Origin of the sequence: Saccharopolyspora sp. NPDC050389 (genome assembly GCF_040655595.1) — a bacterium.
GTDB lineage: Bacteria > Actinomycetota > Actinomycetes > Mycobacteriales > Pseudonocardiaceae > Saccharopolyspora.
In genome coordinates, this window is record NZ_JBFAKG010000008.1 from 1 (window position 1) to 114,378 (window position 114,378).

Annotated in this window: 106 protein-coding genes and 3 tRNA genes (1 of these 109 only partly in view); 29 read left to right on the forward strand and 80 right to left on the reverse strand. The window is 70.0% G+C overall.

The genetic code is table 11. The features are described 5' to 3' along the window. Window positions 1–111 precede the first annotated feature (111 nt). The 5 genes from AB0I53_RS07125 to AB0I53_RS07145 form a co-directional block, all read right to left on the reverse strand. Window positions 112–450 (reverse strand): P-II family nitrogen regulator, encoded by a 339-nt coding sequence (locus AB0I53_RS07125; RefSeq protein WP_358597803.1) that lies wholly within the window; start codon window positions 448–450, stop codon window positions 112–114. After that, window positions 447–1,787, reverse strand: a complete 1,341-nt coding sequence (locus AB0I53_RS07130; RefSeq protein ID WP_358597806.1) for an ammonium transporter — start codon at window positions 1,785–1,787, stop codon at window positions 447–449. Before AB0I53_RS07130 ends, AB0I53_RS07125 begins: the two co-directional genes overlap by 4 nt. 122 nt (window positions 1,788–1,909) lie before the next feature. Further along, complete coding sequence (locus AB0I53_RS07135) at window positions 1,910–3,130, reverse strand: MFS transporter (protein ID WP_358597809.1); 1,221 nt, start codon at window positions 3,128–3,130, stop codon at window positions 1,910–1,912. Beyond that, window positions 3,127–3,816, reverse strand: coding sequence for an FCD domain-containing protein (locus AB0I53_RS07140; RefSeq protein ID WP_358597812.1), 690 nt, complete (start codon window positions 3,814–3,816; stop codon window positions 3,127–3,129). Before AB0I53_RS07140 ends, AB0I53_RS07135 begins: the two co-directional genes overlap by 4 nt. Before the next feature lie 96 nt (window positions 3,817–3,912). Further along, the gene (locus tag AB0I53_RS07145) at window positions 3,913–4,488 is read right to left on the reverse strand and encodes a helix-turn-helix domain-containing protein (RefSeq protein ID WP_358597815.1); all 576 of its coding nucleotides are present in this window, start codon (window positions 4,486–4,488) and stop codon (window positions 3,913–3,915) included. A gap of 199 nt (window positions 4,489–4,687) precedes the next feature. Here AB0I53_RS07145 and AB0I53_RS07150 point away from each other — a divergent pair, with 199 nt between their 5' ends. Continuing rightward, window positions 4,688–5,584: an NmrA/HSCARG family protein gene (locus tag AB0I53_RS07150; RefSeq protein WP_358597818.1), complete on the forward strand. Its 897-nt coding sequence runs from the start codon at window positions 4,688–4,690 to the stop codon at window positions 5,582–5,584. A gap of 8 nt (window positions 5,585–5,592) precedes the next feature. On the opposite strand, the gene AB0I53_RS07155 is transcribed toward AB0I53_RS07150, so the two are convergent. From AB0I53_RS07155 to ftsY, 4 genes are all read right to left on the reverse strand, one after another. Then, a complete protein-coding gene (locus AB0I53_RS07155) occupies window positions 5,593–6,333 on the reverse strand; it encodes a DUF899 family protein (protein WP_358597820.1) in 741 nt (246 codons plus the stop codon). 52 nt (window positions 6,334–6,385) lie between these two features. After that, a complete protein-coding gene (locus AB0I53_RS07160; protein WP_358597823.1) occupies window positions 6,386–6,715 on the reverse strand; it encodes a metalloregulator ArsR/SmtB family transcription factor in 330 nt (109 codons plus the stop codon). A gap of 3 nt (window positions 6,716–6,718) precedes the next feature. Then, window positions 6,719–7,150, reverse strand: a complete 432-nt coding sequence (locus AB0I53_RS07165; RefSeq protein WP_358597826.1) for an SRPBCC domain-containing protein — start codon at window positions 7,148–7,150, stop codon at window positions 6,719–6,721. A gap of 137 nt (window positions 7,151–7,287) precedes the next feature. Continuing rightward, window positions 7,288–8,739 carry a signal recognition particle-docking protein FtsY gene (gene ftsY / locus AB0I53_RS07170; RefSeq protein ID WP_358597829.1) on the reverse strand — a complete coding sequence of 484 codons (1,452 nt, stop codon included), beginning with the start codon at window positions 8,737–8,739 and terminating at the stop codon, window positions 7,288–7,290. 114 nt (window positions 8,740–8,853) lie between these two features. Between ftsY and AB0I53_RS07175 the strand changes: the two genes are divergently transcribed. After that, window positions 8,854–10,047 carry an anhydro-N-acetylmuramic acid kinase gene (locus tag AB0I53_RS07175; RefSeq protein WP_358597832.1) on the forward strand — a complete coding sequence of 398 codons (1,194 nt, stop codon included), beginning with the start codon at window positions 8,854–8,856 and terminating at the stop codon, window positions 10,045–10,047. Next, on the forward strand, window positions 10,029–11,537 hold the full coding sequence (locus AB0I53_RS07180; RefSeq protein WP_358597833.1) for a sodium:solute symporter: 1,509 nt from the start codon (window positions 10,029–10,031) through the stop codon (window positions 11,535–11,537). Before AB0I53_RS07175 ends, AB0I53_RS07180 begins: the two co-directional genes overlap by 19 nt. 68 nt (window positions 11,538–11,605) lie before the next feature. Here AB0I53_RS07180 and AB0I53_RS07185 read toward each other — a convergent pair whose 3' ends face one another. Further along, complete coding sequence (locus tag AB0I53_RS07185; protein WP_358597835.1) at window positions 11,606–12,238, reverse strand: hypothetical protein; 633 nt, start codon at window positions 12,236–12,238, stop codon at window positions 11,606–11,608. Between the two features lie 247 nt (window positions 12,239–12,485). On the opposite strand from AB0I53_RS07185, the gene AB0I53_RS07190 reads away from it, so the two are divergent. After that, entirely contained in the window at window positions 12,486–12,779 is a 294-nt protein-coding gene (locus AB0I53_RS07190) for a zf-HC2 domain-containing protein (protein WP_358597838.1), read from the forward strand. Here the strand turns inward: AB0I53_RS07190 and smc are convergent. Then, window positions 12,755–16,513: a chromosome segregation protein SMC gene (gene smc, locus AB0I53_RS07195; protein ID WP_358597841.1), complete on the reverse strand. Its 3,759-nt coding sequence runs from the start codon at window positions 16,511–16,513 to the stop codon at window positions 12,755–12,757. The genes AB0I53_RS07190 and smc overlap by 25 nt on opposite strands. 226 nt (window positions 16,514–16,739) lie before the next feature. Then, the gene (locus tag AB0I53_RS07200; protein WP_358597844.1) at window positions 16,740–17,033 is read right to left on the reverse strand and encodes an acylphosphatase; all 294 of its coding nucleotides are present in this window, start codon (window positions 17,031–17,033) and stop codon (window positions 16,740–16,742) included. Window positions 17,034–17,186: 153 nt separating this feature from the next. Here AB0I53_RS07200 and AB0I53_RS07205 point away from each other — a divergent pair, with 153 nt between their 5' ends. The 3 genes from AB0I53_RS07205 (at window position 17,187) to AB0I53_RS07215 (ending at window position 18,759) form a co-directional block, all read left to right on the forward strand. After that, complete coding sequence (locus AB0I53_RS07205) at window positions 17,187–17,660, forward strand: hypothetical protein (protein ID WP_358597846.1); 474 nt, start codon at window positions 17,187–17,189, stop codon at window positions 17,658–17,660. Then, window positions 17,657–17,845 (forward strand): hypothetical protein, encoded by a 189-nt coding sequence (locus AB0I53_RS07210; RefSeq protein WP_358597849.1) that lies wholly within the window; start codon window positions 17,657–17,659, stop codon window positions 17,843–17,845. Before AB0I53_RS07205 ends, AB0I53_RS07210 begins: the two co-directional genes overlap by 4 nt. 95 nt (window positions 17,846–17,940) lie before the next feature. Further along, a complete protein-coding gene (locus AB0I53_RS07215) occupies window positions 17,941–18,759 on the forward strand; it encodes an NBR1-Ig-like domain-containing protein (RefSeq protein ID WP_358597852.1) in 819 nt (272 codons plus the stop codon). A gap of 30 nt (window positions 18,760–18,789) precedes the next feature. Here the strand turns inward: AB0I53_RS07215 and AB0I53_RS07220 are convergent, their stop codons facing one another. From AB0I53_RS07220 to AB0I53_RS07270, 11 genes are all read right to left on the reverse strand, one after another. Then, window positions 18,790–19,212 carry a hypothetical protein gene (locus tag AB0I53_RS07220; RefSeq protein WP_358597854.1) on the reverse strand — a complete coding sequence of 141 codons (423 nt, stop codon included), beginning with the start codon at window positions 19,210–19,212 and terminating at the stop codon, window positions 18,790–18,792. Between the two features lie 328 nt (window positions 19,213–19,540). Further along, on the reverse strand, window positions 19,541–20,164 hold the full coding sequence (locus tag AB0I53_RS07225) for a nucleoside/nucleotide kinase family protein (RefSeq protein ID WP_358597857.1): 624 nt from the start codon (window positions 20,162–20,164) through the stop codon (window positions 19,541–19,543). A 130-nt stretch (window positions 20,165–20,294) separates the two neighbouring features. Then, window positions 20,295–20,813 carry a hypothetical protein gene (locus AB0I53_RS07230; RefSeq protein WP_358597860.1) on the reverse strand — a complete coding sequence of 173 codons (519 nt, stop codon included), beginning with the start codon at window positions 20,811–20,813 and terminating at the stop codon, window positions 20,295–20,297. Next, complete coding sequence (locus AB0I53_RS07235) at window positions 20,810–21,574, reverse strand: hypothetical protein (protein ID WP_358597863.1); 765 nt, start codon at window positions 21,572–21,574, stop codon at window positions 20,810–20,812. The genes AB0I53_RS07230 and AB0I53_RS07235 overlap by 4 nt, the downstream gene beginning before the upstream one ends. 14 nt (window positions 21,575–21,588) lie before the next feature. Next, window positions 21,589–21,903, reverse strand: coding sequence for a type VII secretion target (locus AB0I53_RS07240; protein WP_358597866.1), 315 nt, complete (start codon window positions 21,901–21,903; stop codon window positions 21,589–21,591). Window positions 21,904–21,940: 37 nt separating this feature from the next. Beyond that, window positions 21,941–22,636, reverse strand: a complete 696-nt coding sequence (locus AB0I53_RS07245; protein ID WP_358597869.1) for a hypothetical protein — start codon at window positions 22,634–22,636, stop codon at window positions 21,941–21,943. An 84-nt stretch (window positions 22,637–22,720) separates the two neighbouring features. Further along, complete coding sequence (locus AB0I53_RS07250) at window positions 22,721–23,494, reverse strand: ESX secretion-associated protein EspG (protein ID WP_358597872.1); 774 nt, start codon at window positions 23,492–23,494, stop codon at window positions 22,721–22,723. A gap of 32 nt (window positions 23,495–23,526) precedes the next feature. Then, complete coding sequence (locus AB0I53_RS07255) at window positions 23,527–24,777, reverse strand: hypothetical protein (protein ID WP_358597875.1); 1,251 nt, start codon at window positions 24,775–24,777, stop codon at window positions 23,527–23,529. A gap of 9 nt (window positions 24,778–24,786) precedes the next feature. After that, window positions 24,787–25,371, reverse strand: a complete 585-nt coding sequence (locus AB0I53_RS07260) for a DUF3558 domain-containing protein (RefSeq protein WP_358597878.1) — start codon at window positions 25,369–25,371, stop codon at window positions 24,787–24,789. 32 nt (window positions 25,372–25,403) lie between these two features. Further along, window positions 25,404–25,775 carry a hypothetical protein gene (locus AB0I53_RS07265; protein WP_358597881.1) on the reverse strand — a complete coding sequence of 124 codons (372 nt, stop codon included), beginning with the start codon at window positions 25,773–25,775 and terminating at the stop codon, window positions 25,404–25,406. Window positions 25,776–25,887: 112 nt separating this feature from the next. Beyond that, window positions 25,888–26,040, reverse strand: coding sequence for a DUF397 domain-containing protein (locus AB0I53_RS07270; protein WP_358598178.1), 153 nt, complete (start codon window positions 26,038–26,040; stop codon window positions 25,888–25,890). A gap of 25 nt (window positions 26,041–26,065) precedes the next feature. Between AB0I53_RS07270 and AB0I53_RS07275 the strand changes: the two genes are divergently transcribed. Then, on the forward strand, window positions 26,066–26,311 hold the full coding sequence (locus AB0I53_RS07275) for a hypothetical protein (RefSeq protein ID WP_358597884.1): 246 nt from the start codon (window positions 26,066–26,068) through the stop codon (window positions 26,309–26,311). A gap of 137 nt (window positions 26,312–26,448) precedes the next feature. Here the strand turns inward: AB0I53_RS07275 and AB0I53_RS07280 are convergent, their stop codons facing one another. The 6 genes from AB0I53_RS07280 to kdpF form a co-directional block, all read right to left on the reverse strand. Further along, window positions 26,449–27,129, reverse strand: coding sequence for a response regulator (locus AB0I53_RS07280; protein ID WP_358597887.1), 681 nt, complete (start codon window positions 27,127–27,129; stop codon window positions 26,449–26,451). Continuing rightward, on the reverse strand, window positions 27,126–29,675 hold the full coding sequence (locus AB0I53_RS07285) for a sensor histidine kinase KdpD (RefSeq protein WP_358597890.1): 2,550 nt from the start codon (window positions 29,673–29,675) through the stop codon (window positions 27,126–27,128). Before AB0I53_RS07285 ends, AB0I53_RS07280 begins: the two co-directional genes overlap by 4 nt. A 136-nt stretch (window positions 29,676–29,811) precedes the next feature. Further along, on the reverse strand, window positions 29,812–30,414 hold the full coding sequence (locus tag AB0I53_RS07290; RefSeq protein WP_358597893.1) for a potassium-transporting ATPase subunit C: 603 nt from the start codon (window positions 30,412–30,414) through the stop codon (window positions 29,812–29,814). A gap of 86 nt (window positions 30,415–30,500) precedes the next feature. Further along, window positions 30,501–32,570, reverse strand: coding sequence for a potassium-transporting ATPase subunit KdpB (gene kdpB / locus AB0I53_RS07295; RefSeq protein ID WP_358597895.1), 2,070 nt, complete (start codon window positions 32,568–32,570; stop codon window positions 30,501–30,503). After that, on the reverse strand, window positions 32,567–34,228 hold the full coding sequence (kdpA, locus tag AB0I53_RS07300; protein ID WP_358597897.1) for a potassium-transporting ATPase subunit KdpA: 1,662 nt from the start codon (window positions 34,226–34,228) through the stop codon (window positions 32,567–32,569). Before kdpA ends, kdpB begins: the two co-directional genes overlap by 4 nt. Further along, on the reverse strand, window positions 34,228–34,323 hold the full coding sequence (gene kdpF / locus AB0I53_RS07305; RefSeq protein ID WP_093262700.1) for a K(+)-transporting ATPase subunit F: 96 nt from the start codon (window positions 34,321–34,323) through the stop codon (window positions 34,228–34,230). The genes kdpA and kdpF overlap by 1 nt, the downstream gene beginning before the upstream one ends. A gap of 431 nt (window positions 34,324–34,754) precedes the next feature. Between kdpF and asnB the strand changes: the two genes are divergently transcribed. Next, complete coding sequence (gene asnB / locus AB0I53_RS07310; RefSeq protein ID WP_358597899.1) at window positions 34,755–36,590, forward strand: asparagine synthase (glutamine-hydrolyzing); 1,836 nt, start codon at window positions 34,755–34,757, stop codon at window positions 36,588–36,590. A gap of 202 nt (window positions 36,591–36,792) precedes the next feature. Here the strand turns inward: asnB and AB0I53_RS07315 are convergent, their stop codons facing one another. The 5 genes from AB0I53_RS07315 to AB0I53_RS07335 all read right to left on the reverse strand — a co-directional run bounded on the left by AB0I53_RS07315 (window position 36,793) and on the right by AB0I53_RS07335 (window position 43,411). Next, on the reverse strand, window positions 36,793–38,241 hold the full coding sequence (locus tag AB0I53_RS07315; RefSeq protein ID WP_358597901.1) for a HAMP domain-containing sensor histidine kinase: 1,449 nt from the start codon (window positions 38,239–38,241) through the stop codon (window positions 36,793–36,795). Further along, window positions 38,238–38,954, reverse strand: coding sequence for a response regulator transcription factor (locus AB0I53_RS07320; protein WP_358597903.1), 717 nt, complete (start codon window positions 38,952–38,954; stop codon window positions 38,238–38,240). Before AB0I53_RS07320 ends, AB0I53_RS07315 begins: the two co-directional genes overlap by 4 nt. A gap of 193 nt (window positions 38,955–39,147) precedes the next feature. Next, window positions 39,148–41,262: a glycosyltransferase family 39 protein gene (locus AB0I53_RS07325; RefSeq protein ID WP_358597906.1), complete on the reverse strand. Its 2,115-nt coding sequence runs from the start codon at window positions 41,260–41,262 to the stop codon at window positions 39,148–39,150. Continuing rightward, a complete protein-coding gene (locus AB0I53_RS07330) occupies window positions 41,249–42,511 on the reverse strand; it encodes a bifunctional glycosyltransferase family 2/GtrA family protein (RefSeq protein ID WP_358597909.1) in 1,263 nt (420 codons plus the stop codon). The genes AB0I53_RS07325 and AB0I53_RS07330 overlap by 14 nt, the downstream gene beginning before the upstream one ends. 300 nt (window positions 42,512–42,811) lie before the next feature. Beyond that, a complete protein-coding gene (locus AB0I53_RS07335; RefSeq protein ID WP_358597912.1) occupies window positions 42,812–43,411 on the reverse strand; it encodes a CGNR zinc finger domain-containing protein in 600 nt (199 codons plus the stop codon). 62 nt (window positions 43,412–43,473) lie between these two features. Between AB0I53_RS07335 and AB0I53_RS07340 the strand changes: the two genes are divergently transcribed. Continuing rightward, window positions 43,474–43,875, forward strand: coding sequence for an SRPBCC domain-containing protein (locus AB0I53_RS07340; protein WP_358597915.1), 402 nt, complete (start codon window positions 43,474–43,476; stop codon window positions 43,873–43,875). A gap of 550 nt (window positions 43,876–44,425) precedes the next feature. Here the strand turns inward: AB0I53_RS07340 and mutM are convergent. The 8 genes from mutM to rsmD form a co-directional block, all read right to left on the reverse strand. Then, window positions 44,426–45,316 carry a bifunctional DNA-formamidopyrimidine glycosylase/DNA-(apurinic or apyrimidinic site) lyase gene (gene mutM / locus AB0I53_RS07345; protein WP_358597918.1) on the reverse strand — a complete coding sequence of 297 codons (891 nt, stop codon included), beginning with the start codon at window positions 45,314–45,316 and terminating at the stop codon, window positions 44,426–44,428. Window positions 45,317–45,369: 53 nt separating this feature from the next. Continuing rightward, entirely contained in the window at window positions 45,370–46,119 is a 750-nt protein-coding gene (gene rnc / locus AB0I53_RS07350; protein WP_358597921.1) for a ribonuclease III, read from the reverse strand. Window positions 46,120–46,133: 14 nt separating this feature from the next. Continuing rightward, window positions 46,134–46,316, reverse strand: coding sequence for a 50S ribosomal protein L32 (gene rpmF, locus AB0I53_RS07355; RefSeq protein WP_010305807.1), 183 nt, complete (start codon window positions 46,314–46,316; stop codon window positions 46,134–46,136). Between the two features lie 2 nt (window positions 46,317–46,318). Then, window positions 46,319–46,891: a DUF177 domain-containing protein gene (locus AB0I53_RS07360; protein ID WP_358597925.1), complete on the reverse strand. Its 573-nt coding sequence runs from the start codon at window positions 46,889–46,891 to the stop codon at window positions 46,319–46,321. A 186-nt stretch (window positions 46,892–47,077) separates the two neighbouring features. Then, on the reverse strand, window positions 47,078–47,812 hold the full coding sequence (locus tag AB0I53_RS07365; RefSeq protein WP_358597928.1) for a DivIVA domain-containing protein: 735 nt from the start codon (window positions 47,810–47,812) through the stop codon (window positions 47,078–47,080). Between the two features lie 423 nt (window positions 47,813–48,235). Further along, window positions 48,236–48,661 carry a ribonuclease gene (locus AB0I53_RS07370; RefSeq protein ID WP_358597931.1) on the reverse strand — a complete coding sequence of 142 codons (426 nt, stop codon included), beginning with the start codon at window positions 48,659–48,661 and terminating at the stop codon, window positions 48,236–48,238. 111 nt (window positions 48,662–48,772) lie between these two features. Then, a complete protein-coding gene (gene coaD / locus AB0I53_RS07375; protein ID WP_358597934.1) occupies window positions 48,773–49,255 on the reverse strand; it encodes a pantetheine-phosphate adenylyltransferase in 483 nt (160 codons plus the stop codon). 77 nt (window positions 49,256–49,332) lie between these two features. Continuing rightward, window positions 49,333–49,893: a 16S rRNA (guanine(966)-N(2))-methyltransferase RsmD gene (gene rsmD / locus AB0I53_RS07380; RefSeq protein ID WP_358597937.1), complete on the reverse strand. Its 561-nt coding sequence runs from the start codon at window positions 49,891–49,893 to the stop codon at window positions 49,333–49,335. 226 nt (window positions 49,894–50,119) lie between these two features. Here rsmD and AB0I53_RS07385 point away from each other — a divergent pair, with 226 nt between their 5' ends. From AB0I53_RS07385 to AB0I53_RS07400, 4 genes are all read left to right on the forward strand, one after another. Beyond that, window positions 50,120–52,174: an ATP-binding domain-containing protein gene (locus tag AB0I53_RS07385; protein ID WP_358597940.1), complete on the forward strand. Its 2,055-nt coding sequence runs from the start codon at window positions 50,120–50,122 to the stop codon at window positions 52,172–52,174. A gap of 61 nt (window positions 52,175–52,235) precedes the next feature. Continuing rightward, window positions 52,236–53,651, forward strand: coding sequence for an alpha/beta fold hydrolase (locus AB0I53_RS07390; RefSeq protein WP_358597943.1), 1,416 nt, complete (start codon window positions 52,236–52,238; stop codon window positions 53,649–53,651). 1 nt (window position 53,652) lies between these two features. Beyond that, a complete protein-coding gene (locus AB0I53_RS07395) occupies window positions 53,653–54,735 on the forward strand; it encodes a sensor histidine kinase (protein WP_358597946.1) in 1,083 nt (360 codons plus the stop codon). Next, window positions 54,732–55,385, forward strand: coding sequence for a response regulator transcription factor (locus tag AB0I53_RS07400; protein WP_358597949.1), 654 nt, complete (start codon window positions 54,732–54,734; stop codon window positions 55,383–55,385). Before AB0I53_RS07395 ends, AB0I53_RS07400 begins: the two co-directional genes overlap by 4 nt. Before the next feature lie 672 nt (window positions 55,386–56,057). Here AB0I53_RS07400 and AB0I53_RS07405 read toward each other — a convergent pair. Beyond that, the gene (locus AB0I53_RS07405) at window positions 56,058–59,435 is read right to left on the reverse strand and encodes a pyruvate carboxylase (RefSeq protein WP_358597952.1); all 3,378 of its coding nucleotides are present in this window, start codon (window positions 59,433–59,435) and stop codon (window positions 56,058–56,060) included. 316 nt (window positions 59,436–59,751) lie between these two features. Between AB0I53_RS07405 and AB0I53_RS07410 the strand changes: the two genes are divergently transcribed. Then, window positions 59,752–60,972, forward strand: coding sequence for a cytochrome P450 (locus AB0I53_RS07410; RefSeq protein ID WP_358597955.1), 1,221 nt, complete (start codon window positions 59,752–59,754; stop codon window positions 60,970–60,972). A 64-nt stretch (window positions 60,973–61,036) separates the two neighbouring features. Here AB0I53_RS07410 and AB0I53_RS07415 read toward each other — a convergent pair whose 3' ends face one another. The 8 genes from AB0I53_RS07415 to AB0I53_RS07450 all read right to left on the reverse strand — a co-directional run bounded on the left by AB0I53_RS07415 (window position 61,037) and on the right by AB0I53_RS07450 (window position 68,600). After that, window positions 61,037–61,435 carry a type II toxin-antitoxin system VapC family toxin gene (locus AB0I53_RS07415; RefSeq protein ID WP_358597958.1) on the reverse strand — a complete coding sequence of 133 codons (399 nt, stop codon included), beginning with the start codon at window positions 61,433–61,435 and terminating at the stop codon, window positions 61,037–61,039. Then, window positions 61,432–61,686 (reverse strand): hypothetical protein, encoded by a 255-nt coding sequence (locus tag AB0I53_RS07420; protein ID WP_358597961.1) that lies wholly within the window; start codon window positions 61,684–61,686, stop codon window positions 61,432–61,434. The genes AB0I53_RS07415 and AB0I53_RS07420 overlap by 4 nt, the downstream gene beginning before the upstream one ends. A 53-nt stretch (window positions 61,687–61,739) precedes the next feature. Next, window positions 61,740–63,977 carry an ATP-dependent DNA helicase RecG gene (gene recG / locus AB0I53_RS07425; protein ID WP_358597964.1) on the reverse strand — a complete coding sequence of 746 codons (2,238 nt, stop codon included), beginning with the start codon at window positions 63,975–63,977 and terminating at the stop codon, window positions 61,740–61,742. An 84-nt stretch (window positions 63,978–64,061) separates the two neighbouring features. Further along, on the reverse strand, window positions 64,062–64,523 hold the full coding sequence (locus tag AB0I53_RS07430; protein ID WP_358597966.1) for a hypothetical protein: 462 nt from the start codon (window positions 64,521–64,523) through the stop codon (window positions 64,062–64,064). A 100-nt stretch (window positions 64,524–64,623) separates the two neighbouring features. Beyond that, window positions 64,624–65,508: a CPBP family intramembrane glutamic endopeptidase gene (locus AB0I53_RS07435; RefSeq protein ID WP_358597969.1), complete on the reverse strand. Its 885-nt coding sequence runs from the start codon at window positions 65,506–65,508 to the stop codon at window positions 64,624–64,626. 11 nt (window positions 65,509–65,519) lie between these two features. Then, window positions 65,520–66,470, reverse strand: coding sequence for a DUF1648 domain-containing protein (locus tag AB0I53_RS07440; RefSeq protein WP_358597972.1), 951 nt, complete (start codon window positions 66,468–66,470; stop codon window positions 65,520–65,522). Between the two features lie 50 nt (window positions 66,471–66,520). Continuing rightward, window positions 66,521–66,859: a GntR family transcriptional regulator gene (locus tag AB0I53_RS07445; RefSeq protein ID WP_358597975.1), complete on the reverse strand. Its 339-nt coding sequence runs from the start codon at window positions 66,857–66,859 to the stop codon at window positions 66,521–66,523. Window positions 66,860–67,049: 190 nt separating this feature from the next. Further along, window positions 67,050–68,600 (reverse strand): DAK2 domain-containing protein, encoded by a 1,551-nt coding sequence (locus tag AB0I53_RS07450; RefSeq protein ID WP_358597978.1) that lies wholly within the window; start codon window positions 68,598–68,600, stop codon window positions 67,050–67,052. Window positions 68,601–68,888: 288 nt separating this feature from the next. Between AB0I53_RS07450 and rpmB the strand changes: the two genes are divergently transcribed. Further along, window positions 68,889–69,080 (forward strand): 50S ribosomal protein L28, encoded by a 192-nt coding sequence (rpmB, locus tag AB0I53_RS07455; RefSeq protein ID WP_093262649.1) that lies wholly within the window; start codon window positions 68,889–68,891, stop codon window positions 69,078–69,080. A gap of 66 nt (window positions 69,081–69,146) precedes the next feature. On the opposite strand, the gene AB0I53_RS07460 is transcribed toward rpmB, so the two are convergent. Continuing rightward, the gene (locus tag AB0I53_RS07460; protein ID WP_358597981.1) at window positions 69,147–69,734 is read right to left on the reverse strand and encodes a hypothetical protein; all 588 of its coding nucleotides are present in this window, start codon (window positions 69,732–69,734) and stop codon (window positions 69,147–69,149) included. Window positions 69,735–69,842: 108 nt separating this feature from the next. Then, window positions 69,843–70,517 carry a uracil-DNA glycosylase gene (locus AB0I53_RS07465; RefSeq protein ID WP_358597983.1) on the reverse strand — a complete coding sequence of 225 codons (675 nt, stop codon included), beginning with the start codon at window positions 70,515–70,517 and terminating at the stop codon, window positions 69,843–69,845. A gap of 369 nt (window positions 70,518–70,886) precedes the next feature. Here AB0I53_RS07465 and AB0I53_RS07470 point away from each other — a divergent pair, with 369 nt between their 5' ends. Then, window positions 70,887–72,224, forward strand: coding sequence for an MFS transporter (locus AB0I53_RS07470; RefSeq protein WP_358597986.1), 1,338 nt, complete (start codon window positions 70,887–70,889; stop codon window positions 72,222–72,224). Between the two features lie 92 nt (window positions 72,225–72,316). Here the strand turns inward: AB0I53_RS07470 and AB0I53_RS07475 are convergent, their stop codons facing one another. After that, entirely contained in the window at window positions 72,317–73,306 is a 990-nt protein-coding gene (locus tag AB0I53_RS07475; protein ID WP_358597989.1) for a thiamine-phosphate kinase, read from the reverse strand. A 73-nt stretch (window positions 73,307–73,379) separates the two neighbouring features. Between AB0I53_RS07475 and AB0I53_RS07480 the strand changes: the two genes are divergently transcribed. Continuing rightward, window positions 73,380–73,613 carry an Lrp/AsnC ligand binding domain-containing protein gene (locus AB0I53_RS07480; RefSeq protein ID WP_358597992.1) on the forward strand — a complete coding sequence of 78 codons (234 nt, stop codon included), beginning with the start codon at window positions 73,380–73,382 and terminating at the stop codon, window positions 73,611–73,613. Window positions 73,614–73,736: 123 nt separating this feature from the next. After that, the gene (locus AB0I53_RS07485; RefSeq protein WP_358597995.1) at window positions 73,737–74,354 is read left to right on the forward strand and encodes a DUF3515 domain-containing protein; all 618 of its coding nucleotides are present in this window, start codon (window positions 73,737–73,739) and stop codon (window positions 74,352–74,354) included. A gap of 337 nt (window positions 74,355–74,691) precedes the next feature. Here the strand turns inward: AB0I53_RS07485 and AB0I53_RS07490 are convergent, their stop codons facing one another. After that, window positions 74,692–75,783, reverse strand: coding sequence for a D-alanine--D-alanine ligase family protein (locus tag AB0I53_RS07490; RefSeq protein WP_358597998.1), 1,092 nt, complete (start codon window positions 75,781–75,783; stop codon window positions 74,692–74,694). Between the two features lie 96 nt (window positions 75,784–75,879). Further along, entirely contained in the window at window positions 75,880–77,292 is a 1,413-nt protein-coding gene (locus AB0I53_RS07495) for a PLP-dependent aminotransferase family protein (protein WP_358598001.1), read from the reverse strand. A 60-nt stretch (window positions 77,293–77,352) separates the two neighbouring features. Between AB0I53_RS07495 and AB0I53_RS07500 the strand changes: the two genes are divergently transcribed. Together AB0I53_RS07500 and AB0I53_RS07505 are read left to right on the forward strand one after the other, a co-directional pair. Then, complete coding sequence (locus AB0I53_RS07500; protein ID WP_358598004.1) at window positions 77,353–78,015, forward strand: pyridoxamine 5'-phosphate oxidase family protein; 663 nt, start codon at window positions 77,353–77,355, stop codon at window positions 78,013–78,015. Next, window positions 78,012–78,437, forward strand: a complete 426-nt coding sequence (locus AB0I53_RS07505) for a GNAT family N-acetyltransferase (protein ID WP_358598006.1) — start codon at window positions 78,012–78,014, stop codon at window positions 78,435–78,437. Before AB0I53_RS07500 ends, AB0I53_RS07505 begins: the two co-directional genes overlap by 4 nt. A gap of 308 nt (window positions 78,438–78,745) precedes the next feature. Here AB0I53_RS07505 and AB0I53_RS07510 read toward each other — a convergent pair whose 3' ends face one another. The 4 genes from AB0I53_RS07510 to AB0I53_RS07525 form a co-directional block, all read right to left on the reverse strand. Then, window positions 78,746–79,216, reverse strand: coding sequence for a cysteine dioxygenase family protein (locus AB0I53_RS07510; protein ID WP_358598008.1), 471 nt, complete (start codon window positions 79,214–79,216; stop codon window positions 78,746–78,748). A gap of 466 nt (window positions 79,217–79,682) precedes the next feature. Continuing rightward, window positions 79,683–80,789 (reverse strand): cystathionine gamma-lyase, encoded by a 1,107-nt coding sequence (locus tag AB0I53_RS07515; RefSeq protein WP_358598011.1) that lies wholly within the window; start codon window positions 80,787–80,789, stop codon window positions 79,683–79,685. A 129-nt stretch (window positions 80,790–80,918) separates the two neighbouring features. After that, window positions 80,919–81,926 (reverse strand): NAD(P)H-dependent glycerol-3-phosphate dehydrogenase, encoded by a 1,008-nt coding sequence (locus tag AB0I53_RS07520; RefSeq protein WP_358598013.1) that lies wholly within the window; start codon window positions 81,924–81,926, stop codon window positions 80,919–80,921. Continuing rightward, complete coding sequence (locus AB0I53_RS07525; RefSeq protein WP_358598015.1) at window positions 81,913–82,689, reverse strand: lysophospholipid acyltransferase family protein; 777 nt, start codon at window positions 82,687–82,689, stop codon at window positions 81,913–81,915. Before AB0I53_RS07525 ends, AB0I53_RS07520 begins: the two co-directional genes overlap by 14 nt. A 136-nt stretch (window positions 82,690–82,825) precedes the next feature. Between AB0I53_RS07525 and cofC the strand changes: the two genes are divergently transcribed. From cofC to AB0I53_RS07540, 3 genes are all read left to right on the forward strand, one after another. Continuing rightward, window positions 82,826–83,446, forward strand: a complete 621-nt coding sequence (gene cofC, locus AB0I53_RS07530; RefSeq protein WP_358598018.1) for a 2-phospho-L-lactate guanylyltransferase — start codon at window positions 82,826–82,828, stop codon at window positions 83,444–83,446. A 112-nt stretch (window positions 83,447–83,558) separates the two neighbouring features. Then, window positions 83,559–85,844 (forward strand): RNA degradosome polyphosphate kinase, encoded by a 2,286-nt coding sequence (locus AB0I53_RS07535; RefSeq protein WP_358598020.1) that lies wholly within the window; start codon window positions 83,559–83,561, stop codon window positions 85,842–85,844. Between the two features lie 5 nt (window positions 85,845–85,849). Then, on the forward strand, window positions 85,850–86,827 hold the full coding sequence (locus AB0I53_RS07540) for an NUDIX domain-containing protein (protein WP_358598023.1): 978 nt from the start codon (window positions 85,850–85,852) through the stop codon (window positions 86,825–86,827). Window positions 86,828–87,219: 392 nt separating this feature from the next. On the opposite strand, the gene AB0I53_RS07545 is transcribed toward AB0I53_RS07540, so the two are convergent. The 3 genes from AB0I53_RS07545 to leuC form a co-directional block, all read right to left on the reverse strand. Continuing rightward, a complete protein-coding gene (locus AB0I53_RS07545) occupies window positions 87,220–87,867 on the reverse strand; it encodes an HU family DNA-binding protein (protein ID WP_358598026.1) in 648 nt (215 codons plus the stop codon). Window positions 87,868–88,099: 232 nt separating this feature from the next. Further along, window positions 88,100–88,702, reverse strand: coding sequence for a 3-isopropylmalate dehydratase small subunit (gene leuD / locus AB0I53_RS07550; RefSeq protein WP_358598029.1), 603 nt, complete (start codon window positions 88,700–88,702; stop codon window positions 88,100–88,102). Window positions 88,703–88,728: 26 nt separating this feature from the next. Next, complete coding sequence (gene leuC, locus AB0I53_RS07555; protein WP_358598032.1) at window positions 88,729–90,132, reverse strand: 3-isopropylmalate dehydratase large subunit; 1,404 nt, start codon at window positions 90,130–90,132, stop codon at window positions 88,729–88,731. A gap of 88 nt (window positions 90,133–90,220) precedes the next feature. Between leuC and AB0I53_RS07560 the strand changes: the two genes are divergently transcribed. Continuing rightward, window positions 90,221–90,922 carry an IclR family transcriptional regulator gene (locus AB0I53_RS07560; protein ID WP_165968088.1) on the forward strand — a complete coding sequence of 234 codons (702 nt, stop codon included), beginning with the start codon at window positions 90,221–90,223 and terminating at the stop codon, window positions 90,920–90,922. An 835-nt stretch (window positions 90,923–91,757) separates the two neighbouring features. Here AB0I53_RS07560 and AB0I53_RS07565 read toward each other — a convergent pair. The 5 genes from AB0I53_RS07565 to gltX all read right to left on the reverse strand — a co-directional run bounded on the left by AB0I53_RS07565 (window position 91,758) and on the right by gltX (window position 95,790). Further along, a tRNA-Glu gene (locus tag AB0I53_RS07565) sits at window positions 91,758–91,833 on the reverse strand. Window positions 91,834–92,794: 961 nt separating this feature from the next. Further along, window positions 92,795–92,867 (reverse strand) — tRNA-Glu (locus AB0I53_RS07570). Window positions 92,868–92,900: 33 nt separating this feature from the next. Then, window positions 92,901–92,972, reverse strand: a tRNA-Gln gene (locus tag AB0I53_RS07575). Between the two features lie 175 nt (window positions 92,973–93,147). Further along, entirely contained in the window at window positions 93,148–93,930 is a 783-nt protein-coding gene (locus AB0I53_RS07580) for an HAD family hydrolase (RefSeq protein WP_358598035.1), read from the reverse strand. A 363-nt stretch (window positions 93,931–94,293) separates the two neighbouring features. Then, window positions 94,294–95,790, reverse strand: coding sequence for a glutamate--tRNA ligase (gene gltX / locus AB0I53_RS07585; RefSeq protein ID WP_358598038.1), 1,497 nt, complete (start codon window positions 95,788–95,790; stop codon window positions 94,294–94,296). Between the two features lie 103 nt (window positions 95,791–95,893). Between gltX and AB0I53_RS07590 the strand changes: the two genes are divergently transcribed. Then, window positions 95,894–97,123 carry an FAD-dependent oxidoreductase gene (locus AB0I53_RS07590; RefSeq protein WP_358598041.1) on the forward strand — a complete coding sequence of 410 codons (1,230 nt, stop codon included), beginning with the start codon at window positions 95,894–95,896 and terminating at the stop codon, window positions 97,121–97,123. A gap of 57 nt (window positions 97,124–97,180) precedes the next feature. Here AB0I53_RS07590 and AB0I53_RS07595 read toward each other — a convergent pair whose 3' ends face one another. The 10 genes from AB0I53_RS07595 to AB0I53_RS07640 all read right to left on the reverse strand — a co-directional run bounded on the left by AB0I53_RS07595 (window position 97,181) and on the right by AB0I53_RS07640 (window position 108,491). Then, window positions 97,181–97,963, reverse strand: coding sequence for a fumarylacetoacetate hydrolase family protein (locus AB0I53_RS07595; RefSeq protein ID WP_358598044.1), 783 nt, complete (start codon window positions 97,961–97,963; stop codon window positions 97,181–97,183). Window positions 97,964–98,043: 80 nt separating this feature from the next. Beyond that, complete coding sequence (gene cimA / locus AB0I53_RS07600) at window positions 98,044–99,678, reverse strand: citramalate synthase (protein WP_358598047.1); 1,635 nt, start codon at window positions 99,676–99,678, stop codon at window positions 98,044–98,046. Between the two features lie 280 nt (window positions 99,679–99,958). After that, entirely contained in the window at window positions 99,959–100,285 is a 327-nt protein-coding gene (locus AB0I53_RS07605) for a metalloregulator ArsR/SmtB family transcription factor (protein WP_358598050.1), read from the reverse strand. Further along, window positions 100,282–100,725 (reverse strand): SRPBCC domain-containing protein, encoded by a 444-nt coding sequence (locus tag AB0I53_RS07610; RefSeq protein WP_358598053.1) that lies wholly within the window; start codon window positions 100,723–100,725, stop codon window positions 100,282–100,284. Before AB0I53_RS07610 ends, AB0I53_RS07605 begins: the two co-directional genes overlap by 4 nt. Window positions 100,726–100,854: 129 nt before the next feature. Then, window positions 100,855–101,898, reverse strand: coding sequence for a 3-isopropylmalate dehydrogenase (locus AB0I53_RS07615; protein WP_358598056.1), 1,044 nt, complete (start codon window positions 101,896–101,898; stop codon window positions 100,855–100,857). 215 nt (window positions 101,899–102,113) lie between these two features. Continuing rightward, entirely contained in the window at window positions 102,114–103,709 is a 1,596-nt protein-coding gene (serA, locus tag AB0I53_RS07620; protein WP_358598059.1) for a phosphoglycerate dehydrogenase, read from the reverse strand. A gap of 527 nt (window positions 103,710–104,236) precedes the next feature. Next, a complete protein-coding gene (locus AB0I53_RS07625; protein WP_093262585.1) occupies window positions 104,237–104,482 on the reverse strand; it encodes a DUF397 domain-containing protein in 246 nt (81 codons plus the stop codon). 519 nt (window positions 104,483–105,001) lie between these two features. Further along, window positions 105,002–105,997 carry a ketol-acid reductoisomerase gene (ilvC, locus tag AB0I53_RS07630; RefSeq protein WP_358598062.1) on the reverse strand — a complete coding sequence of 332 codons (996 nt, stop codon included), beginning with the start codon at window positions 105,995–105,997 and terminating at the stop codon, window positions 105,002–105,004. Window positions 105,998–106,143: 146 nt separating this feature from the next. Then, window positions 106,144–106,650, reverse strand: a complete 507-nt coding sequence (gene ilvN, locus AB0I53_RS07635) for an acetolactate synthase small subunit (RefSeq protein WP_093262582.1) — start codon at window positions 106,648–106,650, stop codon at window positions 106,144–106,146. 8 nt (window positions 106,651–106,658) lie between these two features. Next, window positions 106,659–108,491: an acetolactate synthase large subunit gene (locus AB0I53_RS07640; protein WP_358598181.1), complete on the reverse strand. Its 1,833-nt coding sequence runs from the start codon at window positions 108,489–108,491 to the stop codon at window positions 106,659–106,661. A 414-nt stretch (window positions 108,492–108,905) separates the two neighbouring features. Here AB0I53_RS07640 and AB0I53_RS07645 point away from each other — a divergent pair, with 414 nt between their 5' ends. Together AB0I53_RS07645 and ilvD are read left to right on the forward strand one after the other, a co-directional pair. Next, on the forward strand, window positions 108,906–109,436 hold the full coding sequence (locus AB0I53_RS07645) for a PH domain-containing protein (protein ID WP_358598064.1): 531 nt from the start codon (window positions 108,906–108,908) through the stop codon (window positions 109,434–109,436). A gap of 320 nt (window positions 109,437–109,756) precedes the next feature. Continuing rightward, window positions 109,757–111,601, forward strand: a complete 1,845-nt coding sequence (gene ilvD / locus AB0I53_RS07650) for a dihydroxy-acid dehydratase (RefSeq protein WP_358598066.1) — start codon at window positions 109,757–109,759, stop codon at window positions 111,599–111,601. A 486-nt stretch (window positions 111,602–112,087) separates the two neighbouring features. On the opposite strand, the gene AB0I53_RS07655 is transcribed toward ilvD, so the two are convergent. Beyond that, window positions 112,088–112,867, reverse strand: coding sequence for a DoxX family protein (locus AB0I53_RS07655; protein WP_358598068.1), 780 nt, complete (start codon window positions 112,865–112,867; stop codon window positions 112,088–112,090). A gap of 112 nt (window positions 112,868–112,979) precedes the next feature. On the opposite strand from AB0I53_RS07655, the gene AB0I53_RS07660 reads away from it, so the two are divergent. After that, window positions 112,980–113,945 (forward strand): alpha/beta hydrolase, encoded by a 966-nt coding sequence (locus AB0I53_RS07660; RefSeq protein WP_358598070.1) that lies wholly within the window; start codon window positions 112,980–112,982, stop codon window positions 113,943–113,945. Between the two features lie 111 nt (window positions 113,946–114,056). Here the strand turns inward: AB0I53_RS07660 and AB0I53_RS07665 are convergent, their stop codons facing one another. Further along, window positions 114,057–114,378: the 3' portion of a DUF4245 domain-containing protein gene (locus AB0I53_RS07665; protein ID WP_358598072.1), read on the reverse strand. 272 nt of this gene lie beyond the right edge of the window; the window shows 322 of its 594 coding nt (coding positions 273–594); its start codon lies off the right edge, out of view; it ends in the stop codon at window positions 114,057–114,059.

Below are 114,378 nucleotides of genomic sequence, written 5' to 3' on the forward strand. Positions count from 1 at the left end.
TTCGGCGTCGCCTCGGTGCTGGGCATCTGGATCGTGGGCGCGCTGATCGACCGCCGCCTGTGCCGCCGATCCGATCGATCGGCGGTGCCCTCCGGCTCGGTCAGGAACGGGTCAGATGGCCTCGACTCCGGTCTCCCCGGTGCGCACCCGGACCACGGTGTCCACCGAGGTGACCCAGACCTTGCCGTCGCCGACCCGGCCGGTGCGCGCGGCGGTCACGATCCCGTCCACCGCCTTGTCCACATCGGAGTCGTCGACGAGGACCTCGACGCGCAGCTTCTCGATGAAGTCCACGGCGTACTCGGCGCCCCGGTAGACCTCCGTGTGGCCCTTCTGGCGCCCGTAGCCCTGCGCCTGGCTGACGGTCATGCCCAGCACACCGAGCCGACCGAGCGCCTCCTTCAGATCATCCAACTTGGACGGTTGGACGATCGCGGTCACCAACTTCATGCGCGGCTGCCCTCCAGCTTGCGTTCGACCTCGTCGGCAGGCGCCGCGGACCGGCGACGCGCGGAGCGGTCGTCGCCGAAGTGGTACGCGGTCTCGGCGTGCTCGGTCTCGTCGATGCCCACGGCCTCGTCCTCGGCGCTCACCCGGAACCCTACGACCGCCTTGACCAGCAGCGCCAGCACCAGGCTGAGCACGAAGGAGTAGGCGAGCACCGCCACCGCGCCGACCGCCTGCCGCCACAGCTGGTCGAGCCCGCCGCCGTAGAACAGGCCGTCCACCCCGGCCGGGGCGGCCGACGAGGCGAACAGGCCGATCAGCAGCGTGCCCAGCAGGCCGCCGACCAGGTGCACGCCCACGACGTCCAGCGAGTCGTCGTAGCCGAACTTGTACTTCAGGCTCACCGCCAGCGCGCACACCGCGCCGGTGATCGCGCCGACCGCGATCGCGCCCAGCGGCGTCACCGAGGAGCAGGCCGGGGTGATCGCCACGAGGCCCGCGACGATGCCGGAGGCGGCGCCGAGCGTGGTCGCGTGGCCGTCGCGGATGCGCTCGACGAGCAGCCAGCCGAGCATCGCGGCGCTGGTCGCCACCAGGGTGTTCACCAGCGTGACCGCGGCGGTGGTGTTGGCCGCCAGCGCCGAACCGGCGTTGAACCCGAACCAGCCGAACCACAGCAGGCCGGCGCCGAGCACCACGAACGGCAGGTTGTGCGGCTTGCCCGGGTCCTTCGGCCAGCCCTTGCGCTTGCCGAGCACCAGTACCAGCGCCAGCGCGGCGGCACCCGCGTTGATGTGCACCGCGGTGCCGCCGGCGAAGTCGATCGCGGCCAGCCGGTTGGCGATCCAGCCGCCGACGGCCGTCACGTTGCCCGCGTCGTCCTTGGTGTCGAAGGCGAACACCCAGTGCGCGACCGGGAAGTACACCACCACGGCCCACAGCCCGGCGAACAGCAGCCACGGGCCGAAACGGGCGCGGTCGGCGATCGCGCCGGAGATCAGCGCCACGGTGATGATCGCGAACATCGCCTGGAAACCGACGAACGCCAGCGTCGGGATGGTGCCGGAGACCTGGTCCGCACCGAGCAGCGTGCTCAGCCCGAAGAACTCCGCGGGGTTGCCGAGCAGGCCGACCCCGCCGATGTCGGAGCCGAACGCGGTGGAGTAGCCGATGAGCACCCACAGCACGCCCACCACGCCGATGCTGCCGAGGCTCATCATCAACATGTTGAGCACGCCGCGGGAGCGCACCATGCCGCCGTAGAAGAACGCCAGACCCGGGGTCATGAGCAGGACCAACGCCGCGCTCACGAGCACCCATGCGGTGTCGCCTGAATTCACATTGCCTCCCGATGCGGACCGAGTTGGCCCGCATCTTGGGGAAGGCCTGTTTCCGGTGGCCCGTTCCGCTGTTACGCGGCCGTGAAATCGGGCTCACCGCGGGTTACGGCGGTGTTGTGAGGTCACCGCCGCGTTACGCCACCGATCACCGACGGCACCTGGACGGGCCGTCCGGCCAGCAGTCCCATGGCCAGCCAGGCGGTGGAGACGGCCAGCAGCAGCACCAGCGGCGCGGTCCAGCCGCTGGTCGCGTCGTGCAGCAGGCCGATCAGCAGCGGGCCGGCCGCGGCGATGAGATATCCGCCACCCTGAGCCATCCCGGACAACGCCGTCGTGGTGTCGCTGTCCGGCGAGCGCAGCCCGAACACCGTCAGCGCCAGTCCGAACGCCGCGCCCTGCGCCAACCCGAGCACGACCGTCGCCGGCCACAGCCCGGCAGCCGGGCCGACCAGGATGCCGGTGAAGCCGAGCATGATCAGCAACGCCAGCATCACGGCGATCGGCCGCTGGTCGCGGAGCCGGTGGCACAGCACGGGAACGGACATCGATCCGACCGCCTGCACGGCCGCCTGGATGCCCAGCGCCAGGCCGGACAGCTCGGGGCTCATGCCCCGGCTCTGCAGCATGGTCGGCAGCCAGCCGAACGTCACGTAGGCCATCGCCGACTGCAGCCCCATGAACGCGGTGACCTGCCAGGCCAGCGGGTTCCGCCACAACGCACCTGCGCTGGAAGCCAGCGGCGGCGCGCCGGAGCTACGCCGCAGCGCGAACAAGCTGATCACCAGGGCCACCAGGACGGGAACCGCGAGCAAGCCGAGCGGCGCGCGCCAGGCGGAGGCCAGGGCGGCGCCGATCGGCACGACCACGCTGGCCGCGACCGCGCCGCCCAGCGTCAGGCACATCGTGTAGACGGCGGTGATCACCGGGACGTTGTGCGGGAAGTCCCGCTTGATCAGGCCCGGCAGCGCCACGTTCGCCACCGCGATCCCGGCGCCGACCACGACGGTCCCGGCCAGCAGCGTCCAGATCGAACCCAGCGCGCGCAGCGAGTTGCCGACCAGCAGCACGATCAGGCAGCCGACCAGCACCTTCTCGTCGCCGAAGCGCTGCCGGAGCTTCGGTGCGACGAACGCGAACACCCCCAGGCACACCACGGGCAGCGTGGTCAGCACGCCGCCGAAGGCGTTCGACACTCCCAGGTCGTGCTGGATCTGCTCCAACAGCGGCGCGACCGCGGTGAACGGCGGCCGCAGCGCCAGCGCCACCAGCACGACCAGCACCAGGGTGGCGGCCGCGGCGGTGCCCACCGGAGCCGCCGGTGTCTGCTGGGCTCGGGTGCTCACTTCACGTTTCCCTTCTTGTCGAGAACGCCTCCGAGGGACGTCAGGCTCGGCTTGATCACGGCATGCGCGGCTGCCGCGGCGGCCTCCGGGTCACCGTCGACGATGGCGTCCAGCAGCGCCCGGTGGGTGCCCGGCCCGCCTTCGGACAGCGCGCCGTCCGAGCGAAGCGTTTCCAGGCTCTCCTGGAGGCGTTCGCTGAGGTAGCGGTACATCTCCGAGAGCACCGGGTTGCGGGCCGCCGCCACGACCGCGGCGTGGAAGTCGACATCGGCGGCGGCGAAGGTCTCGGGCGAGTCCGCGCGGTCGCGGAGGTCGAGCAGCTCGCGCAGCCGCTGGATGTCGGTGTCGTCGCGACGCGCCGCGGCCAACCGGGCGGCCTGCACGTCGTAGGCGAGCTGCACCTCGAAGACGTCCCGGACCTCGGCGAGCCGCAGCTGCCGCAGCATCGGCGCCGGATCGGCGGTGGACACGACGAAGGTCCCGGCGCCCTGCCGGGATTCCAGCCGCCCGAGGTGGACGAGCGCCCGCACGGCTTCCCGAACCACGGTCCGGCTGACCCCGAGCTCGGCGACCAGCTCCAGCTCGGTCGGAATCCGCTCGCCGGGAGCCCAAGCCCCGCCGACGAGCTGCTCGTTGAGCGCGGCGATGACCTCGTCCACGGAAGACCGATGCCCGACAACCCGCATGCCAACACCTCCGGCCGAAACCATAGGCCAGACATCAGTCATCAGACAAATTTCCGGCTAGCAAAGGGCAGGCCCGGGCCGCCCGACTCGGTGTCGTCAGGTGGGGCGCAGGCCGGTCAGGGTCAGGGAGAGCAGTTGCTCGGCCTGCCGGTCGGCGTCGGGTTCGTGTTCGGTGCTGAAAGCGATGCCGTTGGCGAGCTTGAGCAGTTGGATCGCGGTCACGTCGGGACGGACCGCGCCGGTCTGTTGAGCGCGGGCGAGCAGCTGCTCGGCGGCGTTGTGCACCAGGCTCCTGCACCAGGCCGCGTCGGCGCCTTCGCCGTGGAGGGCGGTCTTTAGCGTGGCGGTGAATCCGCGGGAACTGCTGCCGTCCCGCACGAGCTCCAGAAGCCAGGTGGCGAGTGCCTCAGCCGGCGCGGTGGAGGCGAGCAGGTCTTGCGCGCGCGCCCCCACCTGCTCGAGATGGTCGCGGTAGACGGCCTGCAGCAGCGCCTGGCGAGTGGGGAACCGGCGGTACAGCGTCGCGTTCCCCACTCCGGCGCGCCGGGCGATGTCGTCGAGCGGCACGTCGACGCCGCGCTGAGCGAAGACCTCACGGGCGGCGTCGACGAGCCGCTCGACGTTGCGTTGCGCGTCGGCGCGCAGCCGACGTTCTCCTGAAGTCGCTGACATGACCACCCTTGCAAACCGGGGAATCTTCCCCATATATTACCACCACCGAGCTAAATGGGGAATTCTCCCCATTTAGGCGGCACTCAGCGGATGACGCACGCGGTCATGCAACGGCCATGGAAACGCCGGTTGGTGGACGACCCGGCCATGGCCGGGTCGTCCACCAGCTCTTCGACGCCTGAGACCAATGGAGGCAATCGTGTCGACCCTTCCCAGCGTGCTGGTGACCGGAGCCACCGGCCTGCAGGGCGGCGCCACCGCCCGGCACCTGCTCCGAGCGGGATGGCACGTCCGCGCCCTCGCCCGGGACGCCACGTCCCCGGCGGCGCGGGCGCTCGCCGATACCGGGGCCGAACTGGTTTCCGGCGACATGAACGACCGGTCCTCGCTGGACGCGGCGATGCAGGGCGTCCACGGCGTCTTCAGCGTCCAGCCAACCGCCGGCTACCCCGGAACACCGCTCGGCTTCACCGTGGCCGACGAGATCCGGATGGGCATGAACGTGACCGAGGCCGCCAAGGACGCCGGCGTCCGCCACCTCGTCTACACCTCGGTCGGCGGCGCCGAACGCTCATCGGGAATCCGGCGCTGGGAAAGCAAATGGGAGATCGAAGGCCGCATTCGAGCCGTCGGGATCCCCGCGACGATCCTGCGCCCCGTCCGCTTCATGGAGAACCAGTCCAACCCCGCCATGGGCGTGCGCGACGGGAGGCTCACCGACGTCATCAAGCCGGATGTGCCCGTCCAACTCATCGCCGGGACCGACATCGGCGCCTTCGCGGCGCTCGCCTTCACCGATCCTGGCGGCTACCTCGGCCGGGCCCTGGAGATCGCCGGAGACGAACTGACCTTCCCGCAGATCACCGACGCCATCAGCCGAGCGACCGGCAGCACCGCCACCTACCGGGCGATTCCGCGCGAGGCGCTCACCGGAGCCGATCCCGACGCGCGCGCGGGCTACGACTTCGCCAACCACAAGGGCGGCTGGCAGGCCGATATCCCCGCACTGCGCAAGCTCCACCCCGACCTGATGGACTTCGACACCTGGCTGAACCGGGAAGGCACCGCCCTCTTCCGCAAGACCGCCTCTACCTGATCAAAACCTCAGCTCCTCGCACCGAGGTCGTCGGAGCGCCCGGCTTCCAGGCGGGCCCACTGGGCGGTGGGCCGCCCGCGGACGCGGAGCGTGTCGCGGTTTACGTCCCAGTGCTGCGGCCAGCCGGCGGGCGAGTCCTCCCAGGTTTCCTGCCGGCCGTAGACGGTGCGGTCCAGCAGTGCGTAGTTGTTGTCGAGCGCCTCTGCGCCGCGGCCGGTGGTCCAGTAGGTCTCGAACACCCGATCGCCCTCGCGCAGGTAGCACACCAGGTAGAACACCCCGACCCGGCGCCCGGGCAGCAGCTCCTCGGCGCAGTCCCGCACCGAGTACCACGGCACGTCCCAGCCCATGAAGTCGCGATAGCGCACGCTCTGCTCGTACGGGCCGTAGCAGAAGGTGGCGTAGGTCGCGTCGCGAGTGTGCAGGTGGGAGCGCTCGCGGACCTGCCCGTTGTAGAACGTGCAACCCTCGCACTGCTCGGCCGCGGGATGGTCGTCGTGCCACATGTGGAAGTACGCGATCAGCTGCCGCCGGCCTTCGAACGCCTCCAGCAAGCTGACCGGACCGTCCGGGCCGATCAGCTTGATCGTGGCGTCCACCTCCACCATCGGCAGTCGGCGGCGGGCCGCGGCGATCGCGTCGCCTTCCCGGGTGTGGGCCTTCTCCCGCACCCGCAGCACATCCAGTTCGGCCTGCCAGGTGGCGCGGTCGACCACCTCCGGTAGCGCCGCGTTCGTCGACTCGTTCATCGTGCCGCCCTCCGTTTCCTGGTTCCGTTCCTGCGCTTTTCGGGGTGTCGGCTCACTGGTCGAGGTGTTTCTTCAGCGCTTCGAGCGGGCTGTCCCAATCGCGGGCCAGCGCGGCCAGGAACTGCTGCGCCACGCGCATCGGTTCGGAGCGGAGCCGGTAGCGCACCCGCCGCCGCTCGCCGGGTTCGGCCGTCACCAGGCCCGCTTCGGAGAGCAGCACCAGGTGCTTGGCAATCGCCTGCCGGGTGATCGGCAGGCGGGCGGCCAGATCCGTGGCGGTGGCCGGGCCACCCGAGGCCAGCTCGGCGAGGATCCCGCGCCGGGTCGGGTCGGCGAGCGCGACGAAGACCTGCTCGGCGATCGCTTCGTTGTCGGGCGGCATGGCCTAGGCGGCGTCGAGGTAGCCGGCCAACTCGCCCAGTTCGCGCGCCCATCCCTCGACGTGGGAGTCGTACCCGGCGCGGTGGTTGCCCGCCGGCAACTGCGCGAAGCCGGTCTCCACCACGGTCAACCGAGTGCCTTGCGGTGTCGGTTCGAGCGTGAACTCCACGTAGGTGCGCCGCGGATCATCCTCGGGCATGCCGTCGACCCGCCAGGTGAAGCCGAAGACGCTGGGCTCTTCGACACGCTCGATGCGCATGTTCGCGACCGGCTCATCGGGCCAGCTCATCTGCGCGGCCCCACCCGGGCGCAGGTCGATGGCGGCGTCGTTGCCGAACCAGCCGCTGAGCCCTTCGGCGGTGGTCAGCGCCGCCCACACCTTGCTCGGCGGATGAGCCAGATCCACAGTCCGTTCGATCCGATCTGGAAATCCCATGGCGTCCTCCGGCAAGCCGTTATCGCAACTGGTTGGTTGCGACCATATGGCAACCAACCAGTTGCGTCAATGCCTTGAGGCCCGAGAAACGAACAGCCCCCGCGCCTTGGGGCGCGGGGGCTGTTGTCTGGGGCTTCTCAGCCGAGGAGGGCGTCCACGAAGGCTCCCGGTTCGAAGGGCGCCAGGTCGTCCGGGCCTTCTCCGAGGCCCACCAGCTTCACCGGGACACCCAGTTCTCGCTGGACCTGGAAGACGATGCCGCCCTTGGCCGTGCCGTCGAGCTTGGTGAGCACGATGCCGGTCACGTCCACCACGTCGGAGAACACCCGCGCCTGGGTCAGGCCGTTCTGGCCCGTCGTCGCGTCCAGCACCAGCAGGACCTCGTCGACCTGGGCCTTCTTCTCCACGACGCGCTTGACCTTGCCCAGCTCGTCCATCAGCCCGGTCTTCGTGTGCAGGCGGCCGGCCGTGTCGACCAGCACCGCATCCACGGCCGTGTCGCTGCCGCGGCTGACCGCCTCGAACGCCACGCTCGCCGGGTCGGCGCCTTCCTTGCCCCGCACCACCTCGGCACCCACCCGGTGCCCCCAGGTGGCGAGCTGCTCGACGGCCGCGGCGCGGAAGGTGTCGGCCGCGCCGAGCAGGACCGTCCGCCCGTCCGCGACCAGCACCCGCGCCAGCTTGCCGGTGGTCGTGGTCTTGCCGGTGCCGTTGACGCCGACGACCAGCACCACGGCCGGCTTGCCGCCGTCGGCCGGGTTGCCGTGCGGCAGCGCCTGCACCGCGCGCTCCATGTCCGGGCCGAGGGCGTCCACCAACACGTCGCGCAGCAGTGCGCGCGCCTCGTCCGGGGTACGGACGCCGCGCGTGGCGATCTCGGTGCGGAGCCGCTCGGTGATCTCTGTGGTGGTCGCCGCGCCCAGGTCGGCCAGCAGGAGGGTGTCCTCGATCTCCTCCCAGGAATCCTCGTCCAGGTCGCCCGCGCCGAGCAGGCCCAGCAGGCCCTGGCCGAACGTCGACCGGGAGCGGGAGAGCCGGCCGCGCAGCCGCTCCAGCCGACCCGAGGTCGGCTCGATCTCCTCGATCTCCTCCGGCACCGCGGGCGCCGGCTCCGGCACCGGCTCGGCGCGCTCCTGCTCCGGAACCTCGACCGGCACTTCCTTGGTCGGCTGCTCCTCGACCGGCGCTTCGGCCGACGGCTCCTTGACCGGCGGCTCCTCGGTCACCGTGGTGCCATCTGGCAGGGGCACGTCCACGATGCCGCGCCGCTCGGTGTCGCGGGGCACCGCCGCGTCGTCGCCGACCCCGGGCTGGCCCTCCACCTCGGTGCGCTCGCCCGCGGGATGCTCCGGCGGGGCCGCCGTGGTGGTGCCGCCGCTGGACAGGCTGATCCCGCCGTCGGCGCGATATCCGCCGCCCTTGACGGCTTCGGCCTGGCCGGCGGTCTCGTCCCGTTCGCTCAGGCTGATCCGCCGCCGGCGGTTCAGCACGACGCCGGCGACCACGGCGATCGCCAGCACCACCACGACGGCGACGATGATCAGAATCAGGGTTTCGGTGGTCACGCGCCCATCCTCCCACCTGGTCATACCGGCCCCGGAACGCGCCCGGCACACCAAGTGAGCAAATCACCAACAATGCTCGCGAGACGCTTGCTTTTACCGGGCGCTGTGCAATAGACCACACATGTGGGTTGGTGGCGCGTGATCGGTCTGCTCTCCGGCACGTCGATGGACGGCGTCGACGTGGCCGTGGCCGAGCTGCGGCTGGACGGCGACACCGTGCAGCTCCGACCGCTCGGCGCCACCGTGCTCCCCTACCCGGACGCGCTGCACGAGAAGCTGCGCGCCGTGCTCCCACCGGCTGGTTGCAGCGCCGAAGACCTGTGCCGGCTCGACACCTACGTCGGGCAGCAATTCGCGGCCGCGGCCCGGCTCGGGGTCGAGCTCGCGGGCGGCCGCGCCGACCTCGTCGCGTCGCTCGGGCAAACGATCTACCACTGGGTTCAGGGCAGCGGGCGGGTTCGCGGCACCCTGCAGATCGGGCAGCCCGCGTGGATCGCCGAGGCCACCGGGCTGTCCGTGGTGGCCGACCTGCGGGCCCGCGACGTCGCCGCCGGCGGCCAGGGCGCCCCGCTGGCGGGCGTGTTCGACGCGCTGTGGCTGGCCGACGAGCCCGGCACGACCGTCGCGCTGAACATCGGCGGCATCGCCAACATCACCGTGGTCGGCGGGCGGCGCCCGCTGGCCTACGACACCGGCCCCGGAAACGCGCTGATCGACCTCGCGGCCGGCCAGATCACCGGCACGCCGCAGGACACCGACGGGCGCATCGCCGCGACCGGCACCGTCCACGCCGAACTGCTCGAAGTGCTGCTCGCCGACGGCTACTACCGGCGGCCGGCGCCGAAATCCACCGGCAAGGAGCACTTCAACGCCGACTACCTGGCCCGGGCGCTGGACAAGCTGCCCACCGAGATCGGCGACGGCGACCTGCTGGCGACGCTGACCGAGCTGACCGCGTGCACCATCGCCGACGCCTGCCGCGCCGAGCAGGCGGCGAAGGTCGTCGCTTCCGGCGGCGGAGTGCGCAATCCCGTCCTGCTCGCCGCCCTGCGCCGCCTGCTGGACGCGCCGCTGGTCGTCAGCGACGAGCTCGGGCTGCCCGCCGACGACAAGGAAGCGCACCTGACCGCGCTGCTCGGATTCCTCACCTGGCACGGCATCAGCGGCAACGCGCCGGGCACCACCGGGGCCGCCGGACCCCGGTTGTTGGGCAGCATCACCCCGGGAGCCGGACCGCTCCGGTTGCCCGAGCCCGCCATCCAGCAGCCGAGGCGGCTGCGACTCCAGCCCGGCCACATCGCACAGGAGGCGCAATGCGATCTCTCGATCTAGTCGTGATCGGGCTGTACCTGATCGCGATGCCGGTGCTCGGCGTGCTGCTCAGCGGCCGGCAACGCAGCTCGCAGGACTACTTCGTCGGCAACCGCCAGCTGCCCTGGTGGGCGGTGTGCTTCTCGGTGGTCGCCACCGAGACGTCCACGCTCACGGTGATCAGCGTGCCGACGGTGGCCTACCTCGGCAGCTTCACCTACCTCCAGCTCGCGATCGGCTATCTGATCGGCCGGGTCGTGGTGGCGTTCGTGCTGCTGCCCAAGTACTACGCCGGGAACCTGGTCAGCGCCTACGCGTTCCTCGGCCAGCGGTTCGGTTCCGGGCTGCAGGGCACCGCGTCGGTGACGTTCCTGGTGACCCGGCTGCTGGCCGACGGGCTGCGGCTGTTCGCCACCGCGATCCCGGTGAAGGTGATGCTGGCGGCCTTCGGCGTGACCATGTCGTACTGGCAGATCGTGCTGATCCTGTCGGCCATGACGGTGATCTACACCTACTTCGGCGGCATCAAGGCCGTGGTGTGGGTCGACGCGATCCAGATGTTCGTCTACGTCGGCGGCGCGATCTGCGCGGCGGTGGTGCTGCTCGGCCGGCTGCCCGGCGACTGGATGTCGACCGCGGTCGCCGAGGGCAAGTTCCAGCTCCTGGACTTCGGATCGTCGATCATCACCGACCAGTACGCGTTCTTCACCGCCGTGATCGGCGGGGCGGTGTTCGCGATGGCCTCGCACGGTGCGGACCAGCTGATGGTGCAGCGGCTGCTCGCCTGCCGGGACCTCCGGGACAGCCAGCGGGCGCTGATCGCCAGCGGCGTCGTGGTGTTCCTGCAGTTCGCGCTGTTCCTGTTCATCGGCACGATGCTGTGGTCGTTCTTCAAGGGCGCCCAGCCGGCGGAGCTGGGCATGGCCAGCAAGGACGAGTTGTTCCCGCAGTTCATCGTCAACGACCTGCCGCCCGGGCTGTCCGGGCTGCTGATCGCGGGCATCCTGGCCGCCGCGATGAGCACCCTGGCGTCGTCGCTGAACTCGCTGTCCACGTCCACGGTGAGCGATCTCTACCAGCGGATCTCGAAGCGCCGGCTCGACGACGCGGCCGTCCTGCGGATGGGCAAGGGCTGGACGCTGGTCTGGGCGGTGGTGTTCGTGGTGTTCGCGTCGATGTTCAGCAGCACCGACAACCCGGTGGTCGAGGTCGGCCTGAGCATCGCCAGCTACACCTACGGCGCGCTGCTGGGCGCTTTCCTGCTGGGGCTGCTGGTGAAGCGGGCCCGGCAGGCGGACGCGGTGATCGCGTTCGTGGCGACGCTCGCGGTGGTGCTGTTCTTCGTGTTCGGGGTGACCTTCCCGGACGGCGAAGGCAGCGAGAAGTCGCTCGCCTTCCCCTGGTACACGCCGCTCGGCGTCATCGTGACGCTCGTGGTGGGCGGGCTGCTGTCGCTGCGCCATCCGCGACCGGCGACCGAGACCACCGCGCAGCGGGTCGACAACGCCTGACGACCCGTGAGTGTTTTGTGTTGCCATGGCGACACAAAACACTCACGGGCGGCGTTGGCCGAGTCGACTCAGGCGACGGCGGCCGAGATGATCGACAGCAGGATGATCAGGAGGCACAGCGCGACGCTGCCGGCCATGATCCCGATGGCCAGGCCCATGCCGGGCGCCTTCTGCGGGGTCGGGCCGATGGCACCGTTCATGAAGACGATCACCGGCGCCGCGTAGTGGACGTCGACCTGCTGGCCGGCGTTGACCGGGATCACCGCGGTCGCGAGGCCGACCTGCCACAGGTAGTTGACGTGGATGCCGATCTGGTACTGGCCGGGCGGCAGGTCGACCGGGGTCTTGCCCCAGTTCAGGATCGGGCCCGGCTGCCCGTTGATGGTGAGCTGCGGCTTGAAGAACATCAGCATGAACGCCAGCCAGAAGTACGAGCAGTCGACCACGATGCGTCCCATGCCGGGCGCGGGCGGCGCCATCGGCTGGCCCTGCGGCGCGGCCGGAGCCGGCGGCTGCGGGTAGCCCTGCTGCGGCATTCCCGGCTGCATCTGCGGCGGCATCGGCTGCGGCATCGGCTGCTGCGGCATCGGCTGCTGCGGCATCGGGCCGGACGGCGGGCCGTAACCACCGGGCTGCCCCATCGGCGGGCCCTGCTGGGGATACGGCTGCTGCCCCGGCGGGGGGCCGTACGGGTTGGTCATGGAAAGCCTCCTGTACCTGGTGGGACCCCGCACTCGGGGTGATGCGGGAGCTCCGCGCCCGGTGTCCGGTCGGCATCTGCCCCCGAGGATCGATGCCGGACCGCGGAAACATCGTCCCGCATCCGGATCCGGGCGTTGAAACCGAGGTGGCCGACCACCCTAATGCCCGCCCCCAGGCCTTCAGCGGGAGTCCCGCCGGGTCGATGATCTACGCAAGCGATCACCGAGGCTGCGGATGGGGGCTGCGGTGCAGGATCATGCGGATCTGCGGGCGAAGCTCAACGCTTATTCGGCGGGGGTGCTCAGCGACGTCGAATGGCTGATGGTGCGCACCCACTTGTCGGAGTGCGCGCCGTGCCGGGCCGAGCTGGGGCGGCCGGAGTTATGGAATCGTGCTGCGCCGCGATGGATTTCGCCGCCGGATTCGAAACCGGCCCGCCGGCCGCAGGCCCGGCCGGGATGGTCGGTGGTGTTCGGCTTCGCGCTGGTGACGGCGCTCGTCGCCTTCGGCGTCGGCTACGCCCTCGGCACGTCGGCCTGATCCTCGCCGGGTTCCTCGGGCACCGAATCCGGTTCTCCCGCAGCGCTTTCCGGCTCTTCGGTCGTTGCGGCAGGCGCCGCTCCCGGCGCGTCCAGCACTGCGGCGACATCGCCTTCGGGCGGCGCGTCGGGCGCGTCGTTCTTGTGCCGTTTGCCGGAATCACCGCGCAGGCGCTGGGAAATCACCTGTGTGATGCCGTCGCCGCGCATCGTCACGCCGTACAGGGCGTCGGCGATCTCCATGGTCGGCTTCTGGTGCGTGATGATGATCAGCTGCGAGGTCTCGCGGAGCTGGTCCAGCAGCGTGATCAGGCGCCGCAGGTTGGTGTCGTCCAGCGCCGCCTCGACTTCGTCCATGACGTAGAACGGCGACGGCCGGGCGCGGAAGATGGACACCAGCATGGCCACCGCGGTCAGTGACTTCTCCCCACCGGAGAGCAGCGACAGCCGTTTGACCTTCTTGCCCGGCGGCCGCGCCTCGACCTCGACGCCGGTGGTCAGCATGTCTTCCTCGTCGGTGAGCGTCAGCCGCCCGTCGCCGCCGGGGAACAGGACCTTGAAGACGGTCTCGAATTCCTTGGCCACGTCGTAGAAGGCGGAGGCGAACACCTCCAGGATCTTGTCGTCGACCTCCTTGACCACGCTGAGCAGGTCGCGGCGGCTGTCCTTGAGGTCTTCCAGCTGGGTGGAGAGGAACTTGTAGCGCTCCTCCAGCGCGGCGAACTCCTCCAGCGCCAGCGGATTCACCTTGCCCAGCAAGGAGAGGTCCTTCTCGGCGCGCTTGGCGCGGCGTTCCTGGGTGGCCCGGTCGAACGGCATCGGCGGCGGCGCGCTGACGTCCTCGCCGCGCTCCTTCGCCGCCTCGTACTCGGCGATCTCGGCGGGGCCCGGCGGAATCGGCACGGTGGGCCCGTATTCGTCGATCAGGTCGTCCAGGCCGATCCCGAAGTCCTCGATGATCTTGGTTTCCAGCTGCTCGATGCGCAACCGCTGCTCCGCACGCACGACTTCGTCGCGGTGCACCGCATCGGTCAGCTTCTCCAGCTGCCCGCTGAGCTCGCGCACTCGCGCTCGTACGGCGCCGAGCGCCTGCTCGTGCTCGCTCTGCTTCGCCTGCGCGACGTCTCGCTCCTCCGTCGCGGCGCTCAGCGATCGCGCGATGCGCTCCAGCGCTGTCTCGGCCCCGGTGACCACGGCCTGGGTCACGCGCGCTGCGCGTTCCCGGGCCTTGCGGGCCGCTTCCGCGCGGGCGCGCGCTTCGCGCTCGTGGCGCGCTGCGCGGCGCAGCTGGTCGGCGCGCCCCTGCACGGCGCGGGCCCGCTCCTCGGCGGTGCGCTGTCCGAGGCGGGCGTCCATTTCCTGCTGCCGCACGGCGTTGAGCTCGGTGCCCAGCCGGTCGCGTTCGCCGGTGTCCGGCTCCGCCGCCTCGTCCTGTTCGGACTTGACGATGCTCAGCCGCTCTTCGAGTTCGGCGAGCTTGACCAGTGCTTGTTCGCGGGATTGCTCGACCTTCACCCGCTGCTGCCGGATCCGGTCGACGTCGGCGCCGGCGGAGCGGGCGGCGCGTTGCAGGCTGGAGAGCCGCTCGGTGCTGCGGGCTCTCCGCACCTTCGCGTCGTTGATCTGCTCCTGCACGGCCCGCACTTCGGCGCGCCGCGCTTCTTCTTCGGCTCGCGCGCCTTCTAGCGCCGCGGAGTGCTGTTCCAGACGTCGCCCGGCGGCGGCGAGTTCGCGTTCGGCTTCGTCGACCGCGGCCTGCACCTCGATGGTGCTCTGCCGGTCTTCGGAGCCGCCGATCGCCCAGTGCGCGCCGAGCACGTCGCCGTTCGCCGTGACGGCGCGGATTTCGGGGTGGCGCTGCACGAGTTCCTGGGCGTCGGCCAGCGCGTCGACGACCGCGACCTTGTCGAGCGCCCTGGCCACGGCCCCGCGCATCCCGTCGGGGGCGGTGACGAGGTCGGCCGCCCAGCGCGCCGAGCCGGTGAGCTGCGGCCATCCCGAGCGGTCGATGTCCGCGGCTGAACCGATGAGCAGTCCGGCGCGGCCCGCTTCGTCCGCCTTGAGCAGTTCGAGGGCCGCCACCGCGTCCGTGACGCCGCGTACGGCAACGGCGTCGGCAACCGCGCCCAGCGCCGCGGCGAGCGCGGCCTCCGCGCCCGGTTCGACGCTGAGCAGCGCCGCCACCGAGCCGAGCAGGCCCGGCACCCGGTCTCCGGCCGACATGAGCGCGCCGGCGCCGTCCTTGCGCTGCAAGCCCATCGACAGCGCTTCGACCCGCGCCTTCCAGGACGCGATCTCCCGCTCCGCGGTTCGCTCGGCCTTCACAAGCTCCTCGACGCGGGCGCGCGCCGCGTCGCGCGCTTCGGCTGCGCCTTCGCGGCGTTCCTGCAGCCCGGCATCGTCGGAGTCGTATCCGCCGCTTTCCTCCTCGGCGTCGGCCTGCGCGCGCTCCGCTTCCTCGGCCCGCCCGGTGGCTTCGTCCAGCGAATCAGACAGCCGCTCGATCTCGTCGGCGGTGTCGCTGACCTTGCTGCGCAGCGACTCGACCTGGCCGGACAGCCGGGCAGCGCCCTCGCGGCGGTCGGCGATCGCCCGCACCGCGGCCAAGTGCGCCTGCTCGGCCTGCTTCAGCGCGGATTCCAGCTCTGAGCGGCGCAGCACGACCTCGTTGAGCACTTCGCGGGCCTCTTCGACCTGCTCGCGAAGCTCGATCTCCTGCTCCGCGGCCTCTTCGGCCTCGGCGTCGAGCTGATCCGGGTCGCGGCCGGGACGGTGCTCCTCGGTCTGCGCCGTCAGGTGCCGGTGTCGCTCGGCGGCCAGCCGCAGCGTGCCGTGCAGCCGCTCTTCCAGCGCCGACAGGCGATACCAGGTCTCCTGCGCGCGAGTCAGCCTCGGTGCGTCGGCGGCGACCTGCTCTTCGAGGGTCTTCTCCTCGGACTGCGCGAACTGCAGCGCGCGCTCGACCTCGGTGCGCTTGGCGCGCGCGGTTTCCTGGTCGGCTTCGTCGCGGGCCAGGTCGGCGCGCGCGGTGACCAGGTCGTCGGCGATGAGGCGCAGCCGGGAATCCCGCAGGTCGGCCTGCACGGTCTGCGCCTTGCGGGCGATCTCGGCCTGCTTGCCGAGCGGTTTGAGCTGGCGGCGCAGCTCGCTGGTCAGGTCGGTCAACCGGGTCAGGTTGGCCTGCATCGCGTCGAGCTTGCGCAGCGCTTTCTCTTTGCGCTTGCGGTGCTTGAGCACGCCCGCGGCCTCTTCGATGAGCCTGCGGTTCTCGTCCGGCTTGGCCTGCAGGATGCTGGCCAGCTGGCCCTGCCCGACGATGACGTGCATCTCGCGGCCGATGCCGGAGTCCGACAGCAGTTCCTGCACGTCCATCAGCCGGCAGGTGTTGCCGTTGATCTCGTACTCGCTGGCGCCGTCGCGGAACATCCGGCGGGTGATGGAGACCTCGGTGTACTCGATCGGCAGCGCGCCGTCGGAGTTGTCGATGGTCAGCGTGACCTCGGCGCGGCCCAGCGGGGCGCGGCCCGCGGTACCCGCGAAGATCACGTCCTCCATCTTGCCGCCGCGCAGATCCTTCGCCCCCTGCTCGCCCATGACCCAGCGCAGTGCGTCGAGCACGTTGGACTTGCCCGAGCCGTTGGGGCCGACGACGCAGGTGATGCCGGGTTCGAAGCGCAGCGTGGTGGCCGAGGCGAAGGACTTGAACCCCTTCAGCGTCAGGCTCTTCAGGTGCACGGCTGCGATCGACCTTCCCGTGTTCAGTCCGGTTCACCGGCGGTCACATCCGGCAAAGCCTACCGCTGCGACCACTCGCGACTGCGCAGAACCGCTGGTTGCGACGATTTTCCCCGCGCACCGGACACCGGAAGATCAACGCCCGGAGCGCCACCGGACCCGTGCGTACTTTTGGTTGCTATAGCAGCACAAAACACTCACGGAACCTGACCAGGCAAAACCGCTGCTAGCGCTCGACAAAACCGGTCAGGCCGCCTTTGGGCTCGGACCACTGCTCGGCGACGTGGTCGACATGGCCCGGGGTTTCGCCTGATCGCAACGCCGCCAGGAGCTTCTCGCAGGCATCGCGGGGCCCTTCGGCGACCACCTCGACCCGGCTCCCCGGCCGGTTCGTCGCGCTGCCCAGCAGGCCGAGCTCCAGCGCCCGGGAACGCGTCCACCAGCGGAAACCCACACCCTGCACCCGCCCGTGCACCCACGCGGTCAGTCGTGCCTGTTGCGAATCGGTCACGCCCGGCATGATGCCGCACGGCCGCCGCGCGCGCGGTGTTGGCTCGCATCGACGACCGCGGTTGCTCGGGCTGTCGGTATGATCCGCCCGATTCGGCTGGGAGCCTGGGGTTTCGGGGCACCCGGCGCAGGCCGCCCGACGAGCCGACGAGTGGGGCACTCAATGGATCCGATGTTGCCGGAAGACCCGGACGCCCGGCCAAAGCAGCTGGTCATGCTGGCCGCGTCCGGCATCGCGGTGGCCACCGTCTTCGCGACGACCGCCGCGATGGTCGCCGGCGCGCAGCAACACGACGAGGCGACGCCGGACTTCACGTTGAAGCCGACCGCCACGTCCCGGCCGGCGGAGACGTTCACCACGCCGCCGCTGTTCCCACCGACGCCGCTGAGCAGCAGCGCGACCTCGGTGACGTCCACGACCGCCGACAGGTCCACGTCGTCGACCACGTCGCCGAGCACCGAAACCCTCACCGAACCCCAGGTTCCGCCGCCGGAGCACACCCCGCCGCCGACGCGACCGACGCCGACGATCACCAAGCCACCGACGACGAGCAAGCCGATCCCGACGACGACCACCACCGAGGACCCGGGGCCGACGGACACCACCGACTGGGAAACGTCCGGGGACGATTCGTGACGCTGGCCGTCCACGCGTGCCGGTCGCTGTGCTCGTGGCATCGGACGCCCAAGGAGCTCAACGGGTTTCCGCTGCTGGCCTGCCGAGGCTGCGGCTCCCAGTGGATCCGCAGCGAGCCGTGGACGCCGATCGACCACACCGGCCGGATCCCCGACGACGTGCGGGCGGAACTCGCCAGGCGCTGACGCAGCGCGCCCACCCGTGCACCCAGCGTCACTCCAATCGTGCTAGTAAATGTCGGGTGGCGGTCAAAACACCAGCGCACGGGCGAGGGCGAGCGATGGACGAGGCGGCGAGCACCGGCAAACGCGGCCGGAAGCAACAGCGCCCCGATCCTGCGGACGGCCCGGTCGCCGAATTCGCGTTCCGGCTGTGCGAGCTCAAGGAGGCCGCGGGCGATCCGTCCTACGACCGGATGCGCGCCGAGTTCGGCGCGGCGGCGTCGAAGTCGGCGCTGTCGGCGGCGGCCCGCGGCCGGGACCTGCCGTCGTGGGAGACGACCTGGGAATTCGTCCGCAGCCTCGCGGTGAACGCGCTCGGCCGGGACGCCGATGTCGTCCGTCGCGAGTGGACGCAGCATTGGGAGAAGGCCCGGGCGACCGGCGAGGCAGAGCCGGCTCCTGCTCCTGCTCCCGCTCCTGCTTCGAAGCGGCGTTGGCCGCTGGTCTCATTCGCGACCCTGGTCGTGCTGGCCGCGGCGGGCTCGGGCGTGTTCTTCTGGCTGTCGCCGCCGCAACGCCCGATCCCCGGCGACGCCTCGTTCATGCTGGGCGAGGATCCGCCGGACGGGATCGAGATCAAGACCGGCGGGAGCTTCGTCAAGACCTGGGAACTGCGCAACATCGGCCAGGTCCGCTGGACCGACCGCTATCTCGAACAGGCCGGCCGCGAAGGCGAATCGCGGTGCACCGCGCCGCACCGGGTGTCGATCGCCGCCGTCGAGCCGGGGCAGGCGGTGCGGCTGAGCGTGCCGGTGGAAGCGGGCAGCGCGCCGGGGCGGTGCAAGATCGCGTGGAAGATGGTCGACGAGAACGGCGTGCTGTTCTACCCGGCGAGCGCCCTGCGCCCGATCTACTTCGACGTGGCGGTGGTGCCGTGAGCCCACCGCCCGGGCTCACGGCACGCCCGGTCACTTCTTGATCTCGATGCAGGCGTGTTCCGCCCGGACCTTGCCGTTCTCGACCAGCGCGCTGCACACCTTGGTGCCGTTCTTGAACTTGCCGCCGCCGGGCTTGAAATCGACCCAGACCCGGCCGAGGCCGCACTTGGCGTGCCCGGTGTCGGAATACTTCCGGCCGTCGGCGTAGGTGCCCCAGACCTTGAAGTCGGCGTTGCAGGTGTAGTTCTTGATGTCGATCGAAGCCTGGATGTTCTTGACCGTCGTGCTTTCACCGTCGACGGTGGTGCACAGGAGAGCCGGATCGGTGCGCAGATTGGTGCCCGTGCATCCCTGCGCACTCGCAGAAGCAACAGGCGCGACAACGAGCATCCCACCCAACAACGCGACACTCGAAGCGCCGATTGCGAAAACCCGAGCCAGCTTGCTGGTCATGATTGTTCACTCCTCGCTGAGACCGTTTCCCCAGGAGCTCCGCGGTTCGAGGTTCCCACCAGGGGGAACCGCGACTCTCCAGGTTTGCGAAATGTCGTCCGGAACCGGACTGGAACCAACATAGCCAGCATTCCGGCGGATTTTCCAGCCGACAATGAGTGAATGAATGAATCAATTGACCAGCGGTCAATCATCAATGTTTTCGCAGGTCAACGAGTTGTCCAGCAGATCATCCGGACATTGTCGACGGGACTCGCAACCCGCCGCACAGGCCGGATGACAGCATCATACCGCATTTCTGAAACTTATTCAGATGCAATTCCGTGAATCACTCGGGGTCGCCGACAACGACGAGATCGGCCCGATCCCGGCTCGCCGAGACGACAGCGGCGTTCCGCTCGTCACTGCGGTACACCCATTCCTCGGCTTCTTCGGGAGTCCGCCCGTAACCGATGTGCCGATCGATGAGCCGCCGCACCCGGACATCGTCATCGGGCGCGAGGAACCACGCCTCGTCGAGCAGTTCCCGAACCGCCGACCACGGCGGCGAGTCCAAAAGCAGATAGTTGCCCTCGGTGATCACCAGCGGCACATCGGGATCGACGGCAATGGCCCCGGCATAGGATTCCTCGATCTCCCGGCGGAACTCGGGAGCATAAACGGTGTCGGGCCCGCATTCCCGAATCCGCCGGAGCAACGCGACGTAACCGGCGGCGTCGAAGGTGTCGGGAGCGCCTTTCCGATCCGCCCGCCCGAGCCGACGCAGCTGACCGTTGGCCAGGTGGAACCCGTCCATCGGCACGAGAACGGCGGAGCCGCCGAGCTCCCGGACGACCAGCCGGGCAACGAACCCCTTCCCGGCCGCAGGAGCCCCGGCGATCCCCAAGATCCGCCGCTCCCCGCTACCGGCCAACTCCCGAGCCCGCTTGATCAGCTCCGAATACCCGACCAACTCGCACCTCCGCACAGCCGTCGCCCAGGCTACGCGGCCCCGAACCCGCGGCCGCGGCAAAATTCCCGAGCGACCTCCTGCTCGACGGCATCGATCTCCTCCGGAGAGATCGAGCCGCCGGTGCTTGGTGCTACGTGGCGGGGCGCAGCAGGTGGCGGCCGATGAAGAAGTTGACCGCGGACAACACGCATGGCACCAGCAGGAGCAGCAGGTAGCCGATGATCGCTGGCGTGTACTGCACCTCCGGGAGGACCGACGAGCGTCCGGACGAGCGAATGACCATAGCCAGCAAGCCGCAGCTGCCCAGCGACGTCGCGACGGTCCCGCCCCAGAAGACAGCCAGCAACCGGCATGCCTTACCGGCAGCCGTCTTGTTGAGCTGGCCGTTCTTGACGTAGGACCGCCCGGAAATGACCGTGATGCTGGAGAAGAAGTGGAAGAACGCCGAGATACCGCCGAGCATGACGGCGATGCCGGAAATCGGGTGGTGCGCGGTCGGCAGGCCGAACCCCAGCACGAGGATCGCGATCCCCGCCACCAAGCTGAGCACCAGCGAACCCGCACCGAACCGCACCACGCCTGATCTGATCCTGCGCGCGACGTCGTCCGGCACGGGAACCTGCTCCCAGTACGGCCGGTGGACGGTCACTGGTTGACCTTCCAGTCCGATCCGTCGCCGTCGCTGACGCTCCCGTCGGCCAGGTCCTGGTCCGAGCGCGACCACTTGTCGCCGAGGTCGGTGATCTTCTGCTTGATCGCGGTCTGCTCGGTCTCGATGGTGGTGGTGAAGCTGTTCATCGAGATGATCGCGGTCGTCACCAACCCGATGGACACGCCCGCCGCGGTCGCGATCGCGCCGATCGCCGCCGGGATGCCCACCACGGTGCAGGCCGCCGCGATCGCGCCCACGGCACCGACGACGAACACACCCAGGGCGACGCCGATCGCGAGCCAGAACGCGTCCAGCGCGCTCGCCAGGCTGTTCAGCGAAGTGCGGATCTGCATCGCCATCAGCTTGACCGACGAAAGCCCGTCGCCCTGCGCCGGAACCAGCGCCTTGTACGCCTCGGCCGCCTTGCCGGTCCACTCGACGTTGGCCTTCAGCTTCTGCAGGTTGATGTCGCCGGCGATCTCCCCGGCCTTGTCGCCGACCTCGGTGGCCCACTTGTCGCTGGTTTCCCGCAGCTTGTCCGAGTCACCGGGCTGCTCGAAGAGCTGGGTGATCCGGTCCCAGAACTCCTGGACCTTCTGGGCCAGCGCCTGCATGCCCTGCTTGATGGGCTCGATGAGGTACGAGAGGAAGTCCGGCACCCAGCTCATCAGGTCGTTGACCTTGTTGAAGAAGTCCTGGATCTTCTCGTTGAGGTCGTTGGACTTGTCGCTCGCCTGCGCGACGAGGGTGTTCGTCATTGCCATCCCCGGATTCAGTACGCGTTCTGGATTCCGTGCTTGCCCTGCTCGTCGTCGCGCTCGTACTGCGCGGCCGCTTCGGTCAGGTCCGAGCTGATCTCGCGGAAGTAGTCGGCAGCCTGCTTCAGCATGTCCTCCAGCGCGCTCCGCGCCTCGTCATAGGTCTTGTCGATCCCCCGGTCGACCGCCCACATCGAAAAGGAAGCCGGGTCGATCTGCAACGTTCCAATCGTGTTCAGCGGGCCGTCGAGGTCCCCGGCGGCCGTGTCCCAGGTCTTGGCGTCGGAGCGCATCGCCTCCAACGCCACGCCGATTCCAGCACTGGTCATCGTTTCTCATCTCCATGCGTGCGACGACATCGACCGGTCAGGAACCGAGCCCGAGTCGCCGGAGAAGCAGCTGCGGATTGGACGCCAAATCGTTCAACTCGTCGATCGCGCGACTGCGCGGCCCGCCCGCCAGATCCGTCGGCGTCGACTTGCTCTGCAGCGTCGCGAGCAACGATGCGAGCTCGGTCTCGATCTCCGATTTCCGCGCAGCGGAAGCCCAGTTCGGGTCGAGCGATAGTTGCAGGATCTGACCTCGCTGGGCCGTGCCGCTGACGTTGCGGCCGGGGCTTTCCGCGGTGACGGTCTGGTCGGCGATGGCGGTGAGCTGTTGCGTGAAAGCGTTCAGATCCGCGGTGACCTCGTCGAGCAGCCTGGTGATGTCCTGCGAGCTCAGCGGCGAATCGTCGGAACCGGGTGCGGCTTGGGGTTGATCGGTCCCTTCGAGGTCCGCCGACTCCAGCTTCTTGCCCAGCGCCAGCATCGTTGCCGCGTTCGCGGCCGCGACGACGCAGACGTGCAGTTGCCGGGGGTCGACGACCTGTCGCCAGTTGTCCGCCAGCGCCACCGACACGACCACGGCGTCGAATGTCGAGCTGACGGAGACGACGCCGGACGGGTCCTGCCCCACCACGGTGTCGACGGCCGTCGATGCCCGGGTCGGTTCGTTGGCCTGAGCCAGCCAATCGGTGTCGTCGTATTCCCAGTCGTCGGGTTGATGCCGACCAAAACTCATCCCGCAGTACCTCCCGTTCTTGGGGTACGACGGTTCCAAGCCGCCGATGGTTCCCACTCGTGCCAGATCAGCGAGCCGGCGTTCTCAGTCGTCCCAGATCTCGGCGAGGAGTTCTCGCGTGTACTCCGCGATCCTCGCGTTGTCCGCCGGGGCTATCGTGCTCCAGCGGCGGCCGTCTCCGCTGGGCCGGACCACGTGGCTGTAGCGGCCTCTTTCCGTGTCGTGGAACGCCACCACCCGGTTCGCCCGCTCCGGCCTTCCGCCTCGGTTCGGGCAGACCTCCACGCCGAACTGGCCCCGGATTCCCATTCCGTCCGCCATGTTCGCCACGTCCGCCGCGTCGTCCGGGGCGATTCCCAGGGACCGGAGTTCGTCGGTGAGCAGCAGCGGGTTGTTCGGGCCCGCGTAGTCGCTGGCCTGGCGGAGGATCTCGTTGGGCAGGCTCACCGCTCGGCCCGGGCCCGGCGGCATGTCTCCCGTCACCGACACCGCCGCTTCCGCCAGCGAGCTCGCCCGGATCGGGGTCAGCTCGACGATGTCACCGTCCACAATGGTCAGCAGGCCCGTGCCGCCGTTCGCCGACGCCAGCGCGCGGATCGGGCGGTCCGCCCAGATCCGCACGTCGATGCTGCGCTGCGGCCGGTCCAGCAGGCCCAGCAGATCCGCGAAGTCGACGTCGACCCGGTCGCGGTTGGGCTCCGCCAGGCGGCGCTTGCGGAGCCCGGCCCACACGTCCGCGACGAGCTGGGCGCGCTCGGTGAAGGTCGCTCCCGGGCTCGGCACGTTGAGGATGATGTGCCGTCGCTCGGTGAGCTTCTCCGCCTCGCAGACCACATCGAATTCCAATGCGGACAGCACGATCGGATCGGCTTCTGCTCCAGGGCGCAACGTCAGTCCCGCTTCTTCGGCTCGTCGTCGGCGGATTCCTCGTCGGCTTCGTCGTCGGGCTCGACGTGTCCCAGCACCGCCGGTGCGACCAGCCGCTCGTCGTCGAACGGGGTTTCCTCGGCGACGTACTTGTTCTCGTGCTCCGCGTCCTCACTGCGCTTCTCGCCGCGGGTCGCCGCCGGTCCCATCATCGAACCGGTCACCGGACGGCTGCCCGGCGTGTTGCCCGCGGACCGCCCGGCCACCGTGTCGCCGGGTCCGCCGCCGATGCCGGACGAACCGCCTCGGCTCAATCCGGAAGCCGTACCGCCGCCGGCCGCCGCGGCGGCCGGGCCGCGGCCACCGAGCATCCTGCTCGCGGCGTAAGCACCGATACCCGCTACCGCCGCGCCGCCGGCGGCGATGCCGAGCACCGTGCCGGGGTTGATGCCGCTGCTCGTCCCCGCGGCCTCCGGAGTCTGGTCGGCCTCGCCACCGGTTTCGCGCTCGTCCGGGTGCCGATCCGTGCCGCTGCGGTCGCCGGGTTCCTGCGCACCCACGCGGTCACCACTGCGCTTGGTTCCGCCGCCGATGTTGCCACCGCCGACAGCGACACCGGGCGTGCCCGCGTCGAGCGCCGAGCCACCGCCGTAGTAGCCGCCGACCGAACCCACGCCGACGCCCGGCATGCCCGTCCCGGACGCCGACTGCGCGGACACCGCGGCGGGCGGCATCTCGGGCAACGGCTGGTAGGAATCGGCCTGGTTGACCGAGGTGTTGCGATACGAGCTGAGCGCGGCCTGCGCGGCCTGCTTCTGCGCCTCGATGTTCTTGGCTTCTTCGTCGTAGTCGCTCTCGTAGCCGAAGGCACCGCCGGCCCATTCGAGCGCGTTCTCCGACTGCTTGTGCTTGAGCTCGTCGTTGTTCGGCAACCCGTTGCGGGCCGACTCGTAGCCCCGGCCCTGCGCATCGACGCTGTCCGCGGACGCTTTCAGGGGATCCGGAGCGTCTGCCATGAAGACGGACTGCTGCTGGGTCGCTGCCGCCGCGAGGCTTCCGGCGTTGCCTTCCCACGCGATCTGCAGCTTTCCGAGCTCGCGCCGCAGCGTTTCGTCGAGATCGACGACCACCTGCACGCACTCGTCCAGCGCGCGCACCGCGCCCTGCATCGACTCCGCGCCGCGCCCCTGCTTGATCTGCGTGATCCATTCCTGGAGCTGGGGGATGTCCATCCCCTCGAACCGGATGTCCCGGATCGGATCGATGCTGGTCACGACTTCCCCCTAGCTACCCTGCAAGGTCGTCACAGCCGCCTCGGCGGCCTGCTTCGCCCGCTCGCACATCTGCTGGTTGTCCATGCCGCCGGGGGTTTGGAGCATCATGTTGATCCAGAGCGTCTGACGTTCGGCCGCATCGACGAACACGTCGCAGCCAAGGCTTTCCCCGCCGGCGAGCTGTCCCTGCACAGCCCCGAAGCCGTTGATCTCGTAGGTTTTCCCGGATTCAGGCGACGAGTTGACCTTCTGCACGAACGACTGAATTCCCTCGGGCACCACCCGGAGAGCAAGTCCGAACTGAGCTTTTCCGTCTTCACCGAGGAAAGCGCAGCCGTTGTAGTTGTTCCCGTCCTTCTGCACCGGCCGACCAGAGCCACCGATCTGCAGCGACGGCTTCTGCTCCGACTTCAGCCACGTGCAGATCTCGGCGTCCTGCTTGCCGGCGATCGCCAGATCCTGCGGCCGTTTCGGCAGATCCAGTGAAGAGTTCTTCGTCGTCGGAGCCGAAGTGGAGGTCGGCTCGGAGTCCGGATCCGGACCGTTCACCGTGCAGCCAGTCAGCGCGACTGCGGCCGCAACCAACGCGATCAATCCGTACCCGAGACGCGCCCGCACCGGACCCCTCACATCTGCCTCTGCTGCATTTGGAACGACGCCTTGATCTCATCGTCGGTGAAGCCGTACTGCTTTGCCGCCTCGCCGACTTGGTCTCCCAGGTCGATGACGTTCTGCACGTACTGCACCAGCCGCTGGAAGTGGGAATCCGGATTGCCGATCAGATTCGCGGTCCAAACCGATGAGGCGGTCGTGCTGATGTCGTCCCCGGCAGGCGTGGACACCCGCAGGCTGGGCGCGAGCTCCATCAACTTGAACTTGGCGTCTTCCGCCGCCATCAGGATGGCTTTCCGCACCTCAAGGACGTTGTCCTTGTTGACGGTGATGGTTTGACCGGCGCCCCCCGGAACCGGCGGAGGCGGTGGTGCTGGCGTCGTCATCGCGGGAAACCCCCAGGTCGCGGCGTCTGATCACCCGGTCGAAGGCCGACCCTAGCAGCGCGACTTCCCGCCACGCACCAACTCTCAAAAACTTCACACCAACCCAACGGGCCTACGCGCGGAGCCGCATGAGCCCACCGACGAAGTCGGCCCACCAAGAAGCGGAAAAGACCAGCACACCGCCACCTGGATCCTTCGAGTCCCTAACCCCGACGACAACATCCCGCTGCGCGACCTCGGCCGCGATGCGCTGCTTGCGCAGCACATGCGCCAACCGTCGGGAGGTAGAGATGGCGGCTAGTGCTGGGGAGTCTCCGGTCCGGGAATCGCATCCGCAGCGGGAGTGGTTGTTGCGGTGCCAGGATTCGCGCGGCGAGCTCGCGGTGTGCTCGATCGGCGTCGGGGCGGGCGAGTTGGAGGTGTGCGGGCCGGACGACACCGAGTCGTTCCGCCTGCACCCGTGGGAGGTAGCGGCATTCCGCCGCGCCTTCGACGAGGCCATCGCCCAGGTCGAGGCAGACCTCGCGACCCACTGACCAGGAACGTCACCGCTCGTGAGTACTTTGTGTTGCTATAGCAACACAAAGTACTCACGGGTCACTCACCGCCGGACGGAGCAAGCCGGACCGCGATCTTCTCGACGCGGTGAGAGCCGTCCTTCGCTCGGAGTTCGTCAGGGTTCGAAGCGGTAGCCCATGCCTGCTTCTGTGATCAGGTGGCGGGGATGGCTGGGGTCCAGTTCCAGCTTCCGGCGGAGTTGGGCCAGGTAGACGCGCAGGTAGTGGGTTTCGTTCGCGTACTGGGGGCCCCAGACCTCCTTGAGGAGCTGCTTCTGGCCCACCAGGCGGCCCCGGTTCCGGGCCAGGACCTCCAGCATGCCCCACTCGGTCGGCGTCAGGTGCACCTCGACGCCTTCGCGCAGCACCTTCTTCGCCGACAGGTCCACCGTGAACGTCGCGGTCTCCACCACCGGTTCGTCGGCCGCTTCGCCGGTGCTCGCGCGCCGGACCGCCGCGCGCAGGCGGGCCAGCAGCTCGTCCATGCCGAACGGTTTCGTCACGTAGTCGTCCGCCCCGGCGTCCAGGGCGTGCACCTTGTCCGTGGAGTCCGTGCGCGCCGACAGCACGATGATCGGCACCGTCGTCCAGCCGCGCAGGCCCGCGATCACCTCGTTGCCGTCCATGTCCGGCAGCCCGAGGTCGAGGATCACCACGTCGGGTTTGCCTTCGATGGCCGCGCGCAGCGCGCACGAGCCGTCCGTGGCCGTCAGCACCTCGTAGCCGCGCGCGGTCAGGTTGATCCGCAAGGCGCGCAGCAGCTGCGGCTCGTCGTCGACAACCAGGACCCTCGTCATCGTTTCCCCTGTCCGTCAGCGGCGACCACCGGCAGTGAGAGCACGATCGTCAACCCGCCGCCTGGCGTGTCCTCGGCGCGGATCGTGCCGTGCATCGCCGTCATGAAACCCTGCGCCACGCTCAGGCCCAGCCCGACCCCGGCCACCCCGGCGTCGCCGCGCTCGCCGTGCTCGCCGAGCCGCTCGAACGGCGCGAACGCGGATTCGGCCGCGTCTTCCGGCAGCCCGGGCCCGTGGTCGACCACGCGCAGCTCGACCCGCGCCGCGTGCTCGCTGGCCCGCATGCTGATCCGGCCGCCGTCCGGGCGCCCGTACTTCAGCGCGTTCTGCACCACGTTGGCCACCACGCGGTCCAGCAGCCCGACGTCGGCGAGCACCGGCGGCAGGCTCTCGTCGATGTCGACGTCGATGTGCTGCCGCCCGTCCAGCCCGGCCAGCGCGCCCGCCACGACCTCGTCGTAGCTCACGGGGCGCAGCCGCGGGGCGATCGCGCCGGTCGCCAGCCGGGAGGAGTCCAGCAGGTTGTCCACCAGCTCGGTCAGCCGGTCCGAGGATTCCTCCACGCCGGCCAGCAGGTCGGCGGTGTCCTCTTCGGACAGCTGCAGGTCGGCGGCGCGCAGGCTGCTCACCGAAGCTTTGATGGACGCCAGCGGGGTGCGCAGGTCGTGGCCGACCGCCGACAGCAGCGCGGTGCGCAGCTGGGTGGCGTCCGCTCGCCGCTGGGCTTCCAGCGCCTCCGCGGCCATCCGCTGCTGGCGCAGCGCGACCAGCGCCTGCCCCGCCGCGCCTTCCAGCACCGTGCGCTCCGCCGCCGGCAGCGGCCTGCTGCCGGGGCGCTTCAGCACCAGGTGGACGTCCGGATTGACCTCGATGTCCACATCGGACTGCTCGGGTTTGGTGCAGGGCTGCGAGCCGGTTGAGGCCGCCACCTGCCAGCCGTCCTTGGTGCGTTCCAGCAGCGCCGCCGAGGTGAGGCCGAAGTTCTCCACCACCTTTTCCAGCAGCCGCGCCAACGGATCGGGGTGGGTGAGCACGGTGCGGGCGTAGGACGTGAGCAGCGCGGCTTCGGTGCGGGCGTTGGTTGCCTGCTCGGCCAGCCGCGCGGCCCGGTCGACCATGATCGCCACCAGCATTCCGACGATCATCATGGCGACCAGCGTCACGAGGTTCTGCGGCTCGGACACGGTCAGCGTGTACAGCGGCGGCGTCAGGAAGAAGTTCAGCAGGCCGCCGGAGAGCAGTGCCGCGACTATCGCCGGCGCCATCCCGCCGACCAGCGCGACGATGACGGTGGCCAGGAAGTAGCCGACGACGTCCGTGGACAGCGTGACGTCGCCGAAGAAGTAGGCCCCTGCGGTGACCACGCTCGGCAGCAGCACCGCCAACGCCCAGCCCCACAGCTGGCGGGCCGACGACAGCGGATTCCGGGTGATCTTCTTGAGGAATCGCCGCCCGCCTGCCTCGGCGTGGGTGACCATGTGCACGTCGATCGCGCCGGACTTCTGCACCGTGACGGCGCCGATGCCCTCGTCGAACAGCCGCGCCCAGCGGGACCGCCGCGAGGTGCCGATCACCAGCTGCGTGGCATCGGCCGCCCGGGCGAACTCCAGCAGCGCCTCGGGCACGTCGTCGCCGACGACGGTGTGGAAGCTGGCGCCCACGGCGTCGGCGAGCTTGCGGGCGCGGGCGATGCCGGTCGGCGACGCCCCGGCGAGCCCATCGCCGCGCAGCACGTGCACCACCTGCAGTTCCGCGCCCGCGCGGGCCGCGATCCGGCGGGCCCTGCGGATCAGCGTCTCGCTCTCGCGGCCGCCGGTGACGGCGACCACGACGCGTTCGCGGGCCTCCCAGGTGTCGGTGATCTTCTTCTCCGCGCGGTAGCGGCGCAGCGCCACGTCGACCTGGTCGGCCAGCCACAGCAGCGCGAGCTCACGCAGCGCCGTCAGGTTGCCGGTGCGGAAGTAGTTGCCCAGCGCGGCATCCACCCGGTCCGCCGCGTAGACGTTGCCGTGCGCCATGCGGCGGCGCAGCGCTTCCGGGGTGATGTCGGCGAGTTCGATCTGCTCGGCCCGGCGCACCACCTCGTCCGGCACGGTTTCCTGCTGCCGGACGCCGGTGATCGTCTCCACCACGTCGTTGAGGCTCTCCAGGTGTTGCACGTTCACCGTGGACAGCACGTTGATCCCGGCATCGAGCAGTTCGTCGATGTCCTGCCAGCGCTTCTCGTTGCGGGAACCGGGCACGTTGGTGTGCGCGAGCTCGTCGACGACGGCGACCTCCGGCTTGCGGGCCAGCAGCGCGTCGAGATCCATCTCGGTCAGTTCAACGCCGCGGTGGCTGATGCACCGACGCGACTGGACCTCCAGGCCGTCGAGCAGCGCGGCGGTCTTGGCGCGGCCGTGATCCTCCACGAAGCCGACGACCACGTCGGTGTCGCGCTCCATGCGGCGCTTCGCCTCGTTGAGCATCGCGTACGTCTTGCCGACCCCGGGCGCCGCACCGAGGTAGATCCGCAGCTCGCCGCGCCTTCGCCCTTTCTCCGCCACGCTTCCATTCTCCTACGAACCACTGTTATTAGCGGTTGCCTTCGCTGAGTGCCGTCCCCGACCCGTGCGTACTTTTGGTCGCTATAGCAGCCAAAAGTACGCACGGGTCCTGACCAGGCAACTTACTCCGCCGGCCTCACCTGGCCTGGTGGACGGCGACGTTGAGGGTCGTCACGTTCACCACGCGTTCGGCGACGATCCCGCCGCTGGTGCTCTCGGCGACCAGGCGCCGGACCTCCTCCAGCGGGATGCCGGTGACACGGGCCACCCGGGCCGCCTGCAGCTCCGCGTAGGCCGGGCTGATGTCCGGGTCGACGCCGCTGCCCGACGCCGTGACCGCGTCCGCCGGCACCTGCTCGGGCCGGACGCCCTCGCGGACGGCGATGGCGTCGCGCCGCTCCTGCACGGCGGCGAGCAGATCCTCACTGGCGCCGCCGTAGTTGGAGCCGCCGGTGCTCGACGGGTCGCCCGGGCCCAGGTTGCCCTCGGCGGAGGCCGCCGGGCGGGTGTGGAAGTACGGGTCGCCGGCCGGGTCGGCCGGGACCGGGTCGATGCCGATCAGCGACGAGCCGACGACCCGGCCGTCCGCAACGATCTGCGATCCCTCGGCGTTGGCCTGCAGGCCGGGGATCCGGCTGATGCCCCAGATCGCCAGCGGATAAGCCACGCCGAGCACGACGGTCGCCACCAGCAGCAGCCGCAACCCCGCCAGCGTCTGGCGCAGCAGTGTGCTTTTCATCAGTGCCTTCCTTGAATGGCCGTGTTGCCGTTGGGGGTCGTGAGCGGTTTGGAGCGCCGGAGCGGTCCAAACCGCTCACGACGGGTTCAGCCGATGCCCGGGATGAAGCGGATGACCAGGTCGATCAGCCAGATGCCGAGGAACGGCGTGACGATGCCGCCGAGCCCGTAGACCAGCAGGTTGCGCCGCAGCAGCGCGCTCGCCGTGGTCGGCCGGTAGCGGACTCCGCGCAGCGCCAGCGGGATCAGCGCGATGATGACCAGCGCGTTGAAGACGACCGCCGACAGGATCGCCGACGTCGGCGTGGCCAGCCGCATGATGTTCAGCGCGTCCAGCTGCGGGTAGATCGCCACGAACATCGCCGGCAGGATCGCGAAGTACTTGGCCAGGTCGTTGGCGATGCTGAAGGTGGTCAGCGCGCCGCGGGTGATCAGCAGCTGCTTGCCGATCTCGACGATCTCGATCAGCTTCGTCGGGTCGGAGTCGAGGTCGACCATGTTGCCGGCCTCTTTCGCCGCCGCCGTGCCGGTGTTCATCGCCACGCCGACGTCGGCCTGCGCGAGCGCGGGCGCGTCGTTGGTACCGTCGCCGGTCATCGCGACCAGCCGGCCGCCTTCCTGCTCGGCCTTGATCAGGGCTATCTTGTCTTCCGGCTTGGCCTCGGCGAGGTAGTCGTCGACACCGGCCTCGGCGGCGATGGCCTTGGCGGTGAGCTCGTTGTCGCCGGTGACCATCACTGTGCGGATGCCCATCGCGCGCAGCTCGGCGAACCGCTCCTTCATGCCGGGCTTGACCACATCGGACAGCCGGATCACGCCGACCACGCGGGTTTCGCCGCCGCTGCGCTCGGCGACCACCAGCGGCGTGCCGCCCTGCGACGCGACCTCCTCGGTGAGTCCCTCCACTTCGGACGAGATGCCGCCGGCCCAGGCGCGCACCGCGCTGGTGGCGCCCTTGCGGATCTCGCGGCCTTCGATGTCGATGCCGCTCATCCGGGTCTGCGCGGTGAAAGCGACTTCTTCGGCGTGCAGCTCCGAACCGCGCGGCCGCGTGGGCAGCCTGTACTGCTCGGCGCAGTACGCCACGATGCTGGTGCCCTCCGGGGTCTGGTCGGCGAGGCTGGACAGCCGCGCGACCTCGGCCAGCTCGCCGAGCGTCGTGCCGCCGACGGGCAGCAGCTCGGTGCAGCGCCGGTTGCCGAAGGTGATCGTGCCGGTCTTGTCCAGCAGCAGCGTGTCCACGTCACCGGCGGCCTCCACGGCACGGCCGGACTTGGCGAGCACGTTGCGCTGCACCAGTCGATCCATGCCCGCGATGCCGATCGCCGACAGCAGCGCGCCGATCGTCGTCGGGATCAGGCACACCAGCAGCGCGGTCAGGGTGATCACCGACAACAGCGAGCCGGAGTAGCCGGCCATCGGCTGCAGGGCGACCACCGCGAGCAGGAAGATGATCGTCAGCGTGGACAGCAGGATCGTCAGCGCGATCTCGTTCGGCGTCTTCTGCCGCTGCGCGCCCTCGACCAGCGCGATCATCCGGTCGACGAAGGTTTCGCCGGGCTTGGTGGTGATCTCCACGACGATCCGATCGGAGAGCACCGTGGTGCCGGCCGTGACCGCCGAGCGGTCGCCGCCGGATTCCCGGATCACCGGGGCGGATTCGCCGGTGATCGCCGACTCGTCGACGGTCGCGATGCCCTCCACCACGTCGCCGTCGCCGGGGATGACCTCGCCGGCCTTGACCACGACCCGGTCGCCGATGCGCAGCGCCGTGCCCGGCACCTGCTCCTCGACGCCGTCGACCAGCCGCCGCGCGACCGCCTCGGTCTTGGTGCGCCGCAACGATTCCGCCTGCGCCCGGCCGCGGCCTTCGGCGACGGCTTCGGCGAGGTTGGCGAACAGCACGGTGAACCACAGCCAGGCGGCCACCGAGATGCTGAATGCTTTCGGATCGGTCACGGCGAGCACGGTGGTCAGCACCGAGCCTGCCCACACCACGAACATGACCGGGTTGGCCAGCTGGTGCTTCGGGTTCAGCTTGCGCAGCGCTTCCGGCAGCGACGTCCACAGCTGGCGCGGGCTGAACGCGCCCGCGGACATCTTCCGCGGCCCGGTTTCCTGCTGCGATTCCTGGGGTTTCTCCAGCATGGTGGTCATGCGAGGGCCTCCGCGATCGGTCCGAGGGCGAGCGCGGGCAGGAAGGTCAGCGCCGCGACGAGGATGACGGTGCCGCCGAGCAGCCCGGCGAACAGCGGGCCGGTGGTGGGCAGCGTGCCGGCGGTGGCCGGGACGCGCTGCTGCTGGGCGACCGCGCCGGCCAGCATCAGCACCGCGAGGATGGGCACGAACCGGCCGAAGAGCATCGCGATGCCGAGCGCGACCTGGAAGAAGTCGCTGGTCACGGTCAGTCCGGCGAAGGCGCTGCCGTTGTTGTTGCCCGCGGAGGCGAAGGCGTAGAGGACCTCCGACAGGCCGTGCGCGCCGCTGTTGTTCAAAGCGTCCTCAGTGGACGGAAGCGCGAGCGCGGTGCCTGCCCCGAACAGCACCATCGTGGGCATCACGAGGATCGAGATCGCCGCCGCGGTGACCTCCCGCCGCCCGAGCTTCTTGCCCAGGTACTCCGGCGTGCGGCCGACCATCAACCCGGCCAGGAACACCGCGATCACGGCCAGCACCAGGATGCCGTACAGGCCCGCGCCGACACCGCCGGGCGCGACCTCGCCGAGCAGCATGTTCAGCAGCGGCACCAGGCCGCCGAGCCCGGTGAAGCTGTCGTGCATCGCGTTGACGGCGCCAGTGGAGGTTCCGGTCGTGGCAACCGCGAACAGGCCGGACAGGAACAGCCCGAAGCGGGTTTCCTTGCCTTCCAGCGCACCGCCGGCGGCCAGCGTCGCCGGGCCGTTCGGGTGGCTTTCGGCCCACCAGACGACCGCGGTCATCACGGCCATGATCGCGACCATCACCGACAGCAGCACCCGGCCCTGGCGACGGTCACCGACCATGGTGCCGAAGGTGCGGGTCAGGGCCAGCGGGATGACCAGGATCAGGAAGATCTCCAGCAGGTTGCTGATGCCGCCGGGGTTGGAGAACGGGTGCGCCGAGTTGGCGTTGAGCACTCCGCCGCCGTTGGTGCCGAGCTCCTTGATGACCTCCTGGCTGGCGATCGGCGCCGTGGCGATGGTGTGCGCCTGCCCGTCCAGGCCGACGACGTGGATGCCCGACGCGAGGCTCATCGCCCCGCCGAGCGCGATCAGCAGCACCGCCGCGACGACCGCGATCGGCAGCAGCACCCGAGTGCAACCGCGGGTGATGTCCACCCAGATGTTGCCGATGCGGCCGGTCCCGGCGGCGGCGAAGCCGCGCACCAGCGCGATCGCGACCGCCATGCCGACGGCCGCCGAGACGAAGTTCTGCACGGTCAGCCCGGCCATCTGCACGGTGTGCCCGAGCACCTGCTCCGGCACGTAGGACTGCCAGTTCGTGTTGGTCACGAAGCTGACCGCGGTGTTGAACGCCGTCGCGGGATCGACCGCGCCGCGGCCGAAGCTCAGCGGCAGCAGCGGCTGCAACCGCTGCATCAGGTAGAGCAGCGCGACGGACATGACCGAGAAGCCGAGGACGCCGGCGGCGTAGGTGGTCCAGCGCTGCTGGGCGTCGCCGTCGATGCGCACCAGCCGGTACACCGCCTTCTCGACGCGCCAGTGCTTCTCGCTGGTGTAGACGTGGGCCAGGTAGTCACCGAGGGGCCGGTAGACCACGCCGATGGCCAGGATCAGGAGGCCGACCTGCACCAGGCCGACCGTCAGGGAACTCATCAGAACTTCTCCGGCCGGATAAGCGCGACGAACAGGTAACCGATCAACAGCAGCGCCAACACGCCTCCGGCGACGTTGGCAAGCAAGGTGCTCACAAGCGCTCCAAACCGCGGAGGGTCAACGCAAGTACGAGGAACCCGCCGATCAGCAGCACGGCGTAGGCGAGATCAGCCACCGCTGCGCACTCCTTCACTCGAAATCGGGCCACCGGGGCGTGGTGACCGCCTATGTCCAGCGAAATCCCCGCGGCGGGCGCGGCCAAGGCCCATGACGGCTCCTTGACGCCCGCCCCGAGCGCGTTGACGCGTTCTTGATGCGCCCGATCGGGTGAACTGGCGGCGCCGGTTTTCGGGCGGTTTCGCTGATCCGCACGAATTGTGAGTGGGTGACTTCACTCCGTGAGTTGGTTTCGTCGATGCAACGATCTCGTTAACCTGGCTAATGAAGGCGCGTGTGGCGCAAAGCACCCGGAATCCGGCGCCTGCGGCCCACCGCGAGATCAACCCGACACGGAGGAGAACCCCAAATGTGCGGAATCTCCGGCTGGATCGATTTCCAGCGCGACCTGACGGGCGAACAACCCGCCATCGACGCCATGTGCGCGACCATGACCTGCCGCGGCCCGGACGCCGGCGGCACCTGGGTGCGTCCGCACGCCGCCCTCGGGCACCGGCGGCTGGCCATCATCGACCTGCCCGGCGGGGCGCAGCCGATGGAGGCGACGACGCCCGACGGCGAGGTCGCGATCGTCTACAGCGGCGAGGCCTACAACTTCACCGAGCTGCGCGACGAACTGCGGCGCCGCGGCCACCGATTCGCCACCGACAGTGACACCGAGGTCGTGCTGCGCGGCTACCTGGAGTGGGGCGCGCAGGTCGCCGAGCACCTCAACGGGATGTTCGCCTTCGCCGTCTGGGACACCCGCAGCGAGCAACTGCTGCTGATCCGCGACCGGATGGGCATCAAGCCGCTGTACTACTACCCGACCGGCAAGGGCGTGCTGTTCGGTTCCGAGCCGAAGGCGATCCTGGCCAACCCGCTGGCCGAGAAGGTCGTCGACGTCGACGGGCTGCGCGAGATGTTCGCGACGGTCAAGACGCCGCGGCAGGCGATGTGGTCCGGCATGCGCGAGGTGGAGCCGGGCACCGTCGTCACCTTCGACCGCAAGGGCCTGCGCGAACACACCTACTGGCGGCTGCAGGCCGTGGCGCACGACGACGACCAGCAGACTTCCGTCGCGCACGTCCGCGAGCTGCTGGACGACATCGTCGCGCGGCAGCTGATCTCCGACGTGCCGCGCTGCGTGCTGCTCTCCGGCGGCCTGGACTCCAGCGCCATCACCGCGCTGGCCGGCCGCCGGCTGGCGAGCAGCGGCGAGCAGGTGCGCAGCTTCGCGGTCGACTTCCTCGGCCAGACCGAGAACTTCGTGCCCGACGAGATGCGGGGCACGCCCGACGCGCCGTACGTGCACGACGTCGCCGAGCACGTCGGATCGCTGCACCAGGACATCGTCCTCGACCCCGACGCGCTGGCCGATCCCGCCGTGCGCCGCGCCACCGTGCAGGCCCGGGACCTCCCGCTGGGGCTGGGCGACCTCGACCAGTCGCTCTACCTGCTGTTCAAGGCCATCCGCCGGCACTCGACCGTGGCGCTGTCCGGCGAATCCGCGGACGAGGTCTTCGGCGGCTACAAGTGGTTCCACGACCCTCAGGTGCGGCAGGCCGAGACCTTCCCGTGGATCGCCGCGGTGCGCACGCAGTCCGCCGGGCGGACGAACATGCTCAGCCCGGACGTGGCGGCGGCGCTGGACCTGGAGTCCTATGTGGCCGACAGCTATCGCGACGCCATCGAGTCGGTCCCGGTGCTCGACGGGGAGAGCGACTTCGACCGCCGGATGCGGGAGATCTGCTACCTGCACCTGACCCGGTTCGTCCGCGTCCTGCTGGACCGCAAGGACCGGATGAGCATGGCGGTCGGCCTGGAGGTGCGGGTGCCGTTCTGCGACCACCGGCTGGTGGAGTACGTCTTCAACGCCCCGTGGTCGCTGAAGACCTTCGACGGCAGGGAGAAGAGCCTGCTGCGGCACGCCACCGCCGACGTGCTGCCGAAGTCGGTGGTGGAACGGGTGAAGAGCCCGTATCCGTCCACGCAGGACCCGAAGTACGCGGCGGTGCTGCAGCGCCAGGTCGCGGACCTCGTCGCCGCGGGAGACCCGGCGCTGTCGCTGCTCGACGAGCAGTGGCTGCGCGAAGCGCTGGCGCAGGACCCGGCCCGGATCGACCCGGTGGCCCGCTTCACCTTCGAACGGGCCCTCGACCTGGCGACGTGGTTCGACATCCACAACCCGACGGTCAAGCTCTGATCAGAGCGGGAGGTTGCGCGGTTCCCCGAGGAGTTGCGCAACCTCCCGAACGACACCGCACAAGCGCCGGTTCCGCCGAAACCGTCAAGCACCGTGGGAACTTCCCAGTTTTGTCCCTGGGAGATCCGGCTCCAGACGGTGCCGTTCCCGGGTTGGCTGGTTCCCGATTTCGCCTGAAATCAGGCGCTTTCCGTCGTGGCGGTCAGGTCAGAGGTAGGAGGAGGCGGAAGGTGCTGCCGCCGTCGGGACTGGCGTGCAGTTCCACCCGGCCGTTGTGGGACTCGGCGATCGCCGTCGTGATCGCCAGGCCGAGGCCCGTTCCGCCGACGTCGCGGTGCCGGCCGTCGTCGACCCGGTAGAAGCGGTCGAAGATCCGCGGGGCGTGCTCCGGCGGGATGCCCGGGCCGGCGTCGGCGACCGAGATCGCCGCCACCGGGGTGCCCGCGGGCAGCTCCGCGCCAGCCGCGGCGAGCGCTCCTCCCCCGGCCGAACCTCGCGCGACCTCGACGTTGATCGGCGATCCCGGCGGCGTGTGCATCAGGGCGTTGTTCAGCAGATTCGTCAGCACCTGGCGGAGGCGCGGGCTGTCGGCGAGCACCCGCAGCGAGCGATCCGGGCCCCGCAGCGCGATCTCCCGCTCAGGGTCGCGCGCCCGCCCGTCCTGCACGACGTCCTGCACCAGCGGCACCAGATCGACGTCGACCAGGTCGATGGTGCGCTCCCTGTCCAGCCGGGCCAGCAGCAGCAGGTCGTCGACCAGGCCACCCATGCGCATCGCCTCGGACTCGATGCGCCGCATCATCATCCGCACGTCCTCCTCGCGGTGCTGATCGCTGCGCCGGTACAGCTCCGCGAAGCCCCGGATCGACGTCAACGGCGTCCGCAGCTCGTGCCCGGCGTCGGCGACGAACCGCCGCAACCGGAGCTCGGAGTGCTCCCGCTGCTGCAGCGCGTCCACCAGCCGCCCGAGCATCGTGTTCAGGGCCGCGCCGAGCCGGCCCGTCTCGGTGCGCGGGTCCTGATCCGGCACGCGCCGATCGAGTTGCCCGGCCGCGATGGCGTCGGCGGTCTGCTCGATGCGGTTCAGCGGCCGCAGGCTCAGCCGCACCGTCAGCGCCGCCGCGGCGGCCAGCACGAGCAGCACCCCGCCGCCGACGACCAGCTCGATGACGATCAGCTGGCGCACGGTCGCCTCGACGTTCGCCAGCGACAGCGCGAGCACCACGAACCGCCCGTTGGACAGGCCGACCGTCCGCACCCGCCAGTCCGAGCCGCCCGCCCGGTCGGGCACGGTCTTGATCGCCGGCCCGTGCTGCGGATCCCGCAGCACCGGCCCGCCCTGATCGGTCTCGGTCTGCCCGATCACGCCGCCGAGCTGGCCGCCGCCGGGATCGAAGATCAGCACCCGGAACTCGGTGGGCAGGTCGCCGCGTTCGAGGGCGGGGCCCGGTGGGGGCCGCATCGGGTCCGGCGGCGGGAGCAGCCCGTGCTCCCACGGCCCGGACAGCTCCGCCAGCCGGTCGTCGGTGCGCTCCATCAACGACCGGTTGAGCAGGGCGGTGCTGGTCACACCCATCAGGAACAGGCCGACCACCAACGCGCCGACCAGCACGAGCACCAGCCGCCCGCGCAGCGTCCGCAGCACCGTCATCGCTGCTCCGGCGGCAGGCGCAGCACGTAGCCGACGCCGCGGATGGTGTGGATCAGCGGCGGCGTGGCCGAGTCGATCTTGCGCCGCAGGTAGCTGATGTAGGACTCGACGATCCTGCTGTCCCCGCCGAACTCGTAGTTCCACACCCGGTCCAGGATCTGCACCTTGCTGACCACCTTCTCGGCGTTGATCAGCAGGTATCGCAGCAGCTTGAACTCGGTCGGCGACAGGTTCACCAGCCGGCCGCCGCGGCGGACCTCGTAGGTCTCCTCGTCCAGCTCGAGGTCGTGGTAGCGCAGCCGCGAGTCGTTGGCCTGGGCGGGCTGCACCCGGCGCAGGATCGCGCGCAGCCGCAACACCACCTCGTCGAGGCTGAACGGCTTGGTGACGTAGTCGTCGCCGCCGGCGGTCAGCCCGGCGATGCGGTCCTCGACGGCGTCCCGGGCGGTCAGGAACAGCACCGGCACGGCGTTGCCGTCGGCCCGCAGCTCGGAGGCGACCGAGAACCCGTCCCGATCCGGCAGCATCACGTCGAGCACCACTATGTCCGGCCGGAACTCCACGGCGGCCCGCAACGCGTCGGCGCCGGTGCCCGCGCCGTGCACCTCGAAGCCGCTGAGCCGCAGGGCCGCGGTCAGCAGCTCCAGGATGTTGGGCTCGTCGTCGACGACCAGGACGCGCGCATTGTTGGTATCCGCCACGCCGTCAAGCATCGCCCACCTCCCTGGGAGAAGCCTGGAAGAAACCTGGGAACCGGATGGGCCGCTGTTTCCGCAGGTACGGTGCCATGAGTGTTTTGGGTTGCTATAGCGACCCAAAACACTCACGGGCCCTGACCAGGCAGAACAGTACCCACCGCGGAACACCGGGGTGAGCGCGCGACCGGGCCGCGCACTCATTCCCGCGTCAGTTGCACCTGTAGAGCTGCGCCGCGGTGTCCGCCGCGCCTCCCCAGGCGGCCGGGTCGACGAGCGTGCAGTTCTGCTTCACCCACTCGTCGCGCGCCTGCCGGACCTCGCCGCCCGGGCCCTGCATGCCACCGGGAGGCTGCACGCCATCCGGTGGCTGGACACCGTCCTCGCCCATGCCGTCCCGATCGCCCATGCCGTCCCGGTCGCCCGTGCCGTCGCGGCGCTGCATGCCGCCCGGGCCGCCCATGCCGCCGAGCTGGACGAAGCCGAGCTGACCGGCTCGCTTCCACTCGCCCAGCCGGGCCACCGACGGGGCGTCGTCGCCGCCGCTGAATCCGCCCATGCCGACCACCGTCACGTCCGAGTTGATGATGTAGGACGAAGCGCCCATCGAGCCGCCCTCCACCGCCAGCGGCACGTCGAGGTCACCCGCATTGGCGCGCACGTAGTCGAGCATCCTGCGCTGCTCCGCGCTCAACGACTCGCCACCGCCCATGCCGCCGATGAACAAGACCGGCTCTTGCTCGGCCGAGTTCGGCCCGCCGTTCGGGGGCACGGCGTCGCCGCCCGCATCCGGGAGCCGCATGACGCCGCCCGGTGGGCGCATGCTCGTCTCCGGGCCGGCCATCGGGTTCGCCCCGCCCATACCGTTCTGGGCGCTGACCGCACCGATCGCCGACCACGCCGTCGGCACCGCCAAGGCTGCGGCCAAGCCCAGCGCCAGGCCGGTTCTGGCCAGCGCCGCCTTGCCGCGCCGGCCGATCAGCAGCACGACCAGCGCGAGCACGCCCAACCCGACGGCCGCGTACCCGGCCCACGCATGCCAGCTCAGATCGCGCGCGACGATGGCCATCGCCCACGCCACCGTGACCGCGACGCCGACCGGAAGCAGCAGCCACGCCTTGCCGTGCGGCTCGCGGTACCAGCGCCAGAACCGGACGGCGCCGGCACCGGCCACCGCGCCGACCGCGGGCGCGAGCATCGTCGTGTAGTAGGGGTGCATGATGCCCTGCGCGAAGCTGAACATCACGCCGATGACCACCAGCCAACCGCCCCAGAGCACCCAGCCCGCGGCCTGCTCCCGGCCCAGCGGCCGGCCGCCGCGCCAATGCCGCACCCCGGCGACCAGCATCGCGACCAGCACCAACGCGCACAGCGGCAGCAGCCAGCTGATCTGACCGGCGAGCTGCTCGTTGAACAACCGCAGGACGCCCGACGAGCCGGAGAAACCGCCGCCGCCACCACCGCCCGGCGGTTGGGCGCCGCCACCGCCGCCCAGGCTTCGACCGGGACTTCCGCCGCCACCGAAGATCCGCCCGAACCCGTTGTAGCCGAACACGAGATCCCAGGCAGAGCCGTCCTTGCTGCCGCCGATGTACGGCTTCGGCGACGGCCACAGCGCGGTCGCCGCGACCCACCAGAACGAGCCGACCAGCACCACCACGGCCGCGACGCACAGGTCCAGCAGGCGCCGCCCCCAACCGGCACGGCTACCGACCAGGTAGGCCGCGATGAAGGCGGGCAACACCATCCACGCCTGCAACATCTTGGTCAGGAATCCGCAGCCGACCAGGAACGCCGCCAACGCGACCCACCCGGTGGCCCTGCGGGACTCGAAAGACCGCGTCATCGCGTACGCGGCCGCCACGACCAACAGCACGAGCAGCGTGTCCGGGTTGTTGTCCCGGTTGATCAGCACCGTGATCGGGGTCAGCGCCAGCACCAGCGCGGCGATCAGCGCGGCGTGCTCGCCTGCCCACCGCCGAACCGCGCGGTGCAGCAGGAAGACCGCGGCAACACCTGCCACCACCTGCGGGAACAGCACCGCGAACTGGTTGAACCCGAACACCTTCACCGACAGCACCTGCAACCACAGGGCCATCGGCGGCTTGTCCACTGTGACCACGCCGGCCGGGTCGAAGGAGCCGAAGAAGAAGTTCTCGAAGCTCTGCGACATCGACTTCACGGCCGCCGAGTAGTACGAGTTCCCCCAGGATCCGCCGATTCCCCAGCAGTACAGCACCCCGGACAGCACGCAGATCGCGGCCAGCGAGAGCCGCTGCCACGGCGCGGCCGCGCGATGCGCGTTCGTCGCATCAACCGACGTCATCTTTTTCCTCTTCCTTGGACAGCGCCGCGGGCCGGAAGACCCAGGACCTCAGCAGCACGAACCGCAGCCCCGTTCCGACCATCGAAGACACCACGAGCACGAGAACTTCCAGCCACCGCGACGAATCCGGCTGCCAGGCGTGCAATCCGAGCAGCGCACCGGAGGTGACGACGTAGTAGAGGGCGAACACGACCAGCCCCTGCAGGTGCACGCGCCCGGACGAGCTCGACTGGCCGAGGAAGGTGAACCGGCGGTTGGCCTCGGTGTTCCACAACGTGGTGACGGTCAGCGCGACCAGGTTGGCCAGCAGCGGCGGCCACCACGAGCGCAGCAGCGCGTACAGAACCGAGGTGAGCACTGTGGACACCAGCCCGATGACGCCGAACGAAACCAGCTGCCACAGCAGGCCGTTCTCGCGCTTCGCCAGCACCGCCTGCGGATGCGCGGCGCGCGGCGCGGGCCGCTGCGGCAGGCCGGGAACCTTCGCCGCGCCGGTGATCTTGGCGCGGGCCACCCGGATCAGGCCCGCGACGTCGTCGGTGGCGGTCCGCACCACGTTGACCCGGGTGTCGACGTCCTCGACCCAGTCCACCGGCACCTCGTGCACCCGCAGCCCGTTGTGCTCGGCCAGCAGCAGGAGTTCGGTGTCGAAGAACCAGGAGTCGTCGCGCACGTGCTTCAGCAGCGGCTTCACCACGTCCGCGCGCGCCGCCTTGAAACCGCATTGCGCGTCGGTGAACCGGGCACCGTGCGTCCAGCGGATCATCTTGTTGTAGCAGCGCGAGATCAGCTCCCGCTTGCCGCCGCGAACCGTGCGGGCGCCGGTCGCCAGCCGGGAACCGATCGCCAGGTCCGAATGCCCGTTGACCAGCGGGGCGACCAGCGGGAGCAGCGCGTCCAGGCCGGTCGACAGGTCGACGTCCATGTAGACCACGACATCCGCGTCGCTGTAGCCCCACGCGGTGCGCAACGCCAGGCCGCGCCCCTTGCGGTCCAGGTGCAGCACCCGCACGCCGTCCATCGAGCCGGCCAGCTCGCGGGCGATGCCCAGCGTGCCGTCGGTGCTCGCGTTGTCGACCACCGTGATGGTCCAGGCGAACGGGAATCCTTCGGCCAGGTGTTTGCGCAACACCTCCAGGCATCCTGGGAGCGTTCGTTCCTCGTTGAAAACCGGGATCACCACGTCGATCGTCGCGGTCCGGCGAGCCGCGCGACGCGCGGCGACGTCGAGCTGCGGCACAGCATTCATCTCCCACCACCTCGCTTCCGGCGTCCATCAAGCCGGGACGAGGTGCGAGGGCCGTGGAAGCCGGCTGGGAAATTCCTGGGAATCGGCGGCCGCGAGCAGGCGTGATCGCATTTCCGCAGTTCAGCGCGGCCGAATTCAGCCGGAATCAGCGGACTTCCGGCGATTTCCCATGACTTTCCCAGAAACGGCTCCCAGCCGCCGGATCCCGAAATGCCCACTGTGGACATCGCACCGGCGGCATCCGGAAGGCGCCACGATTCGGGAACCCAATTTTCGGCAATATTGGAAGAACCGCCCGGGTCAGGACTGGCGGGCTCGGTGGGCGTTCACCTTGTGGCGGTTTCCGCAGCGCTGCATCGAGCACCAGCGGCGGGAGCCCGGCCGGGAGGTGTCGAGGAAGAGCAGCGAGCAGTCGTCCGCCGCGCATTCCCTCAGCCGCTGGACGCGGTCACCGCCGAGCAGCTCGATGGCCTCGCGGGCGGCAGCGCCGAGGATCTGGCTGCCGGTGACGGGAGAGGCCCACTGCCGGACACCTGTCGCCGGGTCCAGCCGCGGTCGCGGCGGCGGTTCCGCGCTGTCGTTGAGCACCTCCAGGTCGGCGCTCGACGGCCGCTCATCGTGCGCCACGGCCTTCGCGACCGACCACATCGTGTCCCGGAACAGCTTGATGCGGCGCAGCTCGGCGGGCTGGATGCGGATGTCGTCGCTGCTCAGCGGCGCGACCTCGGCCAGCCTGGAGCCTTCCAGCCAGCGCGCAAGATCCGCCGGTTCGTGCAAGATCTCGTAGCGCTGGTACGGCCCCGGCCCGCCGGTGATCAGCAGCTCCAGGAAGAAGCACCCGGCGTCGAACCGGAATCGCTCGCCGGTCGCCGCGGTCAGCAGCCTTGTTCCCACCCGCATGTAACCACTATAGTCGGTTTCACTACCGCTTTAACCGGTTACATTGACGGCTGGGAGCAGGCATGATCGGGCAGACCAAGGACGCCGGCTTCCAGATCGGGGTGTCCAAGACCGTGCCGCACCCGCCGGACGCGGTCTGGCGCTTCCTCACCAGCCCGGAAGGAATCGCGCTGTGGCTCGGCGCGGGCGCCACCCTGGAGAAGGGCGCGACGTACCAGACGGCGGACGGCACGACCGGCGAGATCCGCAGCCACCGCCAGCTCGACCGGGTCCGGCTCACCTGGCGACCGGCCGACTGGGACCACGACACGACGGTGCAGGTCGCCATCGTGGGCAAGGGCGACCGCACGCAACTGCGCTTCCACCAGGAATGGCTGGCCAACGCGGACGAGCGAGCCCGCCAACGAGAGCACTGGCAGCGCACGATGACGGCCGTAACAACAGCCCTGACAACGCAGCCGTGAGTCTTTTGGGCGGCTATAGAGGCTGTTTGGGATGTGGTGGAGTGCGGATGTGGTAACGCGGGGCTTTGTCTTTGAAGCGGCGCAGCCGCTTAGCCCACCCACGCAACCCGCACCGCCGCGGGTTCACGGTGCCCACCCCCCTGGGGTTCTCCCAGCGAGGACAGCCCCGACGTGGTGAATTGGCCATTCATGATGTCGGGGATCCCACAGCGAGAAGACCACAGCAATTCCCGCAGGGGGCCGCCACCCGCACCGCCACGCAGAGCAAGTTCGGAAACAGCCTCTATAGAGACTGTTTTGGATGTGGTGGAGTGCGGTAAGGCGGGTCGTTGCCTTCGAAGCGGCGCAGCCGCTTAGCCCACCTACGCAACCGGCACCACCGCGGGTTCACGGTGCCCACCCCTCCGGGGTTCTCCCAGCGAGGACAGCCCCGGCGCCGCGTATTGGTCATGCATAAGCCGGGGATCCCACAGCCGAGAAGGCCTCTGCAACTCCCGCAGGGGGCCGCCACCCGCACCACAACGCAAAACGAGCCTGGAAACGAGAAGCGTCACAGGTGGGCGTTGCGTGGCTTTGGTTGGCACACCGGGCAGGTGTAGGACGAGCGGTTCATGAACGCGTCGCGTCGCACCGACGCCCCGCACCGCGGGCACGGGCGCCCTTCCTGCCCGTACACCGCCAACGACCGGTCGAAGTAGCCGGATTCGCCGTTCACGTTGACGTACAAGGCATCGAACGAGGTGCCACCGGCGTGCAACGCCTGCTGCATGACGTCGGTGACGGCGTCGAACAGCTCGCGGATCTTGGGCCGCGTCAAGGTCGCCGTGGGCCGGGCCCAGTGCAGCTTGGCCCGCCAGAGCGCCTCGTCGGCGTAGATGTTGCCGACGCCGGACACCAGGCTCTGGTCCAGCAGCGCCCGCTTGATCCCGGTGCGCCGCGCCCGCAACCTGTCGGCCACCGCCTCGAGGTCGAACACCTGCTCCAGCGGATCGGGCGCGATGTGCGCCACCGGCTTCGGCAGCGCGATCCCGTCCACCTCGACCAGATCGGCCAAGTGCAGGCCGCCGAAGGTGCGCTGGTCGACGAACCGCAGCTCCGGCCCGCCGTCGGAGAACCGCAGCCGCACCCGCAGGTGCTTCTCGTCCGGGGTGTCGCCGGGCTGCACGAGCAGCTGGCCGCTCATCCCCAGGTGCACCACGAGCGCTTCACCGCCGGACTCGGGTGCACCCGCCTCGTCGCCCAGCTCCAGCCACAGGTACTTGCCGCGCCGCCGCGCCGCGCTCAGGCAGCGCCCGGCGAGCCGACCGGCGAAATCATCCGGGCCGGGCACATGCCGGCGCACAGCGCGCGGATGCAGGACCTCGACGCCGGACAACGTCCGGCCGACAGCATGTTCGGCGACACCACGCCGGACGACCTCGACCTCAGGCAACTCAGGCACGAAAACATCTTCGACCACCCGCGCCGAACCCCGGCGCGCGGCCCCTGATTCCGCTACGCGGAAGGGGTCTCGGCGTCTTCGGTGGTCTGCTGTTCGGAGAGCTGGCGCCAGGCCGCTTCGGCGGCCTTCTGCTCGGCTTCCTTCTTGGTGCGGCCATCGCCGCGACCGTAGGTCTGCCCGCCGACCGCCACGTAGGCGCTGAACTCCTTGCGGTGGTCCGGGCCCTGCTCCTCGACCCGGTACTCGGGCACACCGAGCCCCGCCGACGCGGTCAGCTCCTGCAGGCTCGTCTTCCAGTCCAGCCCGGCACCGCGCTGCGGCGCCTCGGCCAGCAGCGGCTCGAACAGCCGGTAGACCACGTCACGTGCGACGCCGATGCCCTTCGCCAGGTACACCGCGCCCAGGACGGCCTCAAGGCCGTCCGCGAGGATGCTCGCCTTGTCTCGGCCCCCCGTGAGCTCCTCGCCCCTACCCAACAGCAGGTACTCGCCCAAGCCGCCCTCACCGAGCCCGCGGGCGACGCCGGCCAGCGCGTGCATGTTGACCACGCTGGCGCGCAGCTTCGCGAGCTGTCCCTCGGGCAGATCCGGGTGCTCGGTGTACAGGTGATCGGTGATCACCAGGCCGAGCACCGCGTCTCCCAGGAACTCCAGCCGCTCGTTCGGCGGCAGGCCGCCGTTCTCGTACGCGTACGAGCGGTGGGTGAGGGCAAGGGTGAGCAGCTCGGCGTCGAGCTCGACGCCGAGCGCTGCCAACAGCGGAGCCCGGTCAACCTTCCGGGCCCGCGACTGCTTTCCCCCCACTGCGCTACCGCCGATCAGGCGGGCTGGACGACCTGGCGGCCGTCGTACTGGCCGCAGGCCGGGCAGACAACGTGCGGCAGCTTCTGCTCACGGCAGGCGCGGTTGGAGCACTGCACCAGCGTCGGCGCAGAGGTCTTCCACTGCGACCGGCGGTGACGGGTGTTGGCCCGGGACATCTTGCGCTTCGGGACGGCCACGACTACTTCTCCTCCTCGGTCCCGCCGAGCCGCTCTTGCAGCGCAGCCCAGCGAGGATCAATGGTCTCATGCGTGTGATCCGGGGCGAGTTCGGCCCACTTCACGCCGCACCCGGAGCACAGCCCCTGGCAGTCCGGCGAGCACAACGGCGCCGAGGGCAGCGACAGCAACATCGCGTCCCGCACCACCGGTTCGAGGTCGATCAGGTCATGCACGACCCGCTCCACCTCGTCGTCATCCGTGCTGGCGTCCGTGGCGCTGTCCGGGTAGGCGAACAGCTCCCGCACCTCCACCTCGACCTCGTCGGAGATCGAGTCCAGGCACCGGACGCACTCGCCGGCCAGGGTGGCCACGGCGGTGCCGGACACCAGCACGCCCTCCACCACCGACTCGGCCAGCATGTCGAGCTGCACCGGATCGCCCTCCGGCACCTTGATCATGTCCAGCCCGAACCCGGTCGGTGCCGGGGCACTGCGCGTGTAGGCGCGGCTGCTGCCTGCCCGGTGGCCGATCTCCCGGGTGTCGATCACCCAGGGGCCGACGTGCGCTGTGTGCGCTGCATGGTTCTGAGACATCACAAGTTTCGGTGGTCAATTCGACAGGGCGGTGCGGCATCGGTGGATGAGAAACTGCGCATCATCCCCAGCCAGCTTTCCCAGCGTACGCGACACCCATCCAGCCGCGACACCAGGCCCTCCACGACCAAGGACCGGTTCCGATGCGGGCCCGAGCGGCGGAACCCGGGCGCGACGCGGCGGAGGTCAGTTGGCGCCGGTGTTGTTGCCGGCGTGCCACTCCTCGTAGTCGAAGGGCGCGCCCATCGGGCTTCGCAGCTGCTGGCGGCCCTTGCCGACGGTGCGCAGCGTGCGGCTGAGCAGGTCCTCGAAGTCCGCGAGCCGGGAGTCGACGTACGCGTCGCACTCGCTGCGCAGCCGCTCCCCGTCCTCGTTCGCCTCGTCGACGATGCGCTTGGCCTCGGCGTTCGACGCCTGCACCACCTCGGTGTCGGCGACCAGCCGGGCCTGCTCCGCCTTGCCCTCGTGCACCGACTGCTCGTAGGCGGCGCGGCCGGCCTGCACCATGCGGTCGGCCTCGCTCTGGGCGCGGCCGACGTACTCCTCGTACTCGCGGCGGCCTGCGGTCACCGCCTGCTCGGCCTGCGCCCGCGCCTCGGCCAGCAGCTCGTCGGCCTGCTCGCGGGCATCGGCGAGCAGCTGCTCAGCCTCGGCGCGCGCCGAGGCGACCGTGCGGTCGGCCTCGTTGCGGGCGTCGGTGACCGACTTGTCGGCCTGCGCCTCCGCGGTGGACACCACTTCGTCGCGGTGGTCGAGCACGTCCTGGGCGTCGTCGAGTTCCTGCGGGATCGCGTCCCGCACGTCGTCGAGCAGCTCCAGCACGTCGCCGCGGGGTACCACGCACCCCGACGTCATGGGCACACCACGCGCTTCCTCGACGATCGTGACCAGCTCGTCGAGCGCCTCGAACACCCGGTACACCTTGATCTCCCTGCCGTCGTAGCCGCCGCAGTGGCAAGCATGTCAGAACACCCGCAGCCGCCGATCATGGGTTTGTCCCGCTACCAGTCTGCCCGCGCCGGGCAGCGCGGCGGGGGAAATCCAGTTCCGCGTGTCAAGCCCCCGAACGCACTCGTGCGCGTCCCGGGAGGCCCGGAACGCGCACGGCTCGCGGTGGACTAGGTCGGGTCTTATAAGCGGCGGTAGCCGCTTGCGGTGTGGGACTCAACTCGCACCGCCGCGGGTTCACGGTGCCCACTCCTCTGGAGTTCTCCCAGCGAGGACAGCCCCGACGTGGTGAATTGGTCATTCATGATTTCGGGGATCCCACAGCGAGGGGGCAGCGGCAATTCCCGCAGGGGGCCGCCACCCGCACCGCTACGCAAACCGATTTCGAAACACTCTCTACGCGTTGATGTTGGTCAGCTGGAAGCTGTCGTAGTGGTCCTGGGTGTAGAAGTACTCGCCGCCGTTCCCGACGACGAAGCGGCGGGCGCCGCGGTCGTCGCTGCCGGGAGTCTTGACGGTGTACTCGTGGTAGTAGCCGCTGTCGCACTTCGGCAGGATGCCTTCCCGGTTCTGGAAGACCGTGCCGTCCTGCGGGTACGGGTAGGGGCCGCCCTTCTTGATCAGGTTGACCGTGTCGGTCGCCTCCTTCGGCAGGGCCGAGAGGTCGACCTTCTGGAAGCCCGAGGTGTCCCCGCACGGCGCCTGCGCGACGGCAGCCGTCGGCGCGGCGGACAGGGCGCTCGCCTGGAACCCGACCAGCCCCACCACGGCGATCAGACCGGCCAACAGGACCTGGAGTGTCTTCGACGTGATCCGCTTCATGGTCGAGCACGCTACGTCGACGACGTGTGCACGCACTGAAGCTGACGTGAACCCGAAATGCCACGCGGCACTATCGTGCGATAGGCGCTAAGCCGATCGGCCTAGCCGCGGTCAGTTCTGCTCGGCCAGCCGCTCGAGGAGCCGCTGCTCGATCGTCGGCGGCAGCAGGTTCGACACGTCGCCGCCGTAGGTGGCGACCTCCTTGACCAGCGAGCTGGCCAGGAAGCTGTACAGCGGGTTGGTGGACATGAACATCGTCTCCACCCCGGACAGCTGCTGGTTCATCTGCGCCATCTGCAGCTCGTAGTCGAAGTCGCTGACCGCGCGCAGACCCTTGACGATCGCGCCGATGCCGTGCGCCTTGCAGTAGTCCACGAGCAGGCCGTGCCAGGCGTCGATGCGCACGTTCGGCCACTGGGAGGTGACCTCGCGCAGCATCTCCAGCCGCTCTTCGACGTTGAACAGGCTCTTCTTGTTCTTGTTGATGAGCACCGCGACGACGACCTCGTCGAACAGCTTCGACGCTCGCTCGATGATGTCCAGATGACCGTTCGTCACCGGGTCGTAGGAGCCAGGACACACGGCACGCCTCATGAGCTGGCACGTTAGCAGCAGCTCGGGGATGCCCCCAGGACGACGTGGCGCGGGTCACCGGCGCGGGTAAACGGCTTTCACGGCTCCTCGTGCGCGGCCCAGTGGACGGCGGTGTCGCCGTAGCGCTTGGTGCGTAGGGACCGCAGTGGCGGCGGCCAGTCCGGTTCGCCGCTGCGCACCGCGCGCTCGACGATCACGAGGCTGCCCGGCGCGGTCCAGCCGTTCGGCGCCAGCCCGGCCAGCACCCGCTGCAGCAGCTCGGGCGCGAGGTCGTAGGGCGGATCGGCCAGCACCACGTCGAAGGGCTGCGCCGTCGGGGTGCCGATCAGGGTTTCGGCTTTCGCCTGCTCCACCCGGATGTCGCGGAACCCGAGCGACGCGGCGTTGCGGCGCAGCAGCTGGGCGGCGCGCCGGTCGGATTCGACGAACGTGGCATGCGCGGCGCCGCGGGAGAGGGCTTCGAGACCGAGCGCCCCGGAGCCGCCGTAGAGGTCGAGCACCCGCGCGCCGGCCAGCTCGATGGCCGACTCGAGCGCGCTGAACAGGGCTTCCCGCACCCGCTCCGAGGTGGGTCTGGTGCCTCGCGGGGGCACGTCGATGCGCCGCCCGCCCACGCTTCCGGCCACGATCCGAGTCACCCGACCATCGTCGCGCACCCGCGTTCCGGTGCTTCGCGGGCCCGCCGAGCGGCACCGCGGCGTCGGGCAAGTGGCCGCCAGGCGCTCTCGCGCGGCAGGTGTTGGTGTTCGCCGCAGTTTACGCCTGGGTATGCGGGTTCTTAGCTCCTGGGAGCAGCAAACCGCTGCTGCGACGGGCCGTAGGCTGACTGGTCTGCCCACTGCGCCACACGGGAGAACGACACAGGTGTCCGAAGCGTCCACCAAGCAGGCCGAGATCGCGGTCGAGCAGCAGCACGTCGATCGGGTTTACTCGCGGCTTGACGAATTGCGCGCCGAAGCCGAGGCGATGCGCGACAAGAGCTACGAGTACGGCCAGGAGGCCACGCCCGAGGCGCTGAACGAGCGCGACGTGATGCTCTACCACGCGAACCGGACGCTGCAGGCGCTGAACGCGGAGTCCGAGGGGCTGGTGTTCGGCCGCCTGGACTTCGCCGGCGGCGACGCCGTGCACATCGGCCGGCTGGGCATCCGCGATCCGCAGTTCGACAACCTGCTGGTGGACTGGCGGGCCCCGCTGGCGGCGGCGTTCTACCAGGCCACTCCCGAGCAGCCGCTGGACGTGGTGCGGCGCCGGGTGATCCGCTCGTCCCGCGAGCAGGTCGTCGACCTCTCCGACGACCTGCTGGACCCGGACCGGGCCCCGGCGGACATGCGGGTGATCGGCGACGGCGCGCTGATGGCGGCGCTGACCCGCTCGCGCGGCGACTCGATGCGCAACATCGTCGCCACCATCCAGAAGGAGCAGGACGACGCGATCCGGGCGCCCGAGGGTGGGGTCACCGAGATCACCGGCGGCCCGGGCACCGGCAAGACCGCCGTGGCGCTGCACCGCGCCGCCTACCTGCTCTACCGCGACCAGCGCCGGCTCGGCGGCCCCGGGGTGCTGGTGATCGGGCCGTCGCCGGTGTTCATGTCCTACATCTCCCGCGTGCTGCCGTCGATGGGCGAGCACAACGTCGAGCTGCGGGCGCTCGGCGAGGTGCTGGACGGCATCGGCACGGCCAAGATCGACGACCCGCGCACGGCCGAGATCAAGGGCTCGTCGCGGATGGTCAAGGTGCTCCGGCGGGCGCTGCGGTTGCCGCCGCCGGATGCGCCGGAGCACCTGAAGATGTTCTACCGGGGCACGGTGCTGAAGCTGCAGGCCGACGACCTGAAGCGGATCCGCCGCTCGCTGCACAACAAGGGCGGGCAGCCCAACCGGTACCGGATGCGCGCGGCCGACGCGCTGCTGGAAGCCCTGTGGCAGAAGGCGAAGCAGGCCGCCGACGAGGACTTCCAGCCCGAGCGGGAGCGGCTGCTCACCGAGATCGGCGAGCGCATCGAGTTCCACCGGTTCCTGGTCGCCTGGTGGCCGCCGTTGTACCCGATGCAGGTGCTGCGCTGGCTGTCCGATCCGGCGCGGTTGTCCCAGGCCGCCCGCCGGTTGCTGTCGGCCGAGGAGGTCGACCTGCTGGCGAAGTCGTGGTCCGAGGTGACCGGGTGGACGGTCGCCGACATCGCGCTGATCGACGAGCTGCGGATGCTGGCCGGGCCGCCGCCGAAGCGCCGCCGCACCGCCCCGGAGGCGGAGCAGCCGCGCCGGGCGGTCAACTACGACGAGTACGCGCACGTGGTGATCGACGAGTCGCAGGACCTCTCGCCGATGCAGTGGCGCATGGTGGGCCGCCGCGGGCGGCACGCGAGCTGGACGATCGTGGGCGACCCGGTCCAGTCGTCGTGGCCCGATCCGGCGGAGGCCGCCGCGGCTCGGCAGGAGGCGTTGAGCGCGCAGCGCACGCACCGCCGGTTCACGCTGCGCACCAACTACCGGAACTCGGCGGAGATCTTCACCATCGCCGCCGACGCGGTCCGCGACCTGGTCCCGGCCGACGACCTGCCGGTCGCGGTGCGCACGACCGGCGTCGAGCCGACGGTGCTCGAGGTGCCCGCCGACGAGCTGCCGCGGGCGGCGCGGACCGCCGCGGTGGAGCTGGTGGCAGCGGCCGAGGGCACGGTGGGCGTGGTCACCACGATGGCCCGCCGCGACGAGGTCCGCGAATGGCTGTCCACTGTGGATGAGGCCGAGTCGGACCGGCTGCGCGTGGTCGGCAGCCTGGAGGCCAAGGGCATGGAGTACGACGCGGTGGTGGTCGTCGATCCGGACGGCCTGGCCGCGGAATCCAGCACGGGCCGCCGAGCCCTCTACGTGGCCCTCAGCCGGGCCACCCAACTCCTGACCGTCCTCAAGACGCCGTGAGCCCCGAAGATCTATCGAAGGTTTGACGCCTGGCGAACCCGGCTCGCGAAAGCCTGGGCGCATGAGGAAAACCATCGCCACCGTGCTCGGCGCGGGGCTGCTCGCGGTGGGAACGGTGCACGTCGCTTCCGCCGATCCGGGACCGTCCTGGCAGGACTGCGGGGACGGCCTGCAGTGCGGCCGGATCGACGTGCCGGTCGACTGGGCCGATCCCGGAGGCGGCCGGATCGGCCTGGGATTGGCCAAACTTCCCGCGCAGGATCCCGCCAACCGCAAGGGCACGCTGCTGGTCAACATCGGCGGCCCCGCCCAGCAGATCTCGGTGCTGCGCCAGTCGAAGGCCGCCTTCGCCGACCTCACCCGGTGGTTCGACGTCGTCGTCTCCGACCCGCGCGGCTTCGAAGCGAGCGCCGGGGTGCGGTGCCCGGATCCGATGCCCATGCCGGAGAACGCGGAATGGGTTTTCCCGGACCAGGTCACCTATGACGCCTACGCCGCCGAGAACCGGCGCTTCGGCACCGGCTGCGCCGAAGCGGCCGGGCCGCTGGCGGGCAAGCTGAACACGTGGCAGGTCGCCCGCGACATGGACGCGATCAGGACCGCGCTGGGCGAGGAGAAGCTGAACTACTACGGCAACTCCTACGGAACGGTGTTCGGGCAGGCCTACGCCGAGTTCTTCCCCGACCGCATCGGCCGGATGTACCTGGACAGCGTCATGGACCACACCAACCGGTCCTGGCCGGGCTGGCTGCTGCCGCGCGCGAAGACCATGGAGTCGAACCTCGACCGCTTCGCTGGGTGGTGCGCCACCGAACCGAAATGCGCGCTGCACGGCCGGGACGTGCTCGAGGTGTGGGACGAGGTGCTGGCGCGCGCCGAGCGCGATCCCATCCCCGCTCCCGGCGCCGGGCCGAACGCCACGGCCGGCGCGACGCTGATCGCCTCGCGCGCCAATCCCGGCTACGAGGGGCGGTGGCCCGAACTGGCCGCATCCCTGCTTGAGGCGCACGCCGGTGACGCCACCCGATTCGCCAGAACCCCCACCGGCGGGATGGATCCCGCGCTCAGCCGGATCATGTTCTGCGCCGACTTCCCGTATCCGACCGAGTACGGCGAGGTCAAGGCGCTGGAAACCGTTCTGCGGAGCCGAACGCCGCGAATCGGCTGGGCCACCGCGTGGCAGATGTCCTACCACTGCGCCGGTCTGCCCGAGACGACGAACTTCCGGCCGCATCCGATCCGCCCGCGGGGCCTCCCGCCGATCCTCGTCGCGAGCGGCAAGTACGACAGCACCACCCCGCCGCAGGACGCGCGCCGGGTGACCGCGCAACTCGACGGCGCCCGCTACCTCCCGGCCGAGGGCGCTCACGCGCTCTACCTCAGCGGGCACCCCTGCGTGCGGGACCGGGTGCACCGGTACCTGACGGCCGGGGAACTGCCGCCGGAAGGCGCCGCGTGCGGTGCTGCATCCTCGTGACATGCGCTACGTGCGGGAAATCCTGCTCATCGCGGGCGTTTCGACCGCGCTGATGCTGGTGGCGTGCTGGGAGCGGCGGGTCCCCGTGGACCTGCCGCTGCTGGCCGCCTTCAGCGTCGGAGTCTGCCTTCCGCTGCCGGCCCGGCGGGTGCTGCCGCTGACCGTCGCGGTGGTGTCCGCGGTGATCGCGCTGCTGGGCATGGCCTTCCTGCCGAACTGGCCCGGAATGCTCGTCGCGATGGGAGCGTTCTGCGCCGCCGTCTACCACCGGCCGCGAAACCCGTTGCTGGTGCTGGCGATTTCCACCTGCTGGTCGGTGGGCACGCTGCTGATCGCCGGCGGGCCGGTCCAGGTCTTCACCGCGACCGACCTGATCGTCATGGCCATCGCCCCGGTCGCCACGGGCTACGCGTTGCGGCTGCACCGCGAGCGGGCGAGCCAGGCGCTCCGGCTGCAGCGCGCCGAGTCGGATCGACTGCTGGCCGAAGAACGGGCCTGGCTCACCAGGAACGTGCACGACAGCGTCGGCCACCACCTGACCGCGATCAGGTTGCAGGCGACCGCGACCCGCCGGGCGCTCGACGGGGCTTCGCCGGCCGCCGACCGCGCGCTGGGCACGATCTCGGAGCTCTCGCGGACCGCGCTCGGCGAGGTGCGGAACCTGCTGCGGGAGTTGCGGGAGGAGCCGGGCGACGGCCAGCCGGGCCTGGCCGACCTGGACCGGCTCGCCGACCGGCTCTCGTCCCAGGAGCGCAAGGTCAGCCTGCGCCGCGCCGGCATCGCGGCCGGACTGCCGCCGGCCGTCGACCGGACCGCGTACCGGGTGGTGCAGGAGGCCCTGACGAACGCCGCGCGTCATTCCGGCGCGACGGAAGTCGTCGTCCACCTGCGGCAGGACGAGCGGAGCCTGCGCATCGAGGTCACCGACGACGGCCCGCCGGCCGCCGCGGGAGCCGAGGGCCAGGGCATCCGCGGCATGCGGGAACGCGTGCACCTGCTCGACGGGACGCTGTCGGTGGGCCCGGCCGATCCGGCCGGCTGGCGGGTGGCGGCCGAACTGCCCGTGGAGAGGACGGCTTGGTGACGATCCGGGTGCTGGTGGCCGACGACCAGGAGGCGGTGCGCGACGCGCTCCGCCTGGTGCTGGACGGCGAGGCGGACATCGAGGTGGTCGACGTGGCGGCCAACGGAGCCGAGGCGGTCCGGCTCGCGCAGTGGCGACGGCCCGACGTCGTGGTGATGGACCTGCGGATGCCGCACCTGGACGGGATCGCGGCGATCCGCCGCCTCACCGGCTCGGAACCCGCGCCGCGGGTGCTGGCGCTGACGACCTTTGACCTCGACGAGTACCTCTTCGGCGCGTTGCAGGCGGGCGCGGCCGGCTTCCTGCTCAAGGACAACGAACCCGACGTGCTGGTGGCCGCCGTCCGCGAGCTGCACCGGGGCCGGGGGCTGATCGACCCGCAGGTGACCGGGCGCCTGATCAGCCGCTTCGCGGCGCTCTCGCCGCACCCGGCGACCCCGGAGCTGGAGCGCCTCACGCCCCGCGAGCACGACGTGCTGCGGCTGGTGGCGCGCGGGATGAGCAACGGCGAAATCGCCGCGGCCTGCACGATCGAAGAAGGCACGGTGAAGACACACGTGAACCGGATCCTCGCGAAACTCGGCCTGCGAACCCGCGTGCACGCGGTGATCTACGCCTACGAACACGGCCTCGCCCCGTCCGACCGGTAGCCGCGAAAACGCCTCCGCCTACAACTCTCTGCCCCAACGATTCGATGTCGTTGTGCCGAACTCGCGATCTACACCCGATAGTGCCGTTCTCGGTTTACAAGGAAATCCACACTTCGAGTCAACTCAAACTTTTCCCGATCAGATCTTCGCAGGTAAGGGTATGTGCGGCTGCAGCGCACGCCGACGGGCCTGCCCCGATTTTGCCTAAAATTGGGAACCAAAAATCGACAGATCTGCCGTCAGGCATAGGCAAAACTGCTACTCGGCACGACACGCGTGCGCGTCTCCCACGGGGTCGTGAGTGCCTACGGCCGCTCTAACGACCACAGGCACTCACGACACACCGACCCAGCCGAGGAACTGACGAGGATGGAATGGCCCAATGGACATGGACCGCGTCACCAGGGGCTACGAGCAGGCCCGGCAAGAAGCTTTTGCGCTCATGGACGAGGCTGCCGCCGGAAAGTTCGGGCCTCAAGACTCGGAGAGCATTGTTCTTGGAGGGACCACGGAGCTAGATCGCGGTGGCATCACCTGGACCCGCGAGGAACTCTACGACCGATAGCACCGCCGATCCGAACCTCCGCGCACTCTGCATCTGATCCGGGGACGAGTGCGGGGCACCTTTGACCACCCATGGCCAAAGGTGCCCCGCACCGCAACTCGATCGAGCTAGCCGAGTTCGATGATCAGGTCGCCGCCCTCGACCTGCTGGACCGCGCCGATCGCCAGGCGCTTCACCCGGCCGCCCTGCGGGGCCGTGATCGCCGCCTCCATCTTCATCGCCTCGATGGTGGCGATCGTCTGACCGGCATCCACCGCGTCGCCCTCGCCGACCGACAGCGTCACCACGCCGGCGAACGGCGCAGGCACGTGACCGGGGTTGGACCGGTCGGCCTTCTCCGCGACCGGCAGGTTCGTGGCCACCGAGCGGTCGCGGACCTGGATCGGCCGCAGCTGCCCGTTCAGGATGGCCATCACGGTGCGGATGCCGCGCTCGTCGGGCTCGCTGATCGCTTCCAGGCCGATCAGCAGCCGCACGCCCGGCTCCAGGTCCACCGAGTACTCCTCCCCCGGCCGCAGCCCGTAGAAGAAGTCCTTGCTGCGCAGCAGGGAGGTGTCGCCGTACGCCTCGCGGTGCTCGGTGAACTCCTTGGTGGGCTTGGCGAACATCAGCCGGTTCAGGGTGCCCCGGCGGTCCGAGGTGAGCCCATCGCGGTCCTCTTCGGACAGTTCCGCGAGCTTGCGCGCGGCGGTGCGGCCCGCCAGCGCGCGGGTGCGGAACGGCTCCGGCCAGCCCGCCGGCGGTTCGCCGAGCTCGCCCTGCAGGAACCCGATCACCGAGTCCGGGATGTCGAACTTGCGCGGGTCGGCCTCGAAGTCGGCCGGGTCCACCCCGGCGCCCACCAGGTGCAGCGCCAGGTCGCCGACCACCTTCGACGACGGGGTCACCTTGACCAGCCGGCCGAGGATCCGGTCGGCCGCGGCGTACATCGCCTCGATCTCCTCGAACTTGTCGCCCAGCCCGAGCGCGACCGCCTGGGTGCGCAGGTTCGACAGCTGGCCGCCGGGGATCTCGTGCTTGTACACGCGCCCGGTCGGCGAGGCCAGGCCCGCCTCGAAGGGCTGGTAGACCTTGCGCACCGACTCCCAGTACGGCTCCAGGTCGCACACCGCCTGCAGGTCCAGCCCGGTGGCCTGCTCGGTGTAGTCGGTGGCGGCCACCACCGACGACAGCGCGGGCTGCGAGGTGGTGCCGGCCAGCGACGCCGTCGCGGCGTCCACCGCGTCCACCCCGGACTGGATGGCCGCCAGGTAGGTGGCCAGCTGGCCGCCCGGCGTGTCGTGGGTGTGCAGGTGCACCGGCAGGTCGAATTCCTTGCGCAGCGCGGAGATCAGCTTCGCCGCCGCCGGCGCGCGCAGCAGCCCGGCCATGTCCTTGACGGCCAGCACGTGCGCGCCGGCGTCGACGATCTGCTCGGCCAGCCGCAGGTAGTAGTCCAGCGTGTACAGCTTCTCGTCCGGATTGGACAGATCGGCCGTGTAGCACAGCGCGACCTCGGCGACCGACTTCCCGGTGGCCCGCACCGCCTCGATGGCCGGGCGCATCTGCTCGACGTCGTTGAGGGCGTCGAAGATGCGGAAGATGTCGATGCCGGTGTCGGTGGCCTCCTGCACGAAGTGCTCGGTCACCTCGGTCGGGTAAGGCGTGTAGCCGACCGTGTTGCGGCCGCGCAGCAGCATCTGCAGGCAGATGTTGGGCACCGCCTCGCGCAGCTTCGCCAGCCGCTCCCACGGGTCCTCGGCGAGGAACCGCAGCGCCACGTCGTAGGTCGCGCCGCCCCAGCACTCCAGGGACAGCAGCTCCGGCGTCAGCCGCGCCACGTGCGGCGCGACCGCGAGCAGGTCCCGGCTGCGTACTCGGGTCGCCAGCAGCGACTGGTGGGCGTCGCGGAAGGTGGTGTCGGTGACGCCGACGGCCTTGGATTCCCGCAGCCAGCGGGCGAAGCCCTCCGGGCCGAGCTCGGTGAGCCGCTGCTTGGAACCGGCCGCCGGCGGCACCGACAGGTCCAGCTCGGGCAGCTTGTGCACCGGGTCCGGGGTGGTCGGGCGCTCGCCGTTGGGCCGGTTGACGGTCACGTCGGCGAGGTAGTTCAGCAGCCGGGTGCCGCGGTCGGCCGAGTGGCGGGCGGTGAGCAGGTGCGGCCGCTCGCCGATGAACGAGGTGGTGACCTTGCCCGCGGCGAAGTCCGGATCGTCCAGCACGGCCTGCAGGAACGGGATGTTCGTGGACACGCCGCGGATGCGGAACTCGGCGACGGCGCGGCGGGCGCGCGCGACGGCGGTGGCGAAGTCGCGGCCCCGGCAGGACAGCTTCACCAGCATCGAGTCGAAGTGCGCGCTGACGCTGGTGCCGGCGAACGCGGTGCCGCCGTCGAGCCGGATGCCCGCGCCGCCCGGCGAGCGGTAGGCGCTGATCATGCCGGTGTCCGGGCGGAATCCGTTGGCCGGGTCCTCGGTGGTGATGCGGCACTGCAGGGCCGCGCCGCGCAACCGGATCGCGTCCTGCGTCATGCCGAGGTCCTCGAGCGTCTCGCCGGCGGCGATGCGCAGCTGCGACTGCACCAGGTCGGCGTCGGTGACCTCCTCGGTGACCGTGTGCTCCACCTGGATGCGCGGGTTCATCTCGATGAACACGTGGCGGCCCTGCTCGTCGACCAGGAACTCCACGGTGCCCGCGTTGACGTAGCCGATCTTGCGGGCGAAGGCGACGGCGTCGGCGCAGATCCGCTCCCGCAGCTGCGGGTCCAGGTTCGGCGCCGGGGCGATCTCGATGACCTTCTGGTGGCGGCGCTGCACGGAGCAGTCGCGCTCGAAGAGGTGGATCACGTTGCCCGCGGCGTCGGCGAGGATCTGCACCTCGATGTGCCGCGGGTTGATGACCGCCTGCTCCAGGAAGACCGTCGGGTCGCCGAAGGCCGATTCGGCCTCGCGCATCGCGGCTTCCAGCGCCTCGCGCAGCCCGGCGGGCGCGTCGACGCGGCGCATGCCGCGCCCGCCGCCGCCGGCGACGGCCTTCACGAACACCGGGAACGTCATGCTCTCGGCGGCGGTGAGCAGCTCGTCGATTTCGCGGGACGGCGCCGAGGAATCCAGCACCGGCACGCCGGCCTCGCGGGCGGCGGCGACCGCGGTCGCCTTGTTGCCGGTCATCTGCAGGATCTCGTGGCTGGGGCCGACGAAGGTGATCCCGGCTTCCCGGCAGGCGCGCGCCAGCTCGGGGTTCTCGGAGAGGAAGCCGTAGCCGGGGTAGACGGCGTCCGCGCCGGCTTGGCGCGCGGCCTTGACGATCTCCTCGACGGACAGGTAAGCGCGGACCGGATGCCCAGGCTCGCCGATCTCGTACGACTCATCGGCTTTCAGTCGGTGCAGCGAGTTGCGGTCTTCGTGTGGGAACACCGCGACCGTGCCCGCGCCTAGCTCGTACGCGGCGCGGAACGCGCGGATCGCAATCTCGCCGCGATTCGCGACGAGGACCTTGCGGAACATGCCGGCTCCTCCTGGACAGGTGTCGGTCGGTGCGAGCACCGTACCGCGAAAATTCCTCTAACCGGGAGAACCTCCCAGGTGATGGACACCTCGATACCTTGATGACCTGCTCAAACTCAGATCAAAACAAGGTCTGGACCAAAAGAAAAATAGCCTATTTTCATTTTGATCGAATTTTCGATCTCTTATTCGCTCCCGGGCGTGGTGTCCGCCCGGGATTCCCGCCCGATCGGCGGCTGGCGGCACTCAGCAGACCACAAGATCGTGGACGGCGCTGGAAGCTCGACCGCGACGCTTCGCACTGGGGAGCCCACCGATGCCACTCCCACACCCCTACGTCCTCGACACCGACGCCACCGACATCCACGCCGAGGCCACCGCGCTGCGGGACCGCGGCCCCGCCACTCCGGTCGAACTGCCCGGGCAGATCACCGCCTGGGCCGTCACCGACCCCGGGCTGCTGCGCCGCCTGCTGACCGATCCGCGGGTGTCCAAGGATCCGCGGCGGCACTGGTCCGCGTGGATCGCCGGCGAGGTCCCGGCGGACTGGCCGCTGGTGACCTGGGTGGCGGTGGACAACATGTTCACCGCCTACGGCGAGGACCACCGGCGACTGCGTTCGCTGATCTCCGGCGCGTTCACGGCACGCCGCATCGCGGCGCTGCGGCCGGAGATCGAGCACATCGTCACCACGCTGCTCGACGACCTCCCCTCGAACGCGGGCGCGCCGGTCGACCTCCGCGAGCGGTTCGCCTACCCGCTGCCGATCGAGGTGATCTGCCGGCTGGTCGGCTTCCCGGACGACGGAACCCGCGAGCGGCTGCGGCGGATCGTCGACATCACCTTCGACACCACCGCCGAACCGGGCGAGATGGCCGCGAGCATGGGCGAGGCGCAGGAGATGTTCGCCGGGCTGGTCGCGGCCAAGCGCCGGGAACCGGGCGACGACCTCGTCAGCGCCATGCTGGCGGCACGCTACGAGAACGACTCGCGGCTCAGCGAGGCCGAGCTGGTCGACACGATCTTCCTGCTGCTGGCGGCCGGGCACGAAACGACCGTCAACCTCCTCGACCACGCCATCGCGGCGCTGCTCACCCACCACGACCAGCTCGAACTGGTGCTGGCCGGGCGCTGTTCCTGGCACGACGTGATCGAGGAGACGCTGCGCTGGCAGGCACCGGTGGCGAACCTGCCGCTGCGATACGCCGTGGAGGACATCGAGCTGGCCGGGCTGACCATCCGCCGGGGCGAGCCGATCCTGGCGGCGTACGCGGCGGCCGGGCGCGCCCCGGACCGGCACGACGACGCGGACCGCTTCGACATCACCCGCCCCGACAAGGAGCACCTGTCCTTCGGCCACGGCGTCCACTTCTGCCTCGGCGCGTCCCTGGCCCGCCTCGAAGCGGAGATCGCGCTACCGGCGCTGTTCGCCCGCTTCCCGGACGTGACCCTCGCGGTGCCCCCGACCGGCCTGCGCCCGGTGACCTCGTTCCTCTCCAACGGCCACCAAGAACTACCGGTCCACCTGACGGCCTGACCTGAGGGAACGCATCCGTGCCACCCGAGAACCGTGGGTTCTCGGGGTGGGAGTTCGTGCAGCCTCAGCGCAGAACGCGGATCTCGCACTTCGGGCCATCGGCGGCAGCAAGGCGGACATCACCGGTAACCAGCGGAACACCGAGCTGCTCAGCAACCGCGACATAGGCGGCGTCGTACGCCGTAACGCTGTGCCGCAACTCCCAAACACGGTCGAGCAGCGGCCCCGACGCAGGTATCAGCCGGAACGCGAAGTTCGCGAATGCGGCCACGGCATCACTTGCCACGTTCGCCGGGAGCTTCTTCGCCATCGCGAGCCCTCGGACGACGTGCACCACCTCAAGCGGAAAATGCCCAGGCGCGCACAACCGACCGCCCGCTGCCAGCGCACTCCGCGCCAGGTCGCCGCGCTGATCGGTTTCGACGAGCGCGGCGACCATGACCGATGAATCGACGACGATCACGGGATCGGCTCCTCACCAGTTCCGCCCAGCGGTCCGCGCGAGGACCGGATGGCGTCGACGATGTCGTCCATGCCGACATCGGTTTCCGCCACCGGGAGACTCCGGAGGAGTTCCGTGTTCCGGGCCAGGTGCGCCTGCTCCGCCAGCGCGTCCAGCAGATAGGACTGCAAGGACTGGCCCCTGACCTTGGCAGCCTCGACCAACGTCTCGCGGACGTCGTCCGGCACGTTCTTGATCTGGATAGCCGACATGCATCGAATATAACGCCATTTTGGCGCCAGAACAGCACCGTGATGGCGCTCGATCAGCTCTTCTCCAGGTACTCCGCGCGTTCGGCGTCGACGACCTCCGCGACCATCCGGGCCAGGCCCGGGTGGTCGCGGAGCCGCGGGTCTTCGCCGACCACCCGGTCGGCTTCCTCGCGGGCCTGGGCGATCACGTCCTCGTCGCGCAGCAGCGACAGCATCTTCAGGCCCGACTTCCGGCCGGACTGCGCCGCGCCGAGGATGTCGCCCTCGCGGCGCAGTTCCAGGTCCAGGCGGGCCAGCTCGAAGCCGTCCGTGGTGGAGGCGACCGCGTCCAGCCGGTCGCGCGTCGTGGTGCCCGCCATCGCCTCGCTGACCAGCAGGCACAGGCCCGGCGCGCTGCCCCGGCCGACGCGGCCGCGCAGCTGGTGCAGCTGACTGACGCCGAACCGGTCGGCGTCCATGATCACCATGACGGTCGCGTTCGGGACGTTGACGCCGACCTCGATGACGGTGGTGGCGACCAGCACGTCGAGCTCGCCGGCGGCGAATGCGCGCATCACCGCGTCCTTGTCGTCGGCGGCCAGCCGGCCGTGCAGGATGCCCAGCCGCAGGCCCGCCAACGGCCCGGCCGCGAGCTGCTCCGCGACGTCGAGCACCGCCAGCGGCGGCCGCCGCTCCTCGCCGTCCTCCGGCGGTGGCTCCTCGCCGCTCCCGTCGCTGTCGTCCACAGCGGACTTCGCCGCTTTCTTCTTGCCCTTGCCCGAGTTCTCCTCGTCGTCGCCGATGCGCGGGCACACCACGTAGACCTGGTGCCCGGCCGCGACCTCTTCGTGGATGCGCGCCCAGGCGCGGTCCAGCCAGGCCGGTTTCTCCGCCACCGGAACGACGCTCGTGCTGATCGGCGAGCGACCGCGCGGAAGTTCCCGCAGCGCCGACGTTTCCAGATCGCCGTAGACCGTCATCGCCACTGTGCGCGGGATCGGCGTCGCGGTCATGACGAGCACGTGCGGCGACGTGTCGTCCCCGCCGCGCGCCCGCAGCGCGTCGCGCTGCTCGACGCCGAAGCGGTGCTGCTCGTCCACCACGACCAGGCCGAGATCGGCGAACGACACCCGGTCCTGGATCAGCGCGTGCGTGCCGACGACGATCCCGGCTTCGCCGGAAGCCGCCTCCAGCAACGCTTTCTTGCGCTGCGCCGCGTTCAGCGAGCCGGTCAGCAGCGTGACGCGGGTGGCGTTGTCAGCGCCGCCGAGCTCGCCAGCCATCGCCAGGTCGCCGAGCAGCTCGCGCAGCGAGCGGGCGTGCTGCGCGGCAAGCACCTCGGTCGGCGCGAGCATCGCCGCCTGCCTTCCGGAGTCCACCACCTGCAGCATCGCGCGCAGCGCCACCACCGTCTTGCCGCTGCCGACCTCGCCCTGAACCAGGCGGTTCATCGGATGCTCGGTGGTCAGGTCGACAGCGATCTGCTCGCCGATTTCCCGCTGCCCGCCGGTCAGCTCGAACGGCATCCGCTGGTCGAACACCGCCAGCACACCGTCCTCGCGCGTCCGGCACACCGGCGCCGGATGCGACTTCGCCGCGCCGCGCAGCTGCGCGAGCGCCAGCTGCACCGCCAAGGCCTCGTCCCACTTCAGCCGGTCCTGCGCGGCCTCTACGTCGCCGAAGTTCTGCGGGCGGTGGATCTTGCGCAGCGCCGATTCGAGGTCGGCCAGCCCCATCCGGTCGCGCAGCTCCACCGGCAGCGGGTCGTCGGTGCCGTCCCAGACGTCCAGCACCTGGCCCACGCACTGCGCGATGGACCACGACGGCAGGCCCTGCGCGGCCGGGTAGACCGGGATCAGCGCGGCGGCGAACTCCTCGGCCACCGAGCCGAGATCGGTCTTGTCCGCGTCGAAGAGCTGGTATTCGGGGTGCGCCAGCTGCAGCTGGTTGCGGTAGGCGGTGACCTTGCCCGCGAACATGCCGCGCCGCCCCGGCAGCAGCTCCCGCTCCCGCCACGCCTGGTTGAAGAACGTGCAGCTCAGCGAGCGGTGGCCGTCGGTGATGCGGGCCTCGACGATGGTGCCGCGGCGGGACTTCATGGTGCGCTTGCTGACCCGCTCCACCTGCGCCAGCACCGTGGCGTGCTCGCCGATCTCCAGCCCGGCGATCGCGGTCAGCTCGCCGCGCTCGGCGTAGCGGCGCGGGTAGTGGCGCAGCAGATCCCCCACCGTGGCAAGGCCTAGCGCCGAATCGAGCGCCTTGCCGGTCTTGGCGCCGAGCACCCGGTCGAGCTTCGCGTCCAATGTGGTCACTGCATGTCCTCCGCCGTGCGCATCGTCACCGGTCGTCCCGCCGGGCAGGCACCCGCAAATTATCGGACGGCACCGACGAGCCGATCAGTCGGTGGCGGCGACCCGCGCGCTCTGGCTGCCCAGCCGCCAGCCCAGCCAGCCCGCGAGCGCGCCGCCCAGCAGCAGCCAGCCCTGCGCGTGGAGGTCGACGGTGTCCCGGAAGTCCGGGGCGTTCAGGTTGGTGACCGTGGTCAGCACGACGGTGCCGAGCATCAGCGAACCGAAGACGCCCAGCGCCGCCCCGGCCCAGGCCAGGCCGCGCCGCCGCAGCACCCCGCGAACCCCGAACACGCTCCACACTCCAGCGACCACCAGCCACCAAACGAGCTTGTCGAACAGGAAGTCGCGCAGCGAACTGGAACTCTTCGGCGCCCCCGACGACGTCCACTCGATCGCGATGGGCTCCGGCAACCGGGCGCGCAGCAGCAGCGGGACGGCGATCATCAGCAGCGCGATGAGCACGGTCCAGCCACCGACGAACCACAGATACCGGCTTCGGACACTCACTGGACGCTCCCGGGACAGTCGACGACCAGTAACGACAGTAGCGCCAGGCCGCCGCCACCGGTCGGCCCGGCCGGGCATCGCCGACCGGGCCGACGGCTGGTCAGGCGGCCGCGACGGGTTGCGGCGCCCGGTCGACCGGCCACCGGCGCGTCACGAACAGCGCCAGCGCGGCCATCAACACCCAGCCGACCAGGCCGATGCTCCCGGCGACAGCCGGGTTCGGCGGTTCGGCCGCGGAACCCAGCAGCATCGGCAGCCCGGCGGACGCGTTGAACGAGCCGTGGCACAGCACCGCGGGCCAAACGCTGCCCGAGTACAGCCGCAGCCAGCCCATCAGCACCCCGTAGATCACGCAGAACCCGGTGAACAGCACCGCAGCCCACGGGCCGAGCTGCGGGTAGTTGTAGCCGAGCAGCGTCAGCGGCGCGTGCCAGACGCCCCAGATCAGGCCGGAGAGCAGCAGCGCGGGCCAGGTGCCGAACTCCATCAGCCGCGGCACCAGCCAGCCCCGCCAGCCCCACTCCTCGCCGAAGGCCAGCACCGAGTTGATCAGCGGCGCCAGCAGGACCATCGAGACCAGCTGGATCGCCACGATGCTCCCGACGCCGATCGGCACGGCGCCGCCCAGGGACTCGCGCAGCAGGCTGAAGTCGAAGTCCACCGCGAGAACGCCGAGGGCCGCGCTCAGCCCGACGGCCGCCGCGCTGATCAGCGGCGTGCCGAACCAGGCGGCCAGCAGCAGCACGACCGTGCGGCCCTTGCGCGGCCCGAACGTCAGGCCGGTCGCGCGCGCCCATTCGCGGGCCGGGACGCGGCGGTCCAGCAGCCGCACCGCGAGCACGGCCAGCGTCGGCGTGAACATCATGATTCCGGCGAGCCACAGGAAACCGCCGCCCAGGCCGCCCGCGAGCCACAGCGGCAGCGCCACCAGCCACGCGCCGCCTAACGCCACCAGCAAGAACACCCACAGATCACGACGTCCCACGACGTCCTCCCTCACAGCGCCGAGCGTTCGGTGACGAGCGCGTTGACCAGTTCCGCGCCGCGTTCAGCGTGCTCGACGCTGATGTAGAAGTCGCGGCCGGAAGCCAGCCGCAGGACCAGGCATTCGCCGCCGCGCAGCATGATCGCGGTGCTGCTCGGCAGAACCCGGTAGCCCCAGCCGCCGACCTCCATCGGCCGCCGGGTCTCGACCCGCGCGCCTTCGATCTGCGCCAGCCGGATCAGCCGGTCCGGCCAGCGCTGCGGCCCGAACGCGACCCGGACGCCGCGCTCGTCGATCTGCACCCGCGCCGAGGACAAGGCGAGGCAGGCCACGCCCGCCAGCAGCGGCGCCAGCACGACCGGCCAGGGCTGGAAGACGGCGATCGCCGCCGCCACCAGCAGCACGAGCCCGCCGACCGCGCGGAGCGCCTGGCTCGACACCGACGCCAGCCACACCGCGCGTTGGCCCGCCTTCAGCGCCAGCTCCGGGCCCTCCGCGGCGTCTTGCGCGGCCACGTCCGGCCCCCGGTTGCACGCGAACCAGCCGAGCCGACCGGCGAGCCCGGCGACCACCACCACCGGGATCATCTGCCAGTTCATCGACCGCGCCTGCCGCCACTCGGCGACGTCGAGGTTCGACCACACCGTCAGCGCCGTCAGGCCGATCATGAACAGCGCGCCGGCGGCGAGGATGGCGCCCGCGGCGGCACGGGTGCGCCGTCGCGGCCAGCCGCGCACGCCATATCCGGCGGCGGCCAACCCGAGCACCAGCCAGCCGACCAGCACGAAGATCAGGAGACCCGCGAGGGGCATCGAGTCGTCCGGCACGCCGGAGAAGCCCCAGTGCGACGCGATCGGATCGGGCAGCCGATCGCGGAAGGCCCGGGGGCCGAAGAAGAGCACCGCCGTCACGGCCACGACCCAGAGGCCCGAAACGGCCAGGAACCGGGTGCGGTAGGTCATTTCGCCTCCTGCGTCTGGTGGGCCACCCGCATCCGCGCCGGATGAATTCCTCATCTGTCCCCCTGCCTGATCCATTCGATGACGTCGTCCGGCCGATAGCCGTGGCGCTCGGCCTCGGCCAGCAGGTCGCCGAGCTTCTGCTGCAGCGCGGCCCGCGCATCCGGGCGGCGCAGCACCGTGACGCCGCGCCCGCGGCGGAACTCCAGCAGCCCTTCTTCCCGCAGCTCGCGCAGCGCGCGGAGCACGGTGTTGGGGTTGATCTGCAGCGCGACGGCCAGATCCCGCGCGGGCGGCAGCCGATCCCCGGGCGCGACTTCGCCGTCGGCGATGGCGCGCCGGATGGCGTCGGCGGCCTGCTCGTGCAGCGGCCGCTGATCGTGCAAATCCAACGAAAGCAACATGGTGCTAATGACACTAGCACCATGCACTTCTTAGCCACCACCGAGTCCACCGTTCGCGCAGGTCAGGACCCGTGCGTACTTTTTGTCGCTATAGCAGCAGAAAGTGCACATGGGGCCTGACCAGGCAAAACACAACCGCATCGGAGCGACACGGGTACTCGCGAGCGCGGCGGAGTGGCTACTCGACGCCGATGAGGAGCAGGGCGTCGAGGTCTCCGCCCGGGTAGTGGGCGAACTCCACCTCGGGGTGGGCGTGACGGAGGTGCCCGGCCAGCGCAGCCGGCAGGCCTGCCGGGGCATCCGCCCGGACCAGCGCCGTGAGTAGCTCGCCACCGGTGGCGAGCATCCTGGTGGCGAGATCGCGCGCCGCGGCGGGCACGTCGTCGCCGATGAGCACGACCTCGCCGTCGATCAGCCCGAGCACGTCGCCGGGCAGGCAGCGGCCGACCCAGGTCAGCGCCTCCGCATCGGCGATGCGCAGCTCGCCGCGCCGCGTCGCGGCCGCCGCCTCGGCCATCGCCACCTGATCAGCTGCCCGGCGCCGGGTCGGATCGTGCACCGCGAGCGCGGCCAGCCCCTGCACCGGCGACGCCATCGGCACCACGACCACGTCCTGCCCCTCGCCGAGCACGCCGGCCCGCTCCACCGCGGCGGCCGTGGCCACGTCGTTGGGCAGCACGACGACGTGCGCGGCACCGGTCGCGCCGAAGGCCTCGCGGAGCCGCTCCGCGGTCAGCTCCGCGCCGCCGACCAGCACATCCGCACCCTCGGCGGCGAACAGCTCCCCCAGCACTTCGTCGGGAACGCAAGCGAGCACGGCGACGTCCCGCGCGAACGCGGCCTGCTGGTCGGCGAACCTGGTGACCTTGATCTTGTGCACGCGCCCGGTCCCGATGCCCGACTCGATCGCCGCCCCGATGTCGTCGCAGTGCACGTGCACGGCCCAGGAATCCCCGCCGTCACCGACCACGGACACGCAGTCGCCGAGCGCGCACAACGCCTCGCGCAGCGCCGCGACCCGATCTTGATCGGTGCCGGCCAGCAGGTACATGACCTCGTACTCGTGCTGCGACTCGTGCTCCAGCACTCCCGAGTCGCCGGGCACCGGCGCCTCGGGCGCGAGCCGCTCACCATCGCGCACCACCGCGTGCAACGCGTCGAGCATGATCACCAGGCCCCGCCCGCCGGCATCGACGACACCGGCGTCGGAAAGCACCGAGAGCTGGGCCGGAGTCGCGGCCAACGCGTCGACGGCGGCTCGGGTCGCGCTGTGCACGACCACTTCGAGCTCGCCAGGACCGGCCGCACGCGCCGCGGCGCGCAACACCGACAGCACCGTGCCCTCGGCGGGCTCGGCGACAGCCTGTCTGGCCAGCTCGTCCGCGCGGGCCAACGCCGCACCGAGCGCCCGGCCATCGGCTTCGGCGACGTCGCGCAACGACTCGGCGATACCGCGCAGGGCCTGCGAGAGCAGCACGCCGGAGTTCCCGCACGCGCCGCCGAGCGCGCCCTTCGACAGCGCGGCGAGCACGCCGCCGAGCGTGTCCGGCTCGACCGCGTCGAGCGTTTCCACCGCCGCGCGCATCGTGTGCAGCAGGTTGGTGCCGGTGTCGCCGTCGGCGACCGGGTAGACGTTGATCCGGTCGATCGCATCGCGCTCGGCGGTCAGCCCGGCCAGCACCAGGTCAGCCCACCGGCGGGCAGCCGCCGCAGTCAGCGTCCGCAACACCCGCGACCTCCCACGCAGTCACCTACGATCGGATTGTCCGAGACTAGTCGCTGTCCGCGCCGGGTTCGGCACGCATCGGCACTCGCCCCCACCGCCGGGAGCGCCATCGCAGGTGGGCTACACTGATCCGGTCCCAGGGTGGCGATGACCCCGGGCAACCGGGCTCTCTGGGCTCAGGCCGCCGGTGACGGCGGTGAACAGCAAGCGCTCACGCAAGGCTAATGCGAGTGTGGCGCGCTTGCGGCTCTCATCGCTGTAACCGTCAAGCAAAGTTAAGGGGTGTTCGACGTGGCTGCCGTCTGCGACGTCTGCGGTAAGGGACCAGGCTTCGGCAACTCGGTCTCGCACTCCCACCGGAAGACCAAGCGCCGGTGGAACCCGAACATTCAGACCGTGCACGCCAAGATCGGTCTTTCGCAGCGCAAGCGCATGAACGTGTGCACCTCCTGCCTGAAGGCCGGCAAGGTCGTCCGCGGCTGACGCGACTGCGCGCGAAACCCCGAGGCCAAGTGCCTCGGGGTTTTCTGCGTGCGCGGAAAGATCACGTCAGGAGGCGTGGTTTCGCCACTGCGGGCCGACTTTCTCCCACTCCGCGGCCCAAGCCGCGAGTCGTCTGCGGGTCACGATCAACCGCGCTCCCATCAGGACGACCGTGGTGAGCAGTGCCGATCCGAACAGCACGCTCGCCCCTGCCATCCCGGCGGCCTGGGTCGCCTCGGCTCGGGTCAGCGGTGGCGCGGTCACCTGACCCTGTTGATCCAGCCACACCGGGACGGTGCCGGCCGCCGGGGCGCGGGCCGGTAGTTCGATGACGGCGAAGCGCTCGTCCGGCGGCTGCCCCCAGCGCACCGCGACCGGCCGGTGCGCGGTCCCGCCGCCGTCGCCGAGCTCCGCGACGACCGTCGCCACCACCTGGTGCTTGGCCGCCTGCTCGCGATCCACCTCGCCGAGCCGGTCACGCATTTCGGCCTGCGAGACGAACAGGGCCACCACCACGGTGGCGACCGCGATCAGCGCGACCACCAGGAGCGCGGCGGGTTCGAAGTAGTCGGTGCGCCGCCGCAGCGGGTTCGCGCCCGGAAATATCCTGCGGATCAGGCACCGCAGGTCGCTGCTGTTCCGGCCGGCTCCCATAACGAGCCTTCTTCCGCCCCGAACGCATCTCCCGGCAAGGGCCAATGTACGACCGGGCGGAACCGAAATCCATACGTCGCGAGCAGGCAAAACGCGCCCGCGTCGGGGCTACGGCAGCTTCCAGTCGATGGGCTCCATGCCGCGGCGTTCGAGGATCTCGTTCACGCGGCTGAACGGGCGGGAGCCGAAGAAGCCGCGGTCGGCCGACATCGGGCTCGGGTGCGGCGATTCGACGCACTCCACGCCGGGCATCAGCGGGCGCAGGTCGCGGGCGTCGCGGCCCCAGAGGATCGCCACCAGCGGCTCCTCCCGGGCGGCCAGCGCGCGGATGGCCTGCGCGGTGATCTCCTCCCAGCCCTTGCCCCGGTGCGAGCCGGAGTTGCGGGGCCGGACCGTCAGCGACCTGTTGAGCAGCAGCACTCCGCGCTCGGTCCACGGCGTGAGGTCGCCGCCGGAGGGCTTGGGGTGGCCGAGGTCTTCGGTGTACTCGCGGAAGATGTTGACCAGGCTGCGCGGCGGCGCGACGCCGGGCGCGACGGAGAAGCTCAGGCCGACCGCGTGCCCGGGCGTCGGGTACGGGTCCTGACCGACGATCAGCACCCGCACGTCGTGGAACGGCTGCTGGAAGGCGCGGAGCACGTGCTCCGGGGCGGGCAGGTACGTCCGGCCCTCGGCGACCTCGGTGCGCAGGAACTCGCCCATCTTCTTGATCTGATCGGCGACTGGTTCGAGGGCTTGCGCCCACCCGGCTTCCACGAGCTCGTTCAACGGACGTGCGACCATGCGAGCACCCTAGCGAGCTACCAAGATCGCCCTCCGAACAGCCCCAAGATCGACCGCAAACAGGTCAACGTGTCGCACGTCACACTCGATGGAAGTAACATGTCGGGCGATATCGCGCACACCCGTAGCCGCCTGTCACACGAAAGCACCATTTCCGCTTGTCATCCTGCGAATTCGGCTGTCAAATCAGCGACTCCCCGACACAACGCGCGGGCCGCTCGATCGGTGACCTTTTGCATATAGGAAATAACATCGGAATAACGCAATCCACGTCTTTTGGTGGCCTCCCCTAGGTCACTCGGCTAGGTTCACCGGAGTTCTGAAGACCGCAAGGGTGGATGGCATGACCCGGAGGTGGGCCGCAAACTCATGACTTCGCAGGAATCAGCCGAAACATCAGCCGAGCAGCGCTCCCTGCTCCGCCGCGCAGTCGGCGCAGCGGCAATCGGCAACTGCACGGAGTGGTACGACTTCGGCGTATATGCATATGTGGCCGCATACGTGGGCCACCAGTTCTTCCCCGGCCCGCTCGAGACCATCTCGGCCTTCGGCGTCTTCGCCATCTCCTTCCTGTTCCGGCCCCTGGGCAGCCTGTTCTTCGGGCCGCTGGGCGACCGGATCGGCCGGCAGAAGGTGCTGGCGGTGACGATCCTGCTGATGTCCGGCTCGACGTTCGTCATCGGCCTGCTGCCCACCTACGAGGCCATCGGCATCTTCGCGCCGATGCTGTTGCTGCTGTGCCGGTTGCTGCAGGGCTTCTCGACCGGCGGCGAATACGGCGGCGCGGCGACCTACATCGCCGAGTTCGCGCCCGACCGCCGCCGTGGCTTCTGGGGAAGCTGGCTGGAATTCGGCACGCTCGTCGGATTCGGTTTCGGCGCGCTGGTGCCCACGATCCTGATCTTGAATCTGGACAGCGCCTCGATGGAAAGCTGGGGCTGGCGCATTCCGTTCCTGATCGCCGGTCCGCTCGGCGGCGTCGGCCTCTACCTGCGTAGCAAGCTGGAAGACACGCCGGCGTTCAAGAAGCTGGAAGCGACGCACCAGGTGGCCAAGTCGCCGCTGAAGGACCTCGTCAAGGAATGGTGGCAGCAGCTGCTGATCCTGATGGGCATCGTGGTGCTGATCAACATCGCGAACTACACCATCCTGACCTACATGGAGACGTACCTGAAGAACACGCTCCACGTGGAGGACGGCCAAGAGTACCAGGTCCTGGTCCCGCTCCTGCTCACGGTGCTGTTCATGATGGTGATCATCACGCCGGTGGGTGCGTTGTCGGACCGGATCGGCCGCAAGCCGCTGTTCCTGTCCGCGGCGATTTGCTTCATCGTGCTGCCGATCCCGGCGTTCATGCTGATCTCCCAGGGCACCGTGCTGACCACGATCCTGGGGCTGGGCCTGCTGGCGATCGGGCACGTGCAGCTGATCGGGCCGCTGGCGGCGACGCTGCCGGCGATGTTCCCGACGAAGGTCCGCTACGCGGCCTTCTGCATCGGGTACAACATCTCCACGGCGGTCTTCGGCGGGACCGCCCCGCTGGTCAACGACGCCGTCGTGACCTCGACCGGCAACACCTTGTTCCCGGCGTTCTACCTGATGGCCGCGGCCCTGGTGGCGCTGGTGCCGATCCTGCTGATGAAGGAGACGGCGAAGAAGCCGCTGATGCAGGACGCGCCCGCGCCTGCGAGTTCCCCGGCGAGCTAGTCACGCCCGAACGCGGAGAACCCCGATGTGCCGGTGGCGCATCGGGGTTCTCCGCGTTCGGGGAAGTTCTCGGCGGAATCGGCGATTTCGCCTCACCGCCAGTGTTCCCAGCCCGTCGGGCCCTCGTACTCACCGCCGTCCACCGTGACGCCGGCGCCCTCAGCGACCACTCCGATCGCGCGCCAGCCCTCCGGCAGCGGACGCCCCGGCGAGAACGTCGCGGCCAGCGCCTGGTCCTCGCCGCCGGTGAGCACCCAGTGCCGGGCGTCCGCGCCCAGCGCCGAGGCGACCTCGGTCAGCCGCTGCGGCACCTCGACCTGCTCGGTCCGGATGTCGATGGCCACCTGCGACGCCGCGGCGATGTGCCCGAGATCGGCCAGCAACCCGTCCGAGGTGTCCACCATGGACGTCGCGCCCGCGACGGCCGCCTGCGGCCCCGCCGCGTACGGCGGTTCCGGCACGCGGTGCGCGCCGACGACCGCGACCGGGGAGCGGAAACCGCGCCCCAGCACAGCCAAACCGGCCGCCGACCAGCCCAGCCGGCCGGCCACCGCGACCACGTCACCGGGCCGCGCTCCCGACCGCGTCACCGGCTCCCGGCCCTGCAGGTCGCCCAGCGCTGTGATCGAGATCGTCAGTGAGGTCGCCGACACCATGTCGCCGCCGACGATGCCGATGCCGACCCGCTGTGCTTCTTCCCACATGCCCGCGACCAGCTCGTCGGCCACGCTGGTCGGCAGGTCCGGCGAGCAGGCCAAACCCAGCAGCAGGCCGGTCGGCACCGCGCCCATCGCGGCGATGTCCGAGAGGTTCACGGCGACCGCCTTGCGTCCCACCTGCTGCGGTGTCGACCAGTCGAAACGGAAGTGCACCTGTTCGACCAGCACGTCGGTGGCGGCGACCACCCTGCCGTCCGGGGCCGCCAGGACCGCGGCGTCGTCCCCCGGCCCGATTAACGTGCCGGGCGACTGCGGCCGCCCAGCCGTAACCCGGTCGATGAGACCGAACTCACCCAACTGGGAAACGGTCTGTGCGTCCTGCGACGAATCAGGACCCAACTGGGACCTTCCTTCCTTGAGCATCCGCTCGGTCCAATGGGGTAGCTTTCTGCCAGTTTCCTACCCCGAGCACATCGGCAATACGAAGGGGCACGCCGTGGTTCAGGCTTACATCCTCATCCAGACCGAAGTCGGCAAGGCCGCCGCGGTCGCCAGCGAGATCACCGACTTCGCCGGCATCATCAGCGCCGAAGACGTCACCGGCCCGTACGACGTGATCGTGCGCGCCGAAGCCGAGAACGTCGACCTGCTCGGCAAGATGGTCGTGGCGAAGATCCAGAACGTCGAAGGCATCACCCGCACGCTGACCTGCCCCGTGGTGCACCTGTGACGATCCGTCACTGAACTCGCTCTCGGGCGGGCAGGCCCGAGAACCGGCAGCGCTTCGCCGCTCCGGGAAGCGAACGAAAGCGCGGGTGAGCAGCCCACACCCGACAGGAGCACGGCCGGGCCGGTGACCGCACCCGGCGGCGGCCGTGCTGTAGTGGACGACGTGGTTCACCAATCAGCGACCGGATTGCCCCGGCCGGTGTTGATCGTGGCGATCACGCTCGGCGCACTCCTCGCCCTGGCGGTCGCCGGCGTCGGCGCGTACGGCTGGTACAGCGAGCACCAGGTGCAACAGGCTCAAGCGGAAGCGGAAGCGGCCCGGCGAAGCGGGCCGCTTCCGCTCGCGCCCGTCCCGGCGCCGAAGGCGTCGTCACCGGAGTGCGCGACGGTGCTCGCGGCGCTGCCGCGCGAGCTCGCCGTAGGCGACGAGCTCGTCCCGCGCCGCGCGCTGGCGGAGCCGGCGCCGGCGGGAACCGTCGCCTGGGGAGATGCGAAGCACGACCCGTTGACGGTGCGGTGCGGCATCGACGCACCGGCGGAGCTGACGCCGACGGCGCAGCTGGTGGATGTCTCCGGCGTCAGCTGGCTGGAGATCAACCAGGGCGGCGACACCTCGTGGCTGGCGGTCGACCGCCCGGTGTACGTCGCGCTCACCACCCCGGAGGGCACCGGAACCGATCCCATCCAGGACCTCTCCAACATCCTCCGCGACACCCTCCCCAAGCAGCCCGTCTTCCCCTGACGCACCAAGAAAGCCCGTGCGCGTTTTGTGCTGCTATAGCGGCTGTTTTGGATGTCGTGCTGTGAGGTGTGGTAGCGCGGGGTTTTGTCTTGAAGCGGCGCAGCCGCTTAGCCCTCCCTCGCAGCTTGCACCGCCGCGGGTTCTCAGGTGTCTTCTCGCGAGGACAGCCCCGACGTGGTGAATTGGTCATTCATGATGTCGGGGATCCCACAGCGAGAAGGCGACGGTAAATCCCGCAGGGGGGCCGCCACCCGCACCGCCACGCAGAGCAAGTTCGGAAACAGGATCTATAGCGACACAAAACGCGCACGGGTCTTGAACTGCGGAAACGGCTGGGTCAGCGGAGGCCGGTGCCTCGGGTGATCGCCGTTTCGACGAGGGTGCTCAGCAGGGTCGGGTAGTCGATGCCCGTGTCCGCCCACATCCGCGGGTACAGCGAGATCGCCGTGAAGCCTGGCATCGTGTTGACCTCGTTGACGATCAGCTCGCCGTTCTCGGCCAGGAAGAAGTCGACCCGCGCCAGGCCCTGGCAGTCCAGCGCGCGGAAAGCCCGCACCGCCGCGTCGCGCAGCTCCTCGATCGCGTCGTCGCCGATCTTGGCCGGGATGTCGAACTCGGTGACGTCGTCGAGGTACTTGGATTCGTAGTCGTACCAGTCGGATTCGCCGGTCACCCGCAGTTCGGCGGGCAGCGACGCCTCGATCCGGCCGTCCGGGAACTCCAGCACGCCGCACTCGATCTCGCGGCCCACCACCGCCGACTCGATGATCACCTTCGGGTCGGTGCGCCGCGCCTCCGCGATCGCCGCGTCCAGGTCCGCCCAGTCGGTGACCTTGGTGATGCCCAGCGACGATCCGGCCCGCGTCGGCTTGACGAACACCGGCAGTCCGAGCCGCTCGCGCTGCCGCTCGTCCAGCGTGGCCTGATCGCGGCGCAGCACCTCGTAGCGCCCCACCGCCAGGCCCTCCGCGGCGAGCAGCTTCTTGGTGTACTCCTTGTCCATCGACACGGCGCTGGAGAGCACGCCCGCCCCGACGTAGGGCACGTCGGCCATCTCCAGCAGCCCCTGGATGGTGCCGTCCTCGCCGAACGCGCCGTGCAGCACCGGGAACACCACATCGACCGACGACAGCACCTCGCCGCCGCGGCCCGGCTCCAGCAGCACCAGCTCGCGGCGGGTGGGGTCGCCGGGCAGCGCGAGGGCGGTGTTCTGCTCGACCTCGGGCGCCTGGCGGTCCCGGATCTCCAACTGCTTCGGGTCGTCGGTGCCCAGCACCCAGGCGCCCTCGCGGGTGATGCCGACCGGCAGGATCTCGAAGCGGTCCTGGTCCAGGTGCGAGAGCACGCTACCGGCGGACACGCAGGAAATGCCGTGTTCGGTGCTGCGCCCGCCGAAGACGACGGCCACCCGGGTCTTGCGCTGTGTCATGCGCCGGACCATACCTGCCGTGCCGAAGGCCTGTTTCACAAAGGTTGACCGGCGACCAGCGGAACCGACCGACTCCCCCGCCGTGAGCGAGGTATTTCATGTGTTCCCGCACAGCCTGGCCAGAATCGGCAGCGCGCGTTCCAGTTCGCCGCGCGAGCACGCGGCGTAGCCGAGCGCCAACCCGAACCACTGCTGCGGACCGCAGTGGTGCCGCCGCAGCCCGTCGAGCACCAGGCCGTGTTCCGCGGCCATCGCGACCACTCGCTGCTCGGTCTCCGCGTCCGGCAGCGGCAGCACCACGTGCGCCCCGGCGCGATCGCCGAACACCTCAACGCCTTCGGCGGCGAGCTTCTCCACCACGAACGCCCGGCGCTGCGAAAGCTCCCGCCGCAGCCGTCGCAGGTGCCGCCCGAGGTCGCCGTGTCGGGCGAGTTCCACCAGCACGCGCTGCCCCGCCGGAGCCGGGCTGGTCCCGGTGAGATCCCGGTGCTGCAGCACGGAAGCGGCGACGTTGTCGGGGGCCAGCATCCATCCCACGCCCAGGGTCGGAGTGAGGATCTTGCTCGTCGTGCCGAGGTGCACGACGACGTCCGGGGCCATCGACGCGAGCACCGGCAGCGGCGCCACGTCGTAGCGGAGCTCGCCGTCGTAGTCGTCCTCGATGATCAGCCAGCCCTCGGCGCGCGCCCGCTCAACCAGAGCGATCCGGCGCTCCGCAGGCAACCGGCCGCCGATCGGGTACTGGTGCGCGGGCGAGCAGTAAACCGCGTGCACGCCGCGCGGAATGGCATCGACCACGATGCCCGCGTGATCGACCGGCGCCGGCACCACCCGCACGCCCACCGACCGCAGCGCGCCCACCGCGCGCTGATATCCGGGCTCCTCCACCGCGACCGTCGCGCCGCGGCGGAGCACCGCGCCTGCCAGCTCGACGACCGCCGACGTGGTGCCGCCGGTGGCCAGCACGTTGTCCACCGTCAGCCCGCCGACGACCAGGCCGCGGTGGCGCAGCAGGTGTTCGGCGATGGCTTCGCGGTACTCGATCGACCCGCCGCGGTGCGGCTTCGAGTCGGGTGGGGTGTCGGCCGCCGCGCGCCAGGCGCGTCGCCACGCCGCCCGGTCGACACCACCTGCCCACGGCACCCCGGGCGTGAGCACCACCATCGGTTCGTCCGCCTGCCGCGCGCCGTTGTCGGCGCCGGCGGCGGCACCGGTCCGCGATCCTGGCGGGCTGGTGGTGACGTAGGTGCCCGAACCGTGCCGCCCGGCGATCCAGCCCTCGGCGTGCAGCTGCTCGTAGGCCGCGGCGGTCACGGTGCGACTCACTTCGAGGTGCCGCGCGAGAGCGCGCGTGGACGGCAGGCGGTCGCCGCCGCGGAGCTGGCCGATGGTGGCGGCGTGCCGCAACGCGTCGGCGAGCTGCACGGCGAGCGGGCGCGGATCGTCGCGGCGCAGGTCGATGGCCAGCTCCAGCAGCGGCGAGCTGGCCGCGGGCACGGCATGTGGCATTTCGAAATTCTCCCTGATTGGCACTTCGATAATGCCACTTGCTGAAAGATCCTGTTCCACGTGACCCGACAGCTCTCCACCACAGACCGGACCACCATCCGCCGCGGCAGCGACCGGGCCCGCACCGAGCGCAGCGAACTGCACGCCACCCTGGACGCCGGCCTGATCTGCCACCTGGGCCTGCTGATCGACGGCTCCCCCCGGGTGCTGCCCACCGGTTACGGACGCAGCGGCGACACGCTCTACGTGCACGGCTCGACCGGCGCGCGCAGCCTGCGGGAGGCAGCCGAGGGCGTCGAGGTCTGCATCACGGTGACCCACCTCGACGGGATCGTCTACGCGCGCTCGCTGTTCCACCACTCCGTCAACTTCCGCTCCGCGATGATCCACGGGCGCGCCCGGGATGTCGTCGACGACGACGAGAAGCTGCGGGCGCTGCGGGTGATCACCGATCAGCTCGCGCCGGGTTCGTGGGAACACGCGCGGCAGCCGAACAAGCGGGAGCTGGCCGCGACTGCGATCCTCGCCGTCGACCTCGCCGAAGCAGCGGTGAAGATCCGCAGTGGCGGCCCCAACGACGATGTCGAGGACGTCGAGGCGGGCAAGGCGTGGGCCGGGGTGCTGCCGCTGCGAACGCACTGGGGCGCGCCGGAATCCGCGTCGGACCTCCCGGCGGAGTTCGAGGTGCCGCGGCACGTCGGCGAGCGGCGGTACCAGGCATGAGCATCGCGGAGCTGGCAGATGTCACGGCCGCGCACCCGGTGCTCCGCGAGCTGCGACCGAATCTGGCTCCGCTGGAGGAGTTCCGCGCGCAGGCGGAGCAGCAGCAGGCGGCGGGCTACCGGCTGATCGCGTCGCTCGACGGCAACGGCGAAATCGCCGCCGTCGCCGGGTTCCGCACCGGGCGGTCGTTCGCGTGGGGCCATTACCTCTACATCGACGACCTCGTCACCCTGCCGGCGGCCCGGAAGCAGGGGCACGCGAAGGCGCTGCTCGACTGGATCGACGCGGAGGCCCGCAGGCTCGGAATCGGGGAAATCCACCTGGATTCGGGCACGAGCCGCCACGACGCGCACCGCCGCTACCGCGGAACGGGATTCGTGATCCCGTCCCTGCACTTCTCGAAACCCACCCCCGAGGCCTGATCGTCTGTTTCCAAACTCGTCATACGTGGCGGTGCGGGTAGCGGCCCCCCTGCGGGATTTACCGTCGCCTTCTCGCTGTGGGATCCCCGACATCATGAATGACCAATTCACCACGTCGGGGCTGTCCTCGCGAAAAGACCCCTGAGAACCCGCGGCGGTGCAAGCTGCGAGGGAGGGCTAAGCGGCTGCGCCGCTTCAAAGACAACAACCCGCCCTACCGCACGCCGCCGTGCAGAGCGGCGCGGTCGATTGTGGACGACGCCGCTTGAAAGCGGTTGAGGTGCGGGGCACCCGGGTGCCCCGCACCGTCACCGCGCCTGGTGGAGTCCGGTTACTGGGTCGTTGGTGTAGAGGGTCATGCGGGCCCGGGCCGGCCGGTAGACGTGGACGCTCACCGCCGGATCCGGGCCGTTGTTGTGCACCTGGTGCACGTAGTTCGGGCCGAAGACGCGAGACTGGCCCGCGGTCAGCGGGTGCAGCACCTCGGTGCCCCGGGGTTGGATGACGCGCTCGGTCAGGTTGCCGGCGATCACGGTGAAGGCGCCGGTGGCGCCGCCGTGGTCGTGAAGTTCGGTGTGCTGGCCTGGCAACCAGCTCAGCAGCCACGCCTCGTAGCTCTCGGTGCGCGCGAGCAGGCCCGCCCAGCGCTGGTCCGGGTCGTAGCGCAGCAGGTGCGTCCACGAGCCGCGGTCGGCGGCGAGTTCACGGGCGATGCGAACCGGGTGCGCGATGGTGAGGTCGGCAGGCACGGCAACGGTATTCGGCGGAACGGCGAACACGGCGGATGTCCTTCGGGATCGTGATGAGCCCCGGGCCGTCGGCGCGCGTGCGAGCGCACCCGGAAACGCCCGGGAATTACGGGAGAACGATCAACACGAAGAACACAGACAGAGCGCGCTGGCGACGCGGCGCAGGTCGATGTGACCCCGTCGATCAGTCATAGCACGCAGCAACACGACGTGAACTGAACCAGCCCGCGGGGACCCGCGTCAACTCGAACCCGCAAGATCTCACACCACGGTGGCGAATCCCGCATGCCGGTGAGCACTTGAGGCACTAATGAGGCTGTTGTGGCGTGAGGCGCGGCCGGTTCTGTCTTCGAAGCGGCGCAGCCGCCTAGCTCACCCTCGCTCTCAGACGTCGCCTGGCGAGGACAGCCCCGAAGCCGCGGGGACATCGGGGATCCCGGAGACCAGGCGGCGTCTGAGGTTCCGCTGCCCGCACCGCTATGGCTGGAAACAGGCCTTAGCCCAGGGCCCGGAGGACGTCGGCGACCAGATCGGCCGGGTCTTCGCAGCCAGCCGAGAAGCGGACGAAGCCCTCCGGGACCGGGTCGCCCCACTGGGCCCGGCGGTCGACCGTGCTGTGCAGGCCGCCGAAGCTCGTCGCCGCCACGACCAGCTCGCTGCGCCGCACGAACTCCTCGACCGCCCGCGCATCGGCCAGCTCGAACCGGAACACGCCGCCCCACCGGCGCATCTGCCGCCGTGCGAGATCGTGCGACGGGTCGCCGGGCAATCCCGGCCAGCGCAACCCGGAAACCGCCGGGTGCTCGCGCAGCGCCTCGACGAGCGCCGCCGCGTTCTCGGCCTGCCGCGCCAGGCGCAGGTCCAGCGTGCCCATGCTGCGGTGCGCCAACCAGGTCTCGAAGGGGCCCGGGATCGAGCCGGAGAGCGTCCGCGCCCGCACCAGCCGCTGCGCCAGCTCCGCGTCGCGGACCGACACGTGCCCCAGCAGGATGTCGCTGTGCCCGGACAGGGCCTTGGTGTCGCTGGCCACCACGATGTCCGCGCCCAGCTCCAGCGGCCGCTGCCCGAGCGGCGTCGCCGTCGTGTTGTCGACCGCCAGCAACGCGCCCGCCGCGTGCGCGCGCCCGGCGAGCTCGGCGATGTCGCACACGTCCAGCCCCGGGTTCGACGGGGTTTCCAGCAGCACCAGGCGAACCCCGGCGAAGACGTCGTCGTGCCAGGGGCCGGGCGTGTCGATCTCCCGGACGTCCAGCTCCAGCTCGGCGAGCTCGTCGTGGACGAACTGGCGCGTCGCGTAATACCCGTCGCTGGGCAGGATCAGTGCGTCGCCGGGGCGAAGCACCGCGCGCAGCAGCGTGCTGATCGCCGCCATGCCCGACGGCAGCAGGACGCAGTGGCCGCCGTCCAGGTCGCCGATGGCCGACTCCAGCGCCCGCCAGGTCGGATTGCCCGCCCGGCCGTAGAAATCCGCGCCCTGGACGTCCTCGCCCAGGTGGAACGGCGCGGCGAAGACCGGGCCCGGCAGCAGCGGTATCCCGCCGGCCGGTTCCGGGTGCCCGCCGCGCACGCAGCGCGTGCCGTCGCCAAGATCCGATGTGCTCACAAGTTCTCCCATCGCGAGTTCTCTGCCCCCTCGCGGTGTCGGTTTCCGGTGGAAACCCGCGGGCCGCTTCCGCTCAGCCGCTTCTCGCCGTCGCGAACGACCGCGCACGACCTCGGGAAACCGCCCGCCTCACTCCGGTTTGCGTTCGCGGCCGAGCAGTTCGGCGGCCGCGGGCGCGGGCGCGAGTCCTTCGTGGCAGACCCGGTGCACCACGTCCGTGATCGGCATCTCGACGCCGTGCCGCGCCGCCAGCTGGCGGATCGACGAGCACGACTTCACGCCCTCGGAAACCTGCCCGTGCGCGGCCTCCTGCGCCTGCGCCAGGGTTTCGCCGCGCCCCAGCCGCTCGCCGAAGGTCCGGTTGCGCGACAGCGGCGACATGGCGGTGGCGACCAGGTCGCCCAGCCCGGCGAGGCCCGCGAACGTCATCGGGTCGGCGCCCAGCGCGACGCCGAGCCGGGTCGTCTCGGCCAGGCCGCGGGTGATCAGCGAGGACATCGTGTTGTGCCCGAAGCCCAGCCCGGCGGCCATCCCGCAGGCCAGCGCGATCACGTTCTTGCACGCCCCGGCGATCTCGATGCCGACGAGATCCGTGTTGGTGTAGGGCCGGAAGTACGGAGTCGAGCAGGCGTGCTGCAGGGCGACGGCCCGGTCGTGGTCCAGGCAGGCCACCACGGTCGCGGTCGGCTGCTCGGCGGCGATCTCCTTGGCCAGGTTGGGACCGGAGACCACCGCGACGTGCTCCATCGGCACGTCCGCGACCTCGCCGATCACCTCGCTCATCCGCTTCAGCGTGCTCAGCTCGACGCCCTTGGCCAGGCTCACCAGCGTCGCCTCCGGCGGCAGCAGCGGCTGCCAGCCGGCGAGGTTCTCGCGCAGCGTCTGGCTGGGCACCGCGAGCACCACCGCGCCGGCACCGTGCACCGCCTCCGCCGCGTCATCGGTGGCGCGCAGCGTCGACGGCAGCCGGATGTCCGGCAGGTACGTGGCATTGCGGCGGGTTTCGTTGATCGCCGCGGCGACCTCCGCCCGCCGCGCCCACAGGACGACGTCGTTGCCCGCGTCGGCGAGGACCTTCGCGAACGTGGTGCCCCAGGATCCGGCGCCGAGGACGGTGATCCGCTCAGGCCTCGCCATCGTCGCCCCGGCTCTTGCGGGCGCTGCTGTAGAACTCGGCGGGCGGCTGCTCGCCGCGGATCTCGCCGAGCAGCTCCCGCACGCGCGTCATCGCCAGCTGCGTGACCTCCCGCAGCGCGTGCGTGTCGTGCTCCATGCCGCGGTAGGCCGACAGGTCCAGCGGCTCGCCGAAGGCGAGCTCGACGGTCTTGCGCGGGAACGGCCGGAACCGCTTCTTGTAGTGGTCGTAGATGCCCCGGGTGCCCCACCGGGCGACCGGGATCACCGGGATGTCGTGCGCCAGCGCCAACCGCGCCACCCCGACCTTCGGCGTCATCGGCCAGCCGTCCGGGTCCTTGGTGATGGTGCCGTCGGGGTAGATCACGATCGTCTTGCCGCTCTCCAGCGCGTTGTGCGCGTCCTGCAGGCTCTTCTGCGCGTCGGCGGTGCCGCGGTAGACGGGGATCTGCTCGACACCGACCAGGACGCTCTTGAGCACCGGCACGTTCCAGAGCGTGTTCTTCGCGAGGAACCGCGGCACCCGGCCGGCCCGGTGCACGGTGACGGCGTCGAAGATCGGGTCCAGGTGCGAGACGTGGTTGAACACCAGCAGCGCCGGGCCCTCGGCGGGGATGCGCTCCAGCCCGGTCACCTTGGTGCGGGCCAGCGCGGCGGTCAACGGGTAGAAGACACCACGGGCGAGACCGAGCCAGAACTTGCCCATGCCCTGCGCCTTTTCGCTGGTCTGCCTCCGCTGGCGCCGGAGGCTCTTCGGTTCCGCCACGGCATCTCCTTCAACTGGTCGCAAGCGCCTGGACAAGTTACCTGCCGGGCCGGGCGGCCGGACATCCCGCACGGCAGAAGCCGAATGCGGCCGGAGCAGTGCCGGATCCGGGCCGCGCGGCGGCAAGATGGCAGTCGTGACCGCAGGTTTGTACCTCATCGTGCCGATCAAGCCGCTGCACCTGGCGAAGTCGCGGCTGCTCGGCGCCGCCGACCGGGGCGCGGCGCACGCCGACCTGGTCACGGCCGTGGCATTGGACACAGTGACCGCCGCGCGCCAGGCGGCCGGCGTCGCCGGAGTCGTCGTGGTGACTTCCGATCCGACGCTCACCGAGACGTTCGCCGCCGAGGGCGTCGAGGTGCTCCCGGACACCCCGGCGGCCGGGCTGAACGCCGCGTTGCGGCACGGCGACACCCAGTTGCGGCAGCGCGGGATCGCGATACGGGTCGGCGCGCTGCAGGCGGATCTGCCCGCCCTGCGGCCCGCCGAACTCGCCGCCGCGATCGCCGCTGCCGGCGGCGACCGCTCGTTCTGCCCGGACCGGCACGGCACCGGCACCACGCTGCTGCTGGCCGAGCCAGGCAGCCCGCTCGCGCCCCGGTTCGGGCCCGGCTCGGCCGACGCGCACGCCGAATCCGGCGCGAAAACACTCCTGGGCCAGTGGGACTCGCTGCGCTGCGACGTCGACACGGAGGCCGACCTGGCCGCGGCGACGGCGCTCGGCCTCGGCCCGAACACCGCCCGCCGGGTGCCGTAGCGACACGCCCGGGCGGCGCGCGAGACGCGGTGTTCAGGGGCGAGTACGGGAATGTTCACCCACGGCCGTGAACATCACACGAGCACGTCAGAGGTCGAATAGAACCGCCCGGATGAGCGACAATGGGCGGGTGAGCACCGACAGCAGCGATCGGATCCCGAAGCAGCCCGCCAAGCGGACCTCCAGCGACCGGACGCGCCGCACGCCGCGCCCGGCTCGCCGCGCCGGAAACCCGGTCGCTGCCGACGTGCCGGCGGCCACCACCGCCGCCGACCACACGGCGGAAGGCGCCCGGGTGCCCTCCGCCCCGCCCGCGGTGACCCGCGCGGCGGCCACCACCGACCTGCCGGAGGACCGCTACCTCAACCGCGAACTGTCCTGGCTGGATTTCAACGCGCGGGTGCTGGCGATCGCCGAGGACCGGTCGCAGCCGGTGCTGGAGCGCGCCAAGTTCCTCGCGATCTTCGCGTCCAACCTGGACGAGTTCTACATGGTCCGGGTCGCCGGGCTGAAGCGCCGCGAGGAGACCGGCCTCTCGGTGCGCAGCGCCGACGGGCTCACCCCGCACGAGCAGCTGGTCCGGATCGCCGCCCGCAACCAGGACCTGATGGAGAAGCTGAGCCGGGTCTTCACCGACGAGCTGCTGCCGGAGCTGGCGGCGCACGGCGTCCGGATCATGCGCTGGGCCGAGCTGGAGACCGCCGACCAGGACAGGCTGGCCCGCTACTTCGAGGACCACATCTTCCCGGTGCTCACGCCGCTGGCGGTCGACCCGGCGCACCCGTTCCCCTACATCTCGGGGCTGTCGCTGAACCTCGCGGTCACCGTCGCCGATCCGGACGCCGGGCTGCGCCGCTTCGCACGGGTCAAGGTGCCGGACAACGTGCCGCGGCTGATCCGCGTCGAAGCCGACCGGGAGAACGAGCACGCCACCTTCCTGCCGCTGGAGGAACTCATCGCGGCGCACCTCGGGAAGCTGTTCCCCGGGATGCGGGTCGCCGAGCACCACATCTTCCGCGTCACCCGCAACGCCGACCTGGAGGTCGAGGAAGACCGCGACGAGGACCTCCTGCAGGCCATGGAGCGGGAACTCGCGCGCCGCCGCTTCGGGCCGCCGGTGCGGCTGGAAGTGACCGAGACGATGAGCGAGAACATGCTCGAACTCCTGCTGCGCGAGCTGGAGGTCGACCAGCACGACGTGGTGGAGGTCAAGGGACTTCTGGATCTGTCCTGCCTGTTCCAGCTGGACCGGTTGCAGCGCCCGGACCTCAAGGAGTCGCCGTTCGTGCCCGCGACGCACCCGGCGTTCGCCGAAGGCCAGACGCCGAAGAGCATCTTCTCCACGCTGCGCGAGGGCGACGTGCTGGTGCACCACCCCTACGACTCGTTCTCGACGTCGGTGCAGCGGTTCATCGAGCAGGCCGCGGCGGATCCGCACGTGCTGGCCATCAAGCAGACGCTGTACCGGACTTCCGGCGACTCCCCGATCGTCAACGCCCTCATCGACGCCGCCGAGGCGGGCAAGCAGGTGGTGGCGTTGGTGGAGCTGAAGGCGCGGTTCGACGAGCAGGCCAACATCCAGTGGGCGCGGACACTGGAGCGTGCCGGCGTGCACGTCGTCTACGGCCTCGTGGGGTTGAAGACGCACTGCAAGACGGCGCTCGTGGTGCGCCAGGAGGGTTCCACGATCCGCCGCTACTGCCACCTCGGCACCGGCAACTACAACCCGAAGACCGCGCGGATCTACGAGGATCTGGGCCTGCTGACCGCCTCACCGGAGGTCGGCGCGGACCTCACCGACCTGTTCAACGTGCTCACCGGCTACGCCCGGCACGGCCAGTACCGCCGGATTCTGGTGTCGCCGCAGGGCATCCGCAACGGCATCGTGGAGCGCGTCGAGGACGAGATCGAGCGGGCCCAGCAGGGTTTGCCGTGCGGCATCAGGATGAAGGTGAACTCGCTGGTCGACGAGCAGATCATCGACACCCTGTACCGGGCTTCGCTGGCCGGCGTGCCGGTGCGCGTGGTGGTGCGCGGGATCTGCTCGCTGAAAGCCGGCGTGGAGGGCCTCAGCGAGAACATCGAGGTTCGCTCGATCCTGGGCCGCTTCCTGGAGCATTCCCGGGTGTTCCACTTCGTCGGCATCGACGAGCACTGGATCGGCAGCGCTGACATGATGCACCGAAACCTGGACCGGCGGATCGAAACCCAGGTCCGGGTGACCGATGCGAAGCTCACCCGCCAGCTCGACGCGATGCTGGATTCGACGCTGCACCCGGCCACCCGCTGCTGGGTGCTCAACGCGAAGGGCGACTGGGAAGCGTCGCCGCGCAGCGGGGAGCAGGTCCGCGATCACCAGGTGGAAATGCTGCGCATGCACGGTGCGAAGGTGTCCTGAGGAAGATGAGCGTGACCGAGAACCAGCCGGTGCCCGGTGGAATCGACGACGAACCGCCCGCGCCGGTCCGGGCGGCCGGTGCCGTGCTTTGGCGCGCGGGCGCCGGCGGCGTCGAGGTGGCACTGGTGCACCGGCCCCGCTACGACGACTGGTCGCTGCCGAAGGGCAAGCTCGACCCGGGCGAGCTGCCCGCGCACGCGGCGGTCCGCGAGGTGGCCGAGGAGACCGGGTTTTCCTGCGTGCTGTCGCGATTCCTGACGCGGGTGAACTACTCGGTGCCGGCGGCCGGCGGCGGCCGCGCCCCGAAGGTCGTCGACTACTTCACCGCCCGGGCCGGCAACGGGTCGTTCGCCCCGAACGACGAAGTGGACGAACTGCGCTGGCTGCGCACCGACCAGGCGCGGGAGCTGCTGAGCTATCCGCACGACGTCGGGGTGCTCGACGCATTCGAGAAGTCGCCCGCCGAGTCGGCGACCGTGTTGCTGGTGCGGCACGCGAAAGCAGGCAAAAGGTCCGAATGGGCCGGAGATGACAACCTGCGCCCGCTCACCGAAGCCGGGCGGCAACAGCGCGACGCATTGCATTCCCTGTTGCCGTTGTTCGGCCCCTCCCGCATCTATTCCGCACCGCGACTGCGCTGCGAACAAACGGTGGCGCCGATCGCGGCGGAGCTCGGAATCGGGATTGCGACCGAGCCGCTGTTTTCCGAAGAGGGCTATCTGGGCGATCCGGACGCGGCCGCCGACGTACTGCGGCGGGTGGCCGGCGGCCACGGCACGGCGGTGGTGTGCAGCCAGGGCGGCGTGATCCCGGATCTGGTGGCGCGGCTGGCCCATTCCGCCGATCTGCCGCTCGGCGAGGTGGTCAGCCGGAAGGGCAGCGTCTGGACGCTCACGTTCGCCCTGGACCGGCCTTCCGGCAACGGCAGCGGCCCGGCGCTGCGGCTGGCCGCGGCGGATTACCTCGCGGACCCGCTGGCCTGAGCGGCATCCCGCCCGGCGGCGGGGAGAACGAAGCAGGAGACGGATGCGTCGGCGAATTCGGTGCCGGCGAAATGATCCGCCGACGCCCCGGCTCCAACTGACGACCGCGACCGCACCGCACCACCGAACCGTTCGCGCCGGTGGCGTGCTGCGCGGGCGCTGTCCGGCGCTGATCGCGCCGTGTGGACGTTGCGCGACGTCCACGGGTGGAAACTATGCGACCGCCGGGGATCCGGCGGCCACGGCCTTCTCAAGCGGCTTTCCGGTCATCGCCTGACGTCGGGGCGATGACCGGGCGACCGGGGAATGCCGTGAGCGGGCGGCTGGTAACCCCTTGCCGGGTTATCTCGCCGCCCGCTCGGTCCACTGGTGCTCGCTGCGGTAGCGAGCAGTCACTTCTTCGTGGACTTGCGCGTAGTCGTCGCCTTCTTGGTCGCCGGACGGGTCGTCTTGGCGGCGGTCTTCGTGGCGGCCTTGGCCGTCGTCGCCCGCTTCGGGGCGGCCTTGGCCGGAGTCGCCTTCGCGGCGGTCGCCTTCGCCGGGGTCGCCTTGGCGGTGGTCGCCTTGGTGGCGGTCCGCTTCGGGGCGGCCTTGGTGGCGGTCGTCGCCTTGGCCGTGGTGGCGCGGGTCGTGGTCTTCGTCGCGGCGGCACGCGTGGTGGCGGCCTTGGCGCGAGTACCGGCAGCAGCCTTGGCGGCGCCCGCGGTCTTCGTGGTGGCACCGCGGGTGGTGGCCGCCTTGGCCGTGGTGGAGCGCGGCAGTTTCCGCTGTCCGCCCACGACTTCCTTGAACTGGGTGCCGGCGCGGAAGGCGGGAACGTTGGTCTTCTTGACCTTCACGCTCTCACCGGTGCGCGGGTTCCGAGCGGTGCGTGCGGCGCGGGCCCGCTTCTCGAAAACGCCGAAGCCGGTGATGTTGACCTTCTCGCCTTTGTTGACGTTGCGAACGATGATGTCCACAACGCTTTCCACAGCCTGGCTCGCGGTCTTCTTGTCTCCGAGGCGTTCTGCCAGAGCCTCGATGAGTTGGGCCTTGTTCACTTCAGTCCCTCCCAGGACACAACAACGGCCCCGTTGGGCCGACTCAATGTCAACGGTAAAGCCCCGGACAAACAAATGCCATTCGCCACGCCTCATTTTTTCGTTGGGGCGTGGGCATTCGAGTCCGGGCAACGGGGTCCGTAGGGCTCCTGGAGCAACTGTTCAGTTGTCCTCCGGTGGGCGAGTTTTTCCTTTCATGCCAGGAAAAACTCGCCCCCGAAAGGCGTCTCGGTCAGCCCTGGTGGGCGGGCAGCGTCGCCGGTTTGAAGCTCGGCCGGGCCTGCTCAAAAGTGTCGATCGTCTCGGCGTGCCGGAGGGTCAGACCGATGTCGTCGAGCCCTTCCAGCAACCGCCAGCGCGTGTAGTCGTCGATGCTGAAGGGCACCGTGAGGTCCTTGGCATGCACCGTCCGCTGCTCCAGATCCACCGTCACGGCGGTACCCGGCTCGTTCTCCAGCAGCTTCCACAGCAACTCCACATCGGACTGCTCGCACTGGGCCGCCAGCAGCCCCTGCTTGCCCGAGTTGCCGCGGAAGATGTCCGCGAAACGGCTGGAGATGACCACCCGGAAGCCGTAGTCCTTCAACGCCCACACGGCGTGCTCGCGCGATGACCCGGTACCGAAGTCGGGCCCGGCGACCAGCACGCTGCCGTTGCGGAAGACCTCGTGGTTGAGGATGAAGTCCTCGTCCGCGCGCCAGGCGGCGAACAGGGCGTCCTCGAAGCCGGTCCGGGAAACCCGCTTGAGGTAGACGGCGGGGATGATCTGGTCGGTGTCCACGTTGGACCGGCGCAGCGGGACGCCGACCCCGGTGTGCGTCTTGAACGGTTCCATCGTCACTGCTCCTGGTGGGATGTGGTTCAGCTCAGGTCTTCGGGGGAGGACAGGGTTCCGCGCACGGCGGTCGCCGCGGCGACGAGCGGGGAGACCAGGTGCGTGCGGCCGCCCTTGCCTTGCCTGCCCTCGAAGTTGCGGTTGGAGGTCGACGCGCTGCGCTCGCCCGGCGTCAGCTGGTCCGGGTTCATGCCCAGGCACATCGAACAACCGGCCGAACGCCATTCCGCGCCGGCCGCGGTGAAAACCTCGTTCAGCCCTTCGGACTCCGCCTGCTTGCGGACCTTCATCGAACCCGGCACGACGAGCATCCGCACGTCCGCGGCGACCTTGCGGCCCTTGAGAACCTCGGCGGCGGCGCGCAGGTCCTCGATCCGGCCGTTGGTGCACGAACCGAGGAAGACCGTGTCCACGTACACCTCGCGCAGCGGCGTCCCGGGCGTCAAGCCCATGTACGCCAAGGCCTTCTCCGCGGCGAACCGCTCGCCCTCGTCGGCGATCTTCTCCGGGTCCGGCACCCGCTCGCCCAGCGGCAGGCCCTGCCCCGGGTTGGTGCCCCAGGTGACGAACGGGGTCAGCTCGTCGGCGTCCAGCGTGACTTCTGCGTCGAATGTGGCGTCGTCGTCGGTGCGCAGCGTCCGCCAGTACTCGACGGCGGCGTCCCAGTCCGCGCCCTCGGGGGCGTGCGGCCGCCCCTTCAGGTAGGCGAAAGTCGTTTCGTCGGGCGCGATCATGCCGGCCCGCGCGCCCGCCTCGATCGACATGTTGCAGACCGTCATGCGGGCTTCCATGGACAGCTGGCGGATCGCTTCGCCGCGGTACTCCAGCACGTATCCCTGGCCGCCGCCGGTGCCGATCTTCGCGATGACGGCGAGGATCACGTCCTTGCTGGTGACTCCGGGCCGCAGCGTGCCGTCGATGTTGATGGCCATGGTCTTGAACGGCTTCAGCGGCAGCGTCTGGGTGGCCAGCACGTGCTCGACCTCGGAAGTGCCGATGCCGAACGCCAAAGCGCCGAACGCGCCGTGCGTCGAGGTGTGGCTGTCGCCGCAGACCACGGTGGTGCCCGGCTGCGTCAGCCCGAGCTGCGGCCCGACGACGTGCACGATGCCCTGCTCGGCGTCGCCCATCGGGTGCAGCCGGATGCCGAATTCCTCGCAGTTCTTCCGCAAGGTGTCGACCTGGGTGCGGGACACCGGGTCGGCGATCGGCAGGTCGATGCCGGTGGTCGGCACGTTGTGATCCTCGGTGGCCAGCGTCAGATCCGGCCGCCGGACGGGCCGCCCGGCCAACCGGAGCCCCTCGAAGGCCTGCGGACTGGTGACCTCGTGCACCAGGTGGAGATCGATGTAGAGCAGGTCTGGCTCGTGCCCCTCACCACGGCGCACGATGTGCGCGTCCCAAACCTTCTCCGCGAGCGTTTTTCCCATCGCTGCTCCCAGTCGAGCCTGCCGAGACCCGGATCGGGTCTCTCCCACAGAGTGGACTTCCCAGATGCCGGGAAGTTAGTATCGGTACGTGGGACAGCATAGCGGCATCGGAGTACTGGACAAGGCAGTGGCCGTCCTCCAAGCGGTAGCGGCCGAACCGTGCGGCCTGGCCGAACTGTGCAGCCGCACGGGGCTGCCAAGAGCAACGGCGCACCGCCTGGCGGTGGGCCTGGAAGTCCACCGCCTCCTGAGAAGGGGCTCGGACGGCCGCTGGCGCCCAGGAGCGGCGCTGGCGGAACTAGCAGGCGGCGCGGTGGACCCGCTTCTGGAAGCGGCGGCAACGGTCCTACCAAAGCTTAGAGACGTTACGGGCGAAAGCGTCCAGCTCTACAGAAGAGACGGAATGCAACGCCTGTGCATAGCAACGGCGGAACCGCCGAGCGGCCTGCGGGACACGGTCCCGGTAGGAACGGCGCTGTCGATGACGGCGGGCTCGGGAGCGAAGGTCCTGGCGGCCTGGTCGGATCCGGCAACCCAGAGAGCGGTCCTGGCGGAAGCGGTCTACGGGGAAAGAACGCTGATGGAGGTAAGGAGAAGGGGCTGGGCCCAAAGCGTGGCGGAAAGGGAGTCGGGAGTGGCGAGCGTCTCGGCACCGGTCAGAGACACCCAAGGCAACGTAGTAGCGGCCATATCGGTCTCAGGCCCGATCGACAGGATGGGCCGACGCCCAGGAGCCCGCTGGGCAGCAGACCTGCTGGCGGCGGCAGACGCCCTCCAAAACCGCCTCTGAACCCCGGCGATGCGGGCCAACGGCCCGCATCGCTGAAAACCCCCACCACGCGCGAAGCGCGACACCACCCACAACACACGGCGCGAAGCGCCGACAACCCACCACGAACAACAACACGGTGCGAAGCACCGACATCCACCCACGCCACGGCGCGAAGCGCCGACCTCCAGCCAGGCGGCGAGGCGAAGCCGGTCACAGCCGCCGCCCCTGCCCTACCGGCGAATCCCGGCGAAGGCGTCCCCGCCCCTGGCGCGCGCGAAGGTGCCCGTGCAACACGGTTCCCACCCGCTGTCGGCCCCGAGCCGAACCAACCGCGACCAGCGATCGCCCGCGGCTGAAGGCAGTTGAAGCCACAGCCCCCAACTCCTCCACGACCACATTCGGAAGAGGACGACGAACCAGGCGAAGCGGCGGGTGAGGGCAGCACGGGAATGACGTCCTGCGAAGGATGCACGAAAAGATCGACACCGTCCCAAACCACGGGAACAACGTCCGAAGAACCGGCAGAAGCCTGGCGTCGATGCGGATGAGGCTGAGACGGTCGGAACGACGAGGCCCACCACCGGCAACGGAAATCTCAACGCGCGGTCAAAGCCGGCAACGGTGTTCCAGGCAGGACCGAAGAGCAAGCCGGAAAACCAAGCGTCGTGAGCATGGCGAAGCTCGGAGCACCCGGAGAGCTCCAGCGTCACGCACTGCAGCCCGCGATGAACCCGGGCTGAGGCGGCCAGCATCGAGCGAACCTCACCAGAGGACATCCCGAACCGGAGCCCACACGGCGCGAAGCGCCGACAGCACGAAAAGAGCCCCACTCGCAAACGAGTGGGGCTCTTGCTGGTAGTCCCGACGGGATTTGAACCCGCGCTACCGCCTTGAGAGGGCGGCGTCCTAGGCCGCTAGACGACGGGACCGCGCAACAAGAAGAACTCTACAGCACCCAAAAACCCCGCCGAACACCCACCCCCCACCAACACAACGGACGAAAGATCAACGCGTAAAACAGCACCACACCGAAGCCCTGACGAGCAACTTCGACGAATAGCCGAGCAACCGAAGGGCGAGTCCCTCGAGCTCCGGGCTGACGACAGCGGCGCCAGAACCGAACGACAGGCGCGGGAGTACTCGACGACGAGCTGGATGCCGCAGGCGATCTCGTCACCGAAGAGGCGCCGCGAGGAAACAGCGCCATGTCGAAGCCGGCCGATCCGCCGGCGGCGATGACCTTGCCAACCCGGACGCACCACACGCCGAACACGCCATCCAGCTAGCTCACCGAGGCCCGGTACGCGGTCGCACGGGTCGCGGGACACCGAGATCAGGGGCCGATGCAGACCAAGGTGGTCCACGTCATGCACGGGCCCACAAGGACCCCCAAAGCCCCGTCACGGCCACGACGAAAAAGTACCGACGACCCCAACAACAGCGAACCCCAAAGCACCCCAAAGGCCACGCCAACACAAGAAGCCCAACCAAGGAGCGGCGGTCAAACCACACAACCCGAAGCCAACGCGCAAAGCCAAGACGAAGTCGGACCAACTCCCAAGCCCAAGACGAAGCCAATCCGACTCCCCAGTACAAGACGAAGCCAATCCGACTCCCCAGTACAAGACGAAGCCAATCCGACTCCCCAGTACAAGACGAAGCCAATCCGACTCCCAAGGCAGAGACGAAGTCGAGCCGACTCGCAAGGCAGAGAGGAAGCCGATCCAACTCTGCTGGTCGGAAACCCAGGCCGGGTACGCGAAAAACGCGATGGAGCCAACAAAAAAGCAACCCCCGCACCGTGGGGGGCATGGGGGGGCTCGGCCCCCCAATACAAAAACGGAAAGGGCCACATCTGCGATTTCCGCAGATGCAGCCCTCCCACCCTTGTAGTCCCGACGGGATTTGAACCCGCGCTACCGCCTTGAGAGGGCGGCGTCCTAGGCCGCTAGACGACGGGACCGCGTTGTTGAGTGATCACCAGGTGACCAGCTCGCTGGGGTACCAGGACTCGAACCTAGACTAACTGAACCAGAATCAGTCGTGCTGCCAATTACACCATACCCCATGGTGCTGCGAGGACAGCTCCGTGTTCCGATCTCCTCTGGGAGAAGTTCGGCTTCCGGGCTGCTGCCCTCCGCGTTGATAAGAATATTAGACCATCCCTTCGGGGTCCCGAAATTCGCCCCCCTTGTTTGGGGATCGTCGCAGGTGGCGGCGGTTGCAGCAGCCTGGTGGCGGGGTTAGTGGCCGACCAGTTCGGCGGCGCGGTGCCAGGGCTTCGCGTTGTCGGGCCCGGTCGGCACGGCGGGCAGGTCGGTGACGAGGAGTTCGGGGAGCTCGTGGAGGCTCGTGATGGTCGGCACGTTCGCGGCCGGGTCCTGGATCTTGCTGCGGTTGAGCCAGATGCCGTGCAGGCCGGCCCGGGTGGCGCCGAGGGCGTCGATGTCGAGCTTGTCTCCGACGTGGACGACTTCTTCGGGGCGCAGGCCGAGCGCGTCGCAGGCGGTGTGGAAGATGTGCGGATCCGGTTTGGCGACGCCGATCTCGGCGGAGATGATCAGCTCGTCGAAGACGTCAGCGAGGCCGACCGCGGCGATCTTCTTGCGCTGGTAGGCGCTGGGCGCGTTGGTGATCACAGCGAGCCGGAGGCCGCTGGCGCGGAGCCAGTCGAGGCACGGCCAGGCGTCGTCGTAGAGGGCCCAGGCGCGTTGCATGGCGGCCATTCGCAGGGTTTCGCGGCGGGCCGCTTCGGCGGTGTCGAGTTGTTCGCCGAAGGCCGCGAAGAACGCTTGGGTTCGTTCGACGCACATCACGTCGAAGTCGATCTCGTTGGTGACGTACCGCGCGTAGTGCTGGTCCGTGGTTCGCTGCCACACCGGCCAGGCGCGGTCGGTGCCGACGAGTTCCCGCAGGCCGTGCCGCGCCGCTCGTCCGCTGTCGAGCAGGGTGTCGTCGAAATCGAGGCAGACCGCTTTGATCTGTCCGAGTTCGTGGGTGGTCGGTGTTTCAGGCGCGGATGTCACTCCGAGAGGCTAGGCGTTCACCCGCTGCGTCCGACTCGGCCAACACGGTGATCCTGTTGGCCTGTTTCGGTTGAGTCCGGTTGGCGGCGGCGGCCGTGAGCGCGAGGGTGTGTTCTCGCACTCACGACCCGCTTCTCAGAGGCAGGCAGGCAGGCTTGTTGCCTTTGAAGCGGCGCAGCCGCTTAGCCCCCTACGCAACTTGCACCGCCGCGGGTTCTCAGACGTCTTCTCGCGAGGACAGCCCCGATGCCGCGTATTTGGACATACACGAATCGGGGATCCCACAGCGAGAAGGCGACCGTAAATCCCGCAGGGGGCCGCCACCCGCGCCGCCACGCAGAACGAGCCTGGAAAACCTGCTTCTCAGCCGAGGGCTTTGCGCAGTCGTTCGAGGGAGACGTCGCGGCCGAGGAGTTCCATGGACTCGTACAGCGGCGGCGACACGGTGCGCCCGGTGATCGCCACCCGGACCGGCGCGAAGGCCTTGCGGGGTTTGATGCCGAGGCCATCGACGACGGAGTCCTTCAGCGCCTGCTCGATGGCCGCCGTGGTCCATTCGGGCAGCGCGTCGAGGGCGTTGATGGCGGCTTCCAGGACCGGCTTGGCGTCTTCGCCGAGGGCCTTCTCCGCGGAGGCGGGTTCGGGCGCGAAGTCGTCGCCAGCGAACAGGAAGCCCATCATGCCGACCGCGTCGGAGAGCACGATCAGCCGTTCCTGCACCAGCGGCGCGGCGGCGCGCACGGTGGCGAGCTGCGGTTCGGTCGGTTCGGCCGGGAGCACGCCGCCCTGGATGAGGTACGGCACCACACGGTCGACGAAGTCGTCGGGCGCGAGGGCGCGCAGGTGCGCGGAGTTGATCGCGTCGGCCTTCTTCTGGTCGAAGCGCGCCGGGTTGGCGCTGACGCGGCCGATCTCGAAGGCGTCCACCATCTCGTCGAGGCTGAACACGTCGCGGTCCTCGGAGATGGACCAGCCGAGCAGCGCGAGGTAGTTCAGCAGGCCTTCGGGCAGGAAACCCCGGTCGCGATGGTGGAACAGGTTGGACTGCGGGTCGCGCTTGGAGAGCTTCTTGTTGCCTTCGCCCATGACGAACGGCAGGTGGCCGAATTCGGGGGTGAAGTCGGTGACGCCGATGCGCTGCAGCGCCTCGTAGAGCGCGATCTGGCGAGGCGTGGAGGACAGCAGGTCTTCGCCGCGCAGCACGTGGGTGATGTGCATCAGCGCGTCGTCGACCGGGTTGGTGAGGGTGTAGAGCGGGTCGCCGTTGCCGCGCACCAGCACGGGGTCCGGGACGCTGCCCGCGGGGAAGGTGATCTCGCCGCGCACCAGGTCGGTGAAGGCGATGTCGCGGTCGGGCATCCGCAGCCGCAGCACTGGCTTGCGGCCTTCGGCGCGGTAGGCCTCGACCTGCTCGTCGGTGAGGTCGCGGTCGTGGTTGTCGTAGCCCAGCTTGGGGTCGCGGCCCTTGGCCTTGTGGCGGGCTTCGACTTCTTCCGGGCTGGAGTAGGACTCGTAGAGCTCGCCGGCGGCCAGCAGGCGCTGGGCGATGTCGGCGTAGCTGTCGCGCCGCTCGCTCTGCCGGTAGGGGCCGTAGGGGCCGCCGACCTCGGGGCCTTCGTCCCAGTCGAGGCCCAACCAGCGCAGCGCGTCGAGGATCGCCTGGTAGGACTCTTCGGTGTCCCGGCTGGCGTCGGTGTCCTCGATGCGGAACACCAGGGTGCCCTTGTTGTGCCGGGCGAACGCCCAGTTGTAGAGGGCGGTGCGGATGAGGCCGACGTGCGGCGTACCGGTCGGCGAGGGGCAGAACCGGGCGCGAACGGTCCTGGCGTCGGCTTTTGCTGCGGCTTCTGGCGTGCTCATAACACATCCAGCGTAGTCACCGGCCGCGGGCGGTTGACGGGCGCACCCTGGCAGGGCATCCTGAGCTTATTCAACACCCGTTGAAAAACTGGAGGGGATCGCAATGGAGCGGACCACCTGCTGCGTTATCGGCGGCGGGCCGGCGGGCATGGTGCTGGGGCTGCTGCTCGCCAGGGCCGGCGTCGAGGTGACCGTGCTGGAGAAGCACGGAGACTTCCTGCGGGACTTCCGCGGCGACACGGTGCACCCCACCACGCTGCAACTGCTCGACGACCTGGGCCTGGCGGAGCGCTTCGCGGAACTGCCGCAGCGCCGCCTGAACCAGGTGCAACTGCCGATCGGCCCGGCGGGCGAGCTGTTCACCTTCGGCGACTTCAAGTCGTTGAACGTGAAGTACAACTACATCGCGATGGTTCCGCAGTGGGACTTCCTGGACATGCTGGCCGATGCCGGCAAGCAGGAACCGACGTTCACCCTGCGGATGAACACCGGGGCGACGGAACTGATCCGGGAAGGCGGCCGGGTCAACGGGGTGCGCTACCGCACCGCCGACGGCGAGACCGGCGAGCTGCGCGCCACCATCACGGTGGCCTGCGACGGCCGGAATTCCTTCGTGCGCGACATGCCCGAGCTCGGGCTGCGGGACTTCCCGACGCCGATGGACGCGCGATGGTTCCGGATTCCGCGGCAGGCCGGCGATCCGGCGGGCGGCATCGGCCTGATCCGCGAACGCACCTTCACCGCCATGTTCGACCGGGGCGACTACTTCCAGGTCGCGTCGATCATCGGCAAGGGCACCGATGCGGAGGGCCGCAACCTGCCCATCGAGGAGTTCAACGAGCGCCTGGTCCGCTTCTTCCCCTGGATGGCCGGGCGGGAGTTGGTGCAGAGCTGGGACGACGTCAAGCTGCTGCACGTGACGCTGGACCGGCTGCGCAAGTGGCACGTGCCGGGTCTGCTGTGCATCGGCGACGCGGCGCACGCGATGTCGCCGGTCGGCGGTGTCGGGGTCAACCTGGCGGTGCAGGATGCTGTCGCGGCGGCCCGCCACCTGGCCGGGCCGCTGCGCGACGGGCATTTGCGGCGCAAGCACGTCGCGGCGGTTCAGCGGCGGCGCTGGCCGACGACGGTGCTACTCCAGCGGCTGCAGCGCGTGATCCACAAGAACGTGATCACCCCGGCGCTGCAAGGAGAAATCGACTTCGGAAACACCGCACGCCTGCCGCTGCCTGTGCGGGCGATGTCGAACGTCCCGTGGCTGCGCAAGATCCCTGCGTACATCCTCGCCTACGGCGCGGTCCGCGAACGCCCGCCCAAGGCCGCACTCCGCTGAGGACCGGGCCGTGAGTCTTTTGGGCTGCTATGGCAACCCAAAAGACTCACGGGTCTTTCAGCCCTGCTGGACCGGGTTGGTCAGGGTGCCGAGGCCGTCGATGGAGACCGAGACCTTCTGGCCCGCCTGCATCGGGCCCACGCCCGCCGGCGTGCCGGTGAGGATCACGTCGCCCGGCAGCAGCGTCATCACCCGCGAGATCCACGACACGAGCGCCCCGATGTCGTGGATCTGCAGCGAGGTCCGCGAGTTCTGCTTGACCTCGCCGTCCAGTTCGGTGCGGATCGCGAGGTCCGCCGGGTTCGCCGCGGTGTCGATCCATGGGCCCAGCGGGCAGAACGTGTCGTAGCCCTTGGCCCGCGTCCACTGCCCGTCGGCCTGCTGCTGGTCGCGCGCGGTGACGTCGTTGGCGATCGTGTAGCCCAGCAGCACTTCGGCGCCCCGCGCCTCCGGCACGTCCTTGCACGGCTGCCCGACGACGGCGGCGAGTTCGCCCTCAAAGTCCACCCGCGCGGAGTTCGGCGGCAGCTTGATCGCGGCGTTGGGGCCGATCACCGAGGTCGACGGCTTCATGAAGATCACCGGGTTCTCCGGCGGTTCCGAGCCCATCTCGCGGGCGTGCTCGGCGTAGTTCTTGCCCACGCAGATGACCTTGGTGGGCAGGATCGGGGCGAGCAGCCGGACATCGGCCATCGGCCACTTGCGACCGGTGAACGTCGGGTCGCCGAACGGGTGCTGGTCGATCTCGACCGCCAGCACCTTCTCCTGCGGTGCGGCCGGATCCGGCTCCAGTGCGACGAAGGACACTCCGTCGGAGTGGGCGACACGTGCCAAGCGCAAGACGAACCTCCGGAATCGAAAGTGGACCGTCACCAGCGTAACGCTCGCCGCCGCACCCGGTCGTCCGCGGCAGCGAGCGGTCAGCGGGTTCCGATCGCGTTGCGCCGCAGGGCCTTGTACACCAGCGCGTCGCAGAGCGCGAGCCAGCTCGCCTCGACGATGTTGCCGTGCACGCCCACTGTGGTCCACTCCTCCTCGCCGTCGCGGGATTCCACGAGCACGCGGGTTACCGCGTCGGTGCCGGGCGCGTCGGTGAGGATCCGCACCTTGTAGTCGGCCAGCTCAACGCTTTCCAGCCACGGCAGGTGCGGCACCAGCGCCGCGCGCAGCGCCGCGTCGAGCGCGTTGACCGGCCCGTTGCCCTCGGCGGTGGCGATCACGCGCTCACCCGCGACGTGCACCTTTACGGTCGCTTCGGAAACCGTCTCGCCGTCCGAGCGGTGGTCGAGCACGACGCGGTACGACTCCAGTTCGAACGGCGCGTCGACCGGATCGCCGTCCGCCACGGCGGCCATCTCACCGCGCAGCAGCAGTTCCAGTGACGCGTCGGCCGCTTCGAAGGACCAGCCGCGGGCTTCCAGTTCCTTCACCCGTCGCACCGCCCCGGTGACGGCGGCCGGCGACTCGGTGAGGTCGAGGCCGAGCTCGGCGCCCTTGAGCTCCAGGCTGGCGCGCCCGGCCATCTCGGTGACCAGCACCCGCATCCCGTTGCCCACCAGCGCCGGATCGATGTGGTTGTACAGCTCGGGGTCCACTTTGATCGCGCTCGCGTGCAGCCCCGCCTTGTGCGCGAAGGTCGACTGGCCGACGTAGGCCTGGTGCGTGTCGGGTGCGATGTTGGCGATTTCGGCCAGCGCGTGCGAAACCCTGGTCAGCTCGCGCAGCTTTCCCTCCGGCAACACCGGCATCTCCAGTTTCGCGGCGAGATTGCCGATCACGGCGAACAGATCCGCGTTGCCCGCCCGTTCTCCGTAGCCGTTGGCGGTGCACTGCACGTGGGTCGCGCCGGCTTGCACGGCGGCGACGCTGTTGGCCACCGCGCAGCCGGTGTCGTCCTGGCAGTGGATTCCGACGCGGAATCCCGTGCGCGACACGACTTCGCGGACCGTCTCGGCCAGTTGCAGCGGCAGCTGCCCGCCGTTGGTGTCGCACAGCACGACGACGTCGGCGCCCGCGTTCGCGGCGGCATCCAGCACGCGCAGCGAGGTGTCGGGATCGAAGGCGTAGCCGTCGAAGAAGTGCTCGGCGTCGAGGAACACCCGGCGCCCCTCCCCGACCAGGTAGCGCACCGTGTCGGCGACCATCGCGCAGTTCTCGGCCACATCGGTGCGCAGCGCCCGCTCGATGTGCCGGCGGTCCGATTTGGCCACCAAGGTCACCACCGGCGCGCGCGAATCCAGCAGCGCCCGCACCTGCGGATCTTCGTCCACTTTGGTCCCGGCGCGCCGGGTGGAGCCGAAGGCGACGAGGGCGGCGTGCGCGAGTTCGAGTTCGCCTTCGGCGGCGCGGTGGAAGAACTCCGTGTCCTTGGGCAGCGCGCCGGGCCAGCCGCCTTCGATGAAGCCGACGCCCAGCGAATCCAGCAGCCGCGCGACGGCGAGCTTGTCGGTGACCGAGTAGGAAATGCCCTCGCGCTGCGCGCCGTCCCGCAGGGTCGTGTCGTACACGTGGAAGTCGTCGCCCAGCGGCGTTCCGGCCGGATTGGTGCGGGTCACTGGATTTCTCCCGTCGGCGTCGGAGATGGGTGGAGCGGCGGCGCAGGCAACAAAAAAGACCCCCCGCAGGTGCGAGAGGTCAGCGCGCCGGGGTGCGGAATCGTCTACCCGGCGCGCTTGCCAATAATGATCACACTGCGGAAAGCCACGTCCACATGCTGCCACAACACGGCCCCGGACCACCAGATGGCCACCGCTTCCCACCATCCGGGCTCGCCCGCATCAACCGGCGCCTCGGGAACCATGAACTGCGGGCACTTGTTCTCCCGGGCCCGGCGGCCTACTGCCCGGATTCGGCGCGCCGCTTGATCGCCGCCAGCCGCCGGTCCCACCGCGCGGCGCGGGACGCCAGCCAGCGCGCCGTCACCTCCAGCGGCTCCGACCGGATCGCGAAGCGGACTTCCCGCCCCACCCGGTTCGACGTCACCAGGCCGGCGTTCTCCAGCACCGCCAGGTGCTTGACGACCGCCTGCCGCGACACCGGCAGCGCGGCGGCCAGCGCCGTCGCGCTGGCCTCGCCGCGCTCGCCGAGCAGGTCCACGAGCTGCCGCCTGGTCGGGTCGGCCAGCGCCGCCAGCACCTCGTCGACGTCACCGTGCTCCGTCACGCCTGCCGCTTCTCCACCTTCTGCTTGACTTCGTCCAGCACCTGCTCCCAGCCGCCGGTGTTGTCGTCGACCGCACCGCGCCGCTCCTCCTCCGACGCGGCGAGCGCGGCGAACCCGCTTTCGACCACGCGCAGCCGGGTCGTTCCGCCTTCCTCGGCGAGGGTGAACTCGACCAGCGTGGAGTTGCCGGCCGCCGGGTCTTCGCCGGGGAAGGCGCTCGCCCAGCGGTAGGCCAGGTAGCGGTTGGGTTCCAGCTTCTCGATCAGCTGCGGGAAGCTGCCGTACTCGGTGTGCTCCGAGACCAGCCGGCTGCCTTCGCCGACCTCGACGCCGGTCGGATCCGCCTCGCCGAGCCAGAACTCGGGTTCCAGCAGGGCCGCCCACACCTGTTCCGCAGGCGCCTCGATGACGATCTCACGTTCGATCCGGTCGGAAACCATGCCCACTCCAATCCACGACTGTGCAACCTAAGGGTTGCACTTCATCGCCCGATGTGCAACTCACGAGTTGCACATCGGATCAACGAAGAGGGCGCCCCAGCCGGGACGCCCTCTTCGCGACGAACGAGATCAGGACTGCGGAGCGACCTCGCGGGAGGAGACCAGCGCCGCGAGGCGGTCGCCGATCGCGAAGGTCGCGCCCGGCGCCGCGTGGTCGCGGGTGGCCAGGTCGAACGCCACCGACGCCTCGACCCGCTTGGCGGCCTCGGTCAGGCCGACGTGGTCGAGCAGCATCGCGACCGACAGCACCGCCGCGGTCGGGTCCGCCACGCCCTGCCCGGCGATGTCCGGCGCGCTGCCGTGCACCGGCTCGAACATGCTCGGGTTGCGCCGGGTGGCGTCGATGTTGCCGCTGGCGGCCAGGCCGATGCCGCCGGTGACGGCGCCGGCCAGGTCGGTGATGATGTCGCCGAAGAGGTTGTCGGTGACGATCACGTCGAACCGGCCCGGGTCGGTGACCAGGTGGATCGTGGTGGCATCCACGTGCTGGTAGGCCACGGTGACGTCCGGGTACTGCAGCGAGACCTCTTCCACCACGCGCGACCACAACGATCCGGCGTGGGTGAGCACGTTGGTCTTGTGCACCAGCGTCAGGTGCCTGCGCGGCCGGGAGGCGGCGCGGGCGAACGCGTCGCGCACCACCCGCTCCACGCCGAACGCGGTGTTGATGCTGACCTCGGTCGCGATCTCGTGCGTGGTGTCCTTGCGCAGCAGACCACCGTTGCCCGCGTACGGACCCTCGGTGCCCTCGCGAACCACGACCATGTCGATCTCGCCGGGGTCGGCAATCGGACTCTTCACGCCCGGGTAGAGCCGGGCCGGCCGCAGGTTCACGTGGTGGTCGAGCTCGAAGCGCAACCGCAGCAGCAGGCCGCGCTCCAGGATTCCGCTGGGCACCGTCGGATCACCGACCGCGCCGAGCAGGATCGCGTCGTGCTGGCGGAGTTCACCCAGCACTGACTCGGGCAGCAGCTCCCCGGTCGCGTGCCAGCGCGCCGCCCCCAGGTCGTAACGAGTGATCTCGGTATCCGGCACCACTTCACCGAGGACCTTGAGTGCCTCGGCAATAACCTCCGGCCCGATCCCGTCGCCGGGGATCACAGCGAGCCGCATCTACACACCTCCCGAGAACCACCCCGACCCGCGGGGCTCGAACTGTTGAGCCGAAGGCTACCGGCACGACTGCGGGCAGCGGCATGCCGGGCCCACCAAGTGGATGAACTTTCCCACACTGCGGGACACCCATTGGAGTGAGATGACCATCGGTCCCTGGTACGACACGGGGGCCGTCCCACAATGCGGAACGACCCCCGTGTCACTCGCCCGGGTTACTCGAAGCTAACGGTGCGCACGATGCGGGCACCGACTGCGGCGCCGATCGGCTCCAGCACGCCCGGCTCGACAGGGCGGTCGACGCGGAGCAGCATGATCGCCTCCGAGCGCTCGGTGGTCTGGCTGACCATCGCCGCCTCGATGTTCACGCCGACCTCGCCGAGCAGGGTGCCGACCCGGCCCATCACACCCGGCCGGTCCGGGTACTCCAGCAGCAGCACGTTGCCCTCGGCCCGCAGGTCGAAGTGCCGGCCGTTGACCTCGACCAGCTTCTCCACCTGGTTCGACCCGGACAGCGCACCCGAGACCACGGCGGTGCGGCCGTCCGGCAGGCCCGCGCGCACCGACACCACGCTGCGGTGGTTCGGGCTCTCCGGGGAGGTCTTGACCTCGACCTGCACGCCCAGGTCCTCGGCCAGCTGCGGCGCGTTGACGAAGGTCACCTGGTTCTCCACGGCGCCGGCGAACACACCGCGCAGCGCCGCCAGCTGCAGCACCGAGACGTCCTCGTCGGCCAGCTCGCCGCGGGCTTCGATGGTCACCGAGCTCGGCGTGCTGCCGACCAGCGCGGCCAGCACCTGGCCAAGCTTCTGGGTCAGCGACAGGTACGGGCGGACCTCCTCGCCGACCACGCCGCCCTGCACGTTGACGGCGTCCGGCACGAAGTCGCCGCGCAGCGCCAGCCGCACCGAGCGGGCCACGTCGGTGCCCGCGCGGTCCTGCGCCTCCACGGTGGACGCGCCCAGGTGCGGGGTGACGACCGCGTTGGGCAGCTGGAACAGCGGGCTGTCGGTGGTCGGCTCGGTCTTGAACACGTCGATGCCCGCGCCGCCGATCTGGCCGTTGCGCAGTGCGTCGACCAGCGCGTCCTCGTCGATCAGGCCGCCGCGGGCGGCGTTGACGACCAGCAGGCCCGGCTTGGCCTTCTTCAGCTCCTCGGCGCCGATGAGGCCGAGCGTCTCGGCGGTCTTGGGCAGGTGGATGGAGATCGCGTCGGCGCGGGCCAGCAGCTCGTCGAGCGAGACCAGCTCGATGCCCAGCTGCGCGGCGCGGCCCGCCGAAACGTAGGGGTCGTAGGCGATCAGCTTGGTGCCGAAGGCGGCGACGCGCTGCGCGAACAGCTGGCCGATCTTGCCCAGGCCGACGACACCGACGGTCTTGCCGTTGAGCTCCACACCGGTGTAGGAGCTGCGCTTCCACTCGCCGCCCTTGAGGCTCGCGTCGGCCTGCGCGACGTTGCGCGCCACCGCGAGCAGCAGCGCCATCGCGTGCTCGGCGGCCGAGACGATGTTGGAGGTGGGGGCGTTGACCACCATCACGCCGCGCTCGGTGGCGGCGGGCACCTCGACGTTGTCCAGGCCGACCCCGGCGCGGGCGACGACCTTGAGCTTCTTCGCCGCCGACAGCACTTCGGCGTCGACCTTGGTGGCGGAGCGGACCAGCAGCGCATCGGCGTCGGCGACGGCGTCGAGCAACGCCGGCCGGTCGGTGCCGTCCACGTTGCGGATCTCGACCTCGTCCCCGAGGGCCTCGATCACGGACGGTGCCAGCTTCTCGGCGATAAGGACGACAGGACGGCTTGCGTTGGTCACGGGCGAACTCCATTTTTGAAGATCACGGTCGGCACGGCGATGTGCCCGGACGGGGTCGAAGTTTAACGGGAGTTTGAGAAAGCGTTCACAAGGGTGTTGCCCGGATCACCGGCCCGGAATCGCCCGCCCGTTAAACCCGATTCTTCGGCATTGTCGCAGATCAACCGGGCCGCGAACACGACGCGCGACGCCGCTGGGACGCGTTGTCACCCGAGCGGCCGCAGGGCCCCGGCTACCCCGCGCCACGACACCCGCCGGTACCCGGGGCGGCCTTCTGACACCTGCACGAGCGAGTCCCGCTTCCCGCCAGACGCATCCGCCGCCGCGACGCTCAACTCACACCCGCGAGAGCTACCGCAAGCGGCGCAGCCGCTTAGCACCCCGCTGGGGTTCTCCCAGCGAGGACAGGCCCGACGCCGCGTATTGGTCACATAAGCCGGGGATCCCACAGCCGAGAATGCTTCTGCAACTCCCGCAGGGGGCCGCCACTCGCACCGCCACGCAAAACGAGCCGTCCACTCTCAAGATCACGGCTCGTCGAACTCGCCGTCCTTGGCTCCAGCTACGAACGCGTCCCACTCCTCGGGAGTGAAGACCAGGACCGGGCCCTCCGGTTCGGCGCCGTTGCGCATGCCGATGTAGCCGTCCACGAAAGCGATCTCCACGCCCGGCTCGTCCGGGTCGTCGGTGCTGGTGATCCACTCCGCGTCGGTGAAGTCGAGCTTGTGGCGGATGTGCGCCTTGTTGTCGACGATCTCGTTGTCTGCACTCACGATGCGTACCTTATCCCTCACCCGCAGCGACCGGTTCCCGCCTTTTGGCAACTGGGAAAACCGGGCCGGGAACCTACCCGCTCCCGGTCGGAAGCACGAGGCCCGGTGATCCCTTATGGGGCTCACCGGGCCTTTTCGCATCGGCCGGACGCGCGGTCGGCACGCCGCCGAAACTCAAATCCACTCACCAAGCCATCGTGCCGCAGGCCAGCCCGACGAAGTGATGCCGTCAGGCAAGCGGCACAGCCGCTTCCGGCGGGAAACCGCAGCCGCGACGCTCAACCGGCACCTACGAAAGCGGACGCATGCGCCGCAGGCGCATAGCCCGCCCTCGCAGCTTGCACCGCCGCGGGTTCTCAGACGGTGCCCGCCCTGCTGGGCTACTGGGCGAGGCCAGTCCCCGATGCCGCGTATTGGTCATACACAAATCGGGGATCCCACAGTCCAGGCGGCGGCCGTGATTCCCGCAGGGGGGCCGCTACCTGCACCGCCACGCAAGACGAGCCTGGAATCCAGAAATCACTTGTTGGTCCAGGACATCAGCGAACGCAGCTTCTTGCCGACCTCTTCGATCTGGTGGGCGTTGCCCTCGGCCTGCAGCTTGGTGAAGTTCGGGCGCCCGGCCTCGTCCTCGGCCACCCACTCCTTGGCGAAGGTGCCGTCCTGGATCTCGCCCAGGATCTTGCGCATCGACTCCTTGACGTGGGCGTCGATGACCCGCGGGCCGCGGGTGAGGTCGCCGTACTCGGCGGTGTCGCTGCAGGAGTAGCGCTGGCCGGCGATGCCGCCCTCCCACATCAGGTCCACGATCAGCTTGAGCTCGTGCAGCACCTCGAAGTAGGCGATCTCCGGCTGGTAGCCGGCCTCGACCAGCACCTCGAAGCCGTTCTGCACCAGGGCGCTCGCGCCACCGCAGAGGACCGCCTGCTCACCGAACAGGTCGGTCTCGGTCTCCTCCTTGAAGGTGGTCTTGATGACGCCGGCCCGCGCGCCACCGATGGCGGCGGCGTAGGACAGCGCCAGCGCCTGGGCGTTGCCGGAGGCGTCCTGCTCGACCGCGATCAGGCAGGGCACGCCCTTGCCGTCGACGAACTGGCGGCGCACCAGGTGGCCCGGGCCCTTCGGCGCGACCATGGCGACGTCGACGTCCGCCGGCGGCTGGATCAGGCCGTAGCGGATGTTGAAGCCGTGGCCGAAGAACAGCGCGTCGCCCTGCTTCAGGTTCGGCGCGATGTCGTTGGCGTAGATCTCGCGCTGCTTGGTGTCGGGCGCCAGGATCATGATCAGGTCGGCTTCCGCGGAGGCCTCGGCCGGGGTGAGCACCCGCAGGCCCTCCTCCTCCGCCTTGGCGCGCGACTTGGAGCCCTCCGGGAGGCCGATCCGCACGTCGACACCCGAGTCCCGCAGGCTCAGCGCGTGGGCGTGGCCCTGGCTGCCGTAGCCGATGACCGCGACCTTGCGGCCCTGCACGATGCCCAGGTCGGCGTCCGCGTCGTAGAAGATTTCAACTGCCATGGTGATTCAGCTTTTCCTTTCGGGACTTCTTCGTACCCGCCGCCGAAGCGATGGTCTTCTCGTCCGGGGTACCCGCCAGGACGGCTCCGCGGACTGAATTCGGCGACGGGTTCTTCGGTTTTCGGTCCTGTGGCGGGGGCGCCGGATCAGCGCACTGCAGTGGCCGTGATGGAGCGCGGGCCACGCCCGATCGCGATCGTTCCCGACTGCACCATCTCGCGGACGCCGTAGGGTTCCAGCATTCGCAGCAGCGCGTCGAGCTTATCGGCGGTACCGGTGGCCTCGATGGTCAGCGCCTCAGGCGAGACGTCCACCACCTTCGCGCGGAACAGCTGCACCGTCTCCAGCACCTGGCTGCGCACCGACGCGTCGGCTCGGACCTTCACCAGCAGCAGCTCCCGCTGCACCGCGGCATCGGTCTCCAGCTCCACGATCTTGATCACGTTGACCAGCTTGTTGAGCTGCTTGGTGACCTGCTCCAGCGGCTGGTCGGAGACGGCGACCACGATCGTCATCCGGGAGATTTCCGGGTGCTCGGTCGGGCCGACCGCGAGCGACTCGATGTTGAAGCTGCGCCGGGAGAACAGGCCAGACACCCGGGCGAGCACCCCGGGGACGTTCTCCACCAGCACGCTCAGCGTGTGTCGGGTCATGGGCGCGCTCACCCCTCGTCCTCTTCGAACAGCGGGCGGATGCCGCGCGCCGCCATGATCTCGTCGTTTCCGGTGCCCGCGGCCACCATCGGCCACACCTGGGCGTCCTTGCCCACCACGAAGTCGATCACGACGGGTCGGTCGTTGATCTCCATCGCCCGCTGGATGACGCTGTCGACGTCCTCTTTGGACTCGCACCGCAGGCCCGCGCAGCCGTAGGCCTCGGCCAGCAGTTTGAAGTCCGGAATGCGGTGCTTGTGGGTGCCGAGGTCACTGTGTGAGTAGCGCTCGGCGTAAAACAGGTTCTGCCACTGACGGACCATACCGAGGTTGCCGTTGTTGATGACGGCCACCTTGATGGGGATGTCCTCGATGGCGCAGGTGGCGAGCTCCTGGTTGGTCATCTGGAAGCAGCCGTCGCCGTCGATGGCCCACACCGCCTTGCCCGGCATGCCGGCCTTGGCGCCCATCGCGGCGGGCACCGCGTAGCCCATCGTGCCGAGGCCACCGGAGTTCAGCCAGGTGCGCGGGTTCTCGTAGCCGACGAACTGCGCGGCCCACATCTGGTGCTGGCCGACTCCGGCGGCGTAGATCGCGTCCGGCCCGACCAGCTTGCCGAGGCGCTCGATGACGTACTCCGGCGACAGGCTGCCGTCGGTCGGCCACTGGTAGCCCAGCGGGAAGCGCTTGCGCAGGTCGTCGAGGTCCGCCTGCCAAGGCGACAGGTCGGCGGTGCCGTGCTCCTCGGTGGCGGCGGCGACCGCGTCGATCAGCTCGACGATCACTTCCTTGCAGTCGCCGACGATCGGCACGTCCGCGTAGCGGTTCTTGGAGATCTCCGCCGGGTCGATGTCGGCGTGCACGACCTTGGCCTCCGGCGCGAACGACGACAGCTGGCCGGTGACCCGGTCGTCGAAGCGGGTGCCCAGCGCGATCAGCAGGTCGGCGCGCTGCATCGCGGCGACCGCGGCGACCGTGCCGTGCATGCCGGGCATGCCCATGTGCTGCGGGTGCGAGTCGGGGAACGCGCCGCGCGCCATCAGCGTGGTGACCACCGGGATGCCGCTGCGCTCGGCCAGCTGCCGCAGCTCGGCGTGCGCGTCGGCCTTGATGACCCCGCCGCCGACGTAGAGCACCGGGCGGTGCGCCTCGGTGATCAGCTTGGCGGCCTCCCGGACCTGCTTGCCGTGCGGCTTGCTGGTCGGCCGGTAGCCGGGCAGCTTCATCTCCGGCGGCCAGGAGAACGACATGGTCGCCTGCTGGACGTCCTTCGGGATGTCCACCAGCACCGGGCCGGGGCGGCCGCTGGAGGCGATGTAGAACGCCTCGGCGATGGTCCGCGGCAGGTCCTCCGGGTCGGTGACCAGGAAGTTGTGCTTGGTGATCGGCAGCGTGATGCCGCAGATGTCGGCTTCCTGGAAGGCGTCGGTGCCGATCAGGCCGGTGCTCTGCTGGCCGGTGATCGCGACGACCGGGACCGAGTCCATGTGGGCGTCGGCGAGCGCGGTGACCAGGTTGGTCGCCCCCGGGCCGGAGGTCGCCATGCACACCCCGACCTTGCCGGTGGCCTGCGCGTAGCCGGTGGCCGCGTGCCCGGCGCCCTGCTCGTGACGCACCAGGACGTGCCGGACCTTCTTCGAGTCGAGGAGCGGGTCGTAGGAGGGGAGGATCGTGCCGCCCGGAATCCCGAAGACGATCTCGCAGCCGACGGACTCCAGCGAGCGCACCAGTGCTTGCGCACCGGTCATCTTCACTGGGGCACCGCTGGGCGGCGCGGGCTTGGGACGGCGTCCTGGCGGGGGCGCCGGGACCGGATTCTGCCGAGTATTGGCGCTGGTCATCGGGTCTGCCTCGGGGTCGGTAGTTGGACCGGACACGAAAAAACCCCCGCAGACCCCAAATAGGCCTGACGAGGGTTGGCGCGTCGACGCTGCGAACTTCCTAGGCGTCGACGCGCCGGGGAAGTACGAGAATGTTGTGCAGTCGCAGCATGGCAAGGACGTTAATCAAAGCGACCCGCGACGTCAAACCATGCGGGACGATCTTCCCGCATCGTGGACGTCCGAAATCCTCCGACGCGACCCTGATTTCAGCGATAATCCCAGCTCAGCGATGCCATCCAGGACCTTCCGCGTCGTGGGATGTGACATGTGACGCGTGAGCCGAGCGCATCGGAACGGTCACGCCGATCGCCGATCGCGGGCGGCGATCGGCCGCTCACGAGGCCGGGATTCGCAGGTGAGACCATCGAGGGCGTGAGCGAGACCCCGCAGGAGCCCGAGCAGCCCGACGCCAAGCAGCCCGCCCCGGAGCCGTCCGACACCAAGTCCTCCGACGCGGAACGGGCCGCCGAGTCCTCCGACGCGGAGCAGACCGACGAGGCGCCCGCCCAGGCGGCGCCCGAGGGCCCGAAGTCCCTGACGTTCCGGATCACGCCGGTGGCGCTGCTGGGCGTGCTGGCGGTCGCCATCTGCGCCACCCCGCTCGCCACCACGGCGGGCACCTGGGCGCTGCTGCTCTACCTGATCCCGCTCGGGCTGCTGGTGTGGATCCTGCGGACCCGGACCACGGTCGACGCCGAGCAGGTGACGGTGCGCACGGTCTTCGGCCGCGCCAAGTTCGGCTGGGATGACGTGGTGTCGCTGCGGCTGAACGAGAAGCGCTGGCTCAAGGCAGTGCTGCGCTCCGGCAAGGAGGTCCAACTCCCGGCGGTGCGGGTGCGCGACCTGCCGCGAGTAGCGGCGATCAGCGGTGGGCGGCTGCCCGACCCGACCACGCAGGAGTAATGTCGGCCGCACCGCAACTTTCCGCGCCCACAAGGCGCGGTCCGGGGGCGGGCTCGCAACGCCTCGCCGTCAGGCAAGTGGCGAAGCCACTTCCGGTGGTAGACCGCCGCCGCGACGCCCGACTCGCAAGGCCGAAAGCGGCCGCAAGCGGCGAAGCCGCTTAGCCCGCCTGAGCAACTTGCACCGCCGCGGGTTCTCAGAAGTCTTCTCGCGAGGACAGCCCCGACGCCGCGTATTGGTCCGGGGATCCCGGAGTCGAGAAGGCTTCTGAGGTTCCGCTAATTGCACCGCCACGCAAAACGAGTTTGGAAACCTTCAAAATGCCTCAGTTGCGTTCCCGCACCACGACACACGGACGGAATGCCGCCGGCGCCCGCTCGCTGTGGCGTGCCACCGGCATGACCGACGACGACTTCGGCAAGCCCATCGTGGCGATCGCCAACTCCTACACCCAGTTCGTGCCCGGCCACGTGCACCTGCGCGACCTCGGCGACGTGGTCGCCGCCACGATCCGCGAGGCCGGGGGCGTGCCGCGCGAGTTCCACACCATCGCGGTGGACGACGGCATCGCGATGGGCCACAGCGGGATGCTCTACTCGCTGCCCTCGCGCGAGCTGATCGCCGACTCGGTGGAGTACATGGTCAACGCGCACCAGGCCGACGCGCTCGTGTGCATCTCCAACTGCGACAAGATCACGCCCGGCATGCTCAACGCCGCGATGCGGCTGAACATCCCGACGGTGTTCGTCTCCGGCGGGCCGATGGAGGCCGGCAAGGCGGTCGTGGTGGACGGCGTGGCGCAAGCGCCGACCGACCTGATCACGGCGATCTCGGCGTCCGCGAGCCCGGCGGTGGACGACGACGGGCTCTCCGAGGTCGAGCGCTCGGCCTGCCCGACGTGCGGTTCGTGCTCGGGCATGTTCACCGCCAACTCGATGAACTGCCTCACCGAGGCCCTCGGCCTGGCGCTGCCCGGCAACGGGTCCACGCTGGCCACCCACGCCGCCCGCCGCGACCTGTTCGAGGAGGCCGGCCGCACGGTGGTGCGCATCGCCAAGCGCTACTACGGCGAGGACGACGAGTCGGTGCTGCCGCGCTCGGTCGCGAACAAGAAGGCGTTCGAGAACGCGATGGCGCTGGACATGGCCATGGGCGGCTCCACGAACACGGTGCTGCACACGCTGGCCGCGGCGCTCGAAGGCGAGATCGACTTCACGCTGGACGACATCGCGGAGACCAGCCGCCGGGTGCCGTGCCTGTCGAAGGTCAGCCCGAACTCCGACTACCACATGGAGGACGTGCACCGGGCCGGCGGCATCAGCGCGATCCTCGGCGAACTCGACCGGGCGGACCTGCTGCACCGCGACGTTTCCTCGGTGCACAGCGCGAGCCTGACCGAGTGGCTGTCCAGTTGGGACATCCGCGGCGAGTCGCCGTCGGCGGAGGCCATCGAGCTGTTCCACGCGGCGCCGGGCGGAGTCCGCACCACGAAGGCGTTCTCCACCGAGAACCGCTGGTCCTCTTTGGACACCGATGCCGAGAACGGCTGCATCCGCGACGTCGCGCACGCCTACACCGCCGACGGCGGCCTGGCCGTGCTCAAGGGCAACCTCGCCGAAGAGGGCGCGGTGATCAAGACCGCCGGTGTCGAGGAGGAACTCTGGCACTTCCAGGGCCCGGCGCGCGTGGTGGAAAGCCAGGAGCAGGCCGTTTCGGTGATCCTGAACAAGGAGATCCAGCCGGGCGAGGTGCTGGTGGTCCGCTACGAGGGTCCGGCGGGCGGCCCGGGCATGCAGGAAATGCTGCACCCGACGGCGTTCCTGAAGGGCTCAGGCCTGGGCAAGAAGTGCGCGCTGATCACCGACGGCCGCTTCTCCGGCGGCTCGTCCGGCCTGTCGATCGGGCACATCTCCCCGGAGGCGGCCAGCGGCGGCACGATCGGCCTGGTCCAGAACGGCGACCAGATCCTCATCGACGTCCGCGAGCGCAAGATGGAACTGCTGGTCTCCGAAGAGGTCCTGGCCGAGCGCCGCGCCAAGATGGACGCCAGCGAGCACCCGTGGCAGCCGGTGGGCCGCGACCGCAAGGTCACGGCGGCGCTGCGCGCCTACGCCCGCCTCGCCACCTCCGCCTCCTACGGAGCGGTCCGCGACGTCAACAAGTGATCTGCCTTCCGAACGCGAGGGGCACCCTTTGCCACAAGGGTGCCCCTCACGTTTTCCTGAACCGGACGGAAGACCGCTTTGCACTGGTGATTCGCAGTGGGACCACGGGCACGGGCGCAGCGTGATCACCGGCGCGAACCCGCAGCCCGCCGTCGCGCACTACGTCCAGCACCCGAGGGCAGCGGAGACCCGGGATCTCGCCCGCGAATTCCGCGCGCAGGTGGGAAAAGCCCTTCGGCGCCGAGCAACCCGGCTCCGACCTCGAATCCCGGTTCTGCGGCAGCGAGGGCGAAACTCTCGACTACGGCTACGAAATCGACGGTGACACGCTCACCATCTCGGGCGGCGAGAAGGCTGACTGGCCTATTACCGCGCCCGGTTCGGCGGTTGCCACGCCGAGCAGAACCGGGTCCGGTAGCGCCTCGCGAACGACGAAGCGGGGGCGCGCACTTTCCGTGCGCGCCCCCGCTTCGAGCCGTCCCGCGGTCAGGGGCGGTGGAACAGGATCAGGACCGCTGCGGACGCGGCGGCCGCGATGATCAGGGCGATGAACCCGAAGATCAGCGGGCGGCGGAACCACACGCGCCCGTAGTCCAACGCCACCCGGCCGGGGCCGGTGAACATCAATCCGAGGCCCAGCACGCCGAGCGTCGCCTCGAACTCGAAACCGCCGGTGGCGGCGAAGAACCCGGAACCGAGCTTGAGGAAGATCGCGTTGGCCATCACGCCGACGATGCCGGCGGCAGCCAGCGGCGTGAACAGGCCCAGCACCAGCAGCGCGCCCGCGCCGAGCTCGGTGCCGCCGGTGATCAGGGCAAGCATGGCGCTGTTCTCGAAGCCCATCTTGCTCAGCGCCATGGCGAAGCCGTCCGGTCCCGGACCGCCGAGGACGCCGAAGAGCTTCTGCACGCCGTGGGCGAGGAAGAGCCCGCCCAGCGCCAGTCGCAGGATCAGCAGGCCCAGGTCGGTGCCCGCGTTCCAGCCGAAGGGCTTGCGCGAGTCGCCGAGCTCGTCGTAGTAGTCGCCCGAGGCGCTGCCGCGCTGGTCGACCATGGACGTGGCTTCGGCGTCGCTGTAGCCGTCATCGTCGTCGTAGTAGTTGTACTTCTGCGCGCTGAGGCTCTGCATGCTCCTCGCACTGGGTGCACCTTGCGCGGCACTCGGTGCACCCTGCGCACCCGCACCGGGTTGCTGGGCGTGCGCGCCGTAGTTGCGATCGTCGGGGTAGCCGCCCGCACCGCCGGGGCGATCGTCGTGAATCCTCACGCCGGACGAGGCTAGGGCATGGTCACCCCAACGTGCGAGTCTTTCCGGCAAAAGCTTCCCGACACGTGATTTGTTCGATACTGCGCACACCCAGCTGGGGGAAAATGGTTCGATGGCCGATCAGCTGTTCCGCGAGTTCGACGTTTCCGCAGGTGGAATGCGGCCTCGGGAATGGGCGTCCCCGAATTGGACGCCGGAGACCGGGGTGCCGCAGGCGGTTCTGGTGTGCCCGGAGCTCGGGGCGGCGCCCGAAATTCTGCCGGTGGATTCGTCGGCCCGAATGCTGGGCTGGACACCGAAACACGACACTGCGGGCACGCTCGGTGATCACGTCGACGACGCGCTGGCCGTGCTCGACGACGCCGGGGTGAAGGACTGCACGGTCGTCGGCTGGTCGGCGGGGACGGTGGTGGCGGTCGAGCTCGCCCGCCGGTTCCCGGACCGGGTCCGCGGGCTGATGCTCCTCGCCGGGCCGCCGACGGCGGGCGCGGACGCGCTGCTCGGGGCGCTCGGCGTGCCGGAGCTCGTCCGGCGGCTGCTCGCCGCGGGCGGCTCCGCCTCGCTGCAGGTCGTCGGCGGCCTGCTGACGTCGATCACATCCCGGCTGCCGGTCACGGACTTCACGGCGCAGCTCGTGCGGTGCAGCGGCCTGCTGCGCCCCGAGGTGGACCGGGAGGTCGCCGCGGCGGTGCTGCGGCAGCTGCTGCACCCGGACTGGCAGTGGCATCTGGCGCTGAGCCTCGCGTGGAGCGCATCGGCGCGAACGCAGGTGACCGGGCTGAGCTGCCCGCTGACCGTCCTCAACGGACGGCACGACGTGCTGGCGGACTTCGCCGGCACCGCCAAGGCGGTCGCGGCGCTGCCGCAGGCGCGGGTGCGGCAGCTGGTGACGTCGCACTTCATCCCGTTCGAAGCCCCCGACGTGGTGCGCGAGGAGCTGGCCCTGCTGCTGCGCCGGGTCGAAGCGGTCGAGTGCGCCCGGCTCGGCATCGACCCGCCGCCGCCCCCGGTCCGGCGGATCCGGCTGCGCCTCCCGGATCCGGGCCCGCGCCGCCGCACCGAACACCCCAACTGCTGAAGCGCTCACCGTTTCCGCTGGTCACGGGGCCGTGAGTCTTTTGGGCTGCTATAGCGACCCAAAAGACTCACGGCCCCGTGACCAGCGGGAACACAAACTTACCGGCGCGGTTCAGACGCCGTGCGGGGCGTTGACGGCGGCTTCGGCGAGGGCACGGAACTCCGCCTCGTCGGCGTTGCCGGTGATCAGCAGCCGGACTCCGTCCCGCTCCGCCACCCAGGCCTGCTCGCCGCGCACGCTGTCGTAGGCCACCCACTGCCGCCCCGCGGCGTCGACCGTGCCCCTGGCGTGCGGCGCCTGCCGCGTCTCGCTCTCGACCAGCTCGTCCTCGGCGGCCGTCGACTGCGCCAGCCGCAGGTACCGGCCTCCGCCGGTCAGCCACCCGACCCGCACGACCTGCGCGTGGGAGGCGAGCGTGGTCACGTTCGCCGCG

Bases quoted from the DNA above. Each gene is read 5' to 3' on its own strand.
- AB0I53_RS07125 (WP_358597803.1), bottom strand. From the start codon at position 450: ATGAAGTTGGTGACCGCGATCGTCCAACCGTCCAAGTTGGATGATCTG.
- AB0I53_RS07140 (WP_358597812.1), bottom strand. From the start codon at position 3,816: ATGCGGGTTGTCGGGCATCGGTCTTCCGTGGACGAGGTCATCGCCGCG.
- AB0I53_RS07145 (WP_358597815.1), bottom strand. From the start codon at position 4,488: ATGTCAGCGACTTCAGGAGAACGTCGGCTGCGCGCCGACGCGCAACGC.
- AB0I53_RS07155 (WP_358597820.1), bottom strand. From the start codon at position 6,333: ATGAACGAGTCGACGAACGCGGCGCTACCGGAGGTGGTCGACCGCGCC.
- AB0I53_RS07160 (WP_358597823.1), bottom strand. From the start codon at position 6,715: ATGCCGCCCGACAACGAAGCGATCGCCGAGCAGGTCTTCGTCGCGCTC.
- AB0I53_RS07165 (WP_358597826.1), bottom strand. From the start codon at position 7,150: ATGGGATTTCCAGATCGGATCGAACGGACTGTGGATCTGGCTCATCCG.
- ftsY (WP_358597829.1), bottom strand. From the start codon at position 8,739: ATGACCAGGTGGGAGGATGGGCGCGTGACCACCGAAACCCTGATTCTG.
- AB0I53_RS07180 (WP_358597833.1), top strand. From the start codon at position 10,029: ATGCGATCTCTCGATCTAGTCGTGATCGGGCTGTACCTGATCGCGATG.
- AB0I53_RS07185 (WP_358597835.1), bottom strand. From the start codon at position 12,238: ATGACCAACCCGTACGGCCCCCCGCCGGGGCAGCAGCCGTATCCCCAG.
- AB0I53_RS07200 (WP_358597844.1), bottom strand. From the start codon at position 17,033: ATGCCGGGCGTGACCGATTCGCAACAGGCACGACTGACCGCGTGGGTG.
- AB0I53_RS07205 (WP_358597846.1), top strand. From the start codon at position 17,187: ATGGATCCGATGTTGCCGGAAGACCCGGACGCCCGGCCAAAGCAGCTG.
- AB0I53_RS07215 (WP_358597852.1), top strand. From the start codon at position 17,941: ATGGACGAGGCGGCGAGCACCGGCAAACGCGGCCGGAAGCAACAGCGC.
- AB0I53_RS07220 (WP_358597854.1), bottom strand. From the start codon at position 19,212: ATGACCAGCAAGCTGGCTCGGGTTTTCGCAATCGGCGCTTCGAGTGTC.
- AB0I53_RS07235 (WP_358597863.1), bottom strand. From the start codon at position 21,574: ATGACGAACACCCTCGTCGCGCAGGCGAGCGACAAGTCCAACGACCTC.
- AB0I53_RS07240 (WP_358597866.1), bottom strand. From the start codon at position 21,903: ATGACCAGTGCTGGAATCGGCGTGGCGTTGGAGGCGATGCGCTCCGAC.
- AB0I53_RS07245 (WP_358597869.1), bottom strand. From the start codon at position 22,636: ATGAGTTTTGGTCGGCATCAACCCGACGACTGGGAATACGACGACACC.
- AB0I53_RS07265 (WP_358597881.1), bottom strand. From the start codon at position 25,775: ATGACGACGCCAGCACCACCGCCTCCGCCGGTTCCGGGGGGCGCCGGT.
- AB0I53_RS07275 (WP_358597884.1), top strand. From the start codon at position 26,066: ATGGCGGCTAGTGCTGGGGAGTCTCCGGTCCGGGAATCGCATCCGCAG.
- AB0I53_RS07280 (WP_358597887.1), bottom strand. From the start codon at position 27,129: ATGACGAGGGTCCTGGTTGTCGACGACGAGCCGCAGCTGCTGCGCGCC.
- AB0I53_RS07290 (WP_358597893.1), bottom strand. From the start codon at position 30,414: ATGAAAAGCACACTGCTGCGCCAGACGCTGGCGGGGTTGCGGCTGCTG.
- kdpB (WP_358597895.1), bottom strand. From the start codon at position 32,570: ATGACCACCATGCTGGAGAAACCCCAGGAATCGCAGCAGGAAACCGGG.
- kdpA (WP_358597897.1), bottom strand. From the start codon at position 34,228: ATGAGTTCCCTGACGGTCGGCCTGGTGCAGGTCGGCCTCCTGATCCTG.
- asnB (WP_358597899.1), top strand. From the start codon at position 34,755: ATGTGCGGAATCTCCGGCTGGATCGATTTCCAGCGCGACCTGACGGGC.
- AB0I53_RS07315 (WP_358597901.1), bottom strand. From the start codon at position 38,241: ATGACGGTGCTGCGGACGCTGCGCGGGCGGCTGGTGCTCGTGCTGGTC.
- AB0I53_RS07320 (WP_358597903.1), bottom strand. From the start codon at position 38,954: ATGCTTGACGGCGTGGCGGATACCAACAATGCGCGCGTCCTGGTCGTC.
- AB0I53_RS07325 (WP_358597906.1), bottom strand. From the start codon at position 41,262: ATGACGTCGGTTGATGCGACGAACGCGCATCGCGCGGCCGCGCCGTGG.
- AB0I53_RS07330 (WP_358597909.1), bottom strand. From the start codon at position 42,511: ATGAATGCTGTGCCGCAGCTCGACGTCGCCGCGCGTCGCGCGGCTCGC.
- AB0I53_RS07335 (WP_358597912.1), bottom strand. From the start codon at position 43,411: ATGCGGGTGGGAACAAGGCTGCTGACCGCGGCGACCGGCGAGCGATTC.
- AB0I53_RS07340 (WP_358597915.1), top strand. From the start codon at position 43,474: ATGATCGGGCAGACCAAGGACGCCGGCTTCCAGATCGGGGTGTCCAAG.
- AB0I53_RS07360 (WP_358597925.1), bottom strand. From the start codon at position 46,891: ATGTCTCAGAACCATGCAGCGCACACAGCGCACGTCGGCCCCTGGGTG.
- AB0I53_RS07370 (WP_358597931.1), bottom strand. From the start codon at position 48,661: ATGAAGCGGATCACGTCGAAGACACTCCAGGTCCTGTTGGCCGGTCTG.
- coaD (WP_358597934.1), bottom strand. From the start codon at position 49,255: ATGAGGCGTGCCGTGTGTCCTGGCTCCTACGACCCGGTGACGAACGGT.
- AB0I53_RS07390 (WP_358597943.1), top strand. From the start codon at position 52,236: ATGAGGAAAACCATCGCCACCGTGCTCGGCGCGGGGCTGCTCGCGGTG.
- AB0I53_RS07395 (WP_358597946.1), top strand. From the start codon at position 53,653: ATGCGCTACGTGCGGGAAATCCTGCTCATCGCGGGCGTTTCGACCGCG.
- AB0I53_RS07405 (WP_358597952.1), bottom strand. From the start codon at position 59,435: ATGTTCCGCAAGGTCCTCGTCGCGAATCGCGGCGAGATTGCGATCCGC.
- AB0I53_RS07410 (WP_358597955.1), top strand. From the start codon at position 59,752: ATGCCACTCCCACACCCCTACGTCCTCGACACCGACGCCACCGACATC.
- AB0I53_RS07420 (WP_358597961.1), bottom strand. From the start codon at position 61,686: ATGTCGGCTATCCAGATCAAGAACGTGCCGGACGACGTCCGCGAGACG.
- AB0I53_RS07440 (WP_358597972.1), bottom strand. From the start codon at position 66,470: ATGACCTACCGCACCCGGTTCCTGGCCGTTTCGGGCCTCTGGGTCGTG.
- AB0I53_RS07460 (WP_358597981.1), bottom strand. From the start codon at position 69,734: ATGGGAGCCGGCCGGAACAGCAGCGACCTGCGGTGCCTGATCCGCAGG.
- AB0I53_RS07465 (WP_358597983.1), bottom strand. From the start codon at position 70,517: ATGGTCGCACGTCCGTTGAACGAGCTCGTGGAAGCCGGGTGGGCGCAA.
- AB0I53_RS07470 (WP_358597986.1), top strand. From the start codon at position 70,887: ATGACTTCGCAGGAATCAGCCGAAACATCAGCCGAGCAGCGCTCCCTG.
- AB0I53_RS07475 (WP_358597989.1), bottom strand. From the start codon at position 73,306: ATGCTCAAGGAAGGAAGGTCCCAGTTGGGTCCTGATTCGTCGCAGGAC.
- AB0I53_RS07490 (WP_358597998.1), bottom strand. From the start codon at position 75,783: ATGACACAGCGCAAGACCCGGGTGGCCGTCGTCTTCGGCGGGCGCAGC.
- AB0I53_RS07495 (WP_358598001.1), bottom strand. From the start codon at position 77,292: ATGCCACATGCCGTGCCCGCGGCCAGCTCGCCGCTGCTGGAGCTGGCC.
- AB0I53_RS07505 (WP_358598006.1), top strand. From the start codon at position 78,012: ATGAGCATCGCGGAGCTGGCAGATGTCACGGCCGCGCACCCGGTGCTC.
- AB0I53_RS07520 (WP_358598013.1), bottom strand. From the start codon at position 81,926: ATGGCGAGGCCTGAGCGGATCACCGTCCTCGGCGCCGGATCCTGGGGC.
- AB0I53_RS07535 (WP_358598020.1), top strand. From the start codon at position 83,559: ATGAGCGACAATGGGCGGGTGAGCACCGACAGCAGCGATCGGATCCCG.
- AB0I53_RS07540 (WP_358598023.1), top strand. From the start codon at position 85,850: ATGAGCGTGACCGAGAACCAGCCGGTGCCCGGTGGAATCGACGACGAA.
- leuD (WP_358598029.1), bottom strand. From the start codon at position 88,702: ATGGAACCGTTCAAGACGCACACCGGGGTCGGCGTCCCGCTGCGCCGG.
- leuC (WP_358598032.1), bottom strand. From the start codon at position 90,132: ATGGGAAAAACGCTCGCGGAGAAGGTTTGGGACGCGCACATCGTGCGC.
- gltX (WP_358598038.1), bottom strand. From the start codon at position 95,790: ATGAGCACGCCAGAAGCCGCAGCAAAAGCCGACGCCAGGACCGTTCGC.
- AB0I53_RS07590 (WP_358598041.1), top strand. From the start codon at position 95,894: ATGGAGCGGACCACCTGCTGCGTTATCGGCGGCGGGCCGGCGGGCATG.
- AB0I53_RS07610 (WP_358598053.1), bottom strand. From the start codon at position 100,725: ATGGTTTCCGACCGGATCGAACGTGAGATCGTCATCGAGGCGCCTGCG.
- AB0I53_RS07615 (WP_358598056.1), bottom strand. From the start codon at position 101,898: ATGCGGCTCGCTGTGATCCCCGGCGACGGGATCGGGCCGGAGGTTATT.
- ilvC (WP_358598062.1), bottom strand. From the start codon at position 105,997: ATGGCAGTTGAAATCTTCTACGACGCGGACGCCGACCTGGGCATCGTG.
- ilvN (WP_093262582.1), bottom strand. From the start codon at position 106,650: ATGACCCGACACACGCTGAGCGTGCTGGTGGAGAACGTCCCCGGGGTG.
- AB0I53_RS07640 (WP_358598181.1), bottom strand. From the start codon at position 108,491: ATGACCAGCGCCAATACTCGGCAGAATCCGGTCCCGGCGCCCCCGCCA.
- ilvD (WP_358598066.1), top strand. From the start codon at position 109,757: ATGCCTCAGTTGCGTTCCCGCACCACGACACACGGACGGAATGCCGCC.
- AB0I53_RS07660 (WP_358598070.1), top strand. From the start codon at position 112,980: ATGGCCGATCAGCTGTTCCGCGAGTTCGACGTTTCCGCAGGTGGAATG.